This window comes from Streptomyces sp. NPDC001532, assembly GCF_040298625.1.
In the GTDB taxonomy this organism is placed as follows: Bacteria; Actinomycetota; Actinomycetes; order Streptomycetales; family Streptomycetaceae; genus Streptomyces.
Genome location: NZ_JBEPAL010000014.1, coordinates 57,672 through 159,760, shown reverse-complemented (window position 1 = coordinate 159,760; position 102,089 = coordinate 57,672). Strand labels below are relative to the sequence as shown.

Annotated in this window: 94 protein-coding genes and 2 pseudogenes (1 of these 96 only partly in view); 49 read left to right on the top strand and 47 right to left on the bottom strand. The window is 73.1% G+C overall.

What is annotated here, in order from left to right; all coding sequences use genetic code 11:
• The 3 genes and pseudogenes from ABT232_RS16135 to ABT232_RS16125 form a co-directional block, all read right to left on the bottom strand.
• Window positions 1–304 (bottom strand): annotated as a pseudogene (locus ABT232_RS16135) (ABC transporter permease); the annotation flags it as partial.
• A gap of 49 nt (window positions 305–353) precedes the next feature.
• Window positions 354–1,985: an ABC transporter substrate-binding protein gene (locus ABT232_RS16130; protein ID WP_351840530.1), complete on the bottom strand. Its 1,632-nt coding sequence runs from the start codon at window positions 1,983–1,985 to the stop codon at window positions 354–356.
• 130 nt (window positions 1,986–2,115) lie between these two features.
• Window positions 2,116–2,235, bottom strand: a complete 120-nt coding sequence (locus ABT232_RS16125; RefSeq protein WP_351840529.1) for a putative leader peptide — start codon at window positions 2,233–2,235, stop codon at window positions 2,116–2,118.
• A 166-nt stretch (window positions 2,236–2,401) separates the two neighbouring features.
• Between ABT232_RS16125 and ABT232_RS16120 the strand changes: the two genes are divergently transcribed.
• The 21 genes from ABT232_RS16120 to ABT232_RS16020 all read left to right on the top strand — a co-directional run bounded on the left by ABT232_RS16120 (window position 2,402) and on the right by ABT232_RS16020 (window position 22,503).
• On the top strand, window positions 2,402–2,887 hold the full coding sequence (locus tag ABT232_RS16120) for a nuclear transport factor 2 family protein (protein WP_351840528.1): 486 nt from the start codon (window positions 2,402–2,404) through the stop codon (window positions 2,885–2,887).
• Window positions 2,888–3,549: 662 nt separating this feature from the next.
• Complete coding sequence (locus ABT232_RS16115; RefSeq protein ID WP_351840527.1) at window positions 3,550–4,830, top strand: helix-turn-helix transcriptional regulator; 1,281 nt, start codon at window positions 3,550–3,552, stop codon at window positions 4,828–4,830.
• A 244-nt stretch (window positions 4,831–5,074) separates the two neighbouring features.
• Window positions 5,075–5,587 carry a nuclear transport factor 2 family protein gene (locus ABT232_RS16110; protein ID WP_351840526.1) on the top strand — a complete coding sequence of 171 codons (513 nt, stop codon included), beginning with the start codon at window positions 5,075–5,077 and terminating at the stop codon, window positions 5,585–5,587.
• A gap of 10 nt (window positions 5,588–5,597) precedes the next feature.
• On the top strand, window positions 5,598–6,023 hold the full coding sequence (locus ABT232_RS16105) for a MarR family winged helix-turn-helix transcriptional regulator (RefSeq protein ID WP_351840525.1): 426 nt from the start codon (window positions 5,598–5,600) through the stop codon (window positions 6,021–6,023).
• A gap of 47 nt (window positions 6,024–6,070) precedes the next feature.
• Window positions 6,071–7,252, top strand: a complete 1,182-nt coding sequence (locus tag ABT232_RS16100) for an acyl-CoA dehydrogenase family protein (RefSeq protein ID WP_351840524.1) — start codon at window positions 6,071–6,073, stop codon at window positions 7,250–7,252.
• Window positions 7,253–7,596: 344 nt separating this feature from the next.
• Entirely contained in the window at window positions 7,597–9,060 is a 1,464-nt protein-coding gene (locus tag ABT232_RS16095; protein ID WP_351840523.1) for an FAD-dependent monooxygenase, read from the top strand.
• Between the two features lie 33 nt (window positions 9,061–9,093).
• Window positions 9,094–9,417, top strand: a complete 324-nt coding sequence (locus ABT232_RS16090; RefSeq protein ID WP_351840522.1) for a TcmI family type II polyketide cyclase — start codon at window positions 9,094–9,096, stop codon at window positions 9,415–9,417.
• The gene (locus ABT232_RS16085) at window positions 9,417–10,697 is read left to right on the top strand and encodes a beta-ketoacyl-[acyl-carrier-protein] synthase family protein (RefSeq protein ID WP_351840521.1); all 1,281 of its coding nucleotides are present in this window, start codon (window positions 9,417–9,419) and stop codon (window positions 10,695–10,697) included. Before ABT232_RS16090 ends, ABT232_RS16085 begins: the two co-directional genes overlap by 1 nt.
• Entirely contained in the window at window positions 10,694–11,923 is a 1,230-nt protein-coding gene (locus tag ABT232_RS16080; protein WP_351840520.1) for a ketosynthase chain-length factor, read from the top strand. The genes ABT232_RS16085 and ABT232_RS16080 overlap by 4 nt, the downstream gene beginning before the upstream one ends.
• 14 nt (window positions 11,924–11,937) lie before the next feature.
• Complete coding sequence (locus ABT232_RS16075) at window positions 11,938–12,207, top strand: acyl carrier protein (RefSeq protein ID WP_351840519.1); 270 nt, start codon at window positions 11,938–11,940, stop codon at window positions 12,205–12,207.
• Between the two features lie 34 nt (window positions 12,208–12,241).
• On the top strand, window positions 12,242–13,024 hold the full coding sequence (gene fabG, locus ABT232_RS16070) for a 3-oxoacyl-ACP reductase FabG (RefSeq protein WP_351840518.1): 783 nt from the start codon (window positions 12,242–12,244) through the stop codon (window positions 13,022–13,024).
• A 37-nt stretch (window positions 13,025–13,061) separates the two neighbouring features.
• Window positions 13,062–14,000, top strand: coding sequence for an aromatase/cyclase (locus ABT232_RS16065; RefSeq protein WP_351840517.1), 939 nt, complete (start codon window positions 13,062–13,064; stop codon window positions 13,998–14,000).
• The gene (locus ABT232_RS16060; protein ID WP_351840516.1) at window positions 13,997–15,925 is read left to right on the top strand and encodes an SDR family oxidoreductase; all 1,929 of its coding nucleotides are present in this window, start codon (window positions 13,997–13,999) and stop codon (window positions 15,923–15,925) included. Before ABT232_RS16065 ends, ABT232_RS16060 begins: the two co-directional genes overlap by 4 nt.
• Before the next feature lie 40 nt (window positions 15,926–15,965).
• Window positions 15,966–16,133: a hypothetical protein gene (locus tag ABT232_RS16055; RefSeq protein ID WP_351840515.1), complete on the top strand. Its 168-nt coding sequence runs from the start codon at window positions 15,966–15,968 to the stop codon at window positions 16,131–16,133.
• 2 nt (window positions 16,134–16,135) lie between these two features.
• Window positions 16,136–17,152, top strand: coding sequence for an LLM class flavin-dependent oxidoreductase (locus ABT232_RS16050; protein ID WP_351840514.1), 1,017 nt, complete (start codon window positions 16,136–16,138; stop codon window positions 17,150–17,152).
• Window positions 17,145–18,353 (top strand): MFS transporter, encoded by a 1,209-nt coding sequence (locus tag ABT232_RS16045; protein ID WP_351840513.1) that lies wholly within the window; start codon window positions 17,145–17,147, stop codon window positions 18,351–18,353. The genes ABT232_RS16050 and ABT232_RS16045 overlap by 8 nt, the downstream gene beginning before the upstream one ends.
• Complete coding sequence (locus tag ABT232_RS16040) at window positions 18,350–18,958, top strand: NADPH-dependent FMN reductase (protein ID WP_351840512.1); 609 nt, start codon at window positions 18,350–18,352, stop codon at window positions 18,956–18,958. Before ABT232_RS16045 ends, ABT232_RS16040 begins: the two co-directional genes overlap by 4 nt.
• Window positions 18,959–18,996: 38 nt before the next feature.
• Window positions 18,997–19,884: a TIGR03621 family F420-dependent LLM class oxidoreductase gene (locus ABT232_RS16035; RefSeq protein ID WP_351840511.1), complete on the top strand. Its 888-nt coding sequence runs from the start codon at window positions 18,997–18,999 to the stop codon at window positions 19,882–19,884.
• Window positions 19,881–20,111, top strand: coding sequence for a ferredoxin (locus ABT232_RS16030; protein ID WP_450871641.1), 231 nt, complete (start codon window positions 19,881–19,883; stop codon window positions 20,109–20,111). The genes ABT232_RS16035 and ABT232_RS16030 overlap by 4 nt, the downstream gene beginning before the upstream one ends.
• Complete coding sequence (locus ABT232_RS16025; protein ID WP_351840510.1) at window positions 20,108–21,298, top strand: NAD(P)/FAD-dependent oxidoreductase; 1,191 nt, start codon at window positions 20,108–20,110, stop codon at window positions 21,296–21,298. The genes ABT232_RS16030 and ABT232_RS16025 overlap by 4 nt, the downstream gene beginning before the upstream one ends.
• A gap of 11 nt (window positions 21,299–21,309) precedes the next feature.
• Window positions 21,310–22,503 (top strand): cytochrome P450, encoded by a 1,194-nt coding sequence (locus tag ABT232_RS16020; protein ID WP_351840509.1) that lies wholly within the window; start codon window positions 21,310–21,312, stop codon window positions 22,501–22,503.
• Window positions 22,504–22,566: 63 nt separating this feature from the next.
• On the opposite strand, the gene ABT232_RS16015 is transcribed toward ABT232_RS16020, so the two are convergent.
• Window positions 22,567–22,932 (bottom strand): helix-turn-helix domain-containing protein, encoded by a 366-nt coding sequence (locus tag ABT232_RS16015; RefSeq protein WP_351840508.1) that lies wholly within the window; start codon window positions 22,930–22,932, stop codon window positions 22,567–22,569.
• A 32-nt stretch (window positions 22,933–22,964) separates the two neighbouring features.
• Window positions 22,965–24,434: an MDR family MFS transporter gene (locus ABT232_RS16010; protein WP_351840507.1), complete on the bottom strand. Its 1,470-nt coding sequence runs from the start codon at window positions 24,432–24,434 to the stop codon at window positions 22,965–22,967.
• 158 nt (window positions 24,435–24,592) lie between these two features.
• Here ABT232_RS16010 and ABT232_RS16005 point away from each other — a divergent pair, with 158 nt between their 5' ends.
• The 5 genes from ABT232_RS16005 to ABT232_RS15985 all read left to right on the top strand — a co-directional run bounded on the left by ABT232_RS16005 (window position 24,593) and on the right by ABT232_RS15985 (window position 29,368).
• Entirely contained in the window at window positions 24,593–25,252 is a 660-nt protein-coding gene (locus ABT232_RS16005; protein ID WP_351840506.1) for a TetR/AcrR family transcriptional regulator, read from the top strand.
• Window positions 25,253–25,326: 74 nt separating this feature from the next.
• On the top strand, window positions 25,327–25,818 hold the full coding sequence (locus ABT232_RS16000; protein WP_351840505.1) for an SRPBCC family protein: 492 nt from the start codon (window positions 25,327–25,329) through the stop codon (window positions 25,816–25,818).
• Window positions 25,811–27,430, top strand: a complete 1,620-nt coding sequence (locus ABT232_RS15995) for a phytoene desaturase family protein (RefSeq protein ID WP_351840504.1) — start codon at window positions 25,811–25,813, stop codon at window positions 27,428–27,430. Before ABT232_RS16000 ends, ABT232_RS15995 begins: the two co-directional genes overlap by 8 nt.
• A gap of 175 nt (window positions 27,431–27,605) precedes the next feature.
• Window positions 27,606–28,502: an SDR family oxidoreductase gene (locus ABT232_RS15990; protein WP_351840503.1), complete on the top strand. Its 897-nt coding sequence runs from the start codon at window positions 27,606–27,608 to the stop codon at window positions 28,500–28,502.
• A gap of 203 nt (window positions 28,503–28,705) precedes the next feature.
• Window positions 28,706–29,368, top strand: coding sequence for a hypothetical protein (locus tag ABT232_RS15985; protein ID WP_351840502.1), 663 nt, complete (start codon window positions 28,706–28,708; stop codon window positions 29,366–29,368).
• A 19-nt stretch (window positions 29,369–29,387) separates the two neighbouring features.
• On the opposite strand, the gene ABT232_RS15980 is transcribed toward ABT232_RS15985, so the two are convergent.
• The 9 genes and pseudogenes from ABT232_RS15980 to ABT232_RS15940 form a co-directional block, all read right to left on the bottom strand.
• Window positions 29,388–30,935: an NCS1 family nucleobase:cation symporter-1 gene (locus ABT232_RS15980; protein ID WP_351840501.1), complete on the bottom strand. Its 1,548-nt coding sequence runs from the start codon at window positions 30,933–30,935 to the stop codon at window positions 29,388–29,390.
• A gap of 118 nt (window positions 30,936–31,053) precedes the next feature.
• The gene (locus ABT232_RS15975; protein WP_351840500.1) at window positions 31,054–32,076 is read right to left on the bottom strand and encodes a TIGR03842 family LLM class F420-dependent oxidoreductase; all 1,023 of its coding nucleotides are present in this window, start codon (window positions 32,074–32,076) and stop codon (window positions 31,054–31,056) included.
• Between the two features lie 11 nt (window positions 32,077–32,087).
• The gene (gene hydA, locus ABT232_RS15970) at window positions 32,088–33,488 is read right to left on the bottom strand and encodes a dihydropyrimidinase (RefSeq protein WP_351840499.1); all 1,401 of its coding nucleotides are present in this window, start codon (window positions 33,486–33,488) and stop codon (window positions 32,088–32,090) included.
• Between the two features lie 28 nt (window positions 33,489–33,516).
• The gene (locus ABT232_RS15965) at window positions 33,517–34,359 is read right to left on the bottom strand and encodes a nitrilase-related carbon-nitrogen hydrolase (protein ID WP_351840498.1); all 843 of its coding nucleotides are present in this window, start codon (window positions 34,357–34,359) and stop codon (window positions 33,517–33,519) included.
• Between the two features lie 164 nt (window positions 34,360–34,523).
• Window positions 34,524–36,077 (bottom strand): PucR family transcriptional regulator, encoded by a 1,554-nt coding sequence (locus tag ABT232_RS15960; protein ID WP_351840497.1) that lies wholly within the window; start codon window positions 36,075–36,077, stop codon window positions 34,524–34,526.
• Between the two features lie 27 nt (window positions 36,078–36,104).
• On the bottom strand, window positions 36,105–37,391 hold the full coding sequence (locus tag ABT232_RS15955; RefSeq protein ID WP_351840496.1) for an aspartate aminotransferase family protein: 1,287 nt from the start codon (window positions 37,389–37,391) through the stop codon (window positions 36,105–36,107).
• Window positions 37,388–38,230 (bottom strand): nitrilase-related carbon-nitrogen hydrolase, encoded by an 843-nt coding sequence (locus tag ABT232_RS15950; RefSeq protein ID WP_351840495.1) that lies wholly within the window; start codon window positions 38,228–38,230, stop codon window positions 37,388–37,390. The genes ABT232_RS15955 and ABT232_RS15950 overlap by 4 nt, the downstream gene beginning before the upstream one ends.
• A 158-nt stretch (window positions 38,231–38,388) precedes the next feature.
• Complete coding sequence (locus ABT232_RS15945; protein WP_351840494.1) at window positions 38,389–39,909, bottom strand: hypothetical protein; 1,521 nt, start codon at window positions 39,907–39,909, stop codon at window positions 38,389–38,391.
• 282 nt (window positions 39,910–40,191) lie between these two features.
• Window positions 40,192–40,440: pseudogene (locus tag ABT232_RS15940) on the bottom strand (helix-turn-helix domain-containing protein); the annotation flags it as partial.
• Window positions 40,441–40,473: 33 nt separating this feature from the next.
• On the opposite strand from ABT232_RS15940, the gene map reads away from it, so the two are divergent.
• From map to ABT232_RS15925, 3 genes are all read left to right on the top strand, one after another.
• Window positions 40,474–41,241, top strand: a complete 768-nt coding sequence (map, locus tag ABT232_RS15935; protein ID WP_351840493.1) for a type I methionyl aminopeptidase — start codon at window positions 40,474–40,476, stop codon at window positions 41,239–41,241.
• Between the two features lie 187 nt (window positions 41,242–41,428).
• Window positions 41,429–43,969, top strand: coding sequence for an ATP-dependent Clp protease ATP-binding subunit (locus tag ABT232_RS15930; protein WP_351840492.1), 2,541 nt, complete (start codon window positions 41,429–41,431; stop codon window positions 43,967–43,969).
• Between the two features lie 109 nt (window positions 43,970–44,078).
• Window positions 44,079–44,720, top strand: a complete 642-nt coding sequence (locus ABT232_RS15925; protein WP_351840491.1) for a dihydrofolate reductase family protein — start codon at window positions 44,079–44,081, stop codon at window positions 44,718–44,720.
• 54 nt (window positions 44,721–44,774) lie between these two features.
• Here the strand turns inward: ABT232_RS15925 and ggt are convergent, their stop codons facing one another.
• Window positions 44,775–46,577, bottom strand: a complete 1,803-nt coding sequence (gene ggt / locus ABT232_RS15920) for a gamma-glutamyltransferase (RefSeq protein ID WP_351840490.1) — start codon at window positions 46,575–46,577, stop codon at window positions 44,775–44,777.
• A 117-nt stretch (window positions 46,578–46,694) separates the two neighbouring features.
• Between ggt and ABT232_RS15915 the strand changes: the two genes are divergently transcribed.
• Entirely contained in the window at window positions 46,695–47,453 is a 759-nt protein-coding gene (locus ABT232_RS15915) for a hypothetical protein (RefSeq protein ID WP_351840489.1), read from the top strand.
• Between the two features lie 114 nt (window positions 47,454–47,567).
• Entirely contained in the window at window positions 47,568–49,136 is a 1,569-nt protein-coding gene (locus ABT232_RS15910) for a CocE/NonD family hydrolase (protein WP_351840488.1), read from the top strand.
• 398 nt (window positions 49,137–49,534) lie between these two features.
• Here the strand turns inward: ABT232_RS15910 and ABT232_RS15905 are convergent, their stop codons facing one another.
• Window positions 49,535–49,942, bottom strand: a complete 408-nt coding sequence (locus ABT232_RS15905) for a DUF6278 family protein (RefSeq protein WP_351840487.1) — start codon at window positions 49,940–49,942, stop codon at window positions 49,535–49,537.
• 173 nt (window positions 49,943–50,115) lie between these two features.
• On the opposite strand from ABT232_RS15905, the gene ABT232_RS15900 reads away from it, so the two are divergent.
• On the top strand, window positions 50,116–51,876 hold the full coding sequence (locus tag ABT232_RS15900; RefSeq protein ID WP_351840486.1) for an SGNH/GDSL hydrolase family protein: 1,761 nt from the start codon (window positions 50,116–50,118) through the stop codon (window positions 51,874–51,876).
• A 70-nt stretch (window positions 51,877–51,946) separates the two neighbouring features.
• Here the strand turns inward: ABT232_RS15900 and ABT232_RS15895 are convergent, their stop codons facing one another.
• From ABT232_RS15895 to pcaDC, 3 genes are all read right to left on the bottom strand, one after another.
• Window positions 51,947–52,726, bottom strand: a complete 780-nt coding sequence (locus ABT232_RS15895) for an exodeoxyribonuclease III (RefSeq protein WP_351840485.1) — start codon at window positions 52,724–52,726, stop codon at window positions 51,947–51,949.
• Window positions 52,727–52,779: 53 nt separating this feature from the next.
• Window positions 52,780–53,415 carry an MBL fold metallo-hydrolase gene (locus ABT232_RS15890; RefSeq protein ID WP_351840484.1) on the bottom strand — a complete coding sequence of 212 codons (636 nt, stop codon included), beginning with the start codon at window positions 53,413–53,415 and terminating at the stop codon, window positions 52,780–52,782.
• A 98-nt stretch (window positions 53,416–53,513) separates the two neighbouring features.
• Entirely contained in the window at window positions 53,514–54,812 is a 1,299-nt protein-coding gene (pcaDC, locus tag ABT232_RS15885) for a bifunctional 3-oxoadipate enol-lactonase/4-carboxymuconolactone decarboxylase PcaDC (RefSeq protein WP_351840483.1), read from the bottom strand.
• A 253-nt stretch (window positions 54,813–55,065) separates the two neighbouring features.
• Between pcaDC and ABT232_RS15880 the strand changes: the two genes are divergently transcribed.
• Entirely contained in the window at window positions 55,066–55,671 is a 606-nt protein-coding gene (locus ABT232_RS15880) for a dihydrofolate reductase family protein (protein WP_351840482.1), read from the top strand.
• A 157-nt stretch (window positions 55,672–55,828) separates the two neighbouring features.
• Here the strand turns inward: ABT232_RS15880 and ABT232_RS15875 are convergent, their stop codons facing one another.
• The 10 genes from ABT232_RS15875 to ABT232_RS15830 all read right to left on the bottom strand — a co-directional run bounded on the left by ABT232_RS15875 (window position 55,829) and on the right by ABT232_RS15830 (window position 69,716).
• Entirely contained in the window at window positions 55,829–56,317 is a 489-nt protein-coding gene (locus ABT232_RS15875; RefSeq protein WP_351840481.1) for a GNAT family N-acetyltransferase, read from the bottom strand.
• 301 nt (window positions 56,318–56,618) lie between these two features.
• Entirely contained in the window at window positions 56,619–58,052 is a 1,434-nt protein-coding gene (locus tag ABT232_RS15870; protein ID WP_351840536.1) for a non-reducing end alpha-L-arabinofuranosidase family hydrolase, read from the bottom strand.
• Window positions 58,053–58,300: 248 nt separating this feature from the next.
• Entirely contained in the window at window positions 58,301–61,066 is a 2,766-nt protein-coding gene (locus ABT232_RS15865) for an SWIM zinc finger family protein (protein ID WP_351840480.1), read from the bottom strand.
• Window positions 61,063–63,915 (bottom strand): SCO1167/SCO6262 family helicase, encoded by a 2,853-nt coding sequence (locus ABT232_RS15860; protein ID WP_351840479.1) that lies wholly within the window; start codon window positions 63,913–63,915, stop codon window positions 61,063–61,065. Before ABT232_RS15860 ends, ABT232_RS15865 begins: the two co-directional genes overlap by 4 nt.
• Window positions 63,916–64,014: 99 nt before the next feature.
• The gene (locus tag ABT232_RS15855; protein ID WP_351840478.1) at window positions 64,015–64,608 is read right to left on the bottom strand and encodes a sugar kinase; all 594 of its coding nucleotides are present in this window, start codon (window positions 64,606–64,608) and stop codon (window positions 64,015–64,017) included.
• Complete coding sequence (locus tag ABT232_RS15850; protein ID WP_351840477.1) at window positions 64,605–65,750, bottom strand: ROK family glucokinase; 1,146 nt, start codon at window positions 65,748–65,750, stop codon at window positions 64,605–64,607. Before ABT232_RS15850 ends, ABT232_RS15855 begins: the two co-directional genes overlap by 4 nt.
• Window positions 65,751–65,961: 211 nt before the next feature.
• Window positions 65,962–66,753, bottom strand: a complete 792-nt coding sequence (locus tag ABT232_RS15845; RefSeq protein ID WP_351840476.1) for an ATP-binding cassette domain-containing protein — start codon at window positions 66,751–66,753, stop codon at window positions 65,962–65,964.
• Window positions 66,750–67,784, bottom strand: a complete 1,035-nt coding sequence (locus ABT232_RS15840) for an ABC transporter permease (RefSeq protein WP_351840475.1) — start codon at window positions 67,782–67,784, stop codon at window positions 66,750–66,752. Before ABT232_RS15840 ends, ABT232_RS15845 begins: the two co-directional genes overlap by 4 nt.
• On the bottom strand, window positions 67,781–68,785 hold the full coding sequence (locus tag ABT232_RS15835) for a sugar ABC transporter substrate-binding protein (protein WP_351840474.1): 1,005 nt from the start codon (window positions 68,783–68,785) through the stop codon (window positions 67,781–67,783). The genes ABT232_RS15840 and ABT232_RS15835 overlap by 4 nt, the downstream gene beginning before the upstream one ends.
• A 181-nt stretch (window positions 68,786–68,966) precedes the next feature.
• Window positions 68,967–69,716 carry a GntR family transcriptional regulator gene (locus ABT232_RS15830; RefSeq protein ID WP_351840535.1) on the bottom strand — a complete coding sequence of 250 codons (750 nt, stop codon included), beginning with the start codon at window positions 69,714–69,716 and terminating at the stop codon, window positions 68,967–68,969.
• A gap of 118 nt (window positions 69,717–69,834) precedes the next feature.
• Here ABT232_RS15830 and ABT232_RS15825 point away from each other — a divergent pair, with 118 nt between their 5' ends.
• A complete protein-coding gene (locus tag ABT232_RS15825) occupies window positions 69,835–70,857 on the top strand; it encodes a Gfo/Idh/MocA family protein (protein ID WP_351840473.1) in 1,023 nt (340 codons plus the stop codon).
• Between the two features lie 38 nt (window positions 70,858–70,895).
• On the opposite strand, the gene ABT232_RS15820 is transcribed toward ABT232_RS15825, so the two are convergent.
• Genes ABT232_RS15820 through ABT232_RS15810 form a run of 3 tightly spaced genes read right to left on the bottom strand, consistent with a single transcriptional unit; the run spans window position 70,896 to window position 73,941 of the window.
• On the bottom strand, window positions 70,896–72,077 hold the full coding sequence (locus ABT232_RS15820) for a cytochrome P450 family protein (protein WP_351840472.1): 1,182 nt from the start codon (window positions 72,075–72,077) through the stop codon (window positions 70,896–70,898).
• A 44-nt stretch (window positions 72,078–72,121) separates the two neighbouring features.
• On the bottom strand, window positions 72,122–72,829 hold the full coding sequence (locus ABT232_RS15815) for a response regulator transcription factor (RefSeq protein WP_351840471.1): 708 nt from the start codon (window positions 72,827–72,829) through the stop codon (window positions 72,122–72,124).
• A gap of 41 nt (window positions 72,830–72,870) precedes the next feature.
• A complete protein-coding gene (locus ABT232_RS15810) occupies window positions 72,871–73,941 on the bottom strand; it encodes a hypothetical protein (protein ID WP_351840470.1) in 1,071 nt (356 codons plus the stop codon).
• 146 nt (window positions 73,942–74,087) lie between these two features.
• On the opposite strand from ABT232_RS15810, the gene ABT232_RS15805 reads away from it, so the two are divergent.
• On the top strand, window positions 74,088–75,917 hold the full coding sequence (locus ABT232_RS15805; RefSeq protein WP_351840469.1) for a caspase family protein: 1,830 nt from the start codon (window positions 74,088–74,090) through the stop codon (window positions 75,915–75,917).
• Window positions 75,918–76,180: 263 nt separating this feature from the next.
• Here ABT232_RS15805 and ABT232_RS15800 read toward each other — a convergent pair whose 3' ends face one another.
• From ABT232_RS15800 to ABT232_RS15790, 3 genes are all read right to left on the bottom strand, one after another.
• Window positions 76,181–76,855 carry an RES family NAD+ phosphorylase gene (locus tag ABT232_RS15800; RefSeq protein ID WP_351840468.1) on the bottom strand — a complete coding sequence of 225 codons (675 nt, stop codon included), beginning with the start codon at window positions 76,853–76,855 and terminating at the stop codon, window positions 76,181–76,183.
• 3 nt (window positions 76,856–76,858) lie between these two features.
• Window positions 76,859–77,689 (bottom strand): hypothetical protein, encoded by an 831-nt coding sequence (locus ABT232_RS15795; RefSeq protein WP_351840467.1) that lies wholly within the window; start codon window positions 77,687–77,689, stop codon window positions 76,859–76,861.
• Between the two features lie 230 nt (window positions 77,690–77,919).
• Entirely contained in the window at window positions 77,920–79,176 is a 1,257-nt protein-coding gene (locus ABT232_RS15790) for a sensor histidine kinase (protein ID WP_351840466.1), read from the bottom strand.
• Window positions 79,177–79,377: 201 nt separating this feature from the next.
• Here ABT232_RS15790 and ABT232_RS15785 point away from each other — a divergent pair, with 201 nt between their 5' ends.
• The gene (locus ABT232_RS15785; protein WP_351840465.1) at window positions 79,378–79,578 is read left to right on the top strand and encodes a hypothetical protein; all 201 of its coding nucleotides are present in this window, start codon (window positions 79,378–79,380) and stop codon (window positions 79,576–79,578) included.
• Window positions 79,579–79,590: 12 nt separating this feature from the next.
• Here the strand turns inward: ABT232_RS15785 and ABT232_RS15780 are convergent, their stop codons facing one another.
• Complete coding sequence (locus tag ABT232_RS15780) at window positions 79,591–79,986, bottom strand: guanyl-specific ribonuclease (protein WP_351840464.1); 396 nt, start codon at window positions 79,984–79,986, stop codon at window positions 79,591–79,593.
• A gap of 85 nt (window positions 79,987–80,071) precedes the next feature.
• Window positions 80,072–80,977 (bottom strand): DMT family transporter, encoded by a 906-nt coding sequence (locus tag ABT232_RS15775; RefSeq protein ID WP_351840463.1) that lies wholly within the window; start codon window positions 80,975–80,977, stop codon window positions 80,072–80,074.
• Between the two features lie 161 nt (window positions 80,978–81,138).
• Here ABT232_RS15775 and ABT232_RS15770 point away from each other — a divergent pair, with 161 nt between their 5' ends.
• Entirely contained in the window at window positions 81,139–81,414 is a 276-nt protein-coding gene (locus tag ABT232_RS15770) for a DUF3253 domain-containing protein (RefSeq protein WP_351840462.1), read from the top strand.
• 35 nt (window positions 81,415–81,449) lie between these two features.
• On the opposite strand, the gene ABT232_RS15765 is transcribed toward ABT232_RS15770, so the two are convergent.
• Window positions 81,450–82,076, bottom strand: a complete 627-nt coding sequence (locus ABT232_RS15765) for a dihydrofolate reductase family protein (RefSeq protein WP_351840461.1) — start codon at window positions 82,074–82,076, stop codon at window positions 81,450–81,452.
• A 167-nt stretch (window positions 82,077–82,243) separates the two neighbouring features.
• Between ABT232_RS15765 and ABT232_RS15760 the strand changes: the two genes are divergently transcribed.
• Complete coding sequence (locus ABT232_RS15760) at window positions 82,244–82,993, top strand: SDR family NAD(P)-dependent oxidoreductase (RefSeq protein WP_351840460.1); 750 nt, start codon at window positions 82,244–82,246, stop codon at window positions 82,991–82,993.
• Between the two features lie 152 nt (window positions 82,994–83,145).
• Here the strand turns inward: ABT232_RS15760 and alc are convergent, their stop codons facing one another.
• Both alc and allB read right to left on the bottom strand, forming a co-directional pair.
• On the bottom strand, window positions 83,146–84,261 hold the full coding sequence (gene alc / locus ABT232_RS15755) for an allantoicase (protein WP_351840459.1): 1,116 nt from the start codon (window positions 84,259–84,261) through the stop codon (window positions 83,146–83,148).
• Between the two features lie 51 nt (window positions 84,262–84,312).
• Entirely contained in the window at window positions 84,313–85,650 is a 1,338-nt protein-coding gene (allB, locus tag ABT232_RS15750; protein ID WP_351840458.1) for an allantoinase AllB, read from the bottom strand.
• Window positions 85,651–85,913: 263 nt separating this feature from the next.
• Between allB and ABT232_RS15745 the strand changes: the two genes are divergently transcribed.
• Window positions 85,914–86,714: an IclR family transcriptional regulator gene (locus ABT232_RS15745; RefSeq protein ID WP_351840457.1), complete on the top strand. Its 801-nt coding sequence runs from the start codon at window positions 85,914–85,916 to the stop codon at window positions 86,712–86,714.
• Between the two features lie 74 nt (window positions 86,715–86,788).
• Here the strand turns inward: ABT232_RS15745 and ABT232_RS15740 are convergent, their stop codons facing one another.
• Complete coding sequence (locus tag ABT232_RS15740) at window positions 86,789–87,103, bottom strand: DUF5955 family protein (RefSeq protein ID WP_351840456.1); 315 nt, start codon at window positions 87,101–87,103, stop codon at window positions 86,789–86,791.
• Window positions 87,104–87,287: 184 nt separating this feature from the next.
• Between ABT232_RS15740 and ABT232_RS15735 the strand changes: the two genes are divergently transcribed.
• Together ABT232_RS15735 and aceB are read left to right on the top strand one after the other, a co-directional pair.
• Complete coding sequence (locus ABT232_RS15735; protein WP_351840455.1) at window positions 87,288–87,887, top strand: nucleotidyltransferase family protein; 600 nt, start codon at window positions 87,288–87,290, stop codon at window positions 87,885–87,887.
• Between the two features lie 184 nt (window positions 87,888–88,071).
• On the top strand, window positions 88,072–89,694 hold the full coding sequence (gene aceB / locus ABT232_RS15730; protein WP_351840454.1) for a malate synthase A: 1,623 nt from the start codon (window positions 88,072–88,074) through the stop codon (window positions 89,692–89,694).
• 17 nt (window positions 89,695–89,711) lie between these two features.
• Here aceB and ABT232_RS15725 read toward each other — a convergent pair whose 3' ends face one another.
• The 3 genes from ABT232_RS15725 to ABT232_RS15715 are packed head-to-tail and all read right to left on the bottom strand — an operon-like array spanning window position 89,712 to window position 92,482.
• Window positions 89,712–89,990 carry an Rdx family protein gene (locus ABT232_RS15725; RefSeq protein WP_351840453.1) on the bottom strand — a complete coding sequence of 93 codons (279 nt, stop codon included), beginning with the start codon at window positions 89,988–89,990 and terminating at the stop codon, window positions 89,712–89,714.
• The gene (locus ABT232_RS15720; protein ID WP_351840452.1) at window positions 89,987–90,901 is read right to left on the bottom strand and encodes a HipA family kinase; all 915 of its coding nucleotides are present in this window, start codon (window positions 90,899–90,901) and stop codon (window positions 89,987–89,989) included. Before ABT232_RS15720 ends, ABT232_RS15725 begins: the two co-directional genes overlap by 4 nt.
• A gap of 42 nt (window positions 90,902–90,943) precedes the next feature.
• The gene (locus ABT232_RS15715) at window positions 90,944–92,482 is read right to left on the bottom strand and encodes an IucA/IucC family protein (protein WP_450871638.1); all 1,539 of its coding nucleotides are present in this window, start codon (window positions 92,480–92,482) and stop codon (window positions 90,944–90,946) included.
• A 98-nt stretch (window positions 92,483–92,580) separates the two neighbouring features.
• Here ABT232_RS15715 and ABT232_RS15710 point away from each other — a divergent pair, with 98 nt between their 5' ends.
• From ABT232_RS15710 to ABT232_RS15700, 3 genes are all read left to right on the top strand, one after another.
• On the top strand, window positions 92,581–94,068 hold the full coding sequence (locus ABT232_RS15710; protein ID WP_351840451.1) for an IucA/IucC family protein: 1,488 nt from the start codon (window positions 92,581–92,583) through the stop codon (window positions 94,066–94,068).
• Between the two features lie 72 nt (window positions 94,069–94,140).
• Window positions 94,141–95,403 carry a VWA domain-containing protein gene (locus tag ABT232_RS15705; RefSeq protein ID WP_351840450.1) on the top strand — a complete coding sequence of 421 codons (1,263 nt, stop codon included), beginning with the start codon at window positions 94,141–94,143 and terminating at the stop codon, window positions 95,401–95,403.
• On the top strand, window positions 95,403–96,206 hold the full coding sequence (locus tag ABT232_RS15700; protein ID WP_351840449.1) for a hypothetical protein: 804 nt from the start codon (window positions 95,403–95,405) through the stop codon (window positions 96,204–96,206). The genes ABT232_RS15705 and ABT232_RS15700 overlap by 1 nt, the downstream gene beginning before the upstream one ends.
• A 56-nt stretch (window positions 96,207–96,262) precedes the next feature.
• Here ABT232_RS15700 and ABT232_RS15695 read toward each other — a convergent pair whose 3' ends face one another.
• Window positions 96,263–96,886 carry a winged helix-turn-helix transcriptional regulator gene (locus ABT232_RS15695; RefSeq protein ID WP_351840448.1) on the bottom strand — a complete coding sequence of 208 codons (624 nt, stop codon included), beginning with the start codon at window positions 96,884–96,886 and terminating at the stop codon, window positions 96,263–96,265.
• A gap of 87 nt (window positions 96,887–96,973) precedes the next feature.
• Between ABT232_RS15695 and ABT232_RS15690 the strand changes: the two genes are divergently transcribed.
• From ABT232_RS15690 to ABT232_RS15675, 4 genes are all read left to right on the top strand, one after another.
• Complete coding sequence (locus ABT232_RS15690; protein ID WP_351840447.1) at window positions 96,974–98,182, top strand: pyridoxal phosphate-dependent aminotransferase; 1,209 nt, start codon at window positions 96,974–96,976, stop codon at window positions 98,180–98,182.
• 30 nt (window positions 98,183–98,212) lie between these two features.
• Entirely contained in the window at window positions 98,213–98,812 is a 600-nt protein-coding gene (locus ABT232_RS15685) for a histidine phosphatase family protein (protein WP_351840446.1), read from the top strand.
• A 47-nt stretch (window positions 98,813–98,859) separates the two neighbouring features.
• On the top strand, window positions 98,860–99,486 hold the full coding sequence (locus tag ABT232_RS15680; RefSeq protein WP_351840445.1) for a hypothetical protein: 627 nt from the start codon (window positions 98,860–98,862) through the stop codon (window positions 99,484–99,486).
• Window positions 99,487–99,548: 62 nt separating this feature from the next.
• Window positions 99,549–99,971 (top strand): acyl-CoA thioesterase, encoded by a 423-nt coding sequence (locus ABT232_RS15675; RefSeq protein WP_351840444.1) that lies wholly within the window; start codon window positions 99,549–99,551, stop codon window positions 99,969–99,971.
• Window positions 99,972–99,985: 14 nt separating this feature from the next.
• Here ABT232_RS15675 and ABT232_RS15670 read toward each other — a convergent pair whose 3' ends face one another.
• On the bottom strand, window positions 99,986–100,837 hold the full coding sequence (locus ABT232_RS15670; RefSeq protein ID WP_351840443.1) for an SDR family oxidoreductase: 852 nt from the start codon (window positions 100,835–100,837) through the stop codon (window positions 99,986–99,988).
• A 95-nt stretch (window positions 100,838–100,932) separates the two neighbouring features.
• Between ABT232_RS15670 and ABT232_RS15665 the strand changes: the two genes are divergently transcribed.
• A complete protein-coding gene (locus ABT232_RS15665) occupies window positions 100,933–101,736 on the top strand; it encodes an AraC family transcriptional regulator (protein WP_351840442.1) in 804 nt (267 codons plus the stop codon).
• Window positions 101,737–101,982: 246 nt separating this feature from the next.
• Here ABT232_RS15665 and ABT232_RS15660 read toward each other — a convergent pair whose 3' ends face one another.
• Window positions 101,983–102,089, bottom strand: the 3' end of a protein-coding gene (locus ABT232_RS15660) for a nucleobase:cation symporter-2 family protein (protein ID WP_450871647.1). Its footprint extends 1,240 nt past the window's final position; only the last 107 of its 1,347 coding nucleotides appear in the window; its start codon lies beyond the right edge, outside the window; it ends in the stop codon at window positions 101,983–101,985.

Below are 102,089 nucleotides of genomic sequence, written 5' to 3'. Positions count from 1 at the left end.
GCTGTCCCGCTCGGGCGCGGGGGCCGCCCCCCGGCCGCCCCCACGCGACCGAGTCGCCGAAGTCGCCGCGCAGCGCGTGTCCGAGGGAGGTCGTGTAGCGCTCCAGGAGCGGCCGGTCGAATCCGTACTCCGTGCGCAGTTCGGCCAGCCGCTCGGGGGTGACCTGGGTGGAGTTCAGTCCCGCGCCCGCCATCGCGGCGACCGGGTCGCCGGGCAGCAGGTCGAGCAGGACGAAGGCCAGGGTGTACGCGGCCCACAGCACGCCGGCGGACTGCACGAGCCGCCACAGCACGTACCGAGTCATCGTGGTCCTTTGGTGTTCACGCGAGGTGTCCCACGCGGCCGGCGGGAGGTCAGCTCTTCCAGGTGTCGTGCAGCCGCACTCCGCCGGACGCGCCGAGCGTCAGGTCGTGGACGCGGCCGGAGACGCCGATCAGGGCCTCCTGGTCGACGATCGGCAGGACGTACGCGGCCCGCACGACGAGTTGCTGGGCGCGGGCGACCAGCTTGTCGCGCTCGGCGGTGTCGGTGGTGGCCGCCTGGTCGTCCAGGACGGTGTCGAGTTCGCCCGCCGGGAGCCGGTAGGAGTTGATCTGGTGCGTGGAGTAGAGGGTGCGCAGGGCGTCGGGGTCGGCCCGCGTGAGGTCGCCGCCCCACAGGGCGTCGTAGTCGCCGGTCTGGATGGTCTGCGGGAACTGGGTGACCTGGAGCTGCTTGATGACCAGCTCGATGCCGACGTCCTTGAGCTGCTGCTGGACGAGTTCGAGGGCGGAGCGGTAGGAGCCCGCGTTGCTGAAGGTGACCACGGTCAGGCTGAGCTTCTGCCCGTCCTTGGTGCGGATGCCGTCCTTGCCCTCGGTCCAGCCGGCCTCGGTCAGCAGGGACTTCGCCTTGGCGGGGTCATGGGCGAGGTCCTCGGAGAGGTCCGTGTAGCCGGGAGTGGTGCGGGACAGGACGCTGGTGGCGGCGCGGGTGCCGGTGGGGAAGACGGCCGCGGCGATCTCGGACCGGTTGATCGCGGCCTGGGCCGCCTGCCGGACCCGGGCGTCCTTGGTGAGCGGACGCGCGTTGTTGAAGCCGAGGTTGAACACCACACCGGGGTTGGCCCGTCGTACGACGCGGGCGTCGCCGCGGCGCAGCACGGCCTCGTCCTGGCGGCGCACTCCGGCGATCACGTCGACCTGTCCCGAGCCGAGGCTGCCGGCGCGCACCCCGGATTCGGCGACCACGGTGAACTCGACGGTGTCGAGGTACGCTTCGCCCTTCTTCTTCCAGGCGGCGGAGCCCCAGGCGTAGCCGGTGCGCTTCTTCAGGGTGAGGTTCTGGTTCTGGCGGTAGGCGGACACCGTGAAGGGCCCGGAGCCGTGGACGCCTTCGGCGCAGCGCTGCTGAGGGGTGCGGGCGGTGTCGGCGGCGGAGACCAGGCCGAGCGCCGGCGTGGAAGTGGCCTGCAGGAACTGGGCGTTGGGCCGGTCGAAGGTGATCTGGACGGTCGACTTGTCGATGACCTTCGTCCCGCGGTAGCCGTTGAGGTGGCCCTGGGCCAGGATCGCCAGTCCGCCGAGCTCGGGTATGGCGTCGAAGTTCTTCTTGACCGCCTCCGCGTCGACGGGTGACTTGTCGCTGAAGGTGGCGCCGGAGCGCAGATGGAAGGTGAAGGTCCGGGCGTCGTCGGTGACTTCCCAGCTCTTCGCGAGCCAGGGCACGATGCGTCCGGTCGACGGGTCCTGGTCGGTGAGCGAGTCGACGGTCTGGCGCAGCGCGTACAGGGTGTCGCTGCTGCCGACCTGCTGCGGGTCGAGGCATCCGGCGTCGGTGGCGACGGCGAAGGTGAGTCTGCCGCCGGTCACGGGCGGACCGGCGTCGGCGTCCGAACTGCCGGACGCGGCGCCGCCGCAGGCGCTGAGCGAGGCGACGAGAGGGAGCGTCAGGGCCAGGGCCAGGGCCGAGGACGACCGGGAGGGACGTCGGCGATCCTTGTTCACGGGTGGTGTCTCCTGCGGGACGGGACGAGGGCAGGGCGGATCTGAAGCACTGCCGGGAGGTGGCTCTGCGGGACCGCGTCAGGGCCCGGCGCCGGGAGGCGCACGGAAGAGGGGCCGCGGGGAGGCGGATTCAGGCGGTGGGACACACCGCGCTGTTCACGCGCTGCAGATCGATGTGGCGACGGGACGACAACAGCGTCTCGACGGGAAGGAACGCGGTGCCACGGGCGGGGAAAAGCGCGCTGCGCATCTGTTTTCCCCTCCCGTTGGATCCCTGTTGGATCGAACCGGCGTCACCCGATAATGGGCGTACCGTAACCGGGGGCGACAACTGCCGTCAATGGCTTGTTTCTTCCGCCGGGAAGCCGCGTGGCATCATGAGCGGAACATTGACCGGTGCGTCGGAAAGGAAAAGCATGACCTCCTTGAACGGTGATCTTCTGGCCACGATCGAGGCGGAGCGGGAGATCTACCGCACGTTCTACAAGTTCTTCCGGCTGGTGGACACGGGCCGGTACGAGCAGTTGGTCGACTGCTTCACCAAGGACGCGTTGATCGAGTACGACGTGATGCCCGGGCCCGTCCAGCGCTTCCACGGACGGGACGAATTCACCTCCTTCATGTCCGCGGGCCGGGTCCCGCGGCGTGAACCGACGGTCGCCCATGTCCTCGGGCAGACCCTCATCGAGTGGACCGACGGCAGGCCTCACGTGCAGGCTTACGCCACGGTCTGGCACTGGAGCGCCACCCGCACGGTCGACGGGCGGCACCGGCCCGCGGACTGGACCGTGGTGGGGCTCGTCGAGGACGACTTCGAGCAGGAGGACGGCCGCTGGCTGATCAGCCGCCGTTTCGTCGCGCCCGTCGCGGGGCTGGTCGCCGCGGGCCGGGGCCCTTTCTGAAGGTGTGCGGTGACGTTGTCCGGGACACCGGTGACGGTGTTCCCGCACATCGGTGACACCTGTTCGGACACTTCGGTGACATGCATTCGGAGACTCCGGTGACATGCATTCGGGGAATCCGGTGACATGCATTCGGGGACTTCGGTGACGGATATTCACAGAGACCGGTGACTTTCATTCGGACACTTCGGTGACAGTGATTCGGGGACATCGGTCACACATTCCCCGGCGGGGCCGGCCGCCCCTTTTCCGGCCTCGTGCGGGAACGGGGCGTCCGCCCCCTGAGCCACTGTGGCAACATTCACGTTTCAACGGGTGTGCGGCAGGTGCGGGAAACCGGCGACGGACCCACCAAAGGCGAGCGGCCGGTTTTTGACATTGCAGCAACGTTCAGCGTGTACGGTCGATTAGGTCCTGCCGCAAGCGTGTCCTCGTCCATGCTGTGCCACTGCGCCCCGCCCGGTGCCCCGGACAGTGCCGTCCGGTCTTGAGCCCGGCGGAAGCCTCACGAGTCGGCGATCGCCTCGCCGCACCCACTCCTTCGCGAACCTCATCCCGCCTACGAGCCATGGATGACGTGCGGGCACCTCGGCAGCGGCACCGCTGGAGCTGGACCGGGCACGCCCGGACAGGCATCCGTACGCAGAGTCGAGGGGGAGATCATGACAAGCACGCTGCACACCACCGGCTGGACGGGCAGCGGTGCGGGGCCCTTCCGGGAGGGGTCCGCGATCCATATACCGGGGCGCCTGGAATCCGACGACGAGGAGCGAATACCGCCGGACGAGGTGTGCCTGTCGCTCCAGAGCCTCGAACTGGCCAATCTAGGTGTGCGCCGCGCCCTCGTCCACGAACAGATCCGGACGGTGCTGGACGCCCAGGACCGGCGCGGCCACGCGTACTGCATGTGGCTGGCGATCGTCACCCTGCTGTACACGGGCGACCTGGTCCTGGCGCGTGCCGAGTGCCGCCAACTGGCCCTGGACCCGCGGTGGTCGCGCTCTCCGCAGCACCAGGCGCTGCTGACGCTGATGCGGGCCCGCATCAGCCTCCTGGCCGGTGACGGCGTCAAGTCGGCGGCCCTGCTCGGCGAGGCCCTGGTCCGTGGTCTGCCGGCGCCTCTGACGCAGCTGGCCGTCGCCTGGCTGGTCGAGTCCCATGTCCTGGCCGGTGAGACGAACGCCGCGCACAAGGTGCTGCTGGCGCACGATCTGGCCGACCGCCTGGAGCCCGATCTGCCCGACCTGGCGTACGTCCTGGCGGCCCGCGGGACCTTGCACATGGCGACCGGCCGGTTCCAGCACGCCCTGGCCGACTTCACCGCCTGCGGACGGGTCCTCACCGCGCAGGGCGTGACCAACCCGGCGGTCGTCCCCTGGCGTTCACGGGCCGCGTTCGCGGCTCTCGCCACCCGGCGGCACGACCTGGCCCTCGCGCTGGCCGGCGACGAACTGACCGCGGCCCGCACCTGGGGCGCCCCGCGCGGCGTCGGCCTGGCCCTGCACGCGGTGGCCATGGCCGGCCGGGACAACGGTTCCGTCGCCCTGCTGGAAGAGGCCGTGGATCTCCTCGACCTCGCCCACGCGCGCGGCGAACTCGTGCACGCCCTGCACGACTTGGCGGTCGTGCAGGGTGAGCGCGGCGACCCGGCGGCGGCCCGCGCCCGGCTGGAGGCCGCCTGCGCGGTCGCGCGCGAGTGCCGGGCCGGCCTGTGGAGGGACCGGCTCAGCACGGCCCTGGAGCGGCAGGACCTGCCCGAGCTGACCAGTCAGGAACTGCGGATCAGCGAACTGGCCCGGGCCGGATACAGCAATCGGCAGATCGCGGAAACCCTCTTCCTGGCGGTACGCACCGTCGAGTTCCATCTGTCGAGCGTCTACCGCAAACTCGGTATCTCCGGCCGGCGAGAGCTGTATTCGGCACTGAGTACACCACCGTCCTGATACGGGTACGTCCTGATAGAGGCACGTCCTGATATGGGTATACGTCCCGCGACGCGCCGTCTCCCCCACCAGGAGGCGGCGCGTTCGCATTCCCACGGGCACCGTGGGAGCACCGCAGAGAACCCTACGGTTCGACCGTAGGATTCACCGGCACCTCTGTACGTGGACTTAACGAGATGCGAGCCTCGAATGGCAGGACAGCACGGATCGACAGCCGTCCACGACAGAGGGGGTTTCTTCGTCCATGGCACATCAGCCGGATCTCGCGGAGACCGTGAAAAAGCTCGTCGAACGCGTACAGGAACTCGAGGACGTACGGGAACTCAACCGGCTGCGGTCCGAGTTGCCGCGCCGTATCAACGACGGGCAGTGGGCACGGATAGGAGAGCTGTTCTCCCGGTCGGCGCACCTGGACTACCAGCACCTCGGCCAGGTCACCGGCCGGGCGGCGATCCAGGAGTACTTCACCTCGCTCCCCGACCTCATCCAGCAGGACAAGCCCGGCTCCCAGCTGCTGGTCAAGCAGTTCGTGCACGGCCATGACGTGGAGGTCTCCGGCGACCGGGCCACCGGCGTCAGCTACTTCGAGGAGCGCGTGGTCTTCGACGACGAGAGCGCCTGGGTGGCCGGCAGGTTCACCGACACCTACGTCCGCGAGGACGGCCGGTGGCTCTTCGAGCGCATCGAACTCGACCTGTACTGGGTTCTCCCGCACTCCGAGGGCCTGGTGCGCAAAACGGCGCCCGAGAAGGATTGAGGGAATTCCCTTGCTTCAGAAGAACACGACGAAGCGGCTCGGCTACTGGCTTCTGCATCTGCACCGGCTTTTCGACGAGGCGACCGGCCGGGCGCTGGCCGGGGAGAACCTGAACCGGCGCCAGTGGCAGGTGCTGCACGCCATCAGTATCGGCGTGGACAAGGCCGCCGATATCGATGCCGCGTTCGCACCGTTCCTGGCGGTGGACGGCGAGACCACATATCAGGGCGTCATCGATGATTTCGCGGGTCGCGGATGGGTCGTGGTGACAGCGGGAACCGCCGCCCTCACCGATTCCGGGGCCGCGGCCCACGAACGCGCGGAGAAGCTTGTCAACGCGCACGCCGCCCGTTCCCTCGTCGGAATATCCGAAGCCGAATTCCTCGCCGCGAACGACGTCCTGGCCCGCATCGCAGCGAATCTCGAGAGCGAGTAGCGAAACGTGCCGTCTTTGACCCGAAGCCGCACCCGCCGGAGGTTCTGATGCCCCACCCCGCCGCCCCGACCCGCGAGGAACTCGTCGACGCCGCCGCCAAGCTGGTGCCGCTGCTGCGCTCACGGTCGCTGTGGATCGACGAGCACCGGCGACTGCCGCAGGACGTCGTCACGGCGATCGAGGACTCGGGCCTGCTGCGCATGCAGGTCCCCGCGCAGTACGGCGGCTACGAGTCGGACGCGCGCACCTTCACCGACGTGCTCGCCGAGATCGCCAAGGGCAACAGCTCGGTCGCCTTCTGCCTCTCCGTCTACGCCTCGCTGGGCTGGATGGCCGCCCTGTGGCCCGACGAGGCACTCGACGAGTTGTTCTCGGACCCCCATGTCCGCATCAGCGGCACCACCGCGGCGACCGGCACCGTCCGGCCCACCGAGGGCGGTTACCTGCTCAGCGGCAGCTGGCGGTTCAACAGCGGTGTCCTGCACAGCCAGTGGAAGATCAGCGTGGCCCTGCCCGAGAACCCGGACGAGCGGAGCGTCCCGCTCTTCTGCCTCGTCCCGGTGGCCGACCTGCGCGTCGAGGACGACTGGCACACCATCGGGCTCCAGGGCTCCGGCAGCGTCACCACCGTCGCGGAGGACGTCTTCGTTCCCGAGCACCGAGTGATCACCGGCGCGGACTTCTACCAGAACGTCTCCAAGTCGCGGATCAACGCCCCCAAGGCGCACTACCGCGTCCCCGTGCTCGTCACCACCAACGCCATCCAGAGCGGCCAGTTCATCGGCGCCGCCCGGTACGCCCTGTCGAGCTTCCTGGAACGGCTTCCCGGACGCCCGCTGACGTACACCGACTACCCCAGCCAGCGGGACGCGCCGCTGACCCACCTCCAGGTCGGCGAGGCCGCACTGCTCGTCGAGGACGCGGAGCTGCGCGCCCGGCACTTCACCGAGCTCATCGCCGGCAAGGTCGCGCGAGGTGAGCCGTGGAGCACGCAGGAGCGGGTCGCCGCGCGGGTGCAGATCGGCTGGATCGCCCGGCAGACCAAGGCGGCCGTCGACATCCTCGCGGCGGCGAGCGGCGGCTCGTCGATCCACAAGGAGACACCCATCGTCCGGATCCAGCGGGACCTGCACGCGGCCTCGCTGCACGCCATGATCACGCCCGGCGTCAACATCGAGCTGTACGGCCGGTCCCTGAGCGGGCTGGCTCCCAACACGGCCTACCTCTGAGCCGGCGCCGGACGACCACGCCCCCGCCCGCACCGCGCACCTCGCGCCCGCCGCACCCTCGCGGCCGCCACGCACCTCGCGGCCACCGCACCTTCGCGGCCACCGCACACCTCACAGCCGCCACGCACCTCGCAGCCGCCGCACCTCGCGCCCACCCCACCCGCACAGGCCGAGCCCGGCTCCCCCACGGCCCGAGCCCGGCTCCCCCACGGCCCGCACCCGGTGCCCCCACCGCCCGCACCCGGCTCCCCCGCGCGCCGCACCCGCACCCCTTCCGCCCCTCCCAGCAAGCACGCACGCCGCAAGCAAGCACGCACGCACGCACGCCCCGAGAGGAGACACGCATGGACGCTTCCGTCATCGTCGTCGGTGCCGGACCCGCCGGACTCACGCTGGCCGGGGAACTGCGCCTGGCGGGCGTGGACGTCCTCGTCCTCGAACGCCTGGCGGAACGCACCGGCGAGTCCCGCGGCATCGGCCTCACCGTCCGCACCATGGAGGTCTTCGACCAGCGTGGCCTGCTGCCGCGGTTCGGCGAGATCGAGACCAGCGACGCCGGCCACTTCGGCGGGCTCCCGCTCGACCTCACCGTCCTCGGCGCCGCGCACAGTGCCGCCCGCACCGTTCCGCAGTCCCGCACCGAAGCCGTGCTGGAGTCGTGGGCGCGGGAGCTGGGCGCCGACATCCGGCGGGGCCAGGAGGTCACCGGGCTCTCCGAGGACGCCGACGGCGTGACGGTCGGCGTCGCCGGCGCGGAGCGCCCGCTGCGAGCCCGGTACGTGGTCGGCTGTGACGGTGGCCGCAGCACGGTCCGCACGCTGGCCGGCTTCGACTTCCCCGGCACCCCCGCGACGACCGAGCTGTACCTCGCCGACCTCCGGGGAGTGGACCTCGCGCCCAAGATGACCGCCGATCCGTCCGCGGACGGTCTGGTGATGATCGCGCCCCTGCCCGGCGGCATCACCCGGATCATCGCCGCCGAACGCGGCACACCCCCGGCCCGGCGGACCGCGCCCCCGGAGTTCAGCGAGGTCGCCGATGTCTTCAAGCGCCTGACCGGCACCGACATCTCCGCCGCCGAACCGGTCTGGGTCAGCGCCTTCACCGACGCCGCCCGCCAGGTCACGCAGTACCGGCGGGGCCGGGTGCTGGTGGCGGGCGACGCCGCCCACGTCCACCTCCCGGCCGGCGGCCAGGGCATGAACACCTCCGTCCAGGACTCGGTCAACCTCGGCTGGAAGCTGGCCGCGGTGGTCCGGGGCACGGCGCCCGAGACGCTGCTGGACACCTACCACTCCGAGCGCCATCCGGTCGGCAGCCGGCTGCTCGCCAACACCCGGGCGCAGAGCCTGCTCATCCTCGGCGGCGACGAGGTGACGCCCGTGCGCGAGGTCCTCACCGAGCTCCTGGAACACACCGAGGTCACCCGTCATCTGGCGAGCCGGGTCAGCGGACTGGACATCCGCTACGACGTCGGCGGCGGCCGCCACCCGCTGCTGGGCGCCCGCCTTCCCGAACTCGCCCTGGACCGCGGCACCGAGCGCACCACCAGCACCCGGCTGCTGCGCTCCGGACGCGGACTGCTGCTCGACCTCACCGACAACGCCACGCTCCGCCGGCGCGCCGACGGGTGGACCGACCGCGTCGACCTCGTGACCGCCGCACCCCGCGAGGTCCCCGACGACAGCCCGCTGGCCGGCACGACTTCGGTCCTGCTGCGGCCCGACGGCCACGTCGCCTGGGCCGCGCCCGGCAGCCACCACGACCTGCCGACAGCACTGGAGCGCTGGTTCGGCCCGGCCCGCTGAACCCGCACCACCACCAGCCCCAGAAGGAGAACAATGCACAGCACACTGATCGTGGCCCGTATGGCGCCCTCCTCCGCCCAGCACGTCGCCGACCTCTTCGGCGCGTTCGACCGGACGGACATGCCCGGCCGGATGGGCACCCGGCGGCGGCAGCTCTTCGAGTACCGAGGGCTCTACTTCCACCTGCAGGACTTCGACGCGGACGACGGCGCGGGGCGCATCGAGGACGCCAAGTCCGACCCCCGCTTCATCACCATCAGCGACGACCTGAAGCCGTACATCGAGGCCTACGACCCGGCGACTTGGCGCTCCCCCGCGGACGCCATGGCCCGCCGCTTCTACGAATGGAGCGCCTGATGACCGGCATCTCGCGCCGCCGGGTCGCCATCACCGGCGTCGGCGTCATCGCGCCGGGCGGGCAGGGCGCCAAGGCGTTCTGGAACCTGCTCACCGACGGCCGTACGGCGACCCGTCGCATCTCGCTGTTCGACCCGGCGGCGTTCCGCTCGCAGGTGGCCGCCGAAGTCGACTTCGACGCCGAGCTGTCCGGCCTGACGCCCCAGGAGGTCCGCAGGATGGACCGGGCCGCGCAGTTCGCCGTGGTCACGGCCCGTGAGGCGGTCGCCGACAGCGGCCTCGTCTTCGAGGAGCTCGACCCGCGCCGCACCGGCGTCACCATCGGCAGTGCCGTCGGCGCCACCATGGGCCTGGACCAGGAGTACCGCACCGTCTCCGACGGCGGCCGGCTCGAACTGGTCGACCACACCTACGCCGTTCCGCACCTGTACAACTACATGGTCCCGAGTTCCTTCGCGGCGGAGGTCGCCTGGGCCGTCGGCGCCGAGGGCCCGGCCACGGTCGTCTCCACGGGCTGCACCTCGGGGCTGGACGCCGTCGGCTACGCCGCCGACCTGATCCGCGAGGGCACCGTGGACGTGATGGTGGCGGGCGCCACCGACGCGCCCATCTCGCCGATCACGGTCGCCTGCTTCGACGCCATCAAGGCCACCACCCCGCGCAACGACGACCCCGAGCACGCCTCACGGCCCTTCGACGCGAGCCGCAACGGCTTCGTGCTCGGCGAGGGTTCGGCGGTGTTCGTCCTGGAGGACCTGGAGCGGGCCCGGGCACGCGGGGCGCGGATCTACGCCGAGGTCGCGGGCTTCGCCACGCGTTCCAACGCCTTCCACATGACGGGCCTGCGCCCGGACGGCAAGGAGATGGCGGAGGCGATCCGGGTCGCGCTCGACGAGGCGCGTCTCAACCCCGACGACATCGACTACATCAACGCGCACGGCTCGGGCACGAAGCAGAACGACCGGCACGAGACGGCGGCGTTCAAGCGCAGCCTCGGTGAGCACGCGTACCGCACACCGGTCAGCTCCATCAAGTCGATGGTCGGGCACTCGCTCGGGGCCATCGGCTCCATCGAGATCGCCGCGTCGGTGCTGGCGATGGTCCACAACGTCGTACCGCCCACCGCCAATCTGCACACGCCCGACCCCGAGTGCGATCTGGACTACGTACCGCTGACCGCCCGCGACCAGCTCACGGACGCCGTGCTGTCGGTGGGCAGCGGGTTCGGCGGGTTCCAGTCCGCGATCGTGCTGGCCGACCCCGAGCGGGCGGCGCGATGACCCGGCGCACGCTCGTCACCGGCCTCGGTGTGATCGCGCCGACCGGTCTGGGCATCGAGGAGTACTGGGCGGCCACCCTCGCCGGGCGCAGCGCGATCCGCCCGGTCAGCCGCTTCGACGCGACGCCGTACCCGTCCCGGCTGGCCGGTGAGATCAGCGGCTTCGACGCCGCCGCCCACCTGCCGGGCCGGCTGCTGCCGCAGACCGACCGAATGACGCGGCTGGCGCTGGTCGCCGCCGACTGGGCGTTCGCGGACGCCCGACTGGTTCCGGCGGACCTGCCGGAGTACGACGTCGGCGTGATCACCGCGAGCCATTCGGGCGGCTTCGAGTTCGGGCAGAACGAGCTGAAGGCCCTGTGGAGCAAGGGCGGCCAGCACGTCAGCGCCTACCAGTCGTTCGCCTGGTTCTACGCGGTCAACAGCGGGCAGATCTCGATCCGCGGCGGGCTGCGCGGGCCCAGCAGCGTGGTCGTCAGCGACCAGGCCGGCGGTCTCGACGCCCTCGCCCAGGCCCGCCGGCAGATCCGCAAGGGCACCTCCGTGGTGATCTCCGGCGCGGTGGACGCCTCGATCTGCCCGTGGGGATGGGTGGCGCAGCTGACCAGCGGACGGCTCAGCACGGCCGACGACCCCGAGCGCGCCTACCTGCCGTTCGACGCACGCGCGGCCGGGCACGTACCCGGTGAGGGCGGCGCACTGCTCGTCCTGGAGGCGGAGGAGCACGCCCGCGAGCGCGGCGCGCCCCAGGTGTACGGCGAGATCGCCGGCCACGCCTCCACGGTGGACCCGCGTCCCGGCAGCGACCGCGCTCCGACCTTGCAGCACGCCGTCGAATCGGCCCTCGCCGACGCCGGCGTGGAACCGGACGACATCGACGTGGTCTTCGCCGACGCCGCCGCCGTGCCCGAGCTGGACCGGGCCGAAGCCGAGGCGATCACCAAGGTGTTCGGTGTCCGTGGCGTGCCGGTGACCGCGCCGAAGACGACGACGGGCCGGCTGTACTCCGGTGCCGCGCCGCTCGATCTGGCCGCGGCCCTGCTGTCGATCCGCGACGGCGTGATCCCGCCGACCACCGGCTCCGTCGCCTCGCCCGCCTACGACATCGACCTGGTGACCGGCGCGCCGCGGCCGGCCCCGGTCCGCACCGCTCTCGTGCTGGCCCGCGGCCACGGCGGATTCAACTCCGCGCTGGTCGTGCAGGCCGCCGACGCCTCGACCCACTGACGAAAGGCCCCGACATGTCCGCCACCGAATTCACCCTGTCCGAGCTCAGGACGATCCTCCTGGAAGCCGCCGGCACCGACGAGCAGGTCGACCTGGACGGCGACATCGCCGACCTCGACTTCAACGACCTCGGCTACGAGTCGCTCGCGCTGCTGGAGACCGCCGGGCGCATCGAGCGCACCTACGACATCAGCCTCGACGAGGAGGCCTTCGCCGAGGCCCGTACGCCGCGCGCGCTGATCGACCTCGTCAACTCCCATCTGTCGGCCGCCCGCGCCGTCTGACCGCACTCCGCCCGCCCGGAAAGGACACTCACGCATGACCGAGAAAACCAGGGTCGCACTGGTCACGGGGGCCACCAGCGGCATCGGGCTCGCCTCGGCGCGGCTGCTGGCGGAACAGGGCCACCGGGTCTTCCTGTGCGCCCGGGACGCGACGGCGGTCTCCGACACCGTCAAGCAGCTCCAGAACGAGGGTTTCGACGTCGACGGCACCACCGGTGACGTGCGCTCCCAGGAGCAGGTGGCCGAGGTAGTGCGGGCCGCGGTGGAGCGGTTCGGCCCGATCGACGTCCTGGTCAACAACGCGGGCCGCAGCGGCGGCGGGGTCACCGCCGACATCGCCGACGAGCTGTGGGACGACGTCATCGCCACCAACCTCACCAGTGTCTTCCTGGTCACCCGCGAGGTGCTCAACACCGGCGGCATGCGCCACAAGGACCGCGGCCGGATCATCAACATCGCCTCCACCGCCGGCAAGCAGGGTGTGGTCCTCGGCGCGCCGTACTCCGCCTCCAAGCACGGCGTCGTCGGCTTCACCAAGGCCCTCGGCAACGAGCTGGCGCCGACCGGCATCACCGTCAACGCCGTCTGCCCCGGCTATGTCGAGACCCCCATGGCCCAGCGCGTCCGCCAGGGCTACGCGGCCGCCTACGACACCACCGAGGACGCCATCCTCGAGAAGTTCCAGGCCAAGATCCCGCTCGGCCGCTACTCCACGCCCGAGGAGGTCGCCGGCCTCGTCGGCTACCTGGCCTCCGACACCGCCGCCTCCATCACCGCGCAGGCGCTGAACGTCTGCGGCGGCCTCGGCAACTTCTGACCGCCCCCCATCACCCTGCCACGAAGGAGAGTTCACGATGACCGTCCGCGAGGTCGAGCACGCGATCACCGTGCACGCCCCGGCCGCCGAGGTCTACCGGCTGCTCGCCGAGGTGGAGAACTGGCCGCGGCTCTTCCCGCCCTCCGTGTACGTCGAGTACCTGGAGCGGGAGGGCGACCAGGAGCGCATCCGGATCTGGGCCACCGCCAACGGCGAGGCCAAGAACTGGACGTCGCGGCGCGAACTGGACCCGCAGGCGCTGCGGATCGCCTTCCGTCAGGAGGTCTCCGCGCCGCCGGTCGCCGAGATGAGCGGCACCTGGGTCATCGAGCCGCGCGGGGAGCGGGAGACGCATCTGCGGCTGCTGCACTCCTACCGCGCGGTCGACGACGACCCCGAGGGGCTGAAGTGGATCGACGAGGCCGTCGACCGCAACAGCCGTGAGGAGCTCCCGGGGCTGAAGGCCGGCCTCGAGGAGGCCACCCGGACGGCGGAGCTGACGCTCTCCTTCGAGGACTCGGTCCAGGTCGAGGGCTCCGCCAAGGATCTGTACGACTTCGTCAACGAGGCCGACCGCTGGGTGGAGCGGCTGCCGCACGTCGGCTCGGTCACGCTGACCGAGGACACCCCCGGACTCCAGGTGCTGCGCATGGAGACCCGGGCCGTGGACGGCTCCACGCACACCACGGAGTCGGTGCGGGTCTGCTTCCCGCACCAGCGGATCGCGTACAAGCAGACGACGCTGCCCGCGCTGATGACGCTGCACACCGGCTACTGGGAGTTCAGCACCGGCGACGACGGCACCGTCACCGCCACCTCGCAGCACACGGTCGTGCTCAACCCGGACAACATCACCAAGGTGCTCGGCCCGGACGCCGGTGTCGCCGAGGCGCGCACGTTCGTGCGGGACGCGCTCGGCGCCAACAGCCGGGCCACCCTGGAGCACGCCAAGCGGTTCGCGGAAGCCGGGCGTTGACCGGGACCGTGGCCGTCGTCGGGGCGGGCCCGGTGGGCCTGCTCCTCGCCGGGGACCTGCGCACGCACGGCGTCCCGACGGTGGTGCTGGAGCAGCGCGTCGAGCCGATGACCGAGTCACGGGCGTCCACCTTGCACACCCGCACGATGGAGGTGCTGGAGGAGCGCGGTGTCCTCGACCGGCTCGGCCCCCTGCCCGACGGCGGCCCGGGCCACTTCGGCGGACTGCGGCTGGACCTGAGGGCGGCGGACCCCGGCCACCGCCACGCCGGGCAGTGGAAGTGCCCGCAGAAGCGGCTGGAGGCGGTGCTCCAGGAACGGGCGGTGGAACTCGGGGCGGATGTGCGGCGCGGCCGGCGGGTGGTCGCCGTGCACGACCGCGGCGACGACGTGCTCGTCGAGTACGTCGCCTCCGACGGCCGCCGCTCCTCGCTGGCCTGCTCCTACGTGGTCGGCTGCGACGGCGGGGACAGCACCGTCCGCCGTGCGGCGGGCTTCGGTTTCCCGGGGCACGACGCGCGGCGCGAGATGCTGCGGGCGGACGTCGCCGGGCTCGACATCCCCGACCGGCGCTTCGAACGCCATCCGCACGGCCTGGCCACCGCCCACCGCTGGCCCGACGGGAGCACCCGGGTGATGGTGCACGTGTTCGGCGCGAAGCCCGTGGCCCGCGCCGGGCCGCCGCACTACGCCGAGGTCGTCGCGGCCTGGTCGAAGGTGACCGGTGAGGACATCGGCCACGGCGAGCCGCTGTGGCTGAACGCCTTCGACGACCGGCGGCGCCAGGCCGACCGCTACCGCCGCGGCCGGGTGCTGCTCGCCGGCGACGCCGCCCATGTCCAGATGCCCGTCGGCGGGCAGGCGCTCAATCTCGGCCTCCAGGACGCGGCGGAGCTCGGCGCCCGGCTCGCCGCGTCCGATCTCGACGCCTACGACGCCGTACGGCGGCCCGTCGGCGCCCGCACCCTGACCGACATCCAGGCCCAGTCGTATCTGCTGCTCGGCGGCCCCGAGGTGGAGCCGGCGCGCCGGCTCTTCGCCGAGCTGCTGGAGTTCCCGTCCGTGCGCCGCCGTCTGGCCCGCCGGATCAGCCGTCCGGCCCCGCCGCTCACCCGGCCCTCGGCTCCCACCACCACATCGACGAAAAGGAGTTCGACCATGGGCAGGCTCACCGACAAGACCGCGCTGGTGACCGGTTCGAGCCGGGGCATCGGCCGCGCCGTCGCCCGGCGCCTCGCCGAGGAGGGCGCACTGGTCGCCGTCCACTACGCCACCGACGAGGACGCGGCCCGGCAGACGGTGGAGCTGATCGAGGGCGACGGCGGACGCGCCTTCGCCGTGCGCGCCGAACTCGGCGTGCCGGGCGATGTGCACGAGCTGTTCCTCGGCGTCGAGCAGGGGCTGAAGGAACGCATCGGCGAGGCCGCCCTGGACATCGTGGTCAACAACGCCGGCGTCACCACCCCGGCCGGTGTCCAGCCGGAGGACGTCACCCCCGAAGAGTTCGACCGGCTCTTCGCGGTCAACGCCAAGGCTCCCTTCTTCATCGTGCAGCGGGCCCTGCCGCTGTTGCGCGAAGGCGGCCGCGTCATCAACATCTCCTCCGGACTGACCCGCTTCGCCAGCCCGGACCAGGTCGCCTACGCCATGACCAAGGGCGCGATCGAGCAGCTCTCGCTGCACTTCGCCCGGCACCTGGCGCCGCGCGGCATCACCGTCAACAGCGTGGCCCCCGGCATCACCAACAACGGCAGCGCGCTGTTCGACATCCCCGAGGCCGTGGAGCAGATGGCCCAGCTGTCCGCCTTCAAGCGGGTCGGCGAGGCCGTGGACGTGGCGGACGTGGTCACCTTCCTGGCCTCCGACGAGGCCCGCTGGGTCACGGGCGCCTTCATCGACGCCAGCGGCGGGACCCTGCTCGGCTGACCGCCCGGCCCGCCCGCCCCACAGGAAGGACCGCACCGCGATGACGACCGCGCCGTATCCCCACCACCACCGCCTGCTGGACGACCCGGACGAGCCCGGCGATCTGCGCGCCCTGGTGGTCCGTGTGTTCACCACGCCCCTGCGCCGGCCCCCGGCCCCGCGCCGCAACCCGTCCGCCCGCCCGCCCCTGCTGCGAACGGAGACCTGACGATGGACGTCGGACTTCTCTTCGACCTGCGCAACCCCCGAGCCTGGCACCGGCCGTGGGCCGACCACTACGCCCGTTCCCTGGAGTACGTCGAGGAGGCCGACCGGCGGGGCGCGGGCGGCGTGTGGTTCACCGAGCACCACCTCTTCGAGGACGGCTATCTGCCGCGGCCCCTGACGTTCGCGGCGGCGGCCGCCGCCAGGACCCGCCGGGTGCGTGTCGGCACCTCCGTCGTGCTGCCCAACCTGCACAAGCCGGCCCAGCTCGCCGAGGACGCCGCGCTCGTCGACCTCATCAGCGGCGGCCGGCTGGAGCTCGGCTTCGGCGCCGGCTACCGGCTTCCCGAGTACCAGCTGTTCGACGCGGACTTCAGCCGCCGGTTCCGCCAGGTCGAGATCAACATCCGTGAGGTCCGACGGCTGTGGGAGGAGGGCGGGATCACGCCCGGCCCGCTCCAGTCGCCGGTGCCGCTGTGGGGCGGCTTCTACGGTCCGCGCGGCGCCCGCCTGGCCGGCCGGCTCGGCATCGGGCTGCTGCACATCAACCACGAGCTGTACGGCCCCTACCGGGAAGGGCTGGCCGAGGGCGGCCACGACCCGGACAGCGCCCGGGTGTCGGATCTGCTGCCCGTCATCCTCGCCGACGACCCCGAGGCGGCCTGGCCGCGCGTCGCCCCGCATCTGGCCCACCAGATGAACACCTACCGTCAGGGCTCGGTGGAGGGCACCGACCTGCCGCGTCCGCCCCTGCTGAAGGCCGAGGACTTCCCGCAGCAGCCGGCCGAGGACGGCTCCTGGTCCCTGCTGGAGATCCTCACCCCCGAGGACGCCGCCGCCCGCATCCACGAGCGGGTCCGCGGCCTGCCGGTGCGGCACCTCATCTTCTGGGCGAGCATCGCGGGCATGCCGGACGACCTCGTCGTCCGCAACATCGAACTGATCAGTGAGCGGCTGCCGGCGCTGCTCGCCGAACGGGCCGCCGCCGAGGCCGCACCCGCCGGGGTGCCCGCCCGTGGCTGAGCCGCTCCTCGCGCCCGCGCCCGCGAAGGCCGGCGGCGGCCGACTGCTGTTCGTGCTCTCCGGCAACATGGTCCTCGACGCCATCGAGGTGTCCGTGGTGCTGGTCGCGCTGCCGTCGATCGCCGCCGACCTGGGCGTGTCAGTCTGGGCGGTGCAGTGGCTGATGACGGCGTTCGCGGCCGGCTTCGCCGCCGCCCTGCTGCCGGCCGCCCGGCTGACGGCCCGCTGGGGACTGCGCCGCTGCTACCTGGCGGCTCTGCTGGTGTTCGCCGCCGCGTCCGTGGTGGGCGGGCTGAGCGACACACTGTGGGTGCTGATCGTGGTGCGCCTGGTGAAGGGTGCCTGCGCCGCGCTGACCGCGCCCGCGGGTCTGACGCTGATCGCCGCCGCCTTCCCCGACGGGCCGCGGCTGCGCCGGGCCGTGTCGGTCTACTCCCTGTTCGGCGCCGCCGGGTTCACACTGGGCCTGCTGCTGTCCGGCCTGCTCACCCCCGTCAGCTGGCACTGGACGTTCGTCTTCCCCGCGCCGGTCGCCCTCGTGCTGCTCGGCTGGGGCCTGCGGGTCGTCCCCCGCACCGAGCGGCGCGATGCGCCCCCGCTGCCGCGCACGCTCCTGCGGGACGGCGCCCTGGCGCGCTCCACGGTGGGCGCCGCCACCCTCAACGGCACCTACGCCGCCCTGCTGCTGGTGGTCACCTTCCAGGCGGCGGACCGGTTCGGCTGGGGGCCCTGGGCGCTGGCGCTCGGCCTGCTGCCCGCCTGTGTCCCGCTCGCGGTCTCCGTGCCGTTCGCCGGACGGCTGACGGCGCGCTTCGGCACGGCCGGGCCCATCGCCGCCGGGGCGGCGCTCGCTCTCGCCGGTCAGCTGCTGCTCCTGCTGCGCCCGGCACCCCGGTCGTACGCGGCCGATCTGCTGCCCAGTCTGCTGCTGGTCGGCGCCGCCTTCGTGCTGTCCTTCGCGGCACTGAACCTCCAGGCCACCCGCACGCTGGCGGCCGAGGTGCGCGGCAGTGCCGTCTCCGTGTACCAGACCGGCGTCCAGCTCGGCGGCGTCCTGCTGCTGCCGACGGCCGCCGCCCTGCTCACCCATGGCTCCGGTCACCGGCCCGCGCTGCTCGCCATCGCGCTCGCCGGGGCGGCCGGGACCGTCGTCTCGCTCTCCGGCTTGCACAGCCGTTCCCAGAAGGGATCACCCGTATGACCGAGCAACCGATCGCCACGGCGGCGCCGTTGCGCCTCGCCGTCATCATCGGCAGCGTCCGCGAGGGCCGCTTCGGCCCCACCGTCGCCCGCTGGTTCGCCGGCCAGGCGAGTCCGCGCGAGGACATCGCGGTCGAGCTGGTCGACCTCGCCGACTATCCGCTGCCGCTGGAGAAGGCCACCCCCGGTGACCCGCCCGACGAGGCGACCGCGGAGCTGCGCCGGCGGCTGGCCGAACGGCTGGGCCGCGCCGACGCGTTCGTCGTCGTGACACCCGAGTACAACAACACCATTCCCGCGGCCCTGAAGAACGCCATCGACTGGATCTTCGACGAGTGGGCGGCCAAGCCGGTCGGCTTCGTCTCCTACGGCGGGATGAGCGGCGGTCTGTGGGCGGTCTCCCATCTGCGCCATGTCTTCACCGAACTGCACGCCGTGCCGCTGCGCGAGCAGCTGATCTTCCACCAGGTGTGGAACCGGTTCGACGGCGACGCCCCGCGCGACGCCGAGGACAGCGAGGTGGCGGCCAAGACCCTGCTCAACCGGCTCGTGTGGTGGGGCGAGGCGCTGCGCACCGCCCGTGCCGTGCGGCCCTACCAGCGTTGACCCGACCGGGTCGCCACCAGCGAGAGAAGGGTTCACCCGTGACCAGCCCGCACAACCGGCCCCTGCGGTTCGGCCTCGTCGTGTTCACCCCCGCCACCCGGGCGCAGTGGGTGGCCAAGGTACGCCGGGCGGAGGAGCTCGGCTACGACATCGTGTCCGTCTCCGACCATCTCGGCATGCCGGCGCCGCTGGCGACGCTCGCCGTGGTCGCCGAGGCCACCGAGCGCATCCGGATCGGCACCCTCGTCCTCAACACCGTCTTCTACCAGCCGACCGTCCTGGCCCGGGACATCGCGACCCTCGACCACTACACGGGCGGCCGGCTCGAGATCGGCCTCGGCGCGGGCTACGACAAGGCGCAGTTCGACCGGGCGGGCCTGCCCTGGATCCCGGCCGGCGAGCGCGTCGACCATCTCGAGCGGACGGTGCGGGAACTGCGCAAGGTGTTCGGTTCACCGGAGACGGTCCCGCAGCCCGCCCAGCCGAAGGGGCCCCCGATCCTCATCGCCGGCCGGGGCCCGCGGGTGCTGCGCCTGGCCGCCGAGCACGCCGACATCGTCGGCTTCACCGCCACCGCGCCCGTGCGCGACGGCGAAGGCCTGCGCCTGGGAGGTCCGGAGGAGATCACCCGGCGCATCGCGGACGTGCACGACCTGCTCGGTGAGCGCGCCCGCGACGTGGAGCTGAACATACCGATCCACCGCGTGCTGCCGTCGGCGGCGTCGGGCGCCGTCACCGACGTGTGGCAGAACGAGCTCGATCTGAAGCCGGGGCAGCTGGCCGAACTGCCCTCCTTCCTCGTCGGCACCCCGACGGAGTGCGCGGACCAGTTGCTGGAGCGGCGGCAGAAGTACGGACTGAGCTACTTCAGCGTCCTGGAGCCGGAGATGGAGGCGTTCGCCAAGGTCATCGAGGAGCTGCGATGAGCGCGCCACAGGACGGCGCGGCGCTGGAGATCGCGGTCGACGAGGACCGGTGCGTGGCCGCCGGGCACTGTGTCGTCGCGGCGCCCGAGATCTTCGACCAGCGTGAGGACGACGGCGTCGTCGTCCTCCTCGACGCCCGGCCGCCGGCCGTGGCCCACGAGACCGTCCGCGAGGCGGCGCTGCTGTGCCCGGCCGCGGTCATCCGCCTGCGGCAGGCGCCGGCGTGAGCGTGGACGTGGACGTGGAAGTGGCGATCGTCGGCGCGTCGGCGGGCGGGCTGGCGGTGGCGGAGGGCCTGCGCCGGCGCGGCTTCACCGGCTCGGTGGCCCTCGTCGACGCCGAGAGCGAACTTCCCTACGACCGGCCGCCGTTGTCCAAGCAGGTCCTCGACGGGCGCTGGCCGCCGGAGCGGGCCCGGCTGCGTTCGGCCGCCGAGCTCGACGCGCTCGGCGTCGAGCTGCTGCTGGGCCGTGCCGCCGTCGCGCTCGACACGCGCGGCCGCCGTCTGGCCCTGTCGGGCGGCGGCACACTCGGCTACCGCAGCCTCGTGCTCGCCACCGGCCTGCACGCCCGGCGCCTGCCCGGCCCGGCCCTCGCCGGGGTGCACACCCTGCGGAGCCTCGACGACAGCAGGCGACTGCGCGCCGCGCTCCAGGCGGCGCACCGGGTCGTGGTCGTCGGCGCGGGCGTGCTGGGCTGCGAGATCGCGGCGACCGCGCGCGGCCTCGGCAGGGAGGTGACCCTGGTGGAGCCGGCCGGCGGGCCGATGCTGCGCCTGCTCGGTCCGCGGCTCGGCGCGGAGGTCGGCAGGCTGCACACGGACCACGGGGTGCGGCTGCTCACCTCGACGTCCGTGACCGGACTGACCGGTGAGGGGGGTCGGGTCGCCGGTGTCCGGACGGCGTCCGGTGCCGTGCTGCCCGCCGATGTCGTCGTGGTCGCCGTCGGTTCCCGGCCCGCCACCGGCTGGCTGGCCGGCAGCGGCCTCACCCTGGACGACGGTGTGGTCTGCGACGACCACTGCCGGGCGGGCGAGGACGTGTACGCGGTCGGGGACGTCGCCCGCTTCGGCGCGGGCGGCGGGGCGCGCGGGGTGCGTCTGGAGAACCGTACGAACGCCACCGAGCAGGGCCTCTTCGTCGCGGCGCACCTCCTGGGGGCCGCCTCCGGCGCGTACCGGCCGCTGCCCTACGTCTGGTCCGACCAGTTCCAGGTGCGCATCCAGGTCTACGGCAGCGTGCCCGAGGGTGCCGCGGTCCGCGTCGTCGAGGGCTCCGTCGCGGACCGCAGGTTCGTGGCGCACGTCGAGGCCGGCGGGCGGCTCACCGGCGTCGTCGGATGGAACAGCCCCGGCCGCACCCGCACCGCGCGGACCCTGCTCACGGCGTCCGCCGGCCACCCCTTCACCCGATAAAGAGGAGAGTCATGACCGCCTCCGTGCCCATGCCGCACAATCAGCGCCCCGCCCGCTGCCCGTTCCGGCCCGACGCCGGGCTCGAACAGCTCCGCGACGACGCGGAACTGCCGCGGGTGCCCGCGTTCAATCCGCAGCTCGGCCCGTTCGAGGCCGTACTGGTGACGCGGTTCGACGAGGTGCGCCAGGTGCTCGCCGACCCGCGCTACGAGGCGGGCTTCGCCTTCGACCGCACGGGCCCGCGCACGGTGATGAACCAGCCCGGGATCCTGCTCAACTACGACGGCGAGGAACACACCCACTACCGGCGCATGCTGTCCGGCGCGTTCACCGTGAAGCGGGTGCGCTCGCTGGCGCCCGCGATCCGGCGCGTCGTCGACGAGCGACTGGACGCCCTGGAGCAGGCCGGCCCCGGTGCGGACCTGATCGAGACCTTCGCGGGGCCGGTGCCGCTGCTGGTCATCTGCGAGCTGCTCGGCGTGCCCGCCGAGGACCGCGACGGCGTGCAGCGGCGCAGCGCCATCGGCACCGATGTGTCGAACTCGCTGGAGACGCAGCTGGAGAACTTCGCCGCCATGGCCGCCTACATGGGCGATCTGATCCGGCGGCAGCGGGCCGACCCCGGTGACGACATCCTCGGCGACCTGATCCGCAGGCACGGTGACGAGCTCAGCGACGACGAGCTGATCGGTATGGGCAACAGCATCCTGGTCGCGGGCCACGAGACCGTGTCGAGCATGATCGGGCTGAGCACGCTGGCGCTGCTGCGTGACCCCGCGCAGCTGGCGATCGTCCGGGACGACGAGAGTGTGGCGGTCGGTGCCGTCGAGGAGCTGCTGCGGCTGCTGTCGGTGGCGCCGCCTCTGGTCCGCCAGGCCGGCACCGACCTGGAGCTGGGCGGACAGCCGGTGAAGGCCGGAGAGCGGGTCCTGCTGTCCACGCTCGCCGCGCACCACGGTCCGGGGCTGGTGTCCGGCGATCCCGGCCGGCTCGATGTGCGGCGCCGGCCGGTGGCTCATCTGGCCTTCGGTTACGGCGCTCATCAGTGCATCGGCCAGCAGCTGGCGCGCCTGGAGCTCCAGATCGCGCTGCCGGCGCTGCTGCGCCGGCTGCCGGGGCTGCGCCTGGCGGTGGAGTTCGACGCCGTGGAGTACCGGGACGACGCGCTGGTCTACGGGGTGGAGCGGCTGCCGGTGACCTGGTAGGCGGAGCGGGGAGTGGGCGGTGGGCGAGGCCGGGGGATGGTGACCCCGCCCACCGCCGGTCTGTCAGCCCGTCAGCGGGGCGGGCAGTCGTCCGCGCCGCCGCAGGATCGCGTGCACGGTCGACACGGCCGGGACGTCACAGACGCCGCGGCGCACGAGTTCGTTGTGGATGCGCCGGGCTCCCCAGCGCGGTTGGGCGTCGCGGATCTGCACGACGAGCGCCTCGATCTCACCGGCGGTGCGGGCCGGGGAGTTCTTGGGCCGGCGGGAGCGCGGCGCCAGCCCGGCGGGCCCCTCGCTGCGGTAGCGGGCGAGGTACACGTAGAACGTCTTGCGGGAGATGCCGTGGCGGCGACAGACCTCGGCCACGGTGAGCCGGTCCCGCTCGGGGGCCTGCAGGATGTCGATCCATTGCGCGGACAGAGCCATCACCTCTTCCGTGACGTGTCGGTCGTGCCGGGTTACTTGACGTTCTCTTCCTGGCCGACGCGCGGGGCGGGCGGCTGGGCGCCGGGCTGTTCGGCCGGCTGCTCGGGGGCGGCGGGTGCGCGGCCCGGGATGAAGAGACTGGCGACGATCATCACCAGCAGCGCCACGACCACGGCGAGGTACGCGTCGCTGAAGCCGGCCTGCGGGTCGTCGGCGCCCGCGTTCTGCATCAGCAGGGCCACGACGGCGATGCCGATCGACGCGCCCAGCTGGTTGAGCATGTAGAGCACGGAGCTGCCCTGCGGCACGAGCTGCGGAGGCAGGGTGCGGTAGACCGAGCCGATCACGGGCGCGCCCGCCGAGCCGGTGCCGATGCCGAGGGTGAACGCGGCCAGCAGCGGCCACACCTGGTCGGTCTGCGCGTCGAACCGGCTGAACGACAGCGAGCTGAGCAGGGCGATCGCCGCGCCGGTCAGGGCGAGGTTGCGCGAGCCCCACCGGTCGGACAGCCGCCCGGCCAGGGGCATCACCAGCGCCGATCCCACGCCGAAGGGGGCCAGGCGCAGCCCGGACTCGAAGACGCCGTGACCGCGCACCTGCTGGTAGTAGAGCGGGATGACGAAGATGGACGCGAAGGTGGCGAGCCCGAGCACGGCCGCCGCGACGACGCTCGCGGTGAAGCTGCGCCGGGTGAACAGGCGCAGGTCGATCAGCGGCGGCGTTTCGCGGGTGCGCAGCGCGTGGGCGGCGTACCAGGCGAGCAGGACGACGGCGAGCGCCAGCGGGAGCAGCACCTGCCAGGTGGTGAACGAGCCGCGCTGGGCGATCTCCGACAGGGCGAGCACGCCGGACGCGACGCCGGGGCCGATCAGGGCGACGCCGAGGATGTCGAGCCGGCCGGCGGCCGCGCGGGCCTCGGGCGGGTCGGTCGGCAGGGTGCGGCGGGCCAGGACGAAGGCGACGACGACGATGGGCACGTTGACGAAGAACATCCAGCGCCAGTCGAGGCCTTGCAGGATGATGCCGCCGACGATGGGCCCGAGGACGGGCCCGGTCGAGCCGACGATGCCCATCACGCCCATGACGCGGCCGATGTGTGCCGGGCCGGCCGCGCGGGCGAGCAGGGTGAGCATCAGGGGGTCGAGGATGCCGGCGCCGACGCCCTGGACGACACGGAAGGCGATGAGGCTGCCGATGTCCCAGGCGAGCCCTGAGGCGATCGATCCGACCATGAACAGGACGAGCCCGAACAGCCACAGCCGTCTGCCGCCGACCCGCTCGACGGCCCAGGCGGTGACCGGGATGGTGACCGTCAGGGCCAGCAGGTAGCCGGTGGACACCCAGCCGGTGGTGGTCAGTGAGGCGTCGAAGCGTTCGGACAGGGTGTCGACGGCCACGGCGGTCATGGATCCGTCGAGGATGCCCATGATGCCGCCGATGAGGATGACGCCGATCATCCGCCGTAAGGCCGGGTCGAGCTTGTCATGTGTGGGGGTGGTCATCTTCTTGGTCTCCCGACGGAGTCGTACCGACTGAACCAGCGGGTTCAAAAATGAACCTGCGGGTTCAATTTAGCAACCTCGCGAGGAAAGAAACAGTCCGGTTCACAAGACTGAAACCGTCGGTACAGTTCGAGCGGGCGGCGGTCTACCCTGGGCTCATGGCATCAGCAGCGGCGACGACAGCGACGACGAGAGACCGGACGGCCCCGCGCGGCCGCATCGACAAGCGGCAGGCGATCCTCGACGCGGCCTTCGACGTCTTCGCCGAGCACGGTTACGCCAACGCGCCGGTGCAGGAGATCGCCGAGCGGGCGGGGGTCGCCAAGCCGACGGTCTACAACCACTTCACGGACAAGGAAGGCCTGTTCCGGGCGACCCTGACGGCCGCCGCGCAGGCGGTGATGGAAGCCAACATCACCACGCTCGACCGCATGCGCTCCCCCCGTGACGATCTGCGCGCCACCATGGACGAGGTCGCCTACCAGCTGGTGCGCTCCTGTTGCGACCGCCGGTCGCGCTCGCTGCGCTGGCTCACCTACGCGCAGGTCGCGCGCTTCCCGGACCTGATCGAGGTCGTCCAGGGCTGCACCTCGCTGCGCATCGCCGAGGCGATGGCGGACCGGCTGTCCCGGCTGACCGTCTCCGGACACCTGCGCCCCTGCGACCCCGCCCTCGCAGCCGAGCAGCTGCTCGCCCTGATCACCGGCCCGCTGGAGACCCGCACCCGCCTGGGCACCCGCAAGGTGACCACGGCCGAGATGCGCACCCTGGCCGAGGCCGCCGTCGACACCTTCCTGCGCGCCTACGGCACGGACTGAGCACACCGTTTGACCGCGGCGGAACAGGGCACTCCGGCGTGACGGACGTTGTCGCCGAGCAGCGGGAGCCGGGTATGGCCGTACGTCACTGTCTGATCAAGACCGATCCGCGCGTCGTCTGGGGCGTCCTCGCCGACGGCACCCGGTACGGGGACTGGGTGGTGGGCACCGAGAGCTCGCACCCCGTGCGGGGGCGGTGGCCCGAGGAGGGCTCGGCGATCGGCTACGAGGTGCGGCTCGGCCCGGTGGCGCTGGAGAACGAGACGGTCGTGCGGCGCTGCGTCGAGGGCACCGTGCTCGAGCTGGAGGCGAAGGCCGGCTGGCTGGGCACCGCGCGGATCGCCATCGAAGTGCGCCCCTGGGGCGAGCACTGCCTGGTCCTGGTGGACGAGCACCCCTTGCAGGGCACGGGCGGGCGCCTGCACAACATGGCCACCGAGGCCGTCATCCAGCTGCGCCACCGCGCCATGCTCCCCCGGCTGGCCCGGGTCTGCGAGGCCGAGGCGCGCCGGAGCGCCGCCGGACCGCCGACGGCGGCGGGCGCGCCGGGAGGCGGGTATGCCTGACGCCGTGGTGGTGGGGGCCGGGCCGAACGGACTGGTCGCGGCGAACCTGCTGCTCGACGCGGGCTGGAGCGTGACCGTCCTGGAGGAGCAGCCGGAGGCCGGCGGTGCCGTGCGGCACGACCAGGGCGTCGATCCCGCGTTCGTCAGTGATCTGTTCAGCTCCTTCTATCCGCTCGCCGCGGCCTCCCCGATCGTCACCGGGCTGCGGCTGCACGAGCACGGTCTGCGGTGGAGCCACGCCCCGCATGTGCTGGCGCATCCGCTGAGCGACGGCCGCTGCGCGGTCCTCGACCGCCGCCTCGATGTCACAGCGGACTCCCTGGAGGCCTTCGCGTCCGGCGACGGCGACGCCTGGCGCCGCCTGGAGGACGTGTGGCAGCGCGTCCGCCCCGACCTGCTGGAGGCCCTGTTCACGCCGTTCCCGCCGGTGCGGGCCGCCGCCCGCCTCGCTGTGCGGCTGCGCGGCACGGGCGGGCTGCGCCTGGCCCGCAGTCTGGTGCTGCCGGTGCGGCGCCTGGGCGAGGAGGAGTTCCGCGGCGAGGGCGGCCGGCTGCTGCTGGCCGGGAACGCGCTGCACGCCGATCTGGCCCCGGAGGCGGCGGGCAGCGGCGGCTTCGGCTGGCTGATGTCGATGCTCGGGCAGACGTACGGCTTTCCGGTGCCGGAGGGCGGCTCCGGCGCGCTCACCGCGGCGCTGACCCGCCGCATGCAGGCCCTCGGGGGCGTCCTGCGCTGCTCGGAGCGGGTCGAGGAGATCGTGGTGCGCGGCGGCCGGGCCGTCGGGGTGCGCACGGCGGGCGGCGCGGCGGTCGCGGCGCGCCGCGCGGTCCTCGCGGACGTGTCGGTGCCCGCGCTCTACGGCGGTCTGGTCCGCCCCGAGCATCTGCCCGCCCAGCTGCTGGAGGACCTGCGGCGTTTCCAGTGGGACTTCGCCACGTTCAAGGTGGACTGGGCGCTGGACGGTCCGGTGCCCTGGCGGGCCGAGCAGGCCGCGGGCGCCGGGACCGTGCATCTGGCGGACGGCGTCGACGAGCTCACCCGGTTCGCCGCCCAGATCGCCATGCGCCAGGTTCCCGACCGCCCCTTCGCGCTGTTCGGGCAGATGACGACCTCCGACGCGACCCGTTCGCCGGCGGGCACCGAGTCCGCGTGGGCGTACACGCATGTGCCGCTGGAGGTCGGCTCCGACGCCGGGGACGAGGGCCTGACGGGCGTCTGGGACGCCAAGGAGCAGGAGATCATGGCCGACCGTGTCGAACGTCAGGTCGAACGATTCGCGCCGGGCTTCCGCTCGGTGATCCGCGCCCGCCGCGTCCTCGCGCCGCCGACGCTCCAGTCGCTCGACGCCAATCTGCACCAGGGCGCCATCAACGGCGGCACCACCTCCCTGCACCAGCAGCTCTTCTTCCGGCCGGTGCCCGGCAGCGGGCGGCCGGAGACACCGGTCGCCGGGCTCTATCTGGCGTCCGCGAGCGCCCATCCGGGCGGCGGGGTGCACGGCGCTCCCGGCGCCAACGCCGCCCGTGCCGCGCTGCGGCGGCTGCTGCCGCCCGGCCGGGTCCGGTTGCAGCGTGTGCTGGCCCGGCGCGACCGCACCGGCAGGGAGCGATGACCGGCCCGGGCGGCCGGCCGCCGGTCTGAGACCGGCCGCCCGCGCGGGCGTGGGCCCGGGAGTGGGCCCGGTGTGCGGGAGCGGCGTCGGGAACCGCATCCGGGACCGGGTCCGCACCGGAAGACACCAGTGAAGCCCGGCGGACGCCGGGACCCCTGGACGAGGGAACGGCACCATGACGGATGGCCCGCTCGTGAACCGCACGGTCGTGGTGACCGGAGCCGCCCGAGGCGTGGGCGCGGCCCTGGCGCGGGACCTGGCCGGCCGCGGCGCCCGGCTGGCGCTGCTCGGCCACGAGCCCGCCGGGCTCGCGGAGGTGGCGCGCACCCTGCCCACGCCGTCGCTGGTCCACGAGGTCGACGTCACGGACGACGAGGGACTGCGCCGGGCCGCGCGGGAGGTCCGCGCCCGGCTCGGTCCCGTGTCGGTCGTGGTGGCGAACGCGGGCGTCGCCGAGGGCGGCCCGTTCGGCGGCTCCGACCCGGACCGCTGGTCGCGGGTGATCGACGTCAACCTCACCGGGAGCGCCCGCACGGCCCGGGTCTTCCTGCCGGACCTGAGGGAGACGGCGGGCTACTACCTCCAGGTCGCCTCGCTGGCGTCGCTCGGTTCCGCGCCGATGATGAGCGCCTACTGCGCCTCCAAGGCGGGGGTGGAGGCGTTCGCGCACGCGCTGCGGGCCGAGGAGGCCCACCACGGGGTGGCGGTGGGCATCGCCTATCTGAACTGGACCGACACCGACATGATCCGGGACGCCGACCACTACACGGTGCTGCGCGAGCTGCGTGCCGCCATGCCGCGGCCGGCGCGGCGGGTGTATCCGGTGGAGCAGGTCGCCGCGCGGCTGGCGCGGGCGGTGGAGGAGCGCCGTACCGCCGTGTACGCGCCGGCCTGGCTGCGTCTGGCCCAGGTGTCGCGGGCCGCGCTGCCGCCGGTGGTGCTGCGGGTGGCCCGGCGGCGGCTGCCCGCGGTGGAGGCCGAGTCGCCCTTCCACGACACCGGTCTGCTGGGCGCCGGAGGGCGGGCGGACGAGGCCTCGGCCCACGCGGGCGGCGGCCGCCACGCCGTCTGACGAGCGGTCGGCAGCGGCCGGCAGCCGTGGGCACCGGTTGCCACGGACGGACATAACGGGCATTCAACGCGCCGCCGGTGAGGCACAGTTACCGCGTGAGCACGGAGCGAGTTGGCACTTCCGCCCCACAGTGAGTCGTGTGACACTGGCGTCCCGTCCGCAGTGCGGACTCCCTCCGCACCGACCCCCACGAGAAGTGCGCCTTGCGTTCTCTTCCCCTGCCGCTCGCCCTCACGGCCCGTCTGACCCCGGTCGCGGTGCTCGCCTGCGCGGGCTGGGCTCTCACGTCCGGCCCCCAGTCGACCTCCGCCGCCCAGGGTGACGCGCCGAAGGAGACCGGGTCCAAGTCCGCGTCCGCGCCGTCGACGACGGCGGTGCCCAAGACGTACACCGCGGCCCCCGCGCCGTGCGACAGCCTGGCCGGCAAGACGATCACCTCGCTGGTGCCGGGCGCGAAGACGGCCGGCAAGGAGATCCCGTCCACCGACACCTCGGTGCGCCGCACCTGCTCCTGGAACGCCCTGAAGGGCTACGACTACCGGTGGCTCGACGTCTCCTTCGAGATCAGCGACTCGGACGAGGAGGCGGCGGAGCAGTACGAGGGGCGGGTCGAGGAGAAGAGCGGCGGCGGGCAGGTGCCCGGCCTCGGCGACGCCGCGTACTCCGTCGTCAACCTCACCACCGAGGACAAGCAGGAGACCCGCGAGGGCGTGGTGCTGGTGCGGGCCTCCAACGCGCTGATCGTGGTCACGTACAACGGCTCGGACTTCGAGAGCAAGGAGGCGCCGAGCACCGACGAGATCAACAAGGGCGCCATCAAGGCCGCCAAGGACGCGGTGGCGGCGCTGGAGGACGGCCGGGGCTGACCGTCCTCCGGCGTCCGGGTCAGCGCACGGCCCGCTCGCGGTACGGCAGCATCAGCGCCACGTACAGCAGCAGCGAGGCCCCGAGACCGACCGCCCAGCCGTAGTCGGCGAGCGGCTTGAGGAACGGGATCAGGCCGTCCGCCGGGAACGGGCCCGAGGTGCTGCCGTCGGCGCCCACCGTCGAGTACGACCCGCCGACCGCCAGTACGCCGCCCACCCCGAAGGCCGCCAGCGCGCGCCAGTTCCAGCCGGCGGTGTACCAGTAGCGTCCGCCCGGTGTGTAGAGGTCCGCGAGGTGCAGCACGGTCCGGCGGACGATCCAGTAGTCGGCGATGAGGATGCCGGCGACCGTGCCGAGCAGCCCGCCGACCACGCCGAGCCAGGTGAAGATGTAGAACTCGGGCGTCGAGATCAGCTTCCACGGGAAGATGAGGATGCCGACGACACCGGTGATCAGCGCGCCGGTGCGGAAGCCGATGAGCTTCGGCGCCAGGTTGGCGAGGTCGTACGCCGGGGAGACCACGTTGGCCGCGATGTTCACGGAGACGGTGGCGACCAGCACGGTGATCAGCGCGAACAGCAGCCCGAAGACGTTGTCCGCCTTGGCGGCCAGGGTGACCGGGTCCCAGATCGCCTCGCCGTAGACCACCTGGGAGCCGGAGGTGACCAGCACGGCGAGGATCGCGAACAGCGTCATGGTCGTCGGCAGTCCGAGCGCCTGCCCCCAGGTCTGTGCCTTCTGGCTGGCACCGAAGCGGGTGAAGTCGGGGATGTTGAGCGACAGCGTCGCCCAGAAGCCGATCATGCCCATCAGGGACGGGAAGAAGACCGGCCAGAAGTCGGCGCCCCAGCCGAGCCGGGAGGGCTGGTCGAGCAGCGCGCCGAAGCCGTCGGCCCGTACGGCGATCCAGACCAGCAGCACCAGCGCGCCGACGATCACGAAGGGCGCGGCCCAGTTCTCGAAGTGCCGCAGGAAGTCCATGCCGCGCAGGATGATGGCGATCTGGAGGGCCCAGAAGAGCAGGAAGCACAGCCACAGCGGCCAGGGGTTGCCGGCGATCCGACCGGCCTCCTCCCATGAGCCGCCGGTGAGCCGGGAGCCCAGGGCGAAGATGCCGCTGCCGCCGATCCAGGTCTGGATGCCGAACCAGCCGCAGGCGACGGCGGCGCGGATGAGCGCCGGGACGTTGGCGCCGCGCAGCCCGAAGGAGGCGCGGGCGAGCACCGGGAAGGGGATGCCGTACTTGGGTCCGGCGTGGCCGGTGGCGAGCATCGGCAGCAGCACGATGACGTTGGCGAGGGCGATGGTGAACACCGCCTGCTTCCAGTCCATGCCGAGGGCGACCAGGCCGGAGGCGAGGGTCCAGCTGGGGATGCAGTGGGCCATGGAGATCCACAGCGCCGCGAAGTTGTAGGTGGTCCAGCGGCGTTCGGAGACCGGGACGGGACGCAGGTCCTCGTTGGCGAACGGGCTGTCGGCGGGGAAGGCCTCGGGGGCCAGTTCTATCCGGCCGCCGTCGTCGGCGGACCGGGCGGCGGGCGACCCCGTGGGAACAGTTTCTGTCATGAGCAGGCCAATCGACATGAGGGGACGGGAGAGGCCGTGCGGGGCCCCTCCCCGGGACGGCGGGGAGGGGGGACGAGGTGTGGGGGGTCGGATCCTGGAAGGACGTGCCGTCGGACGGTCAGGCGTTGACCGCGGGGATGATCCGGGCGCCGTACGCGTCGATCACCGCTTCCTGCGCGTCGTGCATGTCGTACACGGCGAACTGGTCGACGCCCAGCTCGCGCAGCCGGTTCAGCTTCTCGATGTGCATCGCGGGCGTCCCGATCAGGCAGAACCGGTCCACGATCTCGTCGGGCACGAACTGCGTGTCCGGATTCCCGCTGCGCCCGTGGTGGGCGTAGTCGTAGCCCTGGCGGGACTTGATGTACTCGGTGAGCTCGTCGGGGACCATCGAGGAGTGCTCGCCGTACCGGGAGACCAGGTCGGCGACATGGTTGCCGACCATCCCGCCGAACCAGCGGCACTGCTCGCGGGCATGAGCCAGCGCCTCGGGCGAGTCGTCCTCGGTGACGTACGCCGGGGCGGCGACACAGATCGTCACCTCCGACGGGTCACGGCCGGCGGCGACGGCGGCGTCCTTGACCGCCTTGACCATGTACTCGGTGAGATAGAGGTCGGCGAGCTGGAGGATGAAGCCGTCGGCCTCCTCGCCGGTCATCTTCAGCGCCTTCGGGCCGTACGCGGCCATCCACACCGGGAGTTTTGCGCCCGGCTTGATCCACGGGAAGCTCACGACCGTCCCGCCCCCGAGGTCGGCCTGCCCGCCGCTGCCCAGCGCCCGGATGACCTTCATGGCCTCGCTGATCCGGGCCAGCGTGTTGGGTTTGCGGCCGGCCACCCGCATCGCCGAGTCGCCGCGGCCGATACCGCACACCGTGCGGTTGCCGAACATGTCGTTGAGGGTGGCGAAGGTGGAGGCGGTGACCTCCCAGGTGCGGGTGCCCGGATTGGTCACCATCGGGCCGACCCTCAGCTTCTGCGTGTTCGCCAGGATCTGGCTGTAGATGACGAACGGCTCCTGCCAGAGCACGGCGGAGTCGAACGTCCAGCCGTGCGTGAAGCCGTTGCGCTCGGCGCGCTTCATCAGGCTGACGACCCGGGAGGCCGGCGGGTCGGTCTGCAGGACGAGTCCGAAGTCCATGAGCACCACTCCTAGTTCAGGTACTGACAGGTGGAGCGGGGGGCGTAGACGCCGTGCCCGGCGTGCCCGGTGTAGTCCCGCTCGGTGATGACGGGGACGCCGCGCGAGAACACGGTCTCGACCCGGCCGGTGACCCGCTTGCCCTCGTACGCCGAGTAGTCGACGTTCATGTGGTGGGTGTCGGCCGACAGCACCTGCTCGGTGTGCGGGTCGTAGATCACCACATCGGCGTCGGCACCCGGGGCGATGGTGCCCTTCTTCGGGTACAGGCCGAACATCCGGGCCGGAGTGGCACAGGCGATCTCGATCCAGCGGCGGCGCGAGATGTGCCCGTCGACGACGGCCTGGTGCAGCAGGTCCATCCGGTTCTCCACGCCCGGCAGCCCGTTGGGGATCTTGGAGAAGTCGCCCCGGCCCAGCTCCTTCTGCCCGGCGAAGCAGAACGGACAGTGATCGGTGGACACCACCTGGAGGTCGTTGGTGCGCAGCCCCTGCCACAGCTTGGCCTGGTGCTCCCTCGGGCGCAGCGGCGTCGAGCAGACGTACTTGGCGCCCTCGAAGTCCGGTTCGGCGAGGTTGTCGGTGGACAGGAAGAGGTACTGCGGGCAGGTCTCGCCGAAGACGTTCAGCCCCTCGTCGCGCGCCCGCGCCAGCTCGGCGACCGCCTCCATCGCCGACACGTGCACCACGTACAGGGGCGCTCCGGCGACCTGGGCCAGCCGGATGGCGCGGTGGGTGGCCTCGGCCTCCAGCAGTGCCCTGCGGACCTCGCCGTGGTAGCGGGGGTCGGTCTCGCCGCGGGCCAGGGCCTGCTCGACGAGGACGTCGATCGCGATGCCGTTCTCGGCGTGCATCATGATCAGGCCGCCGTTCTCGGCGGAGCGCTGCATGGCCCGCAGGATCTGGCCGTCGTCGGAGTAGAAGACCCCCGGATACGCCATGAACTGCTTGAACGACGTCACGCCCTCCTCGACCAGGAGGTCCATCTCCTTCAGCGTCTCGTCGTTGACGTCGGAGACGATCATGTGGAAGGCGTAGTCGATCGCGCAGTTCCCCTCCGCCTTGGCGTGCCAGGCGTCCAGGCCCTCGCGCAGGGTGTGGCCGACGCTCTGCACCGCGAAGTCGACGATCGTCGTGGTGCCGCCCCAGGCGGCGGCGCGGGTGCCGGTCTCGAAGGTGTCGGAGGCGAAGGTGCCGCCGAACGGCAGCTCCATATGGGTGTGGGCGTCGACGCCGCCCGGGATGACGTACTTCCCGGTCGCGTCGACGACGCTCCCGGCCGTCCAGGCCTCGGCGGCGGCGGTGCCGGAGGCGGCGAGGGCGGCGATGCGGCCGTCCTCGATCAGGACGTCGGCGTGGATCTCGTCGGAGGCGGTGATGACGAGACCACCGCGGATGACCGTACGGCTCATGCTCCCTCTCCTGCCGTGATGAGTGCTGTCAGGGCGCCGTCAGCGGGGTGTAGGCCCCCGGAGCGCGGTCGCGGTAGAACTGCCAGCGGTCCCGCACCTCGCGCAGCTTGGCCAGGTCCAGGTCCCTGACGACCAGTTCGGTCTCCTTGTCGCTCGCCACCTCGCCGACGAACTGCGCCTCGGGGTCGACGAAGTAGGACGTCCCGTAGAAGTCGTTGTCCCCGTACTCCTCGACGCCCACCCGGTTGATCGCGCCGACGAAATACTCGTTGGCGACGGCCGCCGCCGGCTGCTCCAGCTGCCAGAGGTAGCCGGACAGGCCGCGCGAGGTGGCCGACGGGTTGAAGACGAGCTCAGCGCCCGCGAGGCCCAGCGCCCGCCAGCCCTCCGGGAAGTGGCGGTCGTAGCAGATGTACACGCCGACCTTGCCGACGGCGGTGTCGAAGACCGGCCAGCCGGAGTTGCCGGGACGGAAGTAGAACTTCTCCCAGAAGCCCCTCACCTGCGGGATGTGGGTCTTGCGGTACTTGCCGAGGTACGAGCCGTCCGCGTCGATCACGGCGGCGGTGTTGTAGAGGACTCCGGGCTGCTCCTCCTCGTACATCGGCAGCACCAGGACGATGCCCAGCTCGCGGGCGAGCGCCTGGAAGCGCCGCACGATCGGACCGTCCGGAATGCGCTCCGCGTACGCGTAGAAGGCCGGGTCCTGGACCTGGCAGAAGTAGGGTCCGTAGAACAGTTCCTGGAAGCAGAGCACTTGGGCGCCCTGCGCGGCCGCGTCGCGGGCCGCCTGCTCGTGCACCTGGATCATCGACTCCTTGTCGCCGGTCCATGCGGTCTGGAAGACGGCGGCGCGGATCACTCGGCTCATCGGGACCTCCGGTCGCTCCGGTAGCTCGGTGTGCCGTGAGCCTAGAAAGCCCGGGCGCCCGCGCTGAGTGGCACCGTGTCACGTCCGAGCGTGGGCGGCGTGCCACTGTGTCACGCTCCCAACAGCCCATGTTTCACCGCCGTTTTCCCAGGTAGTCGCGTGTTTCACCGCTGTTGCGCGTCATGCGCGAGGAGCGCGATGTGCACCGAGGCGGCCTGTTCGAAGTCGTCGAGGTCGACACCGAGCCGGGCCTGTATGGCCTCCAGGCGCCGGTAGAGCGCGGGCCGGGAGACATGGTGGAGCTGCGCGGTACGGGACTTGTTGCGGCCGGTGGCGAGATAGGTCCGCAGCACCGGCAGCAGCTCCTCGTCGCCGCGCCCGAGCAGCCCGTCCAGCTCCCGCTCGGCGAAGAGCTGCACCTGCGGATCGTCGCGCAGCAGCCGGATCAGGCCTCGCAGGTGCACATCGCGCAGCCGGACCACCGCCGGCAGGTCCAGCGCGGTCGGGGAGTCCGCCACGGCGTCCGCGACATGCCGGGCCTCGCGCAGCCCGGCGGGCACCTCGTCCCAGTCGGTGCGCGCGTCGGCGGCGGCCACCACGGCGGGACGGCCGTCCTGCCGCAGCCGGGCGGCGAAGTGCCCGGCCAGCGCGGCGGCGTCCTGGTCGCGGGCGAGGCTGAGCAGCACGGCGGTCGTCCCGTCGCCCAGCTCGGCGACCAGCCCCGGCAGCCCCAGCAGCCGGAGCGTGCGGTCCAGCCGGGCCGGATCGCCGTCGCGCACCACCAGCGGGACGAAGGTGCGCCGGTTGACCGGCAGTCCGGCGGCCCGCGCCCGCGGCAGCAGCCGCCGCGCCGGTACGACCCCGCCGACCAGGTCGGTGACGAGGCTCTGCGCCGACTGCTCCTCCCAGCTGTGCGCGGCGCCGCCGAGCATCCGGTGCAGCACCAGGGCCTCGGCCGCGCGGTCCGCGAGGAGCCGGCCGGCGGCGGTGTCGCCGCGGTGGCCGCACAGCACGATCCACCCCCACCGCTCCCCCCGTCCGCCCAGCTCCGCGCGGATCCAGCCGTCGCCCTCCCGGCCGCCCGCCTGCCGGGAGATGCGCTCCCAGTCGCGCAGCACGTCGTCCACCGCGGGCCGCTCGCCGGCCGTGGCCAGCACGCGGTGGGCGAGGTTGGTGACGACGACGGGGCAGCCGCTGTGCCGGGAGACCTCGTCGAGCAGCCGTTGCAGCGGGGCACCCGCGGTGATCAGGGCGGTGAGCGCGGTGCGCACCGCCTCGGAGAGGCTGACGGCGGCGAACTTGCGGCGCACCAGCCGGGACTGCACCTCCTCGGTCAGCTGCGCGAACGGGAAGGGCCGGTGCAGGACGACCAGCGGCAGCCCGCACCGCTCGGCGACCCGGCGCATCACCTCCGGCGGGGCGGGAAAGGCCCGGCCGAGTCCGAGGACGACGGCCGCGGCCTCCGCGCGGTGCAGGGAGCGGATGTACTCGGCCTGCTTCTCCTCGTCGCCGACGAGCAGCACCCCGGTGGTCAGCACCATCTCGCCGCCGCTGAGCATCACCCCGACGTCGGCGGCCTCGGCGACGTGCACCCAGCGCACCGGCCGGTCCAGCCGGTCGGCGCCCGCGACCACCTCGGGTTCACCGGCGAGCACCCGCTCCAGGGTGAGCACCTGGCGGACCGACAGGGCGGCCGAGGGCTCCGGGATGGTCGTCATGGCGGTGTCCCCCTGGTTGCCGGCTGACTAGGCGATGCTCCGCAGAGCCCGTTCGAGGATCGCGGCGCCCTCCTCGGCCTCCGCGACGGTCAGGGACAGCGGCGGAGCGACCCGCAGGGCGCTGGTGTTGTGGCCGCCGCCCTTGCCGATCAGCAGCCCCTGCTCGCGGGCCTCCTCCAGCACGGCGGCGGCCAGCTCCGGCGCGGCCTCGTCGGTGCCGGGCTTCACCAGCTCGATGCCGATCATCAGCCCGCGGCCGCGGACCTCCCGTACCGCCGGGATCTGCGCGGCGACCGCCCGCAGCCGCTCGATGAGCAGTCCGCCGACCCGCCGGGCGTTGCCCTGGAGGTCGTGCTCCAGCAGATAGGTGAGGTTGGCGAGGCCCGCGGCCATGGTGATCTGGGTGCCGCCGAACGTGGAGATGCTGTTGGCGTCCAGGCAGTTCATGATCTCGGCGGGGGCGATGACACCGCCGATGGACATGCCGTTGCCGATGCCCTTGGCGAAGGTCACGATGTCCGGCGGGCCGCTGCGGCCGTGCGCCTGCCAGCCCCAGAAGTGCTCGCCGGTGCGGCCCCAGCCGGTCTGCACCTCGTCGGCGATCCACAGCGTGCCGCGCTCGCGCAGCACCTCACGGAAGGCGGCGTACAGGCCGTCCGGCGGGGAGGTGAAGCCGCCGACGCCCTGGATGGGTTCGGCGATCAGCGCGGCGGGCGGGCGGGTGTGGCCGAGCAGGTCCTTCAGGTCCTCGACGCAGGCCTCGACGAACGCGCGGTCGTCGAGCGCGGCGTACGGCCCGCGGGTGCGGACGCCGCCGTGCACGTACAGCGTCTGGAGCGGGGACAGCGAGGTCGGGGACCAGCCGCGGTTGCCGGTGACGCCGACGGCGGAGAAGGAACGGCCGTGGTAGCTGTTGCGCATGGCGAGGACGGTGTTGCTGCGCCGGTAGGTGGTGGCGAGCAGCAGCGCCGTGTCGTTGGCCTCGGTGCCGGAGGTGGTGAAGAAGACGCGCGCGTCCGGGATGCCGCTCACCTGGGCGATGCGCTCGGCGAGTTCGACCATCGGGCGGTTGAGGTAGAGCGTCGAGGAGTGGATGATCCGCCCGGCCTGCTCGCTGACCGCCTTGGTCACCTCGGGCAGGGCGTGCGCGGTCATCGTGGTGAGGATGCCGCCGAAGAAGTCGAGGTACTCGTTGCCGGCGGCGTCCCAGACGTGCCGTCCCTCGCCATGGGTGATCTCCAGCGGGCTGTCGTAGTAGAGGGCGAGCCAGTCGGGCAGCACCGCGCGGTGCCGCCCCCACAGGTCGTTGATCACGGCTGCACCAGCCCTTCGTACGCGTCGGGGCGGCGGTCGCGGTAGAACGCCCACAGCTGCCGCACCTCTTCGATCAGGTCGAAGTCGAGGTCGCGGACGACCAGTTCCTCCGTGCGGTCGCTGGCCGTCTCCCCCACGAACTGCCCGCGCGGGTCCACGAAGTACGAGGTCCCGTAGAAGTCGTTGTCCCCGTACTCCTCGACGCCCACGCGGTTGATCGCGGCGACGAAGTACTCGTTGGCGACGGCCGCCGCCGGCTGCTCCAGGCGCCACAGGTACGAGGAGAGACCGCGGTGGGTCGCCGACGGGTTGTAAACCAACTGCGCGCCGTTGAGGCCAAGTTGCCGCCAGCCCTCCGGGAAGTGCCGGTCGTAGCAGATGTACACGCCGACCTTGCCGACGGCGGTGTCGAAGACGGGCCAGCCGAGGTTGCCGGGCTTGAAGTAGAACTTCTCCCAGAAGCCCTTGACCTGCGGGATGTGGTGCTTGCGGTACTTGCCGAGGTAGGAGCCGTCCGCGTCGATCACGGCCGCGGTGTTGTAGTAGAAGCCCGACTGCTCGACCTCGAAGACCGGGACCACGATCACCATGCCGGTCTCGCGCGCGAGGTCCCGCATCCGGCGCACGGTCGGTCCGTCGGGCACCGGCTCGGCCCAGCGGTAGTGCTCCGGATCCTGGACCTGGCAGAAGTAAGGAGCGTTGAAGACCTCCTGGAACCCGATGACCCGGGCGCCCCGCCGGGCCGCCTCACGGGCGTGCTCCTCGTGTTTCGCCACCATGGACTCGGTGTCGCCGGTCCAGGTCGCCTGGACCAGAGCGGCACGTACGACGTTGGCCATGAGCTGCTCCTTCGACGTGACGTCAGAGCCTCTACGCCCGTAGAAACAGGCCGTAGAGGGTTGAACGTATGCCTCGGGGAAGGCCTTGCCAAGACCATCGTCGCCAACCCGCCAAGTCGGCGCCGTTTCACACTCCTGTGGGTGAGCGACGGGCCCGGTCAGGCGGTCAGCCCGGCGACCCGCAGGGCGTGCACCAGGTCCCAGTGCCGCTCGGCGGAGACCCGGCCCGCGGCCTCCAGCAGCAGCGGGACGAGGGTCTGCGGGTCGGGTCCGGCGCTGCGGGCGGCCTCCTCCGGGGTGCGGACCCGCACGTACGCGTCGAGCAGCGCGTCCGCCTCGCGGCGGCGGCCCTCGCCGACCAGGCCGAGCACCGCCCGCCCGATCTCCGGAGCCGGGCGGATCACCCCCTGGCGCAGTATCCGCTCCCCGTCCGCGCCCCGCCCGGCCGCGGCCAGCGCGTCGGCGGCGGCGACCAGCCGGTCCGCGGACAGTGCGGCGGTCTCCCACAGCAGTGTGACCCAGTCGGCGCCGAGCCCGGCGCGCACCAGCTCGGCGGCGAGCAGCGGGAACCGGGCGGCGGGCCAGTGCGCGGCCTCCACCAGCAGCACATGCGCCTCACCGCTGCGCCCCTCGGCCCGCAGCCGCGCCAGCGCCTCGACGACGGCCCCGACCTCCGGCCGCGCCGCCGCGTCCGCCGGCCCGGCCGCGGGTTCCGCGGGCACCGGCGTCTCCTCGGCGGCCCCGGCGAAACGCGCTCCGCGCGGGGTACGGGCCGTCGCACCGGGCGCGGGCGTGACGGGCGCGACAGGCGCGGGAGCGGGCGGTACGGCGACGGGGGCACCGGTGTCGGCGTCGGCATCCAACCCGGCGAAACGGGCGCTGCCGCGGCGGCGCCTGCGGGGTTCGGGGGCGGGGGCCGGGGCGGGCGCGGGGGTGGGCGTGAGTGCGGGAGCGGGTGCGGATGTGGCAGTGGGTGTGGGCGCGGGGCGGGGACCGGTCGGGCCGAGGGCTGGGGCTTGGTCGTGGGGGCTCGGCGTGGGTGACGTCGGGCCGGGTGCGGGTGACGTGGGGCCGGGGTCGCGGACCGGGTCGCGGTCGGGCACCCGCAGCACGGCCCCGCCGCCCGGCCCCTGCCGCAGCGGCGGGATCATGGGGTTCCTGGCCGTCGGGACGCGGTGGTCCAGGGCGGTCATCCGGGCGCGGAGTTCGATGCAGCGGGCGGTGGCGCGGGCGTGGTCGTCGCGGGCCCAGGCGAGGTCGAGGCGCAGGGCGTCGGCGGCCTCCGGGACGGTGGCCGAGGCGAGCAGCCGGCCCAGCTCGGCGAGGCGTTCCGCCGCGTACTTCTGCTCGCGGAGCATCACGTCGAGCCGGTCGCCGAGGGCGTCCCGGCCGCCGGGCCGGGCGTCGTACGCGTGGAGCGCGGCGGTGTGCAGCGACCGGGCCCGCTCCTTCTCGGCACCGGCGGCCTCGGGGCCGTGATCCGCGGCGAGGTCCTGGAGCAGTGCCTCCACCACGTCCCAGGGCGGCACCTCGCGCCCGTCCAGACAGGCGCGCATGCCGTCCGGGTCGCGCTGCCAGAACACCGCGCACCACCCGCCGCCCGGGTCCAGCCGCGCCAGCAGGCCGTCCAGGTAGTCCGCGAACTCCCGCACGCGTCCCGGGAGCTGATCCACTGCCATCGCCCAACCCCCCGCAAGACCGGAGTACTCGGGTCCGTAGCCAACACGAGCCGTGTTACGGGATCGCTACGGGGAGTTTTCGAAGGCGCGCGGGAAGGGGCGCGGACAGGGGCGCGGACCGGGGCGCGGCGTGGCACCTCAGCCGATCGCGGCGCCGACCTCGACGCCGGAAGCGGCACCGAGCGCGATGCCGGAAGCGGCACCGGCCGTGGCACCAGCCGTGGCGCCGGCCGTGGCGCCGGCCGTGGCGCCGGCCGTGGCGCCGGCCGTGGCGCCGGCCATGGCGGTCGCGTCCGCCGTGGCCACGGCCAGTTCGTCCATCGACAGGCCCAGTGCCCGCGCCAGGGCCGCGACCGTGAAGAACGCCGGGGTCGGCGCCCGTCCGGTCTCGATCTTGCGCAGGGTCTCCGCGGAGATGCCCGCGCTCGCCGCCACGTCGGCCATGCTGCGGCCGCCGCGTGCTTCCCGCAGCAGCAGCCCGAGCCGTTCGCCGCGTTCCCGCTCTTCCGGGGTCAGTGGAGTGCGCACCATGAGGACCATTCTAATACCGGTATAGTAATTGGCATGGTGGAACTGAAGACAGATACCTCGATCGACGCCATGTACGAAGCGGGCCAGGTCGTCGCCCGTGCCCTGACAGCCGCACGGGACGCCGCCGACATCGGCGTCTCCCTGCTCGACCTGGACGCGCTGGCCCACGACGTCCTCCGCGAGGCCGGTGCGACCTCGCCGTTCCTGGGCTACCGGCCCTCCTTCGCCCCGACCCCGTTCCCGGCCGTGCTGTGCGCCTCGGTGAACGACGCGATCGTGCACGGCATCCCGACCCGCTACCGGCTGCGCGACGGCGACCTCGTCTCCCTCGACTTCGGCGCCGAGCTGAACGGCTGGGTCGGCGACTCGGCGATCAGTTTCGTCGTGGGCCGGCCGCGCGCCGCCGACCTCCGGCTGATCGAGACCGCCGAGCGGGCCCTCGCGGCCGGTGTCGAGGCCGCCGTCGTCGGCAACCGCGTCGGCGACATCGCGCACGCGATCGGCACGGTCTGCCGGGCGGGCGGCTACGGCATCCCGGAGGACTTCGGCGGGCACGGCATCGGCCGCCGGATGCACGAGGACCCGTCGGTGCCGAACGAGGGCCGCCCTGGACGCGGGATGCCGCTGCGGCACGGCATGGTCATCGCCATCGAGCCGATGCTCATCGCCGGCGGCACCGACACGTACCACGCGGACTCCGACGGCTGGACCCTGCGCACCACCGACGCCTCCCGCGCGGCCCATGTCGAACACACGGTGGCCATCACGGCCTCCGGCCCCCGGATCCTCACGGCCCGCTGAGAGCCGCGGCTGCGGCCGGGAACGGGGCTCCGAGCACCCCGCTGAACATGCCCGTACCCCTCGTCCGTGCGAAGGTGTTCTACGAGCGCGCCCGCGTGTAACCGGCTCCCGACCGGGTTACCCGGCTCCGGCACGTCGATCAGCGAGGGCGTCCCCGACCCGCGCAGGGACGCCGGATGGGAACGCCATGACCAGCGGTTTCACCGGACCGGAGGGCTACGACCCCTTCGGTGAGTTCCTCGCCCGCTTCTTCGGCGGCCCGCGTCCGGGGCCCCGCCAGATCGACATCGGCCGGCTGCTCAGTCAGCCGGCCCGTGATCTGGTGCGGGGCGCCGCGCAGTACGCCGCCGAGCACGGCAGCCGGGACCTCGACACCCAGCATCTGCTGCGCGCGGCCCTGTCCGCGGAGCCGACCCGGAGTCTGCTGAGCCGTTCCGGCGCGGATCCGGACTCGCTCGCCTCGGAGATCGACGAGCGCACCGGCCCCGTGCAGTTCCCGGAGGGCGACGTCCCGCCGCCCACCTCGCTCTCCCTCACCCCGGCGGTCAAGCGCGCTCTGCTGGACGCGCACGATCTGGCGCGGGCGAGCGGCACCGGCCACATCGGCCCGGAGCACGTCCTGAGCGCCCTCGCCGCCAATCCGGACTCGGCGGCCGGGCACATCCTCAACTCGGCCCGGTTCTCCCCCGGCGGTCTGCCGCCGGAGGCGCCGGAGGCCGGGGCGGCACCCCGCGCGGCCCGTGCCGAACGGCCGCGGCAGGCGACCACGCCGACCCTGGACAAGTACGGCCGCGACCTCACCGATCAGGCCCGCCGGGGCCGGATCGACCCGGTGATCGGCCGGGACGACGAGATCGAGCAGACCATCGAGGTGCTGTCCCGGCGGGGCAAGAACAACCCGGTGCTGATCGGTGACGCGGGCGTCGGCAAGACCGCCATCGTGGAAGGGCTGGCCCAGCGGATCGCCGACGGCGACGTGCCGGATGTGCTGGTCGGCCGCCGGGTGGTCGCCCTCGATCTGACCGGTGTCGTCGCGGGCACCCGCTTCCGGGGCGACTTCGAGGAGCGGATGAACAACATCGTCGACGAGATCCGCACCCACTCCGAGCAGCTGATCGTCTTCATCGACGAGCTGCACACCGTGGTCGGCGCGGGCGGGGGCGGCGAGGGCGGTTCGATGGACGCCGGGAACATCCTCAAGCCGGCGCTGGCCCGCGGCGAGCTGCACATCGTGGGCGCCACCACGCTGGAGGAGTTCCGCCGGATCGAGAAGGACGCGGCGCTGGCCCGCCGCTTCCAGCCGATCCTGGTGCCGGAGCCGACCACCGAGGACGCGCTGGAGATCCTGCGCGGACTGCGCGACCGCTACGAGGCCCACCACCAGGTGCGCTACAGCGACGAGGCGCTGGTGGCCGCGGTGGAGCTGGGCGACCGCTATCTCACCGACCGGCGGCTGCCGGACAAGGCGATCGACCTGATCGACCAGGCGGGCGCCCGGGTACGGCTGCGCGCCCGCACCAAGGGCACGGACGTCCGGGCGATGGAGCGGGAGGCCGAGCAGCTGGCCCGGGACAAGGACCAGGCGGTCGCGGACGAGCAGTACGAGGAGGCGATGCGGCTGCGGGACCGCATCACCGATCTCAAGCAGCGCATGGCGGAGGCCGCCGGAGACGGCGCGGCCGACGAGGGCCAGCATCTGGAGGTCACGGCCGAGGCGATCGCCGAGGTGGTGTCCCGGCAGACCGGCATCCCGGTGAGCCGGCTCACCGAGGAGGAGAAGGACCGGCTGCTGGGCCTGGAGGAGCATCTGCGGGAGCGGGTGATCGGCCAGGAGGAGGCGGTACGGGTGGTCGCCGACGCGGTGCTGCGCTCGCGGGCCGGGCTCGCCTCCCCCGACCGCCCGATCGGCAGCTTCCTGTTCCTCGGCCCGACCGGTGTGGGCAAGACGGAGCTGGCGCGTGCGCTCGCGGAGGCGCTGTTCGGCAGTGAGGACCGCATGGTCCGCCTGGACATGAGCGAGTACCAGGAGCGGCACACGGTGAGCCGTCTGGTCGGCGCGCCGCCCGGATACGTCGGCCACGAGGAGGCCGGGCAGCTCACCGAGGTCGTCCGCCGCCATCCGTACTCGCTGCTGCTGCTCGACGAGGTGGAGAAGGCGCACCCGGACGTCTTCAACATCCTGCTCCAGGTGCTGGACGACGGCCGGCTCACCGACTCCCAGGGCCGCACGGTCGACTTCGCCAACACGGTCATCGTGATGACCAGCAACCTCGGTTCGGAGGCGATCATCCGGCGCGGCGCCGGGATCGGTTTCGGGCCGGGCGGCGGTGAGGCCGACGAGGAGGCGCGCCGGGAGCAGATCCTGCGGCCGCTGCGGGAGCACTTCCGGCCGGAGTTCCTGAACCGGATCGACGAGATCGTGGTCTTCCGCCAGCTCTCCGCCGACCAGCTGCGGCGGATCACCGATCTGCTGCTGGAGCACACCCGCCGGCTGCTCACCGCCCAGGGCGTGGCGGTGGATTTCACCGACGCGGCGGTGGACTGGCTGGCCCGGCAGGGCTACCAGCCCGAGTACGGCGCCCGTCCGCTGCGCCGCACCATCCAGCGGGAGGTCGACAACCGGATCTCGCGGCTGCTGCTGGACGGCCGGGTGAAGGAGGGCGACCTGGTCACGGTGGACGTGTCGGACGACCGGCTCGCCTTCCTCCCCCGGCAGGCGGCCGCCTAGAAGAAGCCGGTGGGCCGCTGTCGATCCGGCCGTGTCCCGTTCGACGTGGTGGTGTACGGCGCCTGGCCGCGCGTCGGCACGACACGGACACGAACTGACGAGGAAGCACGTGGATCAACTGCTGAGAGTCATGAACTTCAACGTCTCGAGCGACGGGATCGGTGCCGGTGAGCACCAGAGTCTCGAGACACCGTTCGGCCTCGACCGTCCCGAGAGGCTGTTCGCCTGGGCCGGGGCCACGGCGAGCTGGCCCATGCGCACGGATCCCGGCGGAAGCCGAGGCCTCGACGACTACTTCACGCGGGACTTCGCGCGCGACATCGGTGCCGAGATCATGGGCCGCAACAAGTTCGGGCCCCAGCGGGGGCCCTGGCAGGACCATGAGTGGCGCGGCTGGTGGGGTGAGGAACCGCCGTTCCACACGCCGGTGTTCGTCATGACGCATCACAAGCGTCCGTCGTTCACGCTCTCCGACACCACGTTCCACTTCGTGGACGGCGACCCGGCCACGGTCCTCGGACAGGCGCGGGAGGCGGCCCGGGGCAAGGACGTCCGGCTCGGCGGCGGGGTCACCACCATCCGCGAGTTCCTCGACGCCGGTCTCGTCGACACCCTGCATGTGGCGGTCTCACCGGTGAAGCTCGGCTCCGGCCTGCGCCTGTGGGAGTCCCCGGACGAACTGCGGGACCGCTACCACCTGGAGGTCGTCCCCAGCCCCAGCGGCGTGACACACCACCTCTTCTGGCGCTGACCCTCACCGGGCGCCCGGCGCACGGGCGCCCGGTGAGGGCTCGCGGTCACGGCGTCAGCGCGCCTCCCGGACCACCATCGCCGAGCCGCCGCCGCGGCGTACCGTCTCGGCGGCGGCGAGCCACTTGCCGTCGGGCAGCCGTTGCACGCCGGTGGCCGCGCCGATCTCCGGGTTGAGCCGGAAGGAGTGGCCGATGGCCTCCAGCTCGGTACGCAGCGGGCTGTCGTACAGGCCGGGTTCGAGTTCGGTCTGGGCGGCGTTGCGCTGGCTGGCGCGTGGTGCGGCGATGGCGTCGACGAGCGGCAGGCCGCGGTCGAGGACGCCGGTCAGGGTCTGGAGCACGGTGGTGATGATGGTGGCGCCGCCGGGCGAGCCGACCGCCACGACCGGCCGGTCGTGGCGGTCCAGCACGATGGTCGGCGACATCGACGACCGGGGCCGCTTGCCCGGTCCGGGCAGGTTGGGGTCGTGCACGGCCGGGTTGGCCGGGGCGAAGGAGAAGTCGGTCAGCTCGTTGTTGAGCAGGAATCCGCGGCCGGGCACGGTGATGCCGCTGCCTCCGGTCTGCTCGATGGTGAGGGTGTAGGAGACGACGTTGCCCCACTTGTCGGCGGCCGTCAGATGGGTGGTGCTGTCGCCCTCGTACGTCGTGGGCGCGGCCGTGCCCGTACCGCCGCAGGTGGCGGGGTGGCGCGGGTCGCCGGGCGCGAGCGGGCTGGTGAGCACCGCGTCGTCCCGGATGAGGCAGCCCCGCGAGTCCGCGTACCGCTGCGACAGCAGTTCCTTCGTCGGTACGTCCTCGAAGGCCGGGTCGCCGACCCAGCGCCCGCGGTCGGCGAACGAGATCCGGCTGGCCTCGATGAAGCGGTGCAGGTATTGGGCCTGGCTCGCCTTCGACAGGTCGGTGCGCTCCAGGATGTTCAGCGCCTCGCCGACGGTGGTGCCGCCGGAGGAGGAGGGCGCCATGGAGTACACGTCGAGCCCGCGGTAGGACGTCCTGGAGGGGGCCTGGAGCCGGACGCGGTAGGCCTCCAGGTCCTTCGCGGAGAGGTCGCCGGGCCGGGCGTTCCAGCCCGAGCCCGGGTCCACCGGCGGCTTGTTGACGGTGGTGACGATGTCCTCGGCGAGGTCGCCGCGGTAGAGCGTGCCGACGCCCTTGCGGGCCAGTTCCTCGTAGGTGCGGGCGAGGTCGGGGTTCTTGAAGGTGGTGCCGACGACCGGGAGCTGCCCGCCGGGCAGGAACAGCTCGGCGGTGTCCGGGAAGTAGCGGAACCGGGTCTCGTTGGCGGCGGTCTGCGCGCGGAAGGTGGGGTCGACGGTGAAGCCGTCGCGGGCCAGCCGTACGGCGGGCTTCAGCAGGGTGCCGAGCGGCTTGCTGCCCCACTTGTCGAGTGCCGTGCGCCAGGTGGCGGGGGTGCCCGGGGTGCCGACGGCCAGGCCGCTGCTGACGGCTTGGGCGAAGGGCAGCGGTGTGCCGTTCTCCAGGAAGAGGCCGGAGTCGGCGGTGAGGGGGGCGGTCTCGCGGCCGTCGAGGGTGTGCACGGTGCGGGAGCGGGCGTCGTAGTAGACGAAGTAGCCGCCTCCGCCGATGCCGGCCGAGTAGGGCTCGGTGACGCCGAGCGCGGCGGCGGTGGCCACGGCCGCGTCGACGGCGTTGCCGCCCTTCCTCAGCACCTCGATGCCGGCGGCGGAGGCGTCGGCGTCGACGCTGGCGACGGCCCCGCCGTAGCCGACGGCGACGGGGACCTTCTCCACACCGGTGTCCGGTGCGGCGGTCGGTGGCGCTGCCGCCCCCACCGACACGACGGCGGCCGAGACCGCCAGGACCGTCAGTTTCCGTGCGACAGGGCGACGCATCCGCACCTCCAGTCAGGGAGCCGTCCGCGCAGCCTATGCCATCGCCATGGCCTCGTCAGGAAGGCAACGCGCCGTGTCCGAACACCGGTTCGCGCCGGGCCGCTAGCATGCGCGCCCATGAATGACGACGTGCGCAACATCGTTCTCGGGGTCGTGGCGGCGGGGATCAGCGCGGCCCTGGGCTGGCTCACCCGTACCTATCTGTGGAAGCGGAAGCTCCGGCGCAAGCAGACGTTCCTCGGGCTGCCGGACAACGCGGAGTCCCTGCTCGTCGTCAACCGCGACCCCGCCGCCGCCGAACCGGCCGTGCACCGCTTCGACGTCTTCGCGCTGCTGGAGCTGGCGGCGCTGATCAAGGACTGCGGTGCCCATGTCCAGGTGGTCACGCAGGACGCGGCCCAGCCGGGTTTCGGCGAGCGGACCGAGTTCTGCGTGGGCGGGCCGGGGTCGAACCGGCGGATGGCGGCCCACATGTCCGCCCTGCTGCCGGGTGTCCGGGTCAACGTGGACGCCGAACCGGGGCCGGACCGAGGCGCGTTCCAGATCGGCGGCGAGCGCTACCGCCTGGACGCGGGCCGCGTCGAGCACGTCCTGCTGGCCCGGCTGACGGATCCGCAGAACCGCCGGGCACGGCCGGTGTTCCTGTTCTGCGGGCAGCGCGCCATCACCAACCAGGCGGCGACCCGCTATCTCGCGCGCCATCACGAGCGGTTGTCCCGCAAGTACGGCACCGGCTCCTTCGTGCTGCTGCTGAAGGTGGTCAACTCCCAGGCGTACGGGCCGGACGTGGTGGAGCTGGTGGCGGATGTGACGCGCGCGGCGCAGGCGCCGCTCCCGGCGGCCCCGGCACCCCGGACCTCGCACCGGGCCGACTGATCCTCACGTCTTCAACGATTGTTACTTTCACGTAACTTACTCACGGGTTACCCCCGGTAAGGCACTGAGGTTACCGTCGGGTCACTTTTCGTTGACACGAGTGAGGAGTGACCCGTGGGAGTCCGTCGCAAGGCCCTGCGCACCACCGCCGCCGGCGCCGTCTCCGCGACCCTGGTCGCCGGTGGCACCCTGGCCGCCGCCCCCACCGCCCACGCCACGACGAGCACCGTGCGGTTCGTCGACATCGCCGGCGACGGCGGCACCACGCTCAAGGCGAACGTCGTCACCCCCGCCGGCGCCGACGGCGGCCACCGCTACCCGCTCATCGTGCTGCCCACGAGCTGGGCCATGCCGCAGATCGAGTACCTGGCCCAGGCGCAACGGCTGGCCGACTCCGGCTATGTGGTCGTCAGCTACAACGTGCGCGGCTTCTGGCAGTCCGGCGGCCACATAGAGGTCGCGGGCCCACCGGACATCGCGGACGCCTCCCGGGTGATCGACTGGGCGCTCGCCCACACCCCCTCCGACGCCGGCAAGGTCGGCATGGCCGGCGTCTCCTACGGTGCCGGCATCAGCCTGCTCACCGCCGCGCAGGACGAGCGGGTCAAGGCGGTCGCCGCGCTCAGCGGCTGGGCGGACCTGATCGACTCCATCTACTCCGGCCGCACCCAGCACGCCCAGGCGGCCGCCCTGCTCGGCGGCGCCGGACAGCTCACGGGACGACCGGGTGCCGAACTGCAGCAGGTCCTCACCGACTTCCTCGCCTCCGACCTGGACAAGGAGGACGAGATGATCGCCTGGGGGCAGAAACGGTCCGCCGCCACCCACATCGACCGGATCAACGACCACGGCACGGCCGTCATGCTCGCCAACGCCTGGGGCGACACCATCTTCCCGCCCAACCAGTACGCCGACTTCTACGAGAAGCTGACCGGCCCGAAGAGACTCCAGCTGCGCCCCGGCGACCACGCCACCGCCGAGGCGACCGGCCTGCTCGGGCTGCCCAACGACGTCTGGACCGACACCGAGCGCTGGTTCGACCACCACCTCAAGGGCGAGGACAACGGCATCGACCGCGAGCAGCCGGTGCGGCTCAAGTCCCGTTCCTCCGGCGGCTACGAGGACTACCCGGACTGGAAGTCGGTCGGCGCCGACCGGCGGAAGATCGCCCTCGGCGGCACCACCACCATCCACACGGGTGTCAACTCCGGCGCGGACGGCGGGATCGTGCTGCTGTCCAACCTCCTGGACCAGATCGCGCAGGTGCCCCCGACCGCCTCGATCCCCCTGCTCCCCCGGCGTTGGGCCGCCGTCTGGCAGTCGGAGCGGTACGGCACTCCGCAGCGGGTGCGCGGCACCGCCGCGTTGCACACGACGGTCACCTCGACCGAGGAGAGCGGAACCCTCGTCGCCTACCTGTACGACGTGGGCCCGCTCGGCCTCGGCAAGCTGGTCAGCAACGCGCCGTACACCTTCCACGGGCAGACGCCCGGCAAGCCGTTCGGCGTGGACCTGGAGTTGTCCTCCACGGCCTACGACGTCCCGGCAGGGCACCGGCTCGCCCTGGTCGTCGACACGGTGGACCCGCTCTACATCGAGCACAACCCGTCCGGCGCGCGGCTGACCTTCTCCTCGCCGGCCGCCGACCCGTCGTACGTGTCGGTGCCACTGCGCGAGCAGTGATCGGCGACCGCGGCCGAACGGCCCGGCTCCGAGTTCTGCTGCCCCCTACGGTCCGAAGGCCGTGGGGGGTTCCCCCTCCAGGCAGCAGAGTTCCTGGGATGAACGGCATATCGTAGTCGAGATCCGGGGCGCCGGTCCGGTCCACGGGCGCAAACATGGATCGGCCCCCCCTCCCTCGGCGCTCGAGGATCCTTCGGAGGCCCACCTGGTCGAGTCGATCGGCTGATCGACGGCCATGCTCAGCGCCACCCACTTTCGGCTGTGTCGCGACTGCCGCAAGCTATCCAGCCCCGATGAGGGCGCAGGAGCGACACGCACCCGTCGGGCATAAGCCGTATTTACGCCGAACCATGAGCCCGCGCCGAGTCCGGGCCGAGCCGGCGCCGAGCCGGAGGAGATCAGGCCGCGGCGACCTCGGCGTACCACTGCGACAGCTCGGGCACCCCGTTGACCGCCCACTCCTGCCCGGCGGCCACCACGTCGACCTCCCGCCCCGAGGCGAGCAGGACGACCGGCTGGCCGTCGGAGCGGATCATCCAGGCGGCGCCCGGCACGGTCCGCACGACCACGGTGCCCAGGTACAGCCCGGCGTCGTTGCCCAGCCAGGGAAGGATCTCCGCGTCGTCCCGCCAGCGCGGCAGCAGCTGGTCCAGGGCCTCCAACGAGCCGACCGTGTCGTCGAGTTCGACACCGGTCTGCCCCGCCTGGGAGCGCAGCAGCTCGCATTCGGCCAGGAGTTCGCCGATGCCTTCGGGATCGACAGCCCCACGTTCCGTGCGCCGCTTGCCCAGGAAAGGGATGTTCATACCTCCAGCCTGTCATTCGAACCGGCCGGCGCACCACAGGGCACGCGGACGATCACGGCCACACCTCCGGGCGGTTTCACGCCGTGTTCGCTCCCGGTTCGTTGACGGCTCCCGGCCCGCTCTCTAGCGTCACGGGCCGGTGTCCGTGTCGGCTGTGTCGGGAGGTCCTGTCGGTGCGCAGAGGGATCCGGGGACTCGTGGTGGTCCTCCTGCTGTTCGCCTCCGCGGTGCCGGCGGCCGCCGCCCGGGCCACCGCCGAGCGACGGGCCGAACCACAGCCGATCACCCGGCTGTTCGACAACGTCGCCGTCAGCGACGACACCCGTCCCGCCGCGGCGGACTTCGACGGCTCCGGCGCCTCCCTGTCGGCGCGGGACCTCACCGCCGCCGGCTGGACACCCGGCCGCGCGCTCACCGTCGAGGGCGCCCGGCTGACCTGGCCGCGCCGGGCTCCTGGCGAGCCGGACAACGTCGTCGCCGACGGGCAGGCGGTACGGGTCCACGGCCGCGGCGACGCCCTCGCCTTCCTGGTCGCGGGCACCACCGGCGACGACGTGACCGGCTCCGGCACGGTCGAGTACGCCGGCGGCGGCCGCTCCCCGTATCGGCTCACCGCCCCCGACTGGCGCCGCGGACCCCTCGCCACCAAGGCGGTGGCCCTGCCGCACCTCAACACCCCCACCGGCCAACTCGCCGAGCGGGTCCGGCTGTACGTGGTGACCGTGCCGGTCGTGCCGGGCCGCGAGATCGTCGCGGTGCGGCTGCCGCGCGCGGCCGGTCTGCATGTGTTCGCGGTGTCGGTGCGGCCGGAGACCACCGGCTGGACCGGCAGCTGGGCGGCGGCGACCTCCGGGTATCCGGCCGTCGGACCGTGGACCGACCGGACGCTGCGGCTGGTGGTGCACACCTCGGCGGGCGGGCCGCGGGTGCGGCTGCGCTTCGACAACACCTTCGCCGCCGCGCCGGTACGGATCGGCAGCGCCACGGTCGCACTCCGTGAGACGGGCGCGGCGGCCCGCGGCACGCCGGTCCCGCTGACGTTCCGCGGCACGGCCGGCACCGAGATCCCGGCGGGCGCGCAGGGTCACAGCGACCCCGTCGACTTCGACGTGCCCCCGGACGCCGATCTGCTGGTCAGCTTCCACCTCCCCGGCACCGTGCCGGCCGCGCCCGTGCACCGGCTCGCCCAGCAGCGGTCGTACGTCAGCGAGGCCGGTGACCACGCGGCCGAGGCCTCGGCGACGGCGTACACCTCGGTGATCACCAGCTGGCCGCTGCTCACCGGCGTGGACGTGGGTGGCGGGCCGGGATCGGTGGTGCTGCTCGGCGACTCGATCACCGACGGCGACCGATCGACCGTGGACGCCAACAGGCGCTGGCCGAACGTGCTGGCCACCCGCCTGCTGGCGCAGCGGGAGGTGCCGCGCTACGGGGTGCTCAACCAGGGCATCTCCGCGAACCGGGTGGTCACCGACCGCTACCCGGGCGACAGGGTCTCCACGGACAGCGGTGGTGTGAGCGCCCTGCACCGCCTCGACCGGGACGTCCTCGCCCAGACCTCGGCCCGGACGGTGGTGGTCTTCCAGGGCGTCAACGACGTGCGCTGGGGCACGACCGCCGACCAGCTGGCCGCCGGGCTGCGGGAGATCGCCGACCGCGCGCACGCCCGCGGGCTGCGGGTGCTGGCGGCGACGATCCTGCCCTGCGAGGGCGAGGCCCGCTGCACGGCCGCCGTCGACGCCGAGCGGGTCGCCGCCAACGACTGGATCCGCGGCGCCGCGGTGTTCGACGGGGTGCTCGACTTCGACGCCGTGATCCGGGACCCGCAGCGGCCGGCCCGGATGCTGCCCGCGTACGACAGCGGGGACCATCTGCATCCCGGCGACACCGGGCTGGCGGCGCTGGCGGACTCGGTGGACCTGCGGCTGCTGTGAGCCGGGGCCCGGCGCGGGCTTTTGCGGGACCCTGCCGGGTGGGTCCGTCGCGTGGGTCCGTCGCGTGGGTCTACACGTCCAGGTCGACCACGACCGGCGCGTGGTCCGAGGCGCCCTTGCCCTTGCGCTCCTCGCGGTCCACGTACGCGTCCTTCACCGAGCCGGCGAACGGCTCGTTGCCGTAGACCAGGTCGATGCGCATGCCGCGGTTCTTGGGGAAGGCGAGCTGGCGGTAGTCCCAGTACGTGAACGGCCGGTCGTACTTCAGGGGGCGCGGGACGACGTCCGTGAGGCCCGTCTCGCGCAGGGCGGCGAGGGCGGCCCGCTCGGCGGGGGTGACATGGGTGAGGCCCTCGAAGGCGGCCGGGTCGAAGACGTCGTCGTCGGTCGGGGCCACGTTGTAGTCGCCCAGCACGGCGAACGGGCGACTGCCGCCCGCGTCGCCCGCGACGGCCGCCTTCAGGGCCTCGAACCACTGGAGCTTGTACGCGTAGTGCGCGTGCTCCACCTCACGGCCGTTCGGCACGTACACCGACCAGACGCGGACCGGGCCGCAGGTCGCGGAGATGGCGCGGGGCTCCGCCGAGCCGTCGTAACCGGGGTCGCCGGGCAGGCCCTTGACCACGTCCTCGATGCCGACGCGGGAGAGCACCGCCACGCCGTTCCACCGGCCGGTGGCGTGCACCGCCGCCTCGTACCCGAGATCGCGCAGCTGGTCGAACGGGAACTGCTCCTCGGCGACCTTGGCCTCCTGGAGGCAGAGCACGTCGGTGCCGCTGCTCTCCAGCCAGGCCAGCAGCCTCGGCAGGCGAGCGGTGATCGAGTTCACGTTCCAGGTGGCGATGCGCATGTCTCACAACCTACCGGGCGGGACCGACAACGCGGTCCCGCCCGGGGCCCGGCTCACACCTCGGCGGAGTCGCCCGGGGTCAGCCGCAGGTGCTCCGAGCCGCCCAGCTGCCCGATCTGCCGGTCGTAGATCGGTCGGGCGAGGTCGGTGAGCAGGGCGTCGTGGATGTCGTAGGCGCGCCGCGGCCGGACCTCGCGGACGTAGTCGATGACCTCGGAGATCTTGCTCCACGGGGCCATCACCGGCAGCATCAGCGTCTCGACCGGGTGGTCGGGGACGGTGAGGGCGTCGCCGGGGTGGAAGACCTTGCCGCCGTCGACGAGGTAGCCGACGTTGGTGACGCGCGGGATGTCCGGGTGGATCACCGCGTGCAGCTCGCCGTGCACCTGCACGTCGAAACCGGCGGCGGTGAAGGTGTCGCCGTGGCCGACGGTGTGCACCCGCCCGGGGAACGCCGCGGAGAGCTTCTCCGCGACCGCCCTGAGGGTCCAGATCTCCGCGGCCGGGTTGGCTTCCAGACCGGCCCGCAGCCGGCCCTCGTCGAAGTGGTCGGGGTGCTCGTGCGTGACGAGGATCGCGTCCGCGCCGAGGACGGCGTCCTCCTCGGTGAACCCGCCGGGGTCGAGGACGAGCGTGCGCCCGTCCTTCTCCAGACGGACGCAGGCGTGCGACTTTTTCGTGAGCTTCATGGGTCCATCCTGCCGCCCGCCCCTCGCCGGCCCTCACACCCGGCGCTCACTCCTGACGTTCGCTGTCGAGGTTCACTCCCGGCGTTCACTCCCGGCGTTCACTCCTGGGGAGTGGTCTCCTCCCGGATGACCTCCTGCGCCACCCTGAACGCGCTGTTCGCCGCCGGTACGCCGCAGTAGACGGCGGCGTGCAGCAGCACCTCCCTGATCTCGGCCGGGGTCAGACCGTTGCGCAGGGCGGCCCGGGTGTGGAAGGCCAGCTCGTCCAGGTGGCCGCCCGCGACCAGCGCGGTGAGGGTGATGCAGCTGCGGGTGCGCCGGTCGAGGCCCGGACGGTCCCAGACCTCGCCCCACGCGTAACGGGTGATGAACTCCTGGAAGTCGCCGGAGAAGTCGTCGGCCTGCGCCAGCGCCCGGTCCACGTGCGCGTCGCCCAGGACCTCCCGGCGCACCTTGAGGCCCGCGTCGTACGGGTCCGGCCGGCCCACGGCCTGCGGCTGCGTGGCGGGCGGGGCGATCTCGGCGATGGGCGCGCTCTGCGCGGGCACGGCGGCGAGCACCGGCTTGACGGGGGCGGCCGGGATGGCCATCTGGCCGGTGCCGGGGTCGAGGACCGGCTGCCAGGCGGTGGAGAAGTGCGTGACCAGCAGGTCCGTGACCGCGGCGGGCTGCTCAACGGGCACCAGATGGGAGGCGCCCGGGACCACCGCGAGCCGGGCGTCCGGGATGCCGGCGACCAGGGTGCGGGCCTCGGCGGGGCCGGTGACCTGGTCCTCCGAGCCGACCAGCACCAGCGTCGGCACGCCCACCCGGCCCAGCTCCGGCCGGACGTCGAAGGTGGCGAGCGCCTCGCAGGCGGCGATGTAGCAGCCGGGGTCGGTGGTGCGCACCATCTGCACGGCCCAGTCGGTGATCGCGGGCTGCGCGGCGGCGAAGCCGGAGGTGAACCAGCGGTCCGGCGCGGAACGGGCGATCGGGTCCAGTCCGTTGGTCCGGACGATCACTCCGCGCTGGCGGAACTCGTCCGCGGTGCCGAAGCGCGGGGAGGCGGCGATCAGCACCAGCGAGGCCAGCCGCTCCGGGTGGCGCAGCGCCAGCTCGACGCCCACGGCACCGCCGAGCGCGCAGCCCGCGTAGCCGAAGCGCTGCACGCCGAGGCCGTCGAGGGTGGCGAGCAGCCGGGCGGTGAGCTCGGTGACGGACGCCGCGGGATAGGCGGGGGCGCCGCCGTGGCCCGGCAGGTCGAACCGGAAGACACGCCACTGCTTGGTCAGCTCCGGGACCTGCCGGTCCCACATGTGCCATGTGGTACCCAGTGAGGGACCCAGGATCAGAACCGGCGCGTCTTCTGGCCCGTCGAAGCGGTATTGCAGGGTGTTCGGCACTGTCTCACTCACGCGTCAGACCCTCTCACGTCTCGCGAAATCTCACACAGCCCGGGGATCCCTGCGGCTCTTGACCCTCTCGGCGCGGCACGTCCGGCACTGCCGGAACCCTCGGGGATGAAGAACGGGCCCTCCGAAGCAGTGCCGCTCCGCCGCCCTGATCCGCTGCGGCCTCATGGGTTTTCTCGTAGCTCCACAGCGCGGCCGATGAGTTTGTGGCTCCCGGCCGGTCCAAGCTCGTGACACCTCAGGAAAGGACACCGTCATGTCGGAGCTTCTCGTCGACTTCATCACCTCCCTCGACGGCCACGCATCGGGGCAGGGATGGCCCGGGTTCTGGGGCCTCGAGGGCCCGGAGTACCTCGCCTGGCTCGGCGAGCAGCCCGAGGCCACCTATCTGATGGGAGCGAACACCTACCGCCTGATGTCGGGCTTCGCCGCAGGCGAGGTCCCGAATGGGCAAGACGAGTTCAGGCCCGAGGAGGAGGCGTCCGTCGACGAGCTCACGCAAGCGTCCAAGGTGGTGTTCTCCTCTTCCCTCGAGGAGCCACTGACGTGGGCCAACTCCACGCTCGTCCGCGACGACGCCGTCGAGGCCGTGCGCGCCATGAAGTCGAGTGGCTCAGGGCTCCTCAGCACGATCGGCAGCCTCAGCCTGTGCCGGTCCCTGCTACGAGCCGGACTCGTCGACCGCTTCCGGGTCGTGATGTTCCCGGTGATCACCGGGGCCACGGGAGAGGAACGCATCTACGACGGCTATCCGGACGTTGCCCTCGAGATGATCGAGCACCGCACCTTCGACGGGCGCATCCAGCTGGTCGAGTACAAGCCCCGCGTGCTCGAGCACCCGCCGCTCGGTGTCCCGGCGTGACGTCGCCCCGTCCGCCGGTCCGGACGGCCGTCAGGCCGGCGTCGGCGGCTTCGGCCGCTGGTCCCTCGCACGCGGGCCGGTTCACCTCGCACACCTGGACCTGCTGAGCCGGCGGGTAACGGGACAGGCCCGCGTCCAGCGGCTCCCGCATGCCGCGTCATTCCGAAGGAATGCGAAACTCGAATTCGGGACGGTCCCACGGCACGGCGGGCGGGTTCGCGAACGCGGTCCCGGTCCGCACCGCACCGACGCGGTGGTAGAAGTCCTCGGCGGGAAGATGCGACACGACCTTGACACGGTCGAGCCCGGCGGCACGGGCCTCGGACTGCATGTGCGCGACGAGCAGCCGTCCGATACCCCGTCCTTGCGCTTCGTCGGCGACGAACAGCAGGTCGAGCTCCGGTGGAGCGAGCACGAGCGAGTAGAACCCGAGGACCCGGCCTCCCTGCTCGTCAGCGCCGACGGCCACAAAGACGCGGTGGGCCTCGATGTAATCAGGGCCGACCCGGTAACCCGCGACTGCGGCTGCGTACTCACCCTCGTAGGCGCGTGAGCCACGCACCAGCCGCGTGAGCCGTTTGGCATCCCGCGCAACGGCCCTGCGTACCGTGATCGGCCGGCTGATCGGGGAAGTGCGTGGACTCATCGGGAAAGTATTTCGCACCGGGGCCTGCCGCCGTGCGGCGGGTCGGCTGCTCGGGACGGATTCCCGCACCGCTCCCGGGAACCGCCTGCCCAGGCTCCGATCGGCCAAGTCACTGCTCACGCCCCAGGCCCTCTCACGTCTCGCGCGATCTCTCACGAAGAGGTCTGCGATGTCCACCGAAGCTCGACGGGATCGGGGACGGCGGCAGCCATGGCGTGTCCCGAAAGGGGCGCCCCCACCGCACCGTTGTGCCGGGGTCCGGTGGGGGCGTCGTGGCGAGCTGTTCTCCAGCGTCGAGTGGTCAGCGCTGCAGAGTGAGGAGACCCGGCCGCCACGGCAGCTGGTTGTAGTCGCCGCCCGCGGCGGGCGACTTGCCCTGGTAGAGGAACTGGAGGTTGCAGGGGTCGATGGTCATGGTCTGGTCCGGGTTGTTGCGGACCAGGTCACCGTGGCTGATGTCGTTGGTCCAGGTGGCACCGCTGTTGGCCTTGCCGGCGAAGGGGTTGCTCTCGGTGGCGGCCTGCGGGGTCCACGAGCCGCTGAGGCTGGAGGCGGTGAAGGAGCGGAAGTAGCGCCCGTTCGCGCCCATCGCCTCGACGATCATGAGGTACTGGTTCTGGCCCTTGACCTTGTAGACCTGCGGCGCCTCGAAGAGGTTGGCCTTCGTGTCGCTCATGATCGTCGTGTACGACGAGCCGAAGTTGCCGGGGAAGTTCCCGATCGGCATGCTCGCCCGGTAGATCTTGCCGTTGTCGCCGGCGAAGAAGAGGTACATGTTCTGGCCGTCGGCGATCAGGGTCTGGTCGATCGGGCCGGTGTCGGAGCCGGTGATGCTCCCGGTGAACAGCGGCTGCGGAGCGGACCAGCCGTTGGGGTTGGTGGGGTCGCTGGACGTGCGGTAGATGAAGGGCCAGGCACCCCACTGGTAGGCCAGCACCCAGATGTTCTTGGGCGCGAAGTAGAACAGCGTGGGGGCGACCGCCGCCTGGCTCATCCCGGTCTGGCCGGCCGACGCCATGTCCGACCAGTTGGTGAAGGGACCGAACATCATCGAGCCGTACGACGATCCGGAGACGTTCGACGCGTAGACGAGGTGCTTGCCGTTGTGGGTCACGGTGGTGAAGTCCTTCACCGCGGCCCACCCGTTCGCCGGCTGCGCCAGTACGCCCGTCGAGGACCACCGGTACGTCGCCGGAAGAGCACACGTGCCGTCCGGCGGGGTCGGGGTCCCGGACAGGCCGGTCCACTTCTGATGGCTGCCGCCGTTGCACGTCCAGAGCTGCACCGCCGTGCCGTTGGCCGTACCGGCGCCCGCGGCCTCCAGGCACAGTCCGGACTCCACACCGACGATCGTGCCGTCGGAGTTCACCCGCCACTGCTGATTGGCGCCACCGGAACAGGTCCAGATCTGCACCCGCGTACCGGCCGTGGTGGCGTGGCCCGGAACGTCCAGGCATTTGTTGCCGTACACGGTCAGCTGGTTGGCGTCCGTCAGCGTCCACTGCTGGTTGGTCCCGCTCCAGCAGTCGTACAGCTGAAGGGACGTACCGTCGGCCTGGTTGGCGCCCGGCACGTCCAGACACCGGTTCGAGCCGACACCGCGCAAGGCGCCGCTGGAGGCTGCCTGAGCGGGGGTGGCGACGAGCATCGCCGCCAGCGCGGCCAGGGCCGCGAGCACCGCGGCGAGCACGACGGACGTTCGCCTGTGGATCGGATTTTGTCGGTGCCATGACATGCGCATGCGAGGGCTCCTTGCGGCTCGGTGTTCGGGGGTGTGACCCGGAGAATCCCAGATTCACTGCTGTGCGACGGAGCGACTTCGACGCGTGTGTGTTCGTAATATCGAACGAAGGTCGAAGTATCGAGCAAATTGAATGATAGGAAGCGTGTGAGCGGCGTCAATAGTTTTCGCAAGATTCGTTAGCGACGTCGAAATATTTCGGAGACGCCGCTGGGGCGGGAGGCGGCCGGGCAGACCGACGGTCAGATGTCCGCCGAGGTGCCCAGGCCCGTCAGCGCGCCCACCGGGTCCGGGTCCGGGGTGCCGCGCGGCCACCAGTCGTCCGCGCCCGGGTCCGACTCGTACGCGTACCACAGGCCGTCGCGGCCCAGCCGGAGCTGGAGGTGGCCCCGGGGGTGAGTGAGGTGGTTGCGCCAGGGGCGGAACGCCGGGAAGTCCGCGGCGAGGAGGAGCGGGCGGGCGCGGTCGAAACGGCCGGCCGGCGGGTCCCAGGGCTCCTCCAGTACGGCGAGCCCGTCCGGCCCGCCCTGCCGCCACGCGGCGACCGCGCGCGCCAGCTCGGACGGGGTGCGGCCGGCCGCGGCGGCGAGGGAGGCGTACAGACCGCGGGTGGCGGCGGTGAGGCCGGAGCCGGGGCGGGCCGCCGCGAGCCGCACCGCGTCCTCCCACAGCGTCAGCTCGGCGACCGGGTCCTGGCCGGTGGCGAGCAGGGCGTGGGCGCGGGCGGCGGCGTCGGTGGCGAGCTGGTCCAGCGCGAACGGGTCCGGACCGCCCGGTGCCGCCGGGTAGGCCGGGGGCTGTTCGGGGTGCGCGGGTGTCGGCAGCGGCGCCGGAAGCGGCGGCAGCGTGCGCGGGGCGAGCGCGTCGGTGGCTCGGACGCCCGGCAGCGGTGCCGGCTCCCGCTCCTGGGCGGCTCGGGCCGCGCGGGCGGCGCTCAACCGGGAGAGCGCGTCGAGGAGTTCGCGTTCCCCACGGCCGCGCAGCAGGAGCAGCACGAAGGGGTCGGCGTCGAGCAGCCGGGCCGTCTGGTAGCAGAGGGCGGCGGCGTGCTTGCAGGGATGACCGCGGTCCGGACAGCTGCACCGGGGCTCCAGATCACCGGGGCCGGGCAGCAGCGGCACGGCACCGTCCGCGAGGGCCTGTGGCATCTCCTTGTCCAGCAGCGCCGCGATGTGCGCGGGCCGGTCCGCCGCGGCGTCCAGGAACCTCTCCCAGTCCGCGTCACCGAGCGTCCGCAACCGCACCTGCACGCGGTACGGCCGCGGCCGGCTGCCCTGCACATACGCGAGCACCTGGCCCGGCGTCACCGTGATGGCGTCCACCTGCCCACGCGCGGCATAACCCCTCCCCCGCACCAGCCGCTGGACATCCAGCGCGCCCTCCTCCAGCGCGGTGATCCACGCGTTGCCCCACCAGGTCGCGGCGAAGCGCCCGTCCCCTTCCCCGGGGAGCGGCGGGAAGGCGGGGAAGGTACGGCGAAGCTCACTGTCCCGGTGAGGGGAAGCCATCGAGTGCGGGGTGAGAGAGCGGGCGGCATCGGTGTCCGAGGCGGACCACGACGCACGGCCGGCGCCGCGGGGGTCCGGGGCGGTGGTGTAGCGGGGGTCCGGGGCGGCGGCGTGGCGCGGGTCCGGGGCGGTGGCGTGGCGCGGGTCCGGGGCGGTGGTGTAGCGCGGGTCCGGGGCGGCGGTGGTGTCGATGCCGGTGCCCGAGGTCGGCTGCGGCGCGCGGCCGGCGGTGCCGTCGTCCGCGGTCGGCTGCGGCGCATGGCCGGCGGTGCCAGGGAACGCGGCAGCGGCCGGACCGGTGCCGTGGCCGGAGCCTTGGCTACCCGCGTCGAGGTCGCCGTCCCGAGTCTCGTGCGTCGCGCCGGTGCCGGTGCCGTCGTTCACGACCGGCTGCGACGCCTGGGCGCTGGTGCCCCGGAACACGGCAGCAGCCGGGCCGGTGCCATGGCCGGCCCTTCGGCCACCCGCGTCGGCCTCGCGATCGGCGTCCCGAGCTTCCTGCGACGCAGCAGTGCCGGTGCCGGTGCCGTCGTTCACGACGGGCTGCGACGCATGGGCGCCGGTGCCCGGCATCGCGGCATCGGCAGGGCCGGTGCCGTCGCCGGAGCCCCAGCCGTCCGCGCCGGTGCGGTGACCGGAGCCCCGGCCACCCGAGTCGGCGTCGGCCTCCCGAGTTGCCTGCGTCGCGCCGCTGCCGTCGCCGGAGCCCCAGCCGTCCGCGCCGGTGCGGTGACCGGAGCCCCGGCCACCCGAGTCGGCGTCATCATCCCGAGTTGCCTGCGTCGCGCCGGTGCCCCGGCCGCCCGCGGCGGTGCCCCTGTCCCCGGTCTCCTTCGGTACGCGGCCGTCGGTGCCGGAGGGTGTCGCGGGGCCGGAGGTCTCGCCGGGTGGGAGAGGCGTACCGGTGCGGGAGGGATCGGCGGGGGTGTCGTCGTCGGTCGGCATCCGGAAGGCGTTCGCGAGGAACGCGGCCACCTCCGCGGACGCCGTGGGCCGGGTCGGGCGGCGTACCGGCGCGGAGCGCGGCGCCCTCCTGGTGGTGTCGCGTGCCTGCGCCGCGCGTTCCCGCTCCCGGCGGGCGGCGCGGAGCGCGTCACGGGCGACGTCGGCCGGGCGGGCATCCTCCGGCACGGCCGCATCGGCGGCGGCCGCGTCCGGCTCCTCGCTCTCCGCGCTCGCGGAGTCCGCTGCCTCCGTCGGCGACGGCCGGCCGAGGGTGGCGCCCTCCTCGGCCCCCTCCTCCTCCGCGCCCCGCCGGGCCGCGACCGCGCGGCGCAGTGCGGCCCGGGCCGCGTCGCCGGGCCGGGGTGCGCGAGGTGCCTGGGACTCCTGAGGTTCACGTGCCGCGAGCTGCCGCTCGTCGGAGGGCGGTGTCCCGTCCTCCCCGGGCATGGCCGGCGGCGAGCCGCCGTCCTGCGCTCCTCGGGCGGCCTGCAAGGCCCGGCGTGCCGCGTCCCCAGGGCGTTCGGGCCGCTCCTCGGGCTCCGGCCGCCCGCTCATGACGACCTCCGCAGCGACACCAGGTCGGTCAGCTCGCGGTCCGTCAGTTCGGTGAGGGCCGCCTCGCCGGAGCCGAGGATCGCGTCGGCGAGGGCGCGCTTGGACTCCAGCATCTCGGCGATGCGGTCCTCGACCGTGCCCTCGGTGATCAGGCGGTGGACCTGGACGGGCTGGGTCTGGCCGATGCGGTAGGCGCGGTCGGTGGCCTGTTCCTCGACGGCCGGGTTCCACCAGCGGTCGAAGTGGACGACATGGCCCGCGCGGGTGAGGTTCAGGCCGGTGCCGGCCGCCTTGAGGGAGAGGACGAGGACGGGCGTGGCGCCGCTCTGGAAGCGGTCGACCATCCGCTCGCGCTCGGGCACCGGCGTGCCGCCGTGCAGCAGGTCGACGGGGACCGCCCGGTCGGCGAGGTGGGCGGTGATGAGGCGGGCCATGCCGACGTACTGGGTGAAGACGAGGGCCGAGCCGTCCTCGGCGAGCAGGGTGTCCAGCAGTTCGTCGAGCAGGGCGAGTTTGCCGGAGCGCGCCGCGTCGCGGTCGCCGCCTCGCGCGCCGGGGTCTTCCTTGAGGTAGAGCGCGGGGTGGTCGCAGATCTGCTTCAGAGAGGTCAGCAGCTTCAGGACCAGGCCGCGGCGGGCGATGCCGTCGGCCGTCTCGATGGCGAGCAGCGACTCGCGCACCACCGCCTCGTAGAGCGCGGCCTGCTCGCGGGTGAGGGGGACGGGGTGGTCGGTCTCGGTCTTCGGCGGCAGTTCGGGGACGATGCCCGGGTCGGACTTCTTGCGGCGCAGCAGGAAGGGGCGGACGAGCCGAGCCAGCCGGGTCACCGCCTCCTCGTCCTCGCCGTTCTCCACGGCGCGGGCGTGCCGGGCGCGGAAGGACTTGAGGGGGCCGAGCAGTCCCGGGGTCGTCCAGTCGAGCAGTGCCCACAGTTCGGAGAGGTTGTTCTCGACGGGTGTGCCGGTGAGGGCCACGCGCGCGGGGGTGGGGATGGTCCGCAGCGCCTTCGCGGTGGCCGAGTAGGGGTTCTTCACGTGCTGTGCCTCGTCGGCGACGACCATGCCCCAGGTGTGCCGCGCGAGCAGTGCGGCGGCCGAGCGCATGGTGCCGTAGGTGGTGAGGACGAAGCCGGCGCCGAGGTCGTCGAGGGTGCGGCCGGTGCCGTGGTAGCGGCGGACGGGGACGCCGGGGGCGAAGCGTTCGATCTCGCGCTGCCAGTTGCCGAGCAGGGATGCCGGGCAGACCACGAGGGTGGGTTCGGTGCGGGCGCGCTTGAGGTGCAGGGCGATGACGGTGATCGTCTTGCCGAGGCCCATGTCGTCGGCGAGGCAGCCGCCGAGGCCGAGGCTGGTCATGAGGTCGAGCCAGGCCAGGCCGCGCAGCTGGTAGTCGCGCAGGGTGGCGCGCAGACCGTCGGGCGGTTCGGCGGGTCGTACGCCGGCGGTGAGGCGGTCGCGCAGGGCCGCGAGGGCGCCGACCGGCACCGCTTCGACGGTCTCGCCGTCGACCTCGGCGGTGCCGGTGAGGGCGGCGGACAGCGCGTCGACGGGATCGAGCAGGCCGAGTTCGCGTTTGCGGGCCTTGCGGACGAGGGCGGGGTCGACGAGCACCCACTGGTCCCGCAGCCGGACGACGGGGCGGTGGGCCTCGGCGAGGGTGTCCATCTCGGCCTCGCTGAGCGGGTCGCCGCCGAGCGCCAGCTGCCAGCGGAACTGGAGCAGTTCCTCGCTCTCGAAGAAGCCGGTGCCGTCGGTCGCGGAGCCGGGCGCGGGGCGTACCACGGCGGCGGCGGTGAGGTCGCGCGCCAGGTCGCGCGGCCAGTGCACGGCGACCCCGGCGGCGGCGAGCCGGGTGGCGGCGACGCCCAGCAGGTCACCGAGTTCGTCCTCGGAGAGGGCCAGCACGTCGGGCACGTCCTGGTCGGCGAGCCGGTCGAGCGGCGGCCAGACGCGGGCGGCGCGCCGGACGGCGAGGGCCGCGTCGACGCGGGCGCGGGGGCCGAACTCGGTGTCGGCCTCGCCCGCCCACAGGGCTGCCGCGTCGGTCACCAGGGTGGGGTCGGCGAGGCTGTGCACCTGGACGACCGCGGCGCCCGCGCGGCGCAGCCGGTCGCCCGCCTCGCCGTCCGGTCCGGTGTCGAAGAGGTCGGACGCCGCGAGGTCGAGGCGGAGCGAGACGCGGACGCCCGCGTCCATGCCGGCGGCGACCTCGGCGGCCCAGTCGTGGGCGTCGGGCAGGCGCTGCGGGCGGCGGTCGGCGAAGGGGCGTCCGCAGGCGTGGGGGGCGGCGGGGGTGCGGGGCAGGGTGTCGGCGACGGCGTCGAGGAAGGCGCGCAGCAGGGCCTCCGGCTCGGGCAGCCGGAGCGGGCCGGGGCCGGGCAGCGGCACCGCGTGGCCCTCGTACGGCAGGGCGGCGGCGATGGCGCGGAGGTGGGCGATGTCGTCGGGGTCGAGCGGGCCGGCCCGCCAGGCGTCGTGGCCGGTGGGGGTGAGGCCGGGCAGGAAGCGGCCGCGGGCGGCGAGCCGCAGGGCGTGCCGGGCGGCGGCGCCCCAGCAGGCGGTGGCGGGGTGGGCGGCGGGGTCGTGCCGGGCCCGCACGAGCAGGGGCAGGGCCTGGTCGAGGGGCAGGCTGAGCGCGGGGGCCCGCCTGCGGCGGACCTGCGCGCCGTGACGGCGTACGACGGCCAGCTCGGTGGGTTCGGCGTGGCCGAGGCCGGTGGGGGCGGGGCCGCCGTCGGGGTCCCAGAGGGCGATCCGGCCGTCGCGCGGGAGGGGTGCGGGCAGGAAGACGGCCGCGAGTCCGGTGGGCACCGCCTCGCCCGTCCGCTCGGTCACTGTGGTGTCGCGCATACGTCTTCTCACCTCCCGCCCCGTGCGTCCGATCAGTCGTCTTCGACTCTACGGGCCGGGTCTGACAATCGGCCCCGACGGCCGTCCGGGGCCGGTCGGTCAGGGGACGGTGCGGGAGACGACGTACACCATCGGGTACGTCGGGTTGGCCATGTTCACGACGATGTCCTGGGTCGGCCTCGGGTTCTTCTGCGCGTGGACGAGGCCCCAGTACGGGCCGGGCCGGGCGGCGGGGCCGGAGAAGTTCCAGCCGGTGACGTTCTGGTCGCGGGCGCCGATGGTGATGTCGTGCTCGGTCAGGTCGCCCCGGCTGACGCCGATCTCGTCCAGGAAGGCGTCCAGGCCGTCGTGGGTGGTCTGGAACTGGACGTAGAGACGGCTGGTCTTCCAGTTGTTCGTCTCGTACCAGGCGACCTTGTTCGACGGATGCGGTATCGGCACCTGGTAGAGGCGGCGCTGCACCTTCGACGGCCAGCCCTCGGTGAGGCCGGTCGCGGAGTACTTCTCCTCCTTGTCCTTGCCGCTGTCGCGGCTCTGGTTGGCGGAGATCACCAGATAGCCGGCCGGGATGCCGATGAGCAGCACGATGATGATCAGGGTGAGCGCCCGGCGGCGGATCATGTGCCGGCGGTCCTCCACCGGCCGCTGCGCCTCCTCCGGGGGGCCGGCCTGGTGCGGCAGGGTCTCCGTCACAGCGTCTCCTGGGTGCGGCGGGACTGCGTGTACCGCTGGTAGCGCTCGTGGCGCTCGACCCGGCGGCGGTTGGCGCGGCGGAAGCGGCGGGCGACCAGGCGGGCGAGGTCGGCGGCGCCGACCATGCCGGCCTCGGGGCCGAGCTGGGCGCGGACGATGCGGGCCTCGGGGCGGTAGCCGCGGCCGGTGAGGTGCCGTTTGAAGGCGTCCCGCGCGGGGCCGATGAGCAGGTCGTCGGCGGCCGAGACACCGCCGCCGATGACGAAGCAGGACGGGTCGAGGGCGGCGGCCAGGTTGGCGATGCCGACGCCGAGCCACTGGCCGATGTCCTGGAGCAGTTCGACGCACATGGCGTCGCCGTCGCGGGCCAGCTCGGTGATCATCGGGCCGGTGATGTCGCCGATGCTGCCCTTGACGTGCTCGATGATCCCGTAGGCCACCGGGGAGTCGGCGGCGGCCAGCTCGCGGGCCTCGCGGACCAGCGCGTTGCCGGAGCTGTACTGCTCCCAGCAGCCGCGGTTGCCGCACGGGCAGCGGTGGCCGCCGGGCACGACCTGCATATGGCCGAACTCGCCGGCGACTCCGTATTTACCGCGCTTGACCTGGCCGTCCTCCAGGATCGCGCCGCCGATGCCGGTGCCGAGGGTGATCATGACGAGGTGGTCCTCGCCGCGGCCGGCGCCGAAGCGCCACTCCGCCCAGGCGGCGGTGTTGGCGTCGTTGTCGACGAGCACGGGCACCGCGAGGCGCCCGGCGATGCGGTCGCGCAGCGGCTCGTTGCGCCAGGACAGGTGGGGTGCGAACAGCACGCGGTTGCGGTCGGCGTCGACCCAGCCGGCCGCGCCGATGCCTACGGCGTGCACGTCGTGCCGGTCGGACAGGTCCAGCACCAGTTCGACGATGGTGTCCTCGACGACCTTGGGGCTCTTGGACTTGTCCGGGGTCTCCGTGCGCAGCTTCTCCAGGATGTTGCCGTCGGCGTCGACGACGCCCGCCATCACCTTGGTGCCGCCGATGTCGATCCCGACCGTGGGCACGCGCGGTGCGGTCAGGTGCGAGCGGCGTTCCCGGGTGCCGATGGTTCTGAGGGCGGGGGCACGCCGGGAGCCGATGGGGGCGCTGAAGGTGCCGTAGGTGCTCATCGCCGCCGATTGTGCCTCACGGGGGCGCGGGGTGCCGAACGGCCGAGCGGTGGCGCGGTGACCGCCGTCGGCCGGCTGCGGCGCCGTCGCGGCTCGTCCGCCCCGCGCCGGAGCCGGGCCGCCACGGCCGCGCACCGCCGTCGGCCGGCTGCGGCACCGTCGCGGCTCGCCCGCCCCGCCCCGGAGCCGGCCCGCCACGGCCACGCACCGCTCAGGCCCGCTCCAGTTCGTGGCGGAGGTCCGCGAGGTCGCTGCCGCCCGCCATCTGCTCCGTCAGCTCGTCCAGGGTGATCTCGTCACGGGTGTGGCTGCCCACCATCGTGCCGCGCTTCAGCAGCACGAACCGGTCCCCGACCAGGTACGCGTGGTGCGGGTTGTGCGTGATGAAGACGACTCCGAGGCCCTTGTCGCGGGCGGCGGCCACGTACTTAAGGACGACTCCGGACTGCTTGACGCCGAGCGCGGCCGTGGGCTCGTCGAGGATGAGGACCTTGGCGCCGAAGTGCACCGCCCGCGCGATGGCGACGCACTGGCGCTCGCCGCCGGAGAGGGTGCCGATGGGCTGGTCCACGTCGCGCAGGTCGATGCCCATGCGCAGCAGTTCGGCGTGGGTGGTGCGGCGCATGTGGTCGACGTCCATGCGCTTGAAGGGGCCGACGCCCTTGCGGGGCTCGGAGCCGAGGAAGAAGTTCCGCCACACCGGCATGAGCGGTACGACGGCGAGGTCCTGGTAGACCGTCGCGATGCCGCGGTCCAGGGCCTCGCGCGGGGAGGCGAGGCGGGTCTCCTCGCCGTCGATGCGGAAGGTGCCCCCGTCGTGCCGGTGCAGCCCCGCGATGATCTTGATGAGCGTGGACTTGCCCGCGCCGTTGTCGCCCAGCACACAGGTGATCTCGCCCGGGTGGACCTCCAGGGAGACACCTTCGAGGGCGCGGATGTTGCCGTAGTGCTTGCTGACGTCGGACAGCTCCACGAGTGCCGTACGAGCCGGGGTCTGCGTCACTTGGAGGCCTCCGCGCGCTTGCGGACCCAGGCGTTGAGCAGGGTCGCGAGGAGCAGCATCGCTCCGAGGAAGAACTTGAACCAGTCGGGGTTCCACTCGGCGAAGACGATGCCCTTGCTGGTCATGCCGAAGATGAACGCGCCGACCGCCGATCCGACCGCGCTGCCGTAGCCGCCGGTGATCAGGCAGCCGCCGATGACGGCGGCGATGATGTAGATCAGCTCGTTGCCGACGCCCTCGCCGGACTGGACGACGTCGTAGGAGAAGAGCAGGTGCTGGCCGGAGATCCAGGCGCCGAGGGCGACGCCCATGTAGAGGCCGATGCGGGTCTTGGTCACCGGGACGCCGACCGCTCGGGCCGCGTCCTTGTTGCCGCCGACCGCGAAGATCCAGTTTCCGGCGCGGGTGCGCAGCAGGATCCAGGAGGCCACGGCGACCAGGGCGAACCACCACACGATGGTGATCTTGAAGTCGACGCCGCCGAGGGTGAGCGTGGAGGCGAAGACGTCCTGGGCGCTGGGGAAGCCCTCCATGTCGGCGATGGTCTTGGTGGAGACCGTGTCGGAGATCAGCTTGGTGAAGCCGAGGTTCATGCCGGTCAGCATCAGGAAGGTGCCGAGCGTGATGATGAAGCTCGGCAGGTTGGTACGGGTCAGCATGAAGCCGTTGAAGGCGCCGATGGCCAGGGTGGCCAGCAGGGAGACGCCGACGCCGACCCAGACGTTGGCGGTCATCTGGTAGCTGAACATCGACGAGATCAGCGCGGACGAGGTGACCATCACACCGGCCGACAGGTCGAACTCGCCGCCGATCATCAGCAGCGCCACGGGGACGGCCATGATGCCGATGGTGGACGCCGCGTACAGGACGGTGCTGAGGCTGGAGGCGCGCAGGAAGCTGTCGGCGGCGAACGCGAAGAACACGAAGACCGCGAGGGCGCCGACGACCGATCCGAGTTCCGGGCGGCCGAGGAGTCTGCGCAGCGGCGAGGTGCGCAGCAGGCGTTCGTCGCCGGTGGTGGCCGCGCTCATCGGGTGCCCCGCTTCGTGTACTCCTCCAGGGCGCCCGCCTGGTCCGCGGTGATGATCTGCGGACCGGTGAGCACGGGCTTGCCGCCGCCGAGGACGTCGGCGTTGTACCGGTACAGCCACAGCAGGTCCACGGCCTGGTAGCCCTGGAGGTAGGGCTGCTGGTCGACGGCGAAGCCGAGGGTGCCGTCCTTCAGGCCGGCGGCGACCTTGGCGTTCAGGTCGAAGGTGTCGATCTCGGCGTCGCTGCCCGCGCCCTGCTTGGCCTTGACCGCAGTGTCGGCGTACGGGGCGCCGAGGGTGACGACGGCGTCGACGTCCTGGTCGGCCTGGAGCTTGGCCTCGATGGCGGACTGCACGTCGGGCATGCTGGTGCCGTTGACGTACAGGTTCTGCACCTCGCCGTCGAAGGTCTCCTTCACACCGGCGCAGCGCTGCTCGTGACCGACGTTGCCCTGCTCGTGCAGGACGCAGATCGCCTTCTCGCGGCCGCGCTCGTTCAGCTCCTCGCCGACGGCCTGGCCGGCGATGGTCTCGTCCTGGCCGATGTGGGTGAGCGCGCCGAACCTCTCGGACTCCTCGGAGCCGGAGTTCACGGTCACCACGGGGATGCCGGCCTTCACCGCGCGGGCGACGGCGGCCTTCATGGCGTCGGGCTTGGCGAGGGTGACGATGATGCCGTCGACCTTCTTGTCGATGGCCGCGTCGACCAGCTGGGCCTGCTGCTGCGCCTCGTCGTCGTGGGAGTACAGGAATTCGATGTTGTCCTTGCGGGCGGCCTCCTCGGCGCCGCTCTGGACGATGTCCCAGAAGGTGTCGCCGTCACCCGAGTGGGTGATCATGGCGAAGGTCCAGCGGGGGGTGGTCACCGCCGCCCCGCCCCGGGCGGCCGCGGCCTTGCGGGCGTCCTCGGCGCGTTTGCCGCCGGTACTGCTGCATCCCGCGAGGGAGAGGGTGAGTGCCCCCGCCACCGCGATGCCTACCCAGGTCCGAAACCGTGCCACGAGGCCGTGCCCTTCTTGCTGTGTTCTTCGGTACGTCGGGCCCGGTGGTCCCACCGGGCCCAAACGCCCCAGTATCGAACACAGGGGTCGTGCCCGCCGGGACCGGGGAGGGAGAGTCGGTCGCATTGTCCTGACATTGCGACGAACCGGTGTCCGGGGGCAGCGCGCCGAAGGGCGCCGTTCAGGGCCGTACCAGGAGCTGGAACTCGAAGGAGTAGCGGGCCGGGCGGTAGGTGTGGGTGCCGTACTCCACGGCGCGGCCGGTGTCGTCGAAGGTGGTGCGCTCCATGGTGAGCAGCGGGGCGCCCTCCGTCTCGCCCAGCCGGTCGGCCTCGGCGGCGGTCGCGGCGCGGGCCCCGATGGACTGCCGGGCGCTGTGCAGGGTGATGCCCGCGGCCCGCATCAGCCGGTACAGGCCGGTGCTCTCCAGCTGTCCGGTGTCCAGGTCGAGCAGCCCGGGCGGCAGGAAGTTGCACAGGTACGCCATCGGCTCGCCGTGCGCCAGCCGCAGCCGTTCCACCTGGTGCACATCGCTGTCCTCGGCGACCCCGAGCGCGGCCGCGACCTCGGCGGACGCCGGGACGACCGTGTTGACCAGCACTTTCGTGGCGGGGCGCTGGCCGGCCGCCTCCAGGTCGTCGAAGAGGCTGCTGAGCTCCAGCGGCCGCTTGACCTGGCTGTGCACGACCTGGGTGCCGACACCGCGGCGGCGCACCAGCAGCCCCTTGTCGACCAGGGACTGGATGGCCTGGCGGACGGTGGGCCGGGACAGGCCGAGCCGGGCGGCCAGCTCGATCTCGTTGCCGAGGAGGCTGCCGGGGGTCAGCGTCCCGTGCTCGATCGCGGCCTCCAGCTGCTGCGACAGCTGGAAGTACAGCGGCACCGGAGAGCTCCGGTCCACACTGAGGTCGAGCCGGACGGTCGGGTCCACAACTGGTTTCGGCACGGGCCGAGCGTAGCTTTCGTGACCGGTTGACGGGAAGTTGTGTAGTCCGATTGTCCGGACATACAGATTGACAGGAGGTGGGGTCGGCCCCCACTTTGTTTCCATGCGCATCGGCGTCATCGGTACGGGCCGCATCGGCACCCTCCATGCGAACACCCTCAGCCGTCACCGGGACGTGGGCTCCCTGATCCTGACGGACGCGGAGCCCGCGCGGGCGCAGGAGCTGGCCCAGCGTCTGGGCGAGACGGCGGCGCCCGGCGTCGAGGAGATCTTCCGCTGGGGTGTCGACGCGGTGGTGATCACCACGGCGACCTCGGCGCACGCGGAGCTGATCGGCCGGGCGGCGCGCTCCGGGCTGCCGGTGTTCTGCGAGAAGCCGATCGCGCTCGACCTGCCCGGCACCCTGCACGCGCTCGGCGAGGTGGAGGCGGCCGGGACGGTCCTCCAGATGGGCTTCCAGCGCCGCTTCGACGTGGGCTACACGGGCGCCCGCGAGGCGGTGCGCTCGGGGCGGCTCGGCCGGCTGCACACCGTCCGCGCGGTGACCTCCGACCAGGCGCCGCCGCCGGCCGCGTATCTGCCGCTGTCCGGCGGGCTGTTCCGCGACACGCTGATCCACGACTTCGACATCGTGCGCTGGGTGACCGGGCGCGAGGTGGTCGAGGTGTACGCCTCCGGGTCCGACGCCGGTCCGGCGATGTTCCGGGCGGCGGGCGACGTCGACACCGGCGCCTCGCTGCTCACCCTCGACGACGGCACGCTGGTCACCGCGACCGCGACCCGGCTGAACGGGGCGGGCTACGACGTGCGCATGGAGCTGGCCGGGGAGCTGGACCAGATCGTGGTCGGCCTGGACGACCGGACGCCGATCGCCTCCACCGAGCCCACCGGACCACCGGCCGCGTCCCGGCCGTGGGCCGGTTTCCTGGAACGCTTCGGGCCCGCCTACGAGGCCGAACTCGCCGCCTTCGTCGAGGTGGTGCGGGGCGAGCGGGCCAACCCGTGCGACGGCCGCGAGGCGCTTCAGGCGCTGCGCATCGCCGAGGCCTGCGAACTCTCCCGCCGGGAGCGCAGAACGGTGCGGCTGGCGGAGATCGCCGGCGGGGCGGAGGCGGTGTTCCGGTGACCGGCGGCGCCCCGCGACGACAGCCGGGACGCACCGCCTCACCAGCGCACCGGCAGGCTCCTCATCCCCCGGATCAGCATCCCCGGCAGCCACTCGCCGGGTGAGCCGTCCAGGCGGAGGTCCGGGGCGCGCTCCAGCAGGGTGCGGATCGCGGTGCGGGCCTCCAGGCGGGCCAGGGGCGCGCCGACGCAGAAGTGGATGCCGTGGCCGAAGGCGAGATGGGAGCGGGGGTCACGGCGGATGTCGAAGCGGTCGGGCTCGGGGTAGCGGGCGCCGTCACGGTCGGCGGCGGTGAGGCCGATCATCACCGTCTCGCCCGCCTCCACCCGGACCCCGGCCAGCTCCAGCGGCTCGGCGGCGTACCGGAACGTGGCGGTCTCCACCGGGCCCTCGTAGCGCAGCATCTCCTCCACCGCGCCGTCGATCAGGGTCATGTCGGCGCGCAGCGCGGCCAGCTGATCGGGGTGGGTGAGCAGGGCGTGCACACCGTTGGTGATGAGGTTGACGGTCGTCTCGTGCCCGGCGAGCAGCAACAGGTAGGCCATGCCGCGCAGTTCCGCCGGGGAGAGCCGGTCGCCGTCCTCGTCGGTGGTGCTGATCAGGGCGCTGAGCAGGTCGTCGCCGGGGCCGGCGCCGCGCTTGGCCTCGATCAGCTCGGTGAAGTACTCGGCGAGCCGGGCCAGCGCGTCGTTGCCGCTCTCGACGCTGGTCGGGGCGACGACCTCGGTGGACAGCTTGCGGAACTCCGCGCGGTCCAGGTCGGGCACACCGAGCAGTTCGCAGATCACGGTGATCGGCAGCGGGTAGGCGAAGGACTCCACGAGGTCGGCGCGGCTAAGCGGCAGCATCGCGTCGAGGAGGCCGTCGGTTATCTCCTGGACGCGCGGGCGCAGCTCCTCCACCCGGCGCGCGGTGAACGCGCGGGTGACGAGCCTGCGCAGCCGGGTGTGCCGGGGCGGGTCGGCGACCAGCAGATACGGCCCTATCAGCTCCTCGTCCAGCAGGGTCACGCCGATGTGGCTGCCGTCCTTGGACAGCCGCGGGTCGGCGAGCGCGGCGCGCGCCTCCTCGTACCCGACGACGAGCACCGTCTCGTAGTGGTCGGGCCCCGGCAGCCGCACCCGGTGCACCGGGCCGCGGGCCCGCAGTTCGGCGTAGACCGGGTGCGGGTCGGCGCGGAAGCCGTCCCTGTGCGGCCCCAGATCGATGACGTCCCCCATGGCTCTCCCCTCGTGTTCACTCCTCCAACGCGCGAGCGCCCCGCTCAGTGCCCGCCCGCCGGTCCCTCGTTCGAGGACTCCGGGTGGTCCGGGAGGTCGAGGAGCCCCGCGTCGTAGGCGAGCAGCGCGATCTGCACCCGGTTGCCGAGGTCGAGCTTGGCGAGGATCCGCGAGACATGGGCCTTGACGGTGGGGACGCTCATGAACAGCCGGGCGGCGATCTCCGCGTTGGGCAGACCGTGGCCGACCGCGACGGCGACCTCGCGCTCCCGCTCCCCGAGGACCGCGATACGGGCGCGGGCCCGCGCGCGCCGGGCGTCGGCGGCGGTGCCGGCGGCGTGGGCCATCAACTGCCGGGTGACGGCGGGCGACAGCACCGGGTCGCCGGCCGCGACCCGGCGCACGGCGTCGAGGATGTCGGCGGGCGGGGTGTCCTTGAGGACGAACCCGGCGGCGCCCGCCCGCAGCGCGCGCAGCACCTGCTCGTCGGCGTGGAAGGTGGTCAGCACCACGACCTGCGGGGCGTCCGGGCGGGCGCGCAGCCGTTCGGTGGCGGTGAGGCCGTCGACCGCGGGCATCCGGATGTCCATCAGCACGACGTCGGGGCGGGTGCGGCCCACCATCGCCTCGGCCTCCCCGCCGTCGGCGGCCTCCCCGACGATCTCGATGTCGTCGGCCCCGCCCAGCATGAAGGTCAGCCCGGCCCGCACCAGCGGGTCGTCGTCGACGAGGAGCAGTCGGATCGCAGTCATGGGCCATACGAAATCACGGCGGCCCGCCCGGAGTGCGCCGGTCACCCGGAGCGCAGCACCACTCCGTACCGGGTGCGCAGCCGGCGGATCTCCCACCAGGCCACCGCCGTCACCGAGGCGGGACCGCCGAGCAGGGCGCAGATCTGCACCAGCGGCGGGCCGGGCGGGATGCCGCCGGTGGCCAGGCTGATCGCCGTGAACTCCCACACCAGGAAGCCGGTGAGCAGGGCGGGCAGCGCCGCGTGCACCTCGGCGGTGTTGAAGGCGCCGCGCACGGCGGAGCCGGTGGCGAACAGCAGGAAGCAGGCCGCCCAGACGAGGACCCCGAACAGCGCGAACACCAGCAGGGCGACCAGGACCTGTCCGGCGCCGCTGACACCGTCGGTGAACCGGACGACGGCGCCCGCTCCGAGGCCCGCCAGCGGAAGCGAGGTCACGACCCCCAGATACCACAGGGCCGACCGCCCGGCGAGCCGCAGTCGCCGCCGCATCTCCAGCCGGGTGTGCGCGGCGGCCCAGCGGTAGAGCAGCGCCACCACGAGGGGCGCGCTGAGCAGCAGCAGCCAGGGGGTGATCGCCAGCCGCAGCAGGTACTGCTCCTGGGCCTCGGCCATGTCCCCCGGTGTGCCGTACACGGTCAGGATGAGGAAGGACATCACGGTGGCGGTCCAGGCGCGGGCCTTCTGCACCCGTCTCACCTCGGGGTCGTCGATCCGGCGGTGTCCCTGCGCCGGGAAGATCCGCCGCGCCCGGTTGCGGGCCGAGCGGGCCAGCGGATAGCCGGCCAGCAGGGGCAGGGTCACTCCCCAGAAGCAGGGCACGGTCAGCAGGGCCCACGCACAGCCCGCGTTGCCGCGCCCCCGGGCCCGCCGCAGCAACTCCCCGAGCGTCGGCCACTCGTCGTCGCGCAGCCGCCGCCAGAGGGAGGTCCGCGGCGGCGGGACGTACGGACCGTAGGGGTGGTAAGGGCCGTACGGGGGCGGCCCGTAGGGGTGGTGCGGGGGCGGGCCCGGCTGGGGCGGGACGTACGGTCCGGGCTGCGGTGGCGGCGGGTACGGGCCGCCACCCGGCGGCCACGACGGCTGGTACGGATCGGGTCCCCCGAAACTCACGCTGCTGTCCTTCCCGGTGGTGCTGGAGGTGTTCCGCCCCAGTCAACCGGCCGGCCGGCGCCCAGGACAGGGGATCTGCCGTACTCGCCCGGCACCCGCCCCGGAAACGGCCCGCCGGCGCCCCGCCGTCCTGGCAGGATCGCCGCATGCGGACCGTGTACGCCTTGCTGGTGGGCATCGACGACTACCCCGACGCGCCGCTGCGCGGCTGCGTCAACGACGTGCGGGCCGCCGAGGACTGGCTGCGGCGGCGCAGCGGCCTCACGCACGAGATCCGGACGCTGTACGACGCCCGGGCCACCCGGGTGGCCGTACTGGCGGGCATCGAGGACCACTTGGCGCGCAGCGGCCCCGGCGACACGGCGCTGCTGTGGTACAGCGGGCACGGCAGCGAGCGGCCCACGGACGATCCGCGGGAGGCCACCGGCTGGTCGCAGGCGCTGGTGTGCCACGACAGCCTCGCCGAAGGCGGCCTGCCACTGCTCCAGGACACCGAACTCGGCCCGCTGCTGGACCGGATCGCGGCACGCGGCACCCATGTCGTCGCCGTCCTGGACTGCTGCCACTCGGGCGGAGCGACCCGCAATGGCGTCCCCGGCACCACCGCGCGCGGTGTGGACTGGCGGCCGTGGTGGCCCACCGGCGGCTCGCGCGGCAGTGGTGTGCCGGGGGGCGAGCCGGGCCGGCACGTCCTGCTCGCCGCGTGCCGGCCGCGGGAACGCGCCCACGAGAACGTGCTCGACGGGCAGGTCCGCGGCTACTTCAGCCACGCCCTGCTCGACTCCCTCGACCGGCTGGGGCCCACGCCCGCGTACGGCGTCCTGCACGCGCGCGTGCAGGAGCGGGTGCGCAGCCGGATGCCGACGCAGCACCCCGAGCTGCGCGCCCTGGAGGACGCCCGCTTCCTGCACGGCGACGCGGTCCCGTCCTCGCCCTTCCTGCTGCGGCACACCACCGGGGGCTGGGAGGTCGACTGCGGTCACGCGCACGGACTGCGGGCGCCCGGCGCCGAGTTCACGCTGCTCGGGGAGGGCGCCGGTGCGCGAACGGTCGTCGTCCGGGAGGTGCGGGCGGAGTCGTCCCTGGTGGATCCGGTCGACTGGCGGCCCGGCCCGGCCGAGCGGGAGCTGGTGCACGGGGTGACGCCGACGGCGCTGGCGTTCCCGCCGGCCGCGGTGACGGTCACCGGCGATCCCGACGGCGTACGGCTGGTGTCGCGGGCCGTCGCCGGCGTGCTGTCGACGGCGGCCGGTGGGGACGGGCTGCGGCTGCGCGTCGACGTACGGGACGGGCTGGCGTGGGTGTCCGGGGGCGCCGGGCGGCCCCTGCCCGCGCTGCCGCTGCGGTCCGACGCCGACGCGGCGCGGGTCGCCGACTGCGTCGCCCACCTCACGCACTGGCATCGCGTCCGCGACCTCGTCAATCCGGACCCGTGGCTGTCGTCCCTGGTCCGGATCGGCGTCGAGGAGACGGCGGTGGGCCGGCTGCGGCGCCTGGCCGACGGCGAGATCGTCTGCTCGTACACCGCGGACCACCGGCCGCCGCAGGTGCGGGTGCGCGTCCACAACGACTCGGACCGGCCGCTGTGGTGCGTCCTGCTCGACCTGACCGACAGCCACGGCTCGTCGCCGGACCTCTACGAGGGCGATTTCGTGGGCCCGGGCAGGGCGGGGTGGGCGATGCGGGGCGAGCCGGTGGGGCTGTATCTGCCGCGCGGCAGCGCCGTCGTGCCCGGTGCCGCCACCCGGGACTGCCTGAAGCTGATCGTGACCGAGAACGAGCTGAACCTCGCCCCGTTCCGGCTGGAGCCGTGGTCGCCCGGCGCCCCGGCGTACGCCCGCGATCCGCTGGGCACGGCCGGGCCGGGCGGCCTGCTGCGTCTCGCCGGTCGGGAGGGCGACCGGGACGCGGGCCCGGTGCCCGGTGTGGGCCGCTGGGGCACGGCCCAGGTCGTCGTGCGCACCGAGGTGCCGTGAGCGGTCGCCACCGGCCGGGGTGGGTGAACCCCGCCCAGGCGGTGAGGTCGTCGCCGCGGATGTACCGGACCCGCCGGCGCAGCCCGTCCGGCATGCCGGGCGGCGGTTCGCTCCGGTCGTCCGGCGTCCACGACCGGGCGCTGCGCCACGCCTGCCCGGGCGACAGCCCGTCGCGGCTCGGACAGCGGTGCGTGATGTGCATCAGCGGCGAGGTCACCGCCTCCTGGAGCAGTGTCTGGAGGTCGTACGCCTTCCGCGCCGCCTCAGAACTCCCCTGTCGGCCGCCGCGGCGCGGTCTGCGTGCGGTACGGCGCGAGGACGCCGTTCAGCCACCGCTCGCCCCGCTCGGTGCCGAAGTCGACGGGCGGGGCGCCGGTCGGCTGGAGGAGCGGGGCCTCGCCCCGGTCGTCGAAGAGGATCGCCACCCGGTCGGCGGGCTCCCGCTTGGACGGCCAGACGAACCCCTGCGCCCAGGTCTTGGTCTGCCGGCGGATCCAGTGGCCCCAGTCGCGGGTCTGCGGATAGTCCGCGCCCTCGGTGTGCACCAGCCACGAGTCCTGCGCCACCGCGGCCAGATCGGTGCCGCCCATCAGCGACACCGCCTCGACGTCGGTGTCCAGGCGCAGGAAGGACAGGCTGCGCCGCTCGAAGGCGACACGGGGCAGCAGCCGGGGGCCGGCGCCGCCGTCGAACGGCAGTGAGCGCAGCAGCACCTCGCTGACGGCGGCACCGACGCTGAAGCCGACGTACAGGTAGCCGTACGGGTCGAAGGGGGTGCTGTCGAACCGGCCGCCGTAGTAGAAGGGGTGCGTCAGGCGGGTGTTGTAGGCGGCCGGCTCGCGGTGTGTGGTGTGCACGCGGAACACCGGCGTGCCCGCGCGCAGCAGCACACGGGACGGCTCGCCCGGCAGGGCCTCGGGGGGCGGGTACTTGCCCATCGGCTACCACTCCCCCTCTGCGGTCGCCAGCTCCCGCGCGGCGCCGCGCAGTTCCTCGTCGCGGCCGTGGCCGAGCAGGCCGGCCGGGGTGCCGTCCCACCAGGGGCTGGGCGACAGCCACCAGTCGGCCGTGCCCCACGGGTCGGTGTCGGCGCGCAGCAGGGCGTTGATCTCCAGGACGACCTGCCAGGGCATGCTGCCGGCCTCGAACTGGAAGCGGGGCAGCAGGCGGCGGCCGTCGGCGCCGGACAGCACGACGAGACGCGGGTCGGCGTCCGCGCTCCACGGCAACGACGGCCGCGCCAGCAGGCGTTCGCGGACGGGCCCGAGGACGGGGCCGACCATGGGGTTGCCGTCGAGGACGAGGAGGCACAGGTCCAGGGCGCCGTACCCCTGGTACTCGGCGGTGGCGGGCGGTCCCGTGAACCGCTGTGCGGTGCCGTCCTGCCGCAGGCGGGCGGCCTCGTCGGCCGGGAGCGCGGTGAGGACGACGCGCGCGGCGCGGTCGGCGGCGGTTTGCCGGGCCGCGGCGGCACGCCGTACGGCGTCCGGGTCGGGGTCGGTGTCCGGGCGCTGTGCGGTGTCCGGGCCGCCACCGGTGCCGCCGTCGGTGTCCGGGCCGCGGCCGGTGCCGCCGTCGGTGTCCGGGCCGCCGCCGGTGCCGCCGTCGGTGTGCGGGTCCGCGCCGGTCTCCGGCCGTTCGTCCGCGGTCGCGGCCCGTAACTCCGTGAGCCGGAGCCTGAGTTCCTGCCGCGCGCCGGGGTCCAGCAGGCGCGACAGCCGGGGCCAGTCGGCCGCCAGGGCGCCGAGCAGCATGAAGGAGTTCGCCCCCACCTGTGCTCCTTCCTCTCGTCGTGGACGGACTCCGCGCACCCGGCGGACGGGGCGGCACCGGCTGGATGGGCGTCCAGGACCGTTCGCCCACCGCACCGGCCACGAGGACCGCGCGGAGCACCTGTTCACGCTACTGGTCGCGGGGTGTCCAGGAGGGGCGGTTGATGGTCGTCACCCGGTCGAAGCCCGGTCGGCACAGTCGGACCGCTCCATCAGGCGGATCAGCGGGGTCAGCTCCAGGGCAGCCACGCCCGCACCTCGAAGCCGCCGTCCGCGCGCGGGCCGTGCTCCAGGCGGCCCCCGGCGAGCGTCGCGCGTTCGGTGAGGCCGATCAGGCCCTGGCCGGAGCCGGGGACGGGCGGGACGTCGCCGTCGGGGGCGGGGTTGGAGACGCGGACGGTGAGGCCGTCGCCGCGGGTGCCGGTGACGCGGACGGTGACGCCGGTGCCGGGCGCGTGCTTGCGGGCGTTGGTCAGGCCCTCCTGGACGACCCGGTAGGCGGTGCGGCCGACGGAGCCGGGGACGGTGGCGGGGTCGGTGACGTCGTGGACGAGGGTGACCTTCATGCCGGCCGCGCGGGACTCGGCGACCAGCGCGTCCACGGCGGCGAGCGTCGGCTGCGGGCGGCCCGCGTCGTCGGACTCGCCGGCCCGGAGCACGCCGATGATCTCCCGCAGATCCTGCAGCGCCTCGTGGGCGCTCTCGCGGATGACTCCGGCCGCGCGGGCGATCTCCTCGCGGGAGGCGTCGGGCCGGAACTCCAGCGCTCCGGCGTGCACGCTGAGCAGGGTCAGCCGGTGGGCGAGGACGTCGTGCATCTCCCGGGCGATGGCCTCACGGGCGAGCCGCTGGGCCTGGTCGGCCCGCAGCCGCGCCTCCGTCTCGGCCCGCCGGGCCCGGTCCCGCAGGCTGAGCATGAGCTGTCGTTTGGACCGGACGAACAGGCCCCAGCCGATGGCGGTGAGGGTGAGCAGCGCGGTGAGTACGACGGCCGCCGGGTAGGGCAGGTCGGGGTCGGGGCGCAGCCACAGCACCACGGGGATCAGTGCGAGGGAGGCGCCGCCGATCCAGGCGACGTACCGGAAGGACCGGTGCACGGCGACGGTGAACAGGGCGACGAGGGCCGCGCCGCCCGAGGTGACGGAGACCAGGCCGAGGGCGGTCAGCGCGACGGCGAGTTCGACCGGTCGGCGGCGGCGCAGCCAGAGGGCGGCGCAGGCGAGGGCGCCCAGCAGCTGGTCGGTGACGGCGAGTCCGTGCGGGGTCGCGGGGTCGTGGGCGACGGTGTCCGCGGCCGCGATGCCGACGGCGACGGCGAGCAGGAAGCAGGTGAAGTCGACGGCCCAGTCGCGGGCGGTGCGCCGGGGGTGGCCGGCCCGTCCCGGGGGTGCGCCGCCGGGGTCGATCTCGTGGAGCACGGCGGACGGGAAGAGCCACCGTCGCTCCGTGAACTCCGGTGCCCGCCGCGCCGCTCGGTCGTCCCTCACGGTCGGCAAATGTACGCAGCCGCGGGCCGTGCCCACACGCCCCGCGCCGGATCACCGACCGAAGTCGCGGCCCGCGCGACCGAAGTCGCCGGGTCCGCGACCTCGGTCGGGGGCGGGAGGCCGCGTTCCGCGACTTCCGCCGGAGGGTTCTCGCCCCGCGGCCGATGTGGGTGGGGGGTCCGCGGGGCGAGAGTCCTGTCCATGAAACAGGTGCTGGAAGTACTCGGGTTCCTCGCCCTGGTCCAGGGCGTGATGGGGCTGTTGCACGAGTTCACCGACTGGGACATGGGGCTCGTGCGGCGGATCGGTTTCCTCGACGGCTACGAGGTCTTCGCGAGCGTCGCCCTGGTGGTGCTGGCGTGCGCGCTGTTCGCCGCCGCGGACGGCCGGAGGTCCGGTTGAGGCCCGGCCCGTTCAGCAGTCGTGGTCGATCAGGTCGAACGAGGCGTAGTGGTCGGCGGTGTAGTAGTCCTCCTGGTACTGCTCGCCGGTGACGATGCGCCGGGCGCCGCGCGTGGAGACGTTCGGGGTCTTGACCGTGTACTCGTGGTAGTAGCCGGTGGTCCGGCTAGGCAGGATGCCCTCGCGGTTCTGGAAGACGCTGCCGTCCTGGGTGTACGGGTAGGGGCCGCCCTGCTCGATCAGCCGCAGGGTGTCGTACGCCTGGGAGGGCAGGTCGCTGTAGCAGATGCTGCCGACCGCCTGGGCGGCGGCGCCCGCGGGGGCGGCGGAGACGGTGCCGCCGACGAGGAGGGCGGACAGGACGGCGGCAGCGGCGCCGATGCGAGAGGTTCGTGGGGGGAATCTCATGCGCCCATGATGACGCGCGTAGACGATGGCATGTCAATGACAAGCGGAGCGAATTTCCCGTGAAGTCCCAGGAGTTTTCGAGGAGTTAACCTGCCGCCCGGCGCCCCCACGCCGTCCCCGCCAGCACCAGCGCGCCGCCCGCCAGCCCGACCGCGCCCAGCCGCTCCCCGCCCAGCGCGATGCCGGCCGCGGCGGCCCACAGCGGCTCGGTGCCCAGCAGCAGACTGACCCGGGACGGGGAGGTCCGGCGCACCGCCCACATCTGCACGAAGAAGGCGAACAGCGTGCAGAACGCGGACAGGAACAGCAGCCCCGCCCACTCGCGCGCCCCGAACGCCGCCGCCGTGCCCCACGGCGTGGTGTCGGCGCCCGCCGACAGCAGCGCGAACACCACCACCGAGGTGCCCAGCTGCACCGTGGTCAGCGGCAGCGCGGGCGCGCCCTGGACCGCCTTCACCCGCGACATGGCCAGCACGTGCACGGTGCGGGCGAGGGCCGCGAGCAGAATCAGCAGATCGCCGAGCGAGGGCCGGGTGAAGCCGCCGCCCTGGGTGAGCAGCACGACGCCGAGCACCGAGAGGGCGGCCGCCGCGAGGAAGCCGCGCGCGGGCCGGACCCGGGTCACCGCGGCCTCCGCGAGCGGGGTGAAGATCATGGTGAGGCTGATGATGAGGCCCGCGTTGGTCGCCGAGGTGTGCACGACGCCGTACGTCTCCAGCAGGAAGATCCCGCTGAGGATCAGTCCCAGCAGCGCGGCCCCGCGCCACTGGGCGGCGGTGAGGGCGCGCAGCGCGCGCCGGCCGGCGACCACCAGCACCGGGAGCACCAGCGCGAACCGCAGCACGAGGACGGCCAGCACCGTCTGAGCGGTGGTGATGTCCTTGGCGGCGAGATAGCTGCCGCCCCACACCACCGCCACCAGCAGGACGGGCAGATCGGTGAGCCAGGCACGGCGCGGCGCGAGGGCGCCGGATACGGCGATCGAGGTCATACGGCTGCGGCTTTCGTCTCCGTCGGGGTGCGGAGACGGCGGCGGCTCGCACGGGGACGATCACCGTACCGGCAGGGTGGATCTTCGGCCAGGCCCGGGCCGACGGGCCGGTCACGCTCTCGCGGGCGCCGTCGGGCTCGGGCGGTGCCACACTTGACGCCATGGCACGAACGGACCCGGAGCTCGCCGAGCGGCTGGAGAGGGCCATCAAGAGCCTGCTGGAGCGCCGCGCCGACACGGCCTCGATCTGTCCGTCCGACGTGGCGCGCGATGTCTACGAGGGTGATGACGAAGGCTGGCGGGCGCTGATGGAGCCGGTCCGCCGAGCGGCATGGCGTCTGGTGGCGCTCGGCGAGGTCGAGGTGACCCAGGGCGGCCGGCCCGTCGAGGAGACCGCGGCGCGCGGACCGATCCGCATCCGTCGCGCACGCGGCTGACCGCCGGCCGGGGTCCGGCGCACCCGCGAGACCCTCTAGGCGTCCTCCGGAAGCTCGAAGGTGCCGTACTCGGGACGGCCGGACACGTCGTACGTCTGGATGGAGACGCCGGCTCCCGTGACGCTGCCGCCGGTGTGCCGGAAGGCGGTCGGGACGGCGCCGTCGGCGAAGAAGCGGCGGCCGGATCCGAGCACGACCGGGAAGGTCAGCAGGTGGACGGTGTCGATGACGCCGAGGTCGAGCAGGGACCGCGCGAGCGCCCCGCTGCCGTGCAGCTGGAGCTCGCCGTCGGTGCGCTCCTTCAGCGCGGTGACCTCCTTGGCGAGGTCGCCGTGGAGCACGGTGGTGCCGGACCACTCGGGGTCGGTGAGGGTCGCCGAGGGGACGTACTTCGGCAGCCGGTTCAGCGGGCCGGCGACCGGGTTGCCGGGATCGGTGACCTTCGGCCAGTACGAGGCGAAGATGTCGTACGTCCGGCGGCCGAGCAGGAAGGCGCCGACGCGTGAGAAGACCCCGTCGACGAACCGTCCGAAGTCCTCGTCGGCGTACGGGAAGCTCCAGCCGCCGTGCTCGAAGCCGTCGCGGGTGTCCTCCTGCGGGCCGCCCGGGGCCTGATAGACGCCGTCGAGGGTGACGAAGATGGTGGAGACCAGCTTGCCCATGGCGGATGCCTTTCGTGGGTGTGCGAGGAGTCTGCTGTCATCAGGGCAGACCCCGTGGGTCCCCGCAACTCATCGGTCGACGGCACGGGGACCGGGCCGGGACCCCGGGCGAGGTCGACGTCCGTTCACCGCCGGTGCCGGGCCGGCGCAGCGGCTGGGATGGAGCCATGACTTCTCAAGGAACAGGAACCCTGATCGGCAAGGTGGCTCTCGTGACCGGCGGCAGCCGCGGCATCGGTGCGGCGACGGCCCTGCGGCTCGCCCGGGAGGGCGCGGACGTCGCCCTCACCTACGTCAACGGCAAGGAGGCGGCCGAGGACGTCGTACGGGCCGTCGAGGCGCGGGGTCGGCGGGCGGTGGCGCTGCGGGCGGACTCCGCGGACGCGGCGGAGGCGGCAGGAGCGGTGGAGCGCGCGGCGGAGGCGCTGGGTGGCCTCGACGTGCTGGTGAACAACGTGGGCATCGGAGTGCTGGGGCCGCTGGACGGCCTCACGCTCGCCGATGTCGACCGGGTGCTCGCGGTGAATGTGCGCGGGGTGTTCCTGGCGTCGCAGGCGGCCGCCGCGCGGATGGCCGACGGCGGCCGGATCATCACCGTCGGCACCTGTATGACCCAGCGGGTGCCGGGGCCCGGCGGCACGCTCTACACCATGAGCAAGGCGGCCCTGACCGGCCTGACCAAGGCCCTGGCCCGCGAACTGGGCCCGCGCGGCATCACGGCGAACATCGTCCACCCCGGTCCCGTCGACACCGACATGAACCCGGCCGACGGGCCTTACGCCCCCGGCCAGGCGGCCCTGACCGCCCTCGGGCGCTTCGGCACCGCCGACGAGGTCGCGGCGACGATCGCCCACCTCGCGCACGCGTCGTACGTCACCGGCGCGGAGTTCTCGGTGGACGGGGGCCACGCGGCCTGAACCGGGCCGGACCGCGCCCGGCCTCGCGGACCTGCGGCTCCCCGGCGGTGGGCCGGACGGGTCTGCGGAGCCCGCGCAGCCCCCGGCCGAGACGCGTTCGCGGGGCGTCCCGGTGCTGTCAGGCCGGGGCGCCCCGCGGGTTCGGGGAGAGGTCAGCCGCCGAGTTCCTGGTGGCGGGCGGTCAGGCGCTGGGTGCCGTCCTCCGTGAGGGAGCCGAAGAGGCGCAGGCGGGAGATGCCGCCGTCGGGGAAGATGTCCACGCGCGCGTGGGTGCCGACGGCCGGCTCGGGCAGGACGAAGCGGTGGTTGGTGTCGGGCTGGAGGCGGGTGCGCGGCAGCACCTGGCGCCAGTCGCCGTCCTCGCCGTCCTTCACGGACACCGACGCCCAGCCCGCGCTGTTGCCCTTGAGGTAGGCGGTGTCGATCTCGATCGCGCGGATCTGGGACTGCGACACCAGGCGGTAGCGGATCCAGTCGTTGCCCTGGTCGCGGCGGCGGCGGGTCTCCCAGCCGTCGTCCATCTTGCGGGAGCGGCCCGGCTGGATGGTGTTGGTGGCGGGCGAGTAGAAGAGGTTGGAGGCGTCCTCGACCTGGCCGCCGTTCTCCAGCGCGACGACGTCGAAGGCACCGAGCACCGCCAGCCATGCCGGGTCGGGCACGACCTCGCCGTGGACCCGCAGCCGCGCGATGCCGCCGTCGGGGTGCTGGTTGACGCGCAGGTGGGTGAAGCGCTGTTCCGTGGCGACGGCGAAGCCGTTCGCCGCGTGGCCGCCGACCGGGGTGCGCGGCACCAGGGTCGTCCACTTCACGTCGTCGGAGAGCAGTTCCTCCGGGGACGGGGAGCCCGGTACGGAGGCGGCCTCGACGGAGACGGACTGCGGGTAGTTGCCGCGGAAGTGGGCGGTGTCGACGACGATGCCGCGGATGACGCCGGGCGCGCCCAGCCGGATCAGCGCCCAGTCGTGGTCGTCGGCCGCCGGCCAGGGGTGTTCGGCGGAGACGCCGCGGCGCCGCCGGGTCTCCCAGCCGTCCATGACCTTGCCCTTGTGCCCGAAGTGCTCGGGGTCGAACTCGGCGCGCTCGGGCACCAGCAGGTTCTCCCGCTGGGCGAAGAACTCGTCGTTGGCGGCGATGACACCGGCGCCGAGCTGCCGGTCGGCGAGGTTGGCGTACTGGGTGAAGGGGAAGTCGGCGGTGCGGTAGTCCGCGTACGGGTCACCGCCTCCGTAGGGGTTCGCGTCGCCGGTGAAGCTGGGTATCGCCGTCACGGTGATCAGTTCTTCCTCTCGGGAGTCGGCCGCTGCTCGTGCGGGGCGCGGTCAGGGGGTGCGGGTGAGCAGCCGGCCGGCGGGGTCGGTGAAGCGGCCGTGGGCGTAGATGCGCTCGCCGCGCAGCCAGGTGGACTTCACGACGCCGCTGAGGGTGCGGCCGGCGTAGGCGGTGACCCGGTTGCGGTGCTGGAGGGCGGCCGGGTCGACGGTGAAGGTCTCGTCGGGGGCGAGGACCGCGAAGTCGGCGTCGCGGCCGGCCTCGATGGCGCCCTTGCGGCCGAGTCCGACGAGTTCGGAGGTCTTGGTGGACATCCAGCGGACGACGTCCTCCAGGCCGTGGCCGCGCCTGCGGGCCTCGGTCCAGACGGCGGGCAGGCTCAGCTGGAGGCCGGAGATGCCGCCCCAGGCGGTGGCGAAGTCGTCGGTCTTGAGGTCGGCGGTGGACGGCGAGTGGTCGGTGACCACGCAGTCGATGGTGCCGTCGGCGAGCGCCTGCCACAGCAGGTCCTGATTGGCGGACTCGCGGATCGGCGGGCAGCACTTGAACTCGCTGGCGCCGTCCGGGACTTCCTCGGCGGTCAGGGTGAGGTAGTGGGGGCAGGTCTCCACGGTGAGTCGGACGCCTTCGGCGCGGGCGGCGGCGATCAGCGGCAGCGCGTCGCTGGAGGACAGGTGCAGGACGTGCACGCGCGCGTCGAGGCGCTTGGCCTGGGCGATGAGCGCCGCGATGGCGGTGTCCTCGGCGTCGCGCGGGCGGCTGGCGAGGAAGTCGGCGTACTTGGGGCCGCCGTGCTGCGGGGCTGCGGCGAGGTGGTGGGGGTCCTCGGCGTGCACGATCAGCAGGCCGCCGAAGCCGGCGATCTCGGCCAGCGACCGGGCCAGCTGGTCCTGGTCGAGGTGCGGGAACTCGTCCACGCCGGACGGGGAGAGGAAGGCCTTGAAGCCGTAGACGCCGGCCTCGTGCAGCGGGCGCAGGTCCTTGACGTTGTCGGGCAGGGCGCCGCCCCAGAAGCCGACGTCGATGTGCGCCTTGGACCGGGCGACCTCCTGCTTGACGCGCAGGTTGTCGACGGTGGTGGTCGGCGGGAGGGAGTTGAGCGGCATGTCGACCAGGGTGGTGATGCCGCCGGCGGCGGCCGCGCGGGTGGCGGTCCAGAAGCCTTCCCACTCGGTGCGGCCGGGGTCGTTGACGTGTACGTGGGTGTCGACCAGACCGGGCAGCAGGACGTCGTCGCCGAGGTCCTCCACCCGGGCGCCGTCCGGCACCGGTGCGTCGTACGGCAGGACGGCCGTGATCGTGCCCCGGGCGACCGCGACCGTGGCGGCGCGCGTCCCCTCGGGCGTGATGACGCGTGTCGAGCGCAGTACCAGTTCAGCGTCGGACACCCGGACCCCTCTCTTCGTCGCCGAGGTTTACTTCCACGTAACGAAATTCAACACTCTGTTGAAGCTGCCTCGGAGTCTTCACTCCCGCCGTCGCGCCGTCAAGGGGCACACTCACCACGGTGCACCCTCGGCGCCCGCTCTGGATGTTTCCACAAAGCGGAATTAGAATTCCAGCAGGCAGAACGTAGCTACGCACAAGCGAGGAGTCAACCGACCGCCGGGTAGGCTTCTGCCCTTCCAGTCAGCCCCGAAAGGAACGCGCCGTGCCGACGTCCAGCGCCAGCACCACCGACTCCGCCAAGGCCGCGGGCGGCGGTGGAGTCCAGTCCCTCGAGCGCGCCTTCGACCTGCTGGAACGGATGGCGGACGCGGGCGGCGAGGTGGGGCTCAGCGAACTCTCCGCGAGCAGCGGCCTGCCGCTGCCGACCATCCACCGCCTGATGCGCACCCTGGTCGCCTGCGGCTACGTCCGCCAGCAGCCCAACCGCCGCTACGCCCTCGGCCCCCGGCTGATCCGCCTCGGCGAGTCCGCCTCGCGCCTGCTGGGCACCTGGGCCCGTCCGTACCTGGCCCGCCTGGTGGAGGAGACCGGCGAGACGGCGAACATGGCACTGCTCGACGGTGACGAGATCGTCTACGTGGCGCAGGTGCCGTCCAAGCACTCGATGCGCATGTTCACCGAGGTCGGCCGGCGCGTCCTGCCGCACTCCACCGGTGTCGGCAAGGCACTGCTGGCGAGCTTCCCGGACGACGAGGTGCGCGCGCTGCTCGCCCGTACCGGCATGCCCGCGGCGACCGACAAGACGATCACCACGGCCGACGGCTTCCTGGCCGCCCTGGACGACGTACGCCGGCTCGGGTACGCGGTGGACGACAACGAGCAGGAGATCGGGGTGCGCTGCCTCGCGGTGTCGGTGCCGGACTCCCCCACCACCGCCGCGATCTCGATCTCGGGCCCGGCGGGCCGGGTCACCGAGGCGGCGACCGAGCGGATCGTGCCGATGCTCCAGCAGGTGGCGGTCGAGCTCTCGGCGGCGCTGGCCAGCTCGGGCACGAGCGCCTGAGCCCGCGCCCCCACCCTTCCGGCGCACACCGAACAGCCCCCGGCCGCACCGGCCCGGGGGCTGTTCGCATTCCGTCAGTTCCGGGGCGGCGGGCCGAACAGCTCCACCGCGTCCCGCACGCCGGCCAGTCCCCGCGACAACGCGCTGACCGACCCGATCGCACCGGCGATCAGCAGCAGCGAGCGGCGTAACCGGGGAATCTCCGGGGCGCCGCCGACGGCCATCGCGGCGAGCGCGGCGAGTTCGTCCTCGGCGACCGCCCGGTCCGGGAACTCGGCCGGATGCGCGGCCAGTTCACGGCGCAGCCGGGACACGGCGGTCCGCAGTTCCGCCACCCTCGGGTCCTCACCGCTGCCGGTCACTGGCCTCTGCCCCAAGCTCCGCAACACAGCTCTCCCCCCTGGCACGCCCTTGCGCCCGGTCCCGTTCACTCCCCCTGTGCGCCCCCGGATTCGAGCCGGGCGCCGGGATGCGGGCCAGTAAACGCCACCCCGTGCGCCGGCGCTACCGAGAGGACCGAAATTCAGTCCGCCGAGACCGCCCTCTCGCCCCTGTGTCCGGTATGCAGGATCCATGACCCACACAGAGGACCAAGTGGCAGGAGTGCTTCTCGCGGCGGGCGGGGGGCGGCGGCTCGGCGGACGCCCCAAGGCGCTGCTCCCCCATCGCGGGCGGCCGCTCGTCGAGTACGCGGTGGGAGTGCTGCGAACGGCCGGCTGCGACCGGGTCCATGTGGTGCTCGGGGCGCGCGCCGACGCCGTACGGGAGCAGGCGGAGCTGCCCGGGTGCGTGCTGGTGGACAACCCGGAGTGGGAGCAGGGCATGGGCAGCTCGCTGCGGGCCGGGCTGGCCTCGCTGGCCGGGACGCCGGCGCGGGCGGCGCTGGTGTCACTGGTGGACCAGCCCGGCATCGGGCCGGCGGCGGTGGCGCGCGTGCTGGCCGCGTACACGGACGAGTCCTCGCTGGTCTCGGCCGCCTACGACGGGGTACGCGGCCACCCGGTGCTGTTCGGCGCGGCGCACTGGGCGGGGATCGCGGCGACCGCGACCGGCGACCGGGGAGCGCGGGCGTACCTGAAGGCGCACGAGGCCGGGATCCGACTGGTGGAGTGCGGTGACGTGGCGCGGGACTACGACATCGACACGGAGGCCGATCTGGTCCACCTTGAGTGAGCGGGGTGGCACCGGGCGCCACCTTGCCTCGACTCAGAGAATCTCGACATCAACAAACCATTGAAGTTCCACAATGAGGAAACTAATATCCACTGACCAGAAGCACCCGACCGCACAGCGGGTGCGATATCTCCCGTACGTGCCCCTTGGCACCCGGTGCCACCGCTGAAGGAAGTGACAGCTCATGTCCGCACCAGCGCCGTCCCCGCTGGCCATCGTCGACGCCGAGCCCCTGCCCCGGCAGGACGAGGTCCTCACCGACGCGGCGCTCGCCTTCGTGGCAGAGCTGCACCGGCGGTTCACGCCGCGCCGCGACGAACTCCTCGCCCGCCGGGCCGAGCGCCGCGCCGAGATCGCCCGCACCTCCACGCTCGACTTCCTGCCCGAGACGGCCGCGATCCGCGCGGACGACTCCTGGCGGGTCGCCCCCGCTCCGGCCGCCCTGAACGACCGCCGCGTCGAGATCACCGGCCCCACCGACCGCAAGATGACCGTCAACGCCCTCAACTCGGGCGCCAGGGTCTGGCTCGCGGACTTCGAGGACGCCTCCGCACCCACCTGGGAGAACGTCGTCCTCGGCCAGCTCAACCTGATCGACGCCTACACCCGCGCCATCGACTTCACCGACGAGCGCACCGGCAAGTCGTACGCCCTGCGGCCGAACGAGGAGCTGGCGACCGTCGTCATGCGTCCGCGCGGCTGGCACCTGGACGAGCGCCACCTGGTGGTCGACGGCCGGCCGGTCCCCGGCGCCTTCGTCGACTTCGGCCTGTATTTCTTCCACAACGCCCAGCGGCTGCTCGACCTCGGAAAGGGCCCGTACTTCTACCTGCCGAAGACCGAGTCGCACCTGGAGGCCCGCCTCTGGAACGACGTGTTCGTCTTCGCGCAGGACTACGTCGGCATCCCGCGGGGCACCGTCCGCGCCACCGTGCTGATCGAGACGATCACTGCGGCGTACGAGATGGAGGAGATCCTCTACGAGCTGCGCGACCACGCCTCCGGGCTGAACGCCGGCCGCTGGGACTACCTGTTCTCCATCGTGAAGAACTTCCGCGACGGCGGTGCCAGGTTCGTCCTGCCGGACCGCAACGCGGTCACCATGACCGCCCCGTTCATGCGGGCCTACACCGAACTCCTCGTGCGCACCTGCCACAAGCGCGGCGCGCACGCGATCGGCGGCATGGCGGCGTTCATCCCGTCCCGCCGGGACGCCGAGGTCAACAAGGTCGCCTTCGAGAAGGTCCGCGCCGACAAGGACCGCGAGGCGAACGACGGCTTCGACGGCTCCTGGGTCGCCCACCCCGACCTGGTGCCGATCGCCATGGAGTCCTTCGACCGGGTCCTCGGCGACAAGCCCCACCAGAAGGACCGGCTGCGCGAGGACGTCGACGTCAAGGCGGCCGACCTGATCGCCGTCGACTCGCTGGACGCCAAGCCGACGTACGCGGGCCTGGTCAACGCCGTCCAGGTCGGCATCCGGTACATCGAGGCCTGGCTGCGCGGGCTCGGCGCGGTCGCGATCTTCAACCTGATGGAGGACGCGGCCACCGCCGAGATCTCCCGCTCGCAGATCTGGCAGTGGATCAACGCCGAGGTCGTCCTCGACAACGGCGAGCAGGTCACCGCCGAGCTGGCCCGCAAGGTCGCCGCCGAGGAGCTGGCGAACATCCGCGCCGAGCTCGGCGACGAGGCGTTCGCCGCCGGCCACTGGCAGCAGGCCCACGACCTGCTGCTGACGGTCTCCCTCGACACGGACTACGCCGACTTCCTCACCCTGCCGGCGTACGAGCAGCTCAAGGGCTGACCGCCCGGCGCCGGCCGCTAGCGCTCCGAGTGGCCCAGGGTCTTCCCCGGGGCCACTCGGTCGCGTACGGCCCTCTTCACCGCCGTCGGCTCCGGGAAGCCCTGCTCGCGGCGGTCCCAGACCACCTCGTCGCCGACCCGGACGACGAACACGCCGCCCTTGCCCGGCTTGAGCGCCAGCTCGGTCAGCTCGGCCTCGAAGGTCGTCAGCAGCTCCTGCGCCAGCCAGGCCGCGCGGGGCAGCCAGCGGCACTGGGTGCAGTACTCGATCTCCACCCGCCGCGTCTCGGACGTCATCCCAGATGCACCGACCAATCCTGTTCCGCCGCCGGCTTGCCGTGCAGGTCGGGCACCCGCTTCAGCCAGTCCGGACGGCCCTGCTGGGTCTTCGCCGCGCGCCGGGCGTTCTCGGCGGCCAGTTCCGCGCGGCTGGGGAAATCGGTGGGCAGCCAGGCCTCGGAGGCCCGCACGCGTGCGTACAGGAAGTCCACATAGGCCCGGCGCACCTCGTCGGGCGTGCCGAAGCCGGGCTCGTCGGCCAGCCAGGCGTCCGGGACCTCGTCGGTGATGGCCCGCAGCAGTTCCTCGGTGACCTTCGGCCGCAGCGCGGCGTCGGCGGCGCGGACGTCCGGCCCGTACCGGCCGAGGGCGTGGTGCCGGAAGTCGTAGGCCTTCGCCGGGTCGGTGGTGCCCCAGCGGTGGTGGAAGACGAGCGCGGCGCCGTGGTCGATCAGCCACAGCCGCGGCGGCGCGACGCCGAGCGTCGGCCACACCATCAGGTTGGAGCTGTGCACGGTGCGGTCGACGTTCACGGTGAGCGCGTCCAGCCAGACGATCCGGCCGGCCTCCACCGGGTCGACGGGGAAGACCTCGGCGAGCTCGGGCGTGAAGTCCCGCCCGCCGGACAGATAGTCCATCCCGAGGTTGACGCCCGCGCTGGCCTCGTGCAGCTCGCGCACCTCCTGGTGCGGCTCGTGCGCGGCGATCACCGGGTCGAACCGCACCAGCACCAGCTCCGGGAACCGCAGCCCCAGCGCCCGCGCCAGCTCCCCGACGATCACCTCGGCGACCAGTGCCTTGCGGCCCTGGGCGGAGCCGGTGAACTTCACGACGTAGGTGCCCTCGTCGTCGGCCTCCACGACTCCGGGGACGGAGCCGCCGGACCGCAGCGGGGTCACGTATCGAACAGCAGTCACGTCGCGCAGCACATCCGCCAGGGTATGCCAGGCCGGCGGTGTGGTGATCGGCGGTCAGACGGCCGCCAGCGGGTTCGGCAGGGGCAGGTAGCGGGCGTCGGCGCCGTCCGCGCCGGTCCAGCGCAGGAGGAGGTTGGTCTTGCCGGGGAGGGTGGGGGCGGTGAGGAGGGCGGGGATCTCGGGGAGGGGGTGCCGGGTCAGTTCGTCGCGGACGGCGGGCCAGGGGTCGAGGCCGGGGTGGCGTTCGGTGAGCGCGTCGGCGAGTTCCCACAGGTGGTTGACGAGCAGGCAGTACACCAGCCGCTCCCAGCCCGCGGCGCGGTCCACGTCCGTCAGCAGTTTCACGCCCTCCGCGTCCCGGAACAGCGCCCGCACCGGCATGCCGTCGGCGTCGACCGCGACCAGCGTGTTCTGCAGATGCGCCTCCAGGACGACGCCGTGGTCGGTGAAGGCCGCCAGGGCGGGCGGGACGACGGCCCGCAGATACGCCCTCCACCAGGCCGCCGGGTCGGTGAGGCGGTCCAGCGGGCTGTCCCCGAAGCCCTCGACGAGGCCGGCGGCGAGCAGCGGTGTCGCGCCGGGCGGCACCCGGCCGGCGAAGCCGTCGCGGACCAGGACGGCCAGTTCCTCGAAGGCGAAGTCGGCCGTGCGGTAGCCGCGGTCGCTCAGCCAGGCACCGGGGCCGGCGGCGAAGGCCCGGGTGACGGCGGCGTCCGCGCGGCGCAGTTTGAGCAGGTCGTGGCGCCACAGCCGGCGGATGTCGTTGGTGATGCGCACGTCCAGGCTGAACTTAAGGAAAAGATCCCGCCCGGGCTCGTACACCGTGCGGATCGCGGCCGTCGGCCAGGTGTCGAAGTCGGTGCTGCCGAGCCGGATCAGCCGGCCGTCGGCGAAGGCGGCGTCGAGGGCGGGGCCCACGAGGTCGAGCTGCCAGGGGTGGGCGGGCAGCAGGCGGTAGCCGGGCGGGGCGGTGCCGAGGGCGTCGAGCGCGGAGCAGTCGCCCTCCTCGGCCACGGCGTCCTCGCGCAGCCCGAGCAGGGTCAGCGGGAACCGGGCGTGCGCCTCGGGGGCGTAGGGCAGCCAGCTCGTCACGGGGCCGCCGCCGCGCGCCTTGGGCGCCGGGTGGTGGGGGTGGCCGGTGAGCAGGCACTGCTCGGAGCGCAGATACGGGTCGCCGGGCGAGGTGGCGCGGGCCCTGGCGGTGAGCAGCGCGGCGACGGCGTCGCGGCTGTCGGTCATCTCGGCGGGCAGTTCGTGGTTGGGCAGGCCGGTGTACGCGCGCAGTTCCTCGGCGACCAGCGCGACCAGTCCGGGATGGTCGAGCCGCTGCCAGCCGCCGTCCGCGCGCACCTCGGGCGCGACGGGCCGTCTGCCGCCGCGCACCCGCAGCAGCCGCCCGCTGCCGGGCAGCCGGTGGACCCCCGGCTCGCCCTCCACCGGCCGGGCGACCTCGCGCAGCAGGCAGTTGAGCAGCGGCGCGGCCGCGCAGGCGTCGGCCCGCTCGGCGACGTCGGCACCGGCCGCCGCGTCGGCGTCGGCTCGGGCCTCGGCGTCGCGGTCGGCGGGCGGGGGCAGGAGGTCCACGCGATTCACTCGTTCTCTACGGTTCGTACGGAGACGATCAGTATCGCCGCCGTCACGGCCCGCCGTGACCGCGCCTTTCCGCCCTACCCGTACGAAAGGACCCGACCGTGCACCCATCCCCCACCGCCGAGGCCGAGGTCGCCGACGAGCTGGCCGCGCTGCGTCCGGACCTCGTCGAGCGGTACGCGGCCGAACTCCCCGGCGCGCGGGCGGCCGTGCTGACCCGGCTGTGGCGTGCGCTCACCCATGAGCCGCTGCCGTGGATCGGGAGCCGGGCGGCGGCCGGGGACGGGTGGGTGCTGCGGCTGCGCGACGGCCGCCGGCTGCACGGCCCGGTGCCGGACCCGTACGCGACCGCCGCGTACGTCACCGTCGTACGGCTGGACGGCCGGGCGTACGACGACCCGGCGCGGCTGATGGCGGACCTCGCGGTGCCGCACGGCGCGGAGCTGGCGCGGGAACTGGGGCACAGCGTGGCCTCGTCGGCGCTGTCGCGGGCCGGGCAGCCGGCCGGTCCCGAGGACTGGCCCGGGCGGGACTGGGAGTGGGAGCAGCGGGTGGTGGACGGACATCCCTTCCACCCCAACTGCCGGGCGCGGCCCGGTTTCACGGTGGCCGAGCAGCTGGCGTACGCGCCCGAGCACCGGCCGGTGGTGGATCTGGGGCTGGTGCCGGTGCCGGCCGCGGCGTGCCGGGTGACGGGCGGCTGGCCCGCGGCGTGGCGGGACGGGGCGCGGGTGCTGATGCCGGTGCACCCGTGGCAGGAGACGCATGTGCTGAAGCGGTCGGGCGAACAGCGGCTGCCCGCGCATCCGCTGATGTCGCTGCGCACCCTGGCGCTGCCTGGCGGACCGCATGTGAAGACCGCCCTGAGCGCCCGGCTCACGTCGTCGGTGCGGGACATCTCGGTCGGGTCGGTGACCGCCGCGATGGCGCTGTCGGCGTTCGCGGAGGAACTGGCCGATGCGCAGGTGCACTTCACCCGCACCCTCGGCGCGGTCACCGACGGCTCCCCCGAGCTGGCGGCCGTGCTGCGGGAGTCCCCCGAGGTGTACGCGGCGGACGGTGAGCGGGTGGTGCCGGTGGCCGCCCTGGCCGGCACCGGGCTGCCCCGGGACCCCGGCTGGCTGGCGGAGCTGGCCAGGATCGCGCTCACCGTGGGGCTGCGGCTGCTGGAGCGCGGTGTGGCGCTGGAGGCGCACGGCCAGAACCTGCTCGTGGTGCTCTCCGCGTCGGGCGCACCGCTGCGGCTGGTCTACCGCGACCTCGCCGACATCAGGGTCGGCCCGGCCCGGCTGGCCCGGCACGGTGTCGCGCTGCCGCCGGAGCTGCCGCGGCGCATCCTCACCGACGAGGTGACGGCCCTGCGGCGCAAGGTGTTCGGCTCGCTGGTGGGCGGTGCGCTGGCCGGTGCGGCGGGTTCGGCGGCGGCGCTGCGGGCGGCGCTGGAGAGCGTCGCGGACGAGCTGCCGGACACCGTGGACCGGGCGGCGCTGCTCGGTGAGCCGCTGCCGGTGAAGGCGCTGACGCTGATGCGGCTGTCGCCGGGGACGCCGGGCGACCAGTGGGCGGAGCTGCCCAATCCGCTGCTGTGACGGCTGGTGGTGACGGCTGGTGGTGACGGCCGGTTTTTGGAGCCGGGCGCCCTGGATCAATAGGATCCGCCGATGATCACAACTAGACGGCTGGCGGCAGGCGTGAGTGTCCTGTTCGCCGCGCTGACGGCGGGCATCGCCCTGCCGTCCACGGCGCTCGCCGACGAGACCACGGCCGCACAGCCCAAGGTCAACCTCGTTCTGGACGTCAGCGGTTCGATGCGCACCCGCGACATCGACGGCCAGTCCCGGATGGCCGCGGCGAAGCAGGCGTTCAACGAGGTGCTGGACGCCACTCCGGAGGAGGTCCAGCTCGGCATCCGCACGCTGGGCGCCGACTATCCCGGCGACGACCAGAAGCGGGGCTGCCGGGACACCGCGCAGCTCTACCCGGTCGGCCCGCTGGACCGCACCGAGGCCAAGACGGCCGTCGCCACCCTGGTGCCGACCGGCTGGACGCCGATCGGCCCGGCGCTGCTGAAGGCGGCCGACGACCTGGAGGGCGGCACCGGTTCCAAGCGGATCGTGCTGATCAGCGACGGCGAGGACACCTGTGCCCCGCTCGACCCGTGCGAGGTGGCCCGCGAGATAGCGGCCAAGGGCATCGGCCTGACCATCGACACCCTCGGCCTGGTGCCCAACACCAAGATGCGGCAGCAGCTCAGCTGTATCGCCGAGGCGACCGGCGGCACCTACACCTCGGTCGAGCACACCGACGATCTCGCCGACCGCGTCAACCAGTTGGTGGACCGCGCGGCGGACCCCGTGGTCACTCCGGTGGCCACCGAGGGCGGCGCGGAGTGCGCCGAGGCGCCGACGCTGAAGTCCGGCCTGTACACCGACCGCGAGGAGTTCGGCGAGCAGCGCTGGTACCGGGTCGACCTGCTGCCCGGCCAGGAACTGCGCGCCTCGGTGAGCGTGGCCGCGGACCGCGCGGTGGACCCCGACTACGGGGTGCTGCTGCGGGCGGTCACGGTGCACGGACGCGAGATCGTGCGCGGTGAGGCGGCGGGCCACGGCCGTACGGATGTGATCTCCGCGGGGCTGCGCTACCCGAAGCCCGAGACCGACGAGGACGACGCGCCCGCCGAGGCCGTCTGCCTCCAGCTGACCAACTCCTTCGCGCCGGGCGCCGGGGTGAAGACCACGCCGGGTCTGCCGGTGGAGCTGACCCTCGACGTCGTCGACGGGCCGGGCGACGCGGACGACGTGGCCTCCTTCGGCCTGGGCCGCGGCTGGTGGCTGCTGGGCGCGCTGATCGTGGCCGGCTTCCTGGCCGGTGTGGTGTGGGGCTGGGTGTCGCGCTGGCGGATCGCGGTCTGGAGGACCAACTGATGCGTGTTTCCCGAGTGATCGGCGCGGCGCTGCTGACGCTGGGCCTGGCCGCGGCTCCCGCGGCCGCGGACGGCTCCGAGGACGGCGCCGAGGCGCCCACGGCGGCGGGCACGTCCTTCCGTACCGCCACCGAGATCGAGCAGGGGCGGACCGCCACCGCGGACGCCTCCGCCGGCGACTACCTGTACTGGTCGTTCCCGGCCGACGCCGGACAGCGGCCGACCGTGCGCGCCACGGTGAAGCTGCCCGAGGCGCACACGGCCCAGACCTGGCAGATCGACGTGTACGACGGTCTGCGGCGCCGCCAGGCCTGCCAGTGGGGCGCGCAGACCCGCACCGCCGCGGCGGACACCGGCACCGTCGAACTGGCGTGTGTGCTGCGCACGGTTCGGGCGTGGTCGGAGCCGTGGGCGAACGACCCGCTGCCGGGCACCTACTACGTCCGGCTCACCGCCGTCGGCCTGCCCACCGGCGACCTCGGTCTGCCGGTCGGCGCCGAACTGCGGGTGGACTCCGAGGACATGGGCGGCGCGGCGGCGGTCGACGGCTCGCTGGACGAACCGCTGGTGCCGGGCATCGCGGTGACGAACGCGGCGGACGAGGAATCCGACGCGTCCGACGAGGACACGTCCTCGGCGGTGCTCTCCAGCATCGAGCCGGAGGACGGCTGGTCCTCCGGCTGGTGGTCCGACCGCTGGGTGTGGACGGCGATCGGCGGCGTGCTGGCCGCGCTGGCCGGGATCGGCGGCTACGCCCTGACCCGCGGCTCGGGCCGCCCGCCGAGGGTTCCGCCGACGGCGTGACGGTCACGGGTCACAGGTGACCCCCGGAGAGAGGGCCCGCCGTGCGCGGGCCCTCTTCATGCCCGCAGCGCCTTGGCGATCGCCCCGTCGCCGGTCACCGTGACCCGTCCGTCCCGCACCGCCTCGGTGAGGGTCGTCTCGCCGCGCGCCACCGCCGCGCAGGTGCCGGCGTCCAGGACCAGCCGGGCGTCGGGGTCGCCGGGCGCGGGCCCGTCGCCGTAGACCGGGCCCTGCTCGGCGCCGACGTGCAGATGGAAGCGGCCTTCCTCCAGCTGGACCTCCACGGTCCCCTGCCCCTCCAGGGCCCGCAGCAGCGGCAGCGCGAACCAGTGGGCGCGGACCGCGTCGGTGGGCCGCCGCTCGCCCAGCTCGCCCTGCCCCCAGGTGCCGAGCGCCTGGAGCACCGGCAGCAACGCGCTTCCGCGCGCGGTGAGTTCGTAGACGTAGGCCGCGCCGGGCGGCGGCAGCCGGCGCCTGGTGGTCAGCCCGTCGCGCTCCATGTCCTTCAGCCGGGAGGCGAGTACGTCGGTGCTCACGCCCGGCAGGTCCGCGTGCAGGTCGGTGTAGCGGCGGGGGCCGGCCAGCAGCTCACGGACGATCAGCAGGGTCCAGCGGTCGCCGACGACGTCGAGGGCGCGGGCGGCGGAGCAGTACTGGTCGTAGCTTCGACGAGGTGACATGCGACGCAGTGTAGACAAGTTGTTGGACTTTCCAAGCTGCTACTTGGTAAAACCAAGCAAGACACGTCACCGGAGGGGAAACAGCGCATGGAGTTCCGGCAGTCGAGCAAGCTGAGCGAGGTCTGTTACGAGATCCGCGGCCCGGTGATCGAGCACGCCAACGCGCTGGAGGAGGCGGGGCACAGCGTGCTGCGCCTGAACACCGGCAACCCGGCCCTCTTCGGCTTCGAGGCGCCGGAGGAGATCGTCCAGGACATGATCCGGATGCTCCCGAGGGCGCACGGCTACACCGACTCGCGCGGGGTCCTCTCCGCCCGCCGGGCGGTCGCCCAGCGCTACCAGACGCTCGGCCTGGAGGTCGACGTCGACGACGTGTTCCTCGGCAACGGCGTCTCCGAGCTGGTCTCGATGGCCGTGCAGGCGCTGCTCGAGAACGGCGACGAAGTCCTGATCCCCGCCCCCGACTTCCCGCTGTGGACGGCCGTGACGACACTCGCGGGCGGCAAGGCGGTCCACTACCTCTGCGACGAGCAGGCCGAGTGGTACCCGGACCTGGCGGACATGGAGTCGAAGATCACCGACCGGACGAAGGCGGTCGTGATCATCAACCCGAACAACCCCACCGGCGCGGTCTACCCCAAGGAGATCGTCGAGGGCGTCCTCGACCTGGCCCGGCGGCACGGTCTGATGGTCTTCGCCGACGAGATCTACGACCAGATCCTCTACGACGACGCCGTCCACCACTCGGCCGCCGCCCTCGCCCCCGACCTGGTCGTCCTCACCTTCTGCGGCCTGTCCAAGACCTACCGGGTGGCGGGCTTCCGCTCCGGCTGGCTGGTCGTCACCGGGCCCCGGCAGCACGCCAGGGACTACCTGGAGGGCCTCACCATGCTGGCCTCCATGCGGCTGTGCGCCAACGCGCCCGCCCAGTACGCCATCCAGGCCGCGCTCGGCGGCCGGCAGTCCATCACCGACCTCACATCCGCGGGCGGCCGCCTCCACGAACAGCGCAACGTGGCCTGGGAGAAGCTGAACGAGATCCCGGGCGTGTCCTGCGTGAAGCCGAAGGGCGCGCTGTACGCGTTCCCGCGCCTCGACCCCAAGGTGCACAAGATCCACGACGACGAGAAGTTCGTCCTGGACCTGCTGCTGCGCGAGAAGATCCAGGTCGTCCAGGGCACCGGCTTCAACTGGCCGGCCCCGGACCACTTCCGCATCCTCACCCTCCCCCACGCGGACGACCTGGAGGCGGCGATCGGGCGGATCGGGCGGTTCCTCGGCGGGTACCGGCAGTAGCCGGCGCCCGGCGCTCCCTAGCCTGGCCGCATGAGTGATCTCTTCCTCGTGCGGCACGGTGAGACCGAGTGGTCGCGGTCCGGACGGCACACCGGATCGACGGACGTCCCGCTGACCGAGCACGGGCGCGAGGAGGCGCGGCGGCTGGTGCCGCTGATCCGCTCGCACCGCATCGGGGCCGCGTTCGTCAGCCCCCTCCAGCGGGCCCGGGAGACCGCCGAGCTGATCGGGCTGCACGGAACGCGGGTGGACGCCGATCTGCGCGAGTGGGACTACGGCGGCTACGAGGGCGTCACCACCGTCGAGATCCAGCGCGAGCGGCCGGACTGGTTCCTGTTCCGGGACGGCGTCGCGCCCGGGCCGCCCGAGCACCCCGGTGAGACACCCGCGCAGGTCGGGGAGCGCGCCGACCGGATGCTCGCCAAGGTGGACGCGGCGTTCGCCAACACCGAGGGCGCGGTGGTGCTGGTGGCGCACGGGCACTTCCTGCGGGTGCTGACCGCGCGGCGGCTCGGGCTGCCGCCGGCCCAGGGCGCGCTGTTCCAGCTGGCGACGGGCACCCTGTGCCGGCTGGGCACCCAGCACGGGCGGCCGGTGATCGCGGGCTGGAATGTCAGACCCCCGTCGTAGCCTTCGAAGCACTGGGGCAGTTGCCCGGAGCATGGAGGGAGCACGCCGTGACCCGACCGCCCACCGCCGCGCAGCGGCGGGTCCTCGACGCCGCCGATCCGGTCACCGGACGGCTCAGGGCGACACCGGCACAGCTGGCCGCGCTGGTGCGGCACGGCCTCGCCTTCCGCCACCCTCGGCCGCCGCACGACCACTTCCTCACCCCGGCCGGACACCGGCTGCGGGAGGCCGAGCCCGCCGCACCCCCGCCCGAGCCGACCGGTGTGTTCGCCGCCCGCGTCGGCGGCGAGGAACAGCCGCCGCCGGCCGGCCCGGCCCGGGTCCGGGAGGTGCACAGCGCCTGGCAGGGGCTGCTGGAGCTGCGCCGGATGACCAACCCGGGCGGTGCGGTGGACCGGCCCTGCGGCTGGGAGCGGAGCCATCTGGTGCGGGCCGCCGCGCTCGCCCTGGAGGCCGCCGGACACCGCCCGGCCGACGGCGCCGACGGCGCCGACGGACCCGGCTACCGGGTGCGGGCGACCCCGCAGCCGGAGGCCGTCGCCGTGCACGAACCGGACGCCGAGGCGCTGCGGGCCTGCGGGGCCACACTGGAAGAGGCGGGCTGGCAGGCCGGCGAGCACACGGAACCGCGCACCCGCGTCCGCTACCTCCTGGCCTCGCCACGGCGGGCGTGAGGGCCTCGTGTGAGGATGCGGGAGCACCGATCGTCGTGGCAGGAGAAGAAGAAGGGGAAGCCGTGTCCGAGCCGTATTCCGTTCCGGTGACCGTCCGCGGGTACGAGACCGACGTCCAGGGCCACCTCAACCAGGCCGTCTACCTCAACTACGCCGAGCACGCGCGCTGGTCGCTGCTGCACGCGGCCGGCATCCGCCAGGCCGACCTCCAGGCGAAGGGCGTCGGCCCGGTCGCCCTGGAGACGACCATCCGCTACCGCCGGGAGCTGCTGGCGGGCGACGAGGTCGAGGTGACCTGCGTGTTCGAGTGGAGCGACGGCAAGACGTTCCGCATCCGGCAGAGCGTCGTCAAGGCCGACGGCACGGTCGCGGCGGAGATCGAGGCGGTCGGCGGACTGCTGGACCTGAAGACCCGCCGCCTGCTCCCCGACCCCCGGGAGCGGTTCAAGGAACTGGCCGCCGAGCCCGCCCTGTTCGGACTCTGAGCCCGCCGCGCCCCTCACCCCTCGGCGAAGGCGGCGCGGTGGTCCACGGCCCACTCCCGGTAGCCACGCGCCGGACGGCCCAGGACGCGGGGCACGTCGTCGGTGACGACGGCGTTGCGGCCGCGCCGCACATAGGCGTTCCCGGCGAGCACGCCCTCAGCGGCCTCCGCGTCGAGGCCCCAGCCGGCCAGGAGGTCCCGGGCCTCCTCCACGGAGAGGTCGCGGGTGGTGACCGGCCTGCCGAGCACGGCCGCGAGGACGGCCGCCTGCTCGGCGACACTCACCGGCTCCGGACCGGTCAGCGTGTACGTCCGTCCCGAGTGCCCCGCCTCCAGCAGCGCCCGCGCCGCCACCTCGGACACGTCCCGCGGGTCGACCACGCCCTGGCGCCCGGCACCGGTCATGTTCGGCACCGGCTCGCCCGCGCGGATCGCCGGAGCCCAGCTCAGCGTGTTCGAGGCGAAGACCGAGGGCCGAAGCACCGTCCACTGCGCGCCGCTGTTGCGCAGCGCCCGCTCGCCCGGCAGATGCCAGGCACCGGACGGGCCGAGAGCGGGGTCGCCGGTGCCGATCGCGGAGAGCTTCACCAGCCGGCCCACGCCCGCCGCCCGCGCCGCGTCCACCAGCTCCCCGTCGTGCTGGGCGCCGGACCCGGGGACGCCCACGAGGAAGGCGGCGGTCACTGCGTCCATCGCCGCCCGCACCGACTCCGGGTCGCGGTAGTCGCCGCGGACCACCTCCACGCCCGAGGGCACCGAGGCCCGGTCCAGGTCCCGGGTGAGGGCGCGCACCTTCTCGCCGCGCGCGGCCAGCTGTCGTACCAGGTCACTTCCGATGGTGCCGGTGGCACCGGTCACGAGGATCATGTCCCCACGGTGCCGGGCGGCGGCTGCGCGGCTCTTGGAGATTCCGGCACACAACCGGGAGCCCGCCGGAGGCCGCGGGCGCCTACCGTGGGGGCATGACCGACGCCGTGGCCGAGCACCCGCTGCCGATGCCGATGCCCGCCGAACTGCGGGCGTGGATAGCGGACATGACGACGGTGGCGGCACCCGGCGCGGTACCGGGGCCGTACACGTTCGTGCCGGACCCGGCGGTGAAACTGGTCGTGCGGACAGCGGCGGACGGGCGCCGGGACGCCATGGTCGTCGGACCGCGCACCCGCGCCTCCTACCACGCGCCGGAGCGCCCCGCCTCGTGTGTGCGCCTCAGCCTCGCGCCCGGCGCCACCCGGCCGCTGCTCGGTGTGCCCGCGGTGGACCTGGTGGGCCGGGTGGTCCCGCTGGACGCTCTGCCGGGCCCGGCGACGAGCCGGCTGGCCGACCGGTTGCGCGCCTTCGCCCCCGACGAGCTGGCGGAGCGGCTGGCGGAGGTGCTGCCTCGGACGCTGCCGAAGGGCGCCGACCGGGAGCGGGCGGAGCTGCTGCGTGCCGGGGTGGCGGAGCTGTCCGTCCGGGAGGGCCGGGCCCCCGCGCAGGTGGCGGAGACCGCCCGCCGGCTCGCGGTGAGCGAGCGTCAGCTGCGCAAGCTGTTCACCGAGGGGATCGGGCTCTCCCCCAAGCACTACGCCCGCATCGAGCGGGTACGCCATGTCCTGGCCCGCGCGGCCGGCGTGTCCTGGGCCGAACTGGCCGTGGCCTCCGGCTACTACGACCAGGCTCATATGACGGCCGACTTCCGCTCCCTCATGGGCGTCCCGCCCCGCGCCTACGTCACCGGCCGCCTCCCCGGCGCCCGCCCCTGCCAGGCGTGGGCCCGCGGCTGAGACGCGGGTGCGGTGGACGCCGTCCCTCTGCGACGCTGCTCCGCCACGACAGCACGACGTGGCAGACCGAGCCTGTGGCGCCGTCGCAGTTCACCCGATGGGTGAGCGCGGAGGCGGGCGCGCCATGCCGCCGGAACCGCTGCCACGGCGCCGCCGACACGCTCCCCCGCTCTCGACTGCGCTCGAGCAGGGGCACCCCCATCGCGCTGGACGACGCCGTGGAACAGGCGGAACTGTTCGCCAACCTCATGGAGTGGCCGGGGCCCGGGTAGCGGCCCCGGTGAGCTCCTCTCCGGCTTCCATCGGGTGGGTGACGTCCTGGGCGTCGCGGCCCTTGCCGAGGTGGTTGAAGA

Excerpts from the sequence above, each read along its gene's own strand:
- ABT232_RS16000 (WP_351840505.1), top strand. The coding sequence starts at position 25,327 with ATGGCCGTACGTCACTGTCTGATCAAGACCGATCCGCGCGTCGTCTGG.
- aceB (WP_351840454.1), top strand. The coding sequence starts at position 88,072 with ATGTCCGCACCAGCGCCGTCCCCGCTGGCCATCGTCGACGCCGAGCCC.
- ABT232_RS15990 (WP_351840503.1), top strand. The coding sequence starts at position 27,606 with ATGACGGATGGCCCGCTCGTGAACCGCACGGTCGTGGTGACCGGAGCC.
- ABT232_RS16120 (WP_351840528.1), top strand. The coding sequence starts at position 2,402 with ATGACCTCCTTGAACGGTGATCTTCTGGCCACGATCGAGGCGGAGCGG.
- ABT232_RS16040 (WP_351840512.1), top strand. The coding sequence starts at position 18,350 with ATGACCGAGCAACCGATCGCCACGGCGGCGCCGTTGCGCCTCGCCGTC.
- ABT232_RS15820 (WP_351840472.1), bottom strand. The coding sequence starts at position 72,077 with ATGGGGGACGTCATCGATCTGGGGCCGCACAGGGACGGCTTCCGCGCC.
- ABT232_RS15775 (WP_351840463.1), bottom strand. The coding sequence starts at position 80,977 with ATGACCTCGATCGCCGTATCCGGCGCCCTCGCGCCGCGCCGTGCCTGG.
- ABT232_RS16085 (WP_351840521.1), top strand. The coding sequence starts at position 9,417 with ATGACCGGCATCTCGCGCCGCCGGGTCGCCATCACCGGCGTCGGCGTC.
- ABT232_RS15690 (WP_351840447.1), top strand. The coding sequence starts at position 96,974 with ATGGAGTTCCGGCAGTCGAGCAAGCTGAGCGAGGTCTGTTACGAGATC.
- ABT232_RS15995 (WP_351840504.1), top strand. The coding sequence starts at position 25,811 with ATGCCTGACGCCGTGGTGGTGGGGGCCGGGCCGAACGGACTGGTCGCG.
- ABT232_RS15780 (WP_351840464.1), bottom strand. The coding sequence starts at position 79,986 with ATGAGATTCCCCCCACGAACCTCTCGCATCGGCGCCGCTGCCGCCGTC.
- ABT232_RS16055 (WP_351840515.1), top strand. The coding sequence starts at position 15,966 with ATGACGACCGCGCCGTATCCCCACCACCACCGCCTGCTGGACGACCCG.
- ABT232_RS15815 (WP_351840471.1), bottom strand. The coding sequence starts at position 72,829 with ATGACTGCGATCCGACTGCTCCTCGTCGACGACGACCCGCTGGTGCGG.
- ABT232_RS15875 (WP_351840481.1), bottom strand. The coding sequence starts at position 56,317 with ATGAGTCCACGCACTTCCCCGATCAGCCGGCCGATCACGGTACGCAGG.
- ABT232_RS15765 (WP_351840461.1), bottom strand. The coding sequence starts at position 82,076 with ATGGGCAAGCTGGTCTCCACCATCTTCGTCACCCTCGACGGCGTCTAT.
- ABT232_RS15870 (WP_351840536.1), bottom strand. The coding sequence starts at position 58,052 with ATGTCATGGCACCGACAAAATCCGATCCACAGGCGAACGTCCGTCGTG.
- ABT232_RS15825 (WP_351840473.1), top strand. The coding sequence starts at position 69,835 with ATGCGCATCGGCGTCATCGGTACGGGCCGCATCGGCACCCTCCATGCG.
- ABT232_RS15725 (WP_351840453.1), bottom strand. The coding sequence starts at position 89,990 with ATGACGTCCGAGACGCGGCGGGTGGAGATCGAGTACTGCACCCAGTGC.
- ABT232_RS15670 (WP_351840443.1), bottom strand. The coding sequence starts at position 100,837 with ATGATCCTCGTGACCGGTGCCACCGGCACCATCGGAAGTGACCTGGTA.
- ABT232_RS15895 (WP_351840485.1), bottom strand. The coding sequence starts at position 52,726 with ATGCGCATCGCCACCTGGAACGTGAACTCGATCACCGCTCGCCTGCCG.
- ggt (WP_351840490.1), bottom strand. The coding sequence starts at position 46,577 with ATGCGTCGCCCTGTCGCACGGAAACTGACGGTCCTGGCGGTCTCGGCC.
- map (WP_351840493.1), top strand. The coding sequence starts at position 40,474 with ATGGTGGAACTGAAGACAGATACCTCGATCGACGCCATGTACGAAGCG.
- ABT232_RS16030 (WP_450871641.1), top strand. The coding sequence starts at position 19,881 with ATGAGCGCGCCACAGGACGGCGCGGCGCTGGAGATCGCGGTCGACGAG.
- ABT232_RS15945 (WP_351840494.1), bottom strand. The coding sequence starts at position 39,909 with ATGGCAGTGGATCAGCTCCCGGGACGCGTGCGGGAGTTCGCGGACTAC.
- ABT232_RS15685 (WP_351840446.1), top strand. The coding sequence starts at position 98,213 with ATGAGTGATCTCTTCCTCGTGCGGCACGGTGAGACCGAGTGGTCGCGG.
- ABT232_RS16050 (WP_351840514.1), top strand. The coding sequence starts at position 16,136 with ATGGACGTCGGACTTCTCTTCGACCTGCGCAACCCCCGAGCCTGGCAC.
- ABT232_RS15965 (WP_351840498.1), bottom strand. The coding sequence starts at position 34,359 with ATGAGCCGAGTGATCCGCGCCGCCGTCTTCCAGACCGCATGGACCGGC.
- fabG (WP_351840518.1), top strand. The coding sequence starts at position 12,242 with ATGACCGAGAAAACCAGGGTCGCACTGGTCACGGGGGCCACCAGCGGC.
- ABT232_RS15865 (WP_351840480.1), bottom strand. The coding sequence starts at position 61,066 with ATGAGCGGGCGGCCGGAGCCCGAGGAGCGGCCCGAACGCCCTGGGGAC.
- ABT232_RS16065 (WP_351840517.1), top strand. The coding sequence starts at position 13,062 with ATGACCGTCCGCGAGGTCGAGCACGCGATCACCGTGCACGCCCCGGCC.
- ABT232_RS15770 (WP_351840462.1), top strand. The coding sequence starts at position 81,139 with ATGGCACGAACGGACCCGGAGCTCGCCGAGCGGCTGGAGAGGGCCATC.
- ABT232_RS15980 (WP_351840501.1), bottom strand. The coding sequence starts at position 30,935 with ATGACAGAAACTGTTCCCACGGGGTCGCCCGCCGCCCGGTCCGCCGAC.
- ABT232_RS15665 (WP_351840442.1), top strand. The coding sequence starts at position 100,933 with ATGACCGACGCCGTGGCCGAGCACCCGCTGCCGATGCCGATGCCCGCC.
- ABT232_RS15930 (WP_351840492.1), top strand. The coding sequence starts at position 41,429 with ATGACCAGCGGTTTCACCGGACCGGAGGGCTACGACCCCTTCGGTGAG.
- ABT232_RS15705 (WP_351840450.1), top strand. The coding sequence starts at position 94,141 with ATGATCACAACTAGACGGCTGGCGGCAGGCGTGAGTGTCCTGTTCGCC.
- ABT232_RS15695 (WP_351840448.1), bottom strand. The coding sequence starts at position 96,886 with ATGTCACCTCGTCGAAGCTACGACCAGTACTGCTCCGCCGCCCGCGCC.
- ABT232_RS15890 (WP_351840484.1), bottom strand. The coding sequence starts at position 53,415 with ATGAAGCTCACGAAAAAGTCGCACGCCTGCGTCCGTCTGGAGAAGGAC.
- ABT232_RS16110 (WP_351840526.1), top strand. The coding sequence starts at position 5,075 with ATGGCACATCAGCCGGATCTCGCGGAGACCGTGAAAAAGCTCGTCGAA.
- ABT232_RS15905 (WP_351840487.1), bottom strand. The coding sequence starts at position 49,942 with ATGAACATCCCTTTCCTGGGCAAGCGGCGCACGGAACGTGGGGCTGTC.
- ABT232_RS15785 (WP_351840465.1), top strand. The coding sequence starts at position 79,378 with ATGAAACAGGTGCTGGAAGTACTCGGGTTCCTCGCCCTGGTCCAGGGC.
- ABT232_RS15860 (WP_351840479.1), bottom strand. The coding sequence starts at position 63,915 with ATGCGCGACACCACAGTGACCGAGCGGACGGGCGAGGCGGTGCCCACC.
- ABT232_RS16100 (WP_351840524.1), top strand. The coding sequence starts at position 6,071 with ATGCCCCACCCCGCCGCCCCGACCCGCGAGGAACTCGTCGACGCCGCC.
- ABT232_RS16080 (WP_351840520.1), top strand. The coding sequence starts at position 10,694 with ATGACCCGGCGCACGCTCGTCACCGGCCTCGGTGTGATCGCGCCGACC.
- ABT232_RS15805 (WP_351840469.1), top strand. The coding sequence starts at position 74,088 with ATGCGGACCGTGTACGCCTTGCTGGTGGGCATCGACGACTACCCCGAC.
- hydA (WP_351840499.1), bottom strand. The coding sequence starts at position 33,488 with ATGAGCCGTACGGTCATCCGCGGTGGTCTCGTCATCACCGCCTCCGAC.
- ABT232_RS15850 (WP_351840477.1), bottom strand. The coding sequence starts at position 65,750 with ATGAGCACCTACGGCACCTTCAGCGCCCCCATCGGCTCCCGGCGTGCC.
- ABT232_RS16005 (WP_351840506.1), top strand. The coding sequence starts at position 24,593 with ATGGCATCAGCAGCGGCGACGACAGCGACGACGAGAGACCGGACGGCC.
- ABT232_RS16090 (WP_351840522.1), top strand. The coding sequence starts at position 9,094 with ATGCACAGCACACTGATCGTGGCCCGTATGGCGCCCTCCTCCGCCCAG.
- ABT232_RS15700 (WP_351840449.1), top strand. The coding sequence starts at position 95,403 with ATGCGTGTTTCCCGAGTGATCGGCGCGGCGCTGCTGACGCTGGGCCTG.
- ABT232_RS16010 (WP_351840507.1), bottom strand. The coding sequence starts at position 24,434 with ATGACCACCCCCACACATGACAAGCTCGACCCGGCCTTACGGCGGATG.
- ABT232_RS16115 (WP_351840527.1), top strand. The coding sequence starts at position 3,550 with ATGACAAGCACGCTGCACACCACCGGCTGGACGGGCAGCGGTGCGGGG.
- ABT232_RS15975 (WP_351840500.1), bottom strand. The coding sequence starts at position 32,076 with ATGGACTTCGGACTCGTCCTGCAGACCGACCCGCCGGCCTCCCGGGTC.
- ABT232_RS16020 (WP_351840509.1), top strand. The coding sequence starts at position 21,310 with ATGACCGCCTCCGTGCCCATGCCGCACAATCAGCGCCCCGCCCGCTGC.
- ABT232_RS15840 (WP_351840475.1), bottom strand. The coding sequence starts at position 67,784 with ATGAGCGCGGCCACCACCGGCGACGAACGCCTGCTGCGCACCTCGCCG.
- ABT232_RS15880 (WP_351840482.1), top strand. The coding sequence starts at position 55,066 with ATGTCGGAGCTTCTCGTCGACTTCATCACCTCCCTCGACGGCCACGCA.
- ABT232_RS16095 (WP_351840523.1), top strand. The coding sequence starts at position 7,597 with ATGGACGCTTCCGTCATCGTCGTCGGTGCCGGACCCGCCGGACTCACG.
- ABT232_RS15915 (WP_351840489.1), top strand. The coding sequence starts at position 46,695 with ATGAATGACGACGTGCGCAACATCGTTCTCGGGGTCGTGGCGGCGGGG.
- ABT232_RS15735 (WP_351840455.1), top strand. The coding sequence starts at position 87,288 with ATGACCCACACAGAGGACCAAGTGGCAGGAGTGCTTCTCGCGGCGGGC.
- ABT232_RS16125 (WP_351840529.1), bottom strand. The coding sequence starts at position 2,235 with ATGCGCAGCGCGCTTTTCCCCGCCCGTGGCACCGCGTTCCTTCCCGTC.
- ABT232_RS16075 (WP_351840519.1), top strand. The coding sequence starts at position 11,938 with ATGTCCGCCACCGAATTCACCCTGTCCGAGCTCAGGACGATCCTCCTG.
- ABT232_RS15950 (WP_351840495.1), bottom strand. The coding sequence starts at position 38,230 with ATGGCCAACGTCGTACGTGCCGCTCTGGTCCAGGCGACCTGGACCGGC.
- ABT232_RS15760 (WP_351840460.1), top strand. The coding sequence starts at position 82,244 with ATGACTTCTCAAGGAACAGGAACCCTGATCGGCAAGGTGGCTCTCGTG.
- ABT232_RS16015 (WP_351840508.1), bottom strand. The coding sequence starts at position 22,932 with ATGGCTCTGTCCGCGCAATGGATCGACATCCTGCAGGCCCCCGAGCGG.
- ABT232_RS15800 (WP_351840468.1), bottom strand. The coding sequence starts at position 76,855 with ATGGGCAAGTACCCGCCCCCCGAGGCCCTGCCGGGCGAGCCGTCCCGT.
- ABT232_RS15960 (WP_351840497.1), bottom strand. The coding sequence starts at position 36,077 with ATGACGACCATCCCGGAGCCCTCGGCCGCCCTGTCGGTCCGCCAGGTG.